Origin of the sequence: Serratia quinivorans (genome assembly GCF_946227985.1) — a bacterium.
Classification (GTDB): Bacteria; Pseudomonadota; Gammaproteobacteria; order Enterobacterales; family Enterobacteriaceae; genus Serratia; species Serratia quinivorans_A.
In genome coordinates, this window is record NZ_CAMKGL010000001.1 from 343,524 (window position 1) to 457,947 (window position 114,424).

Here is a 114,424-nt window from a genome sequence, read left to right on the forward strand (position 1 = left end):
GGGCTGCTGGAAACCCGGCCGGTGGAGCAGGTGGCGGAGCGCGCCTGGAATTATGTGGCGGTCGGCTGCGGGCAGGATCTGCAGTGGTGGAAAGCGTTTTTCTCGGTGGTACGCATGATGGGCTATAACGACTGGGTGTCGCTGGAGATGGAGGATCTGACCATGTCGGTCGATGCCGGCATCAATACTTCGGTTGAGGCGTTAAAGCACTGTATCAGCCAGTAAAGGGCATCCGTTGTTGTCCAGGGTCTGCCGTTGTGCAGGCCGTGGATGGCAAAAGACTGGCGAAAAAAACAGGCTAATAAAAGTGTGACGCATATCGCATTTACCCGGCCAGTTGGTTAAAATATCGCTACTTCCCGCACCCGTCCGGATCCCGTTTAACATGGAACAAACTCAGGTCTCTCGCTCAACTGCCTGGTTGCGCGTGGTCATTCTTGCCGTTTCGGCCTTTATCTTCAATACCACCGAGTTCATTCCGGTCGGGTTGCTGAGTGATATCGCCCAAAGCTTCTCGATGCAGACCGAGCAGGTGGGGTTGATCATCACTATTTATGCCTGGATCGTCGCCGCCAGTTCGCTGGTGTGTATGCTGCTGACCAGCCGGATTGAGCGGCGCAAACTGCTGATCGGGGTATTCATCCTGTTTATTGCCAGCCATGTGCTGACCGCCGTGGCGTGGAACTTCACCACGCTGGTTATCTCGCGTGCCGGTGTGGCGCTGGCTCATGCGGTATTCTGGTCAATCACCGCTTCGCTGGCGATCCGGGTCGCTCCGGCGGGCAAGAAGGCGCAGGCATTGAGCCTGCTGGCGGGGGGGACCGCGCTGGCGATGGTGCTCGGCCTGCCGCTGGGCCGTATCGTGGGTCAAATCCTCGGCTGGCGCATGACCTTTATTGGTATCGCCGTCTGTGCCACGCTGGCGTTGGTGCTGCTGTGGCGCTTGCTGCCGGTGCTGAAAAGCGAGCATTCCGGCTCGCTGGCCAGCGTACCAATGCTGTTTAAGCGCCCGGCGTTGGTCAGCCTGTATATGCTGACCATCATTGTGGTGACGGCCAATTTTACCGCCTACAGCTATATCGAACCCTTTATTCAGACCGTGGCCGGGCTGTCGGAAAACTTCACCACCCTGATGCTGTTGCTGTTCGGTGCCGCCGGTATCATCGGCAGTCTGTTGTTCAGCCGTTTCAGCGAACGTTTCCCGTCGGGCTTTTTCATCGGCGCTATCGCCTTATTGATGCTGAGCCTGCTGCTGCTGTTACCGGCCTCCGGCGATGAAAATCACCTGACGGTGCTGTTTGCGGTATGGGGCATGGCGATTATGGCGATTGGCCTGTCGATGCAGGCCAGGGTCTTGAACCTGGCGCCGGACGCTACCGACGTGGCGATGTCGATCTATTCCGGGCTGTACAACTTTGGCATCGGCGCTGGCGCACTGCTGGGGAATCAGGTCAGCCAGTATCTGGGCATGGGTAACATCGGTTTTGTCGCTGCCCCGCTGGCGTTGATCGCCCTTGGCTGGTGCCTGCTGAACTTTTACCGCAGCGAACGCCTGCAACACCACCAAATCCGCTAACTTCCTGCCCTCTGATAGTGGGCCGCCGGCTCACTATCAGGCATCTCACCACGGCTTAAATTTTCTCTCAGCAAAACAGATTGCTGCAGTTTTTTATGCTTAATTACCTTTCATAGCCTGCTAATTAAATATTTAACTCCGACGCCGAGCCTATAGCATAGAAAAATAATAACTATGTTATGGCGAGGTTAATGGTGAGTGACTCTTTAGTTGCGGGAAGCGATGCGGTGGCCCAGTCACCGATCCATGAACGGGATTTGTCGGCAAGAATTGATGCGTTGCCGACCTCGGCCGGCCTGTGGAAGTTTATCGCTTTGCTGGCGTTGGGCGGTTTTTTTGAGCTTTATGATCTGTTTCAGACCGGCTATATCAGCACCGGTTTAATCGCCGAGGGGATATTTCATACCGGCGCGCAAGGCGTGTTCGGCGTCTCCGACCAGGCGGCGTTTGCCTCCGCCACCTTCCTTGGCCTGTTTATCGGCGCCAGCCTGCTCAGCCCCTATGCCGATCGCTTTGGCCGCCGCACCACCTTTATGTTTGCCCTGGCCTGGTATGGCGCGTTTTCGCTGTGCCTGGCTTTTCAGCATCAGGCAGAGTGGGTGATTTTCCTGCGCTTTCTGGTTGGCGTTGGGCTGGGGATTGAACTGGTCACCATTGATACCTATCTGACCGAGTGGGTGCCTGCGCCTCTGCGTACCCGTGCTTTCGCCTTTTCGTTTTTCATTCAATTTCTGTCGGTGCCAACGGTCGCGTTGATGTCGTGGTGGCTGGTACCGCAGACCATTCTGGGCCTGAGCGGTTGGCGTTATGTGGTGATCGCCGGTGCCGTGGCGTCGCTGGTGATTTGGCTGGTGCGTAAAGGCTTGCCGGAGTCTCCGCGTTGGCTGGCGCAGCAGCGACGTTACCCGGAAGTCAGGCAGGTGATGCTGGCGATGGAGCGCCGTTGCGGCGTGACCCAGGTGACGGAATTCCCATTGCGTGATGCTGAATCAGCGAGCGAAACGCCCGCGCAGGGAAGCTTTAAAGATATCTGGTCGCCGCGTTACCGGGGCCGCACCCTGATGCTGGTGGTGATGAATTTCTTCCAGGCGATTGGCTTCTTCGGCTTCGGTAACTGGCTGCCGGCCTTGCTGGCCGGAAAGGGCGCCTCAATCACCCACAGCCTGCTGTACGCCTTCTTTATCACCCTGGCTTACCCGCTGGGATCATTGTTGTGCAGTCGCTATGCCGACAAAATGGAAAACAAATGGCAGATTGTTCTTTCCTGCCTGGTGACGGTGATTTTCGGCTCGCTGTTTGCCATGCAGAATAATCCCCTGTGGCTGATTCTGTGCGGATTCTTCATCACCTGGTCCAATGCCTGGCTGACCTACAGTTACCACTCCTACCAGTCAGAGGTATTCCCAACTTATATCCGCGCCCGTGCGGTCGGATTCTGTTATTCATTCAGCCGACTGTCGACGGTATTCAGCAGCCTGATGATAGGCATGATTTTGCAATACGGCGGCTCGGTGGGAGTGATTGCGTTTATCGTTGCCAGCATGCTGATTGTGATGGTGGTGATCGGGGTGTTTGGCCCAAAAACGCGCGGTATCGATCTGGAAAATATCTGACCCCGCCACCCGGCGTTGTGCACTGAGGCAACGCCGGGATCTTCAGCAAAAAAACTCGCGATCATCCGAAAATAATTCCGTTATCACCGTTTCCTCTCCTGCCTTACTGTTAACCCGGAAGACCTACCCTTACCCCCACCGGGAGATAACCTATGAGCATCCTGACCACCCAAGATGGCACGCGTATTTTCTATAAGGATTGGGGCCGCGGGCAACCCATCCTTTTTTCTCACGGTTGGCCGCTATCCGCCGACGCCTGGGATAACCAAATGCTGTTCTTCGGCCAAAGCGGTTACCGCGTTATCGCGCACGATCGCCGCAGCCATGGTCGCTCCGACCAGACCTGGGACGGCAACAGCATGGACCGCTATGCGGACGATCTGGCGGAGTTGATCGAAGCGTTGGATCTGCGGGATCTGATCCTGGTGGGCCATTCAACCGGTGGTGGTGAGGTCGCGCACTATATTGGCCGTCACGGCAGCGCGCGGGTGGCAAAGGCGGTGCTGGTGGGCGCGGTGCCGCCGCTGATGCTCCAGAGTCCGGCCAATCCAGAGGGCTTGCCGATGTCGGCATTCGACGGCATTCGCAGCGGAACGGCAGAAAATCGCGCCCAGTTCTTCAAGGATCTGGCGGTGCCTTTCTACGGTTATAACCGGCACGGCGTGCAGGCCAATGCCGGGCTGACGGACAGTTTCTGGCTGATGGGCATGCAGGGCGGTGTGAAGGGGTTGTATGACTGCGTGCGTGAGTTTTCCGAGGTTGATTACACCGCGGATCTACTGGCCATCGACAAGCCGACGCTGCTGGTGCACGGCGACGACGACCAGATTGTGCCGATCGCCGCATCCGCGTTGAAAGCCGCTAAGCTTATCAGGCAGGTTGAATTGAAAGTCTATCCGGGCGCTTCGCACGGGCTGGCACAAACAGACCCTGAACGGTTTAATGCCGATCTGTTGGCGTTTATCCAGTCTTGACCCCTGTCCCCCCGGGCGGGGGGATTTTACCTGTGAACCGGAGCCGACCATGAACACTGCCGCTTTTATCTCTCGAGTCAGACAGACCGCTGATACGCCTTTCATCCGCGGGCTGATGCTACTGGCGATTTGCGCCGCCTATATCCAGGGTGGCCTGGTCAAGGCGTTGGATTTTAACGGTGCCATCGCGGAAATGACCCATTTTGGCCTACAGCCTGCAGCGCTGTTTGCCGGGCTGGTGGTGGTGCTGGAGCTGGGGGCATCGGCGCTGATCCTGACCGGTTTTTACCGCTGGCTGGGTGCGCTGGCGCTGGCCGGATTCACCCTGGCCGCCACGCTGATGGCTAACCGTTTTTGGGAAATGAGCCCGCCGGAGCGCTTTGCCGGCATGAACGGATTTTTTGAACATATTGGGCTGACCGGGGCACTGCTGCTGGTGGCGTTGTACGATTTAAAGGAGCAAAAAGATGGCTGAACCGGCTGAGAGCTCGGCTGCATCCGGCGGTTTCGCGCCGCTGAAGATCCCGGTATTCGCGGTGTTGTGGGGGGCCACGGTGCTGGGCAACGTCGGCAGCTTTATGCGGGACGTCGCCAGTTCCTGGTTGGTGACGGATTTGTCCTCTAACCCGTCGGCGGTGGCACTGATGCAGACCGCCGCCACGCTGCCGGTGTTTCTGTTGGCGATCCCTGCTGGGGTGCTGTCCGACATTCTTGACCGCCGTCGCTTTCTTATCTTTGTCCAGGTCCTGCTGGCCAGCGTCAGCGGCACTTTATTGCTGCTGTCGCAAAGCGGCGCGCTGACCGTCGAGTATTTGCTGGCGCTGACCTTTATCGGCGGCATCGGCGGGGCGCTGATGGGGCCGACCTGGCAATCTATCGTGCCCGAGCTGGTGCCGCGAGCCGATCTCAGAAATGCGGTGGCGCTGAACTCGCTGGGGATAAATATCGCCCGTGCCATCGGCCCGGCGGCGGGAGGATTGCTGTTGGCGAGCTTCGGTGCCGGTGCGGCCTACGGTGCCGACGTACTGAGTTATGTGTTCGTGGTGGCCGCCTTGCTGTGGTGGCGCAGGCCGAAGGTGGAGGACAACGGGCTTTCCGAGCATTTCTTTGGCGCTTTCCGCGCCGGTATTCGCTATGCCCGCGCCAGCCGTGAGTTGCATGTGGTGTTGCTGCGGGCGGCGGTGTTCTTCGTGTTTTCCAGCTCAGTCTGGGCGTTGCTGCCTTTGGTGGCGCGGCAGATGCTGGGCGGTACCGCCGGTTTCTATGGCATCCTGCTGGGCGCGGTGGGGGCCGGCGCGATCGGCGGTGCGGTACTGTTGCCAAGACTGCGTCAGCGGCTGAATGCCGATGGCCTGGTGTTATTGGCGGCAGTGATTACCGCCGTGGTGATGGCGTTGCTGTCGTTGGCCCCGCCGCAGTGGCTGGCGGTATTGCTGCTGCTGGCGCTGGGGGCCGGTTGGATTATCGCGCTGACCTCACTGAACGGCGCAGCGCAGGGCGTCTTGCCAAACTGGGTGCGCGGGCGCGGCCTGGCGATTTACTTGATGGTATTTAATGGCGCGATGGCTGCCGGTAGCCTGCTGTGGGGGTTGATTGCCCAGGAGATTGGCGTGGCCGCCACGCTGTTGGCGGGCGGTATCGGCTTATTGGTCATTTCGCTGCTGTTTCATCGCGTTCGCCTGCCGGAGGGCGAAGCCGACCTGCAACCGTCAAACCACTGGCCGGAGCCCTTACTCAATACCCCGGTTGAAAACGATCGCGGGCCGGTGATGATCCAGGTGGAATACCTTGTACGGTTGGAAGATCGCCCGCAGTTTCTGCGCACGCTGCAACGGCTTTCACGGGTGCGTCGCCGTGACGGTGCTTATGCCTGGGGGTTGACCGAACATACCGCCGATCCGCAGTGCGTGATGGAGTGGTTTATGGTGGAGTCCTGGGCCGAACACTTGCGCCAGCACCAGCGGGTTTCGCATGCCGATGCGGACTTGCAGCAAGAGGCGCTGCAGTTCCATATCGGCCCGGAGAAACCGGTGGTACACCACTTCCTGTCGCTTGACCTGCGGCACCTGGGGCGGCAAACGGCGAAAAAGTAAAACAGCTGCGGCGGGGCCGGTTACTCCGCCGCGCTATCGTGAGCATGCAAACGCCCCAATAGCCCAAATATCAGTAACGCGCAGGCGGCAGAGGCTATCGCCAGGATATACAGCAAGTTGCGGAAAGCCTGATCGTAGATCTGCAGCATTAACTGGCGTTGTCCGGGCAGCAGGGCGGCGGCACTGTTTAAATCACCCAGTGCCGCACGGTTGGCCGCCTCAACCCAATGTTGCGTGCCGCCATTGCCGGAGAGTGCTGCAAGCAGACCGCCCTGGATCAGCATGGCCAGTACCGCGCCGGCAATCGCAATGGCGATGCCGTCGGCCGAGACACGCACCGCGTTGAATATCCCGGTGGCCATGCCCGCCCGTTCTTTTTCCACCACGCTGACCGCCATGGCATCCATCAACCCCCAGGGCAGGCCGATACCGGTGCCGATCAGTAGCATCGGTGCTATCAGGCCGTGGCCGTTATGTGCTGTCAGTTCATGACCCAGCCAGGCCAGCCCGACGGCGACCAACAGCAACCCGATACCGGAGAGCACGCCAGAGGTAAAACGGTGTGCCAGCAGTGCCGCAAGAAAGGGCACGAACAGCAATGGAGCCGCCAGCGCAATCATGGTTTTACCGGCTTCGAGCGCGCTCTGCCCATCAATACCGATAAAACGCCCTGGCAGCATGACGATCAATACCACAAAAAAGAACGCTGGCGAGGCTGCCAGCACCTGAACCCCAATAAAGCGGGGGCTGCGAAACAGTGTCAGATCGAGCATTGGCCGTGCTACCCGCCGCTCAATCAGTACGAAGGCGATAAAAACCGCCAGCGACAGCAGTAAAGAACCGGCCACCGACAGGCTGCCCCAACCGTTTTCCGGCGCCAGCAGAATGGCGTAGGTGAACAACGCCAACGCGGCAGTAAAGCTAATGGCACCGGGCCAGTCCAACCCTGCCGCATGGGGATCGCGAGATTCCGTTGCGCTGAGCGCCACCAGTGCCAATCCCGCCAGGCCAATCAACGCGGTGGCGAAGAACACCCATGGCCAGCCTGCGGTCACCACCAGCCAGCCTGAGGCCAGCGGCCCAAAAGCCAGGCCAATACCGAATGTGGTGCCCAGCAGGCTAAAAACGCGGGTGCGAACCGGCCCGTGGAAACTCTGCGCCAGCGATGCCATCGCACCGGCAAAAGCCGCCGCACCGGCCAGCCCCTGCGCCAGCCGCAAAATATCTATTCCCACCACCGACGGGGCGAAGGGGATCATCATGGTCAGAATGGCGAACGCGCCCAGCCCGAACAACCAGACCCGTTTACGGCCATAAATGTCGGTCAGGCTACCGGCGGCCATCATGGCGCTGCCATAGGTAAGAATATAACCATTGACTACCCAACTCAGTTGTACGGCGCTGCCACCCAGCGAATGGCTGATGGAGGGCAAGACCACCGCCGGGCCGGTAAAGCTCAGTGGGATCAGGATACCGGTCAGGCAGGCGGCCAGTAATTGCAGCCATGCCCGGATTTCGATGCGGTCTGCGGTGGAGGTTATTTGCGTCATGGCGCTCATCTGTCTCTGGTGAAAAAAGCCCGCAAGCGGGTGCCGCGCAGCGCTAAGCGCCGGGTAATGGGCTGTCGACTGCGTTGCCATTAAGGTAATCCTTCCCTGAGTGGAGAAAAATAGGCTAAATTTCCATAGATATCGGACAAAAATGTCCGGAATAGAGGATCGCGCGTGATGGACAGTCTTAATGGCATTCTGGCGTTTGTGCAGGTTGCGGAAACACGCAGTTTCTCCGATGCTGCGCGGCAGTTAGGCGTTTCGTCTTCTGCGGTGGGTAAGAGCGTGGCGCGTATGGAACAGCGGCTGGCGGTGCGTTTATTTCACCGCAGCACTCGCAGTGTGACACTGACGGCAGAAGGAACGCTGTTTCTTGAGCGCTGCCGCCGCATTTTGGCGGAGGTCGCCGCCGCCGAACTTGAGCTGGTCGACAGCCGCGCCGCACCGCGTGGCAAGCTGCGCATTAGCCTGCCGCTGGTCAGTGGGTTGCTCATGCCGGTATTGACGGACTTTATGCATCAGTACCCGGATATCGAACTGGACGTGGATTTTTCCGATCGTATGGTCGACATCGTCGAAGAGGGGTTTGATGCGGTGGTGCGTACCGGTGAGCCGGCCGATTCGCGGTTGGTATCACGCCGGTTGGGCGGCTTTCAGCTGGTGCTGGTGGCGTCGCCGGATTATTTATCGCGGCGCGGTGTGCCAGAGAAACCGGCGGATTTGCTCAACCATGCCTGTTTACAGCATAAATTCCCTGCCACCGGGCGCTTTGAAACCTGGCCGCTGCTGGGAGAAGCCTTACCTGAACTGCCGGCGACCATGATCTGCAATACCACCGAGGCGCTGTTGCCCGTGGCGCAGGCCGGGTTAGGCATTGCTTGCCTGCCGGATTTTATGGTGAAGGCGGCGTTGCAGCGAGGTGAACTGCAAAAGGTGCTGGAGGCGTTTGTCGAGCACCAGGGCGCTTTTCGCGTTATCTGGCCATCCAGCAAATACCTGGCGCCCAAACTGCGCGTTTTTATCGATTTTCTTGGTGAACGGTTATTCCCGACCAGTGGGCCATAAAAAGCCCGCTTAAGTGACCTTAAGCGGGCTGGGTTACTGCCGTTCTCATTTAGGCCAGATCAAAACGATCGAGGTTCATCACCTTATTCCAGGCGGCGACAAAGTCGTATACAAAACTCGCCTGAGCATCCGAGCTGCCATAGACTTCCGCCAGCGCGCGCAGTTGGGAATGCGAACCGAAGATCAGATCGGCGCGGGTCGCCGTCCACTTGAGCGTGCCGGTTTGGCTGTCGTGGCCTTCGAACACGCCATCTTCGCCTGCCGCTTTCCAGGTCGTGCCCATATCAAGCAGATTAACGAAAAAGTCGTTGCTCAGTGTCTGCGGACGTTGGGTCAGCACGCCGTGCTGGCTCTGACCGACGTTGGCGTTTAACACCCGTAGCCCGCCCAGCAGTACCGTCATTTCCGGTGCCGTCAGCGTCAGCAATTGTGCTTTGTCGACCAGCAAGGCTTCGGCCGGAATGTTGAACTGGCGCTTCAGGTAGTTACGGAAACCATCGGCAACCGGCTCCATGGCTTCGAAGGAGTCGACGTCGGTCTGTTCCTGCGTGGCATCCATACGGCCCGGTGTGAAGGGCACGCTTACCGGATGACCGGCGTTGGCTGCAGCCTGTTCGACCGCTGCGGCACCGGCCAGCACGATCAAATCCGCCAGCGAGACGCGCTTGTTGCCCGCCTGGGCATTATTGAACGCCCGCTGGATTTCTTCCAGCTTGGCCAGCGTTTGCGCCAATTGCGCCGGTTGGTTGATTGCCCAGTCCTTCTGCGGCGCAAGACGAATGCGCGCACCGTTGGCACCGCCGCGCTTGTCAGACCCGCGGAAGGTGGAGGCTGAAGCCCAGGCGGTGGAGACCAGGACCGAGATCGGCAGGCCGGAACCCAGGATGCTGGTTTTGAGATCGGCGATATCCTGATCGTTAATCAACTGATGGTCGACGGCCGGGATCGGATCCTGCCAAATCAGCGCTTCGGCCGGCACTTCCGGGCCGAGATAGCGGGCGCGTGGCCCCATATCGCGGTGGGTCAGCTTGTACCAGGCGCGGGCGAAAGCATCGGCGAGCTGGTCAGGATGCTCATAGAAGCGACGTGAGATCTGCTCGTATGCCGGATCAAAGCGCAGCGACAGGTCAGTGGTTAACATGGTTGGGCGCTGTTTCTTTGCCGGATCGAACGCATCGGGAATGGTCTCGCCAACGTCTTTGGCCACCCACTGGTGGGCACCTGCCGGGCTCTGCGTCAGTTCCCACTCGTATTCGAACAGGTGTTTGAAGAAGTCGTGGTTCCACTGGGTCGGCGTGGTGGTCCAGGTGACTTCCAGGCCGCTGGTGATGGCATCCTTACCTTTACCGGTACCGAAGCTACTCTGCCAGCCGAGGCCCTGCAGCTCCAGGCCTGCGCTTTCCGGATCGTCGCCCACATGTGAGGCCGGGCCTGCGCCATGGGTTTTGCCGAAGGTGTGGCCGCCGGCGATCAGCGCCACGGTTTCTTCATCATTCATCGCCATTCGGGCAAAGGTCTCGCGAATGTCACGGGCGGCAGCGACCGGGTCCGGGTTGCCATCCGGACCTTCCGGGTTAACGTAAATCAGGCCCATTTGCACCGCTGCCAGCGGATCTTCCAAATCGCGATCGCCCGAATAGCGGCTGTTCTGACCACCGCTCAGTTCCAGCCAGATTTTTTCCGACCCCCAATAGACATCATCCGGCTCCCAGGTATCGGCACGACCGCCGGCATAGCCGAAGGTTTTAAAGCCCATGGATTCGAGCGCGACGTTACCGGTCAGGATAATCAGGTCAGCCCAGGAAATTTTGCGGCCGTATTTTTGTTTGATTGGCCACAGCAGGCGACGGGCCTTATCGAGGCTGACGTTGTCGGGCCAGCTGTTGAGCGGTGCAAAACGCTGCTGACCTTCACCTGCGCCGCCACGGCCATCGCCGATGCGGTAAGTCCCGGCGCTGTGCCAGGCCATACGGATAAACAGGCCGCCGTAGTGGCCGAAGTCTGCCGGCCACCAGTCTTGCGAGTCGGTCATCAGGGCGTGCAGATCCTGTTTAACGGCGGCCAGATCCAGACTGTTAAAGGCTTTGGCGTAATCGAAGTCGGGATCCATCGGGTCGGAAAGGGAAGAGTGCTGGTGCAGCGGTTTCAGGCTAAGTTGGTTGGGCCACCAGTCCTGATTCGAAGGGCCGCGGCGCGGCGTGTTCGGTTTACCGCCACCCGAAAATGGGCATTTGCTTTCAGTTGTCATGATGCGCTCTCTGCTTCTGTAGGTTCGCTCACCAGGCCCGGTCTGCCGGTACCTGGGGAGCCGTTAGCTTGACATCGCGGGTAACTGCCCGCGTCGGGTGTTGCGCTAATGGTTTTTCTAATCAACTGATTTTCAATAATAAGAGATGAGGTTTTCGCCAACCGCTGATGGGGCTCGCACTGACACTCAACTCTAAGCTTAGTCAGTGGATGCAGATAGATAAAATAGGAATGGTTGAATGTTGTAATAGTCTGTGACTATTGAATTGTTGTTGATTGATAGGGTTTTCTGGTGGGAAGGCCGGGCAGGTGTATCGAATAGTGATAAACAGGATGATCACCTGCCGGGTGATCTTTGTGACAATAAGCCTGTTATGGCCTGATTTTCGGATGCCAACTCCACTGATTAATCGGAAACTCAATCCTCATGGGCTTTCTGATTGAGAATACGGGAGCGGCAAACGTCCAGAATCTCATCTGCCAGCGCGGAGTCATCAGGGCAGGCACGAGACAGCACCAGAGCACCGACGAGATGTGCGATGGTATCGATCAGGTCAGCACGGGTGATGTCACTCTCGCCATTTTCATTGGCTAAAAGGGCCAACTGACGTTCAATGCCCGCAGCAAACGTCGCCTTAATGGATTCAGATTGGCGGGCCGTATCGGTGCCTAGTGCCGACATCACACAACCCTTGCCCCTATCATCACGATGCTGGCGGGAGAGATAGCTTTCAACAAATTTTTCCCGACTCACACCCGCGGTACTTTCTGCTGAGCGCGTAAAACCGCAGCTCATTGCCTCCGACATTAAATCAGCCTTGGAACCGAAGTGCTTATAGAACCCGCCGTGAGTTAAACCTGCCGCAGACATCAGTTCTGCTACGCCCACGCCGTCGTAACCCCGCTCACGAAACAACTCTGAGGCTGTTTCAACAATACGTATTCGGTTTGCACGAACCTGTTCTTTAGAAACCCTCATTGCTCTGCCTCATCTTCTAAAACGCATGTCGCAAGTATACATTGATGATGATCGTAATCAAACGGATTGACTTTTTAGATTATGATCATCATCATTGCGTTTGTTCCTTTTGTCGCCACTATCGCGGTTCTACAGACATCGCAGTTTGCGAATTTTATTTACGCATTAATAAACAAGGGCAATTTATGACTAAATCAACAGTTCTGATTACAGGCGCTTCCACAGGCATTGGTGCCGTATACGCTGAACGGTTCGCACGCCGGGGCCATGACCTGGTTCTGGTCGCCCGCGACAAGACAAAACTTGATGGCCTTGCCGAACGCTTGAGACAAGAAAGCGGTATTGCTGTCGACGTTCTGCCTGCGGATCTCACACAAGCGGATGATTTAGCGACTGTTGAAGCTCGTTTACGTGATGACACGCGGATAGGCATTCTTATCAATAACGCGGGTATCGCGCAGTCGGGCAGCTTTATAGAACAGACCTCTGATTCGATTGAGCGGCTTATCGCGCTTAATGTGACGGCTTTAACGCGACTGGCCGGTGCAGTGACGCCACGGTTTGTGCTGGCCGGCGAGGGCGCTATCGTCAACATCAGTTCCGTCGTCGGACTCGCCCCTGAATTTGCAATGTCGGTTTATGGCGCAACCAAAGCCTTTGTCCTGTTCCTGTCTCAGGGCATGAATATTGAGCTGTCACAGAAGGGGGTTTATGTTCAGGCGGTGCTCCCTGCCGGGACTTACACGGATATTTGGCAACGTGCAGGTATCGACACCAACACTTTGCCCCAAATGATGGAAGTGGGTGAATTGGTTGATGCGGCTCTGGTTGGTTTTGATCGCCGTGAACTCGTTACCATTCCACCTTTGCAGAATGCCGCACGCTGGGACAACCTCGATGCTGCCCGTCAGACTCTGCTATCGGATATCAAACAAGCTGAAGCCGCAGAGCGATATAAAGCCCTTTAGACAATAAAGGGTCCTGCTCAGAACAATCGTTCAGCTGCCTGCACGGCAGGGGGAAAAAAAATGAATAATAAGACGATGAAAGCCTTCACCTTTAAGCGCTACGGTAAATCTCCTGAATTAGGGTTTGATAACGTAGATTATCCTTCGCTCAAGGCTAATGAAGTCTTGGTTAAAGTTTACGCTGTGGGCCTAAATCCAATCGACAATATGATCCCAACCGGAATATTTAAGCCGGTTCTGCATTTTAAGCTTCCTGCAATATTGGGTAGCGATCTGTCTGGGGTTGTTATTGCCGTGGGAAGTCGCGTGACGCGTTTTGCCCCAGGCGACGAAATCTATGCCAGTATTTTCGATACGGGAACGGGCTCTCTTGCCGAATTTGCCGTGGTGCCCGAGAGCGCTGCGGCTATAAAGCCGGCAAATCTGGATTTTGTGCAGGCGGCTTCGCTCCCTATGGTTAGCCTCACGTCCTGGCAAGCTCTGACCGAGCGTGTCAGGCTACGGCCTGGTCAGAAGGTTTTCATCCCGGCAGGTTCTGGAGGGATAGGCACCTTTGCCATTCAACTGGCGAAGCAATTGGGCGCAACCGTGGGGACGACAACCAGTGCGGGCAATATCGAATGGGTGAGGCGTCTGGGGGCTGACGAAGTCGTTGACTATAAAAAAGAGGAGTTCGAAAAAGTATTGGTTGGCTATGATGTGGTACTGGGTACCCTCAGGGGGGATACGATTGAAAAATCCACCCAGATCCTTAAGCCAGGCGGCAATATTGTTTCTCTCATCGGGCCGCTGGATGTCAAGTTTGCGCGGGCTCGAGGGTTAAATTTCTTTCTGACTTTTATCTTCAGGCTTATGAGTCGCAATATTATGCGTCTTTCAAAAAAGCGAGGCTTAACCTATACGTTTCTTTTCGTTCGGCCAGAAGGCAGTCAGCTCAGCCAAATAGGTAAACTGGTGGAAACCGAACAAATCAAACCCGTGATCGACAAGGTATTCCCCTTTGCTCAAACAAAGGAGGCTCTTGCCTACCTTGCCCAGGGACATGCGAAGGGAAAAGTGGTTATCAAGATGCAGGATTAATTCCTTATTCTATTGATGCCGTGTTGCCGTTGTCGGATAAGTGGCTATCATCTTTCCTTTACCCCCTTGCCGCTGCTGAAAGGATTGCCTGCCACTATGCCCGTGAATTTTGATCTCAACGATCTTTACGCCTTCCGCGCGTTGGTTGAATACGGTAATTTTCGGCTTGCCGCGGAGTCAATCTGCCTTTCGCAGTCAGCATTGAGCCGCAGGATAGAGAAGCTGGAATCCGCGCTGGGCATTAAGCTGTTCGACAGAACCACCCGGCGCGTCACGCTAACCCTTTATGGACAGACCTTCGCCGAGCGTTCAGAGCAACTACTGATGAACGTTGAGTTGGTATTGGCAGATATCAATAAGGTCAGTCAGGACAGAACGGGCCTGGTCACCGTCGCCACGGTGCCTTCAGCGGCCTACTACTTCATGCCCGACGTGATTCGCCGCTTCCAGGCTCGCTATCCACGCGTCCGCGTTAAGCTCATCGATAGCAGTGCAGGCAATGTCATCGAAGCGGTTACCCGCGGCCAGGCCGACTTCGGCATCTGTTTTGCGAGAAATCTGCAACCCGACATCGAATTTGTGCCGTTGATTGGGGATGTTTATGTGGCCGCCTGCAGGCGCGATCACCCTCTGGCCACTAAAAAAAGCCTGACCTGGCGCGAGTTTTATCAGCAGGATTATGTCGGGCTGGATAAGACCTCCGGCAACCGCAATCTGCTCGACCAAATGCTGGCACACATTATCCCTGAGCGTCCCAGCCTCTGCGAAACCCGCCATGTGACAACCATGTTGGGCATGGTTGAGGCGGGTATCGGCATTGCCGCCGTACCCGCCATGTCTATGCCGGGTACGGACCATTCGGTGCTGACTCACCTGCCGCTGACCGACCCGGTTGTAAAGCGTACCGTTGGCCTGATCAGGCGCAGCGGACGTATGCAATCCTACCTTGCCGCCGAGTTGGAAAAACTGATCACTGAACAGTATCACTCTGCCTAGCCGGTTGTTCAGCCTTCACGGCTCTCATCCCGGTGGCGTGAATGGTTTTTTGCGCCTGCGGGGAGGACAGGAAATCCAGTAGCGCTTTGCCTTCCTGGCGGTGTTCGGCTTTGGCGGTGACCGCACCGGCAAAGCGGGTAATGTACTGGACATTGTCAGGCAGTTCGCCAATAAAGGTTACGCCCGGGACGGGAAGCAGTTCACTGACCTGCTGGAAGCCTACCGCATATTTCCCTTTCGCCACCTCGGATGCCACCGGAATGCGTTCAACCTTATGCGCCTTCTCCTTCACCTGGTCTTCAATACCCAGCTTTTGGAATAGCTGATTGCTGATATATCTGCCGCTGGCACTGTCAGAATAGGCAATGGATTTAGCCTGCAGCAGGGTATTACGCAGCTCTGCATCATTTTTGATATCGGGTATCGGGGCACCTTGTTTGACCACCATGCCAATCGGCGAATCGGCCAGTTCAACGCGCGAACCCGGCTGTATCCAGTTATCCTTTTCCAGCTTTTTTAGTGCATCACCCACCATAATCACCACGTCGGCATTTTCGCCGCGAGCCAGGCGTGCTGGAATCGCCTGGGGCGTATTACCCATCGAGGGGCCGGACACCAAAATAACGTTGTCGCCACTCTTTGCTTCAAACTGTGGGGCCAGTTTTTCCAGTGCGGCTTTAAAGCCCCCTGAAATCATGACGGTCACTTCTTTAGCTTGTACTCCCGTACTGACAGAGCAAACCACCAACGTGGCGAGGAATGAACGGTAGATTTTTTGCATGACGTAATCCCTGATTTAAGCTGCTGTTTGTAAAGATAATGGACTGCGACGGTACAGATAGAACGTCGCCAGTAATGCGCACAGTGCAGCAAAACTCATCCAGTAGCCGGGGGATGCCTTATCGCCGGTGTACTCAATCAGTGCGGTAGAAATGACCGGTGTAAATCCGCCAAAGACCGCGGTCGCCAGGCTGTAGGCCAGTGAGAAACCGGCAACCCGGACCTCCGTCGGCATGACCTCGGTTAACGCCGGGATCATGGCACCGTTGTAGAGGCCATAGATGAAGGAGAGCCATAACAGCACTGTGAGCATCATGGAGAAGCTGGGTGCCTCAGCAAGCAGGCCAAGTGCCGGATACGCAGTGGCCAGTGCCAGCAGAGCCATGGTAATCAGGACCGGTTTACGACCAAAACGGTCTGACAGGGCGCCCCCTACCGGCAACCAGAAGAAGTTGGATATCGCTACCAGCAAGGTCACCAGCAGGCTGTCAGAGGCGCTCAGCATCAGCACTTTTTTTCCGAACGTCGGTGCATACACGGTGATCAAATAAAACGCGGTGGTGGTCATGGCGACCATCAGCATGCCGGCAATAACCACCTGCCAGTTCGCCAGGAGGGTTTTAAACACCTCGCGCATCGCCAGGTGGTTACGACGGGCGTTAAACTCCTGGGTTTCTTCCAGTTTGCGGCGCAGGAAAAAGATGAAAGGGACAATCAGGCAGCCGAACAGGAAAGGCAGACGCCAGCCCCATTCGCGAATGGCGCTTTCTTCCATGACGGCATTCAGGGCGAAACCCATTGCCGCTGCCACCATAATGGCCACTTGCTGGCTGCCAGACTGCCAACTGGTGTAAAAGCCTTTGCGGCCTGGGGTGGCAATTTCGGCCAGGTAAACGGATACGCCGCCCAGTTCAGCACCGGCTGAGAAGCCTTGCAATAAACGACCGCCCAGCACCAGCAACGGCGCCCAGATCCCGATCGCCTGATAGGACGGGATAAGCACAATCAGGAAGGTCCCGGCGGCCATGATCGACAGGGTAACAATCAGCCCTTTACGTCTGCCGACTTTATCAATGTACGCACCCAACACGATGGCACCGATAGGACGCATCAAAAAGCCCGCGCCAAAGACAGCGAAGGTCATCATCAGCGAGGCAAATTCACTGCTGGCCGGAAAAAAGGTATGGGCGATGTAGGTGGCATAGAACCCGAACAGGAAAAAATCAAACTGCTCCAGAAAGTTACCGGAGGTAACTCGCAGTATCGCGCTGATTCTTGCCCGGTGGGTCATGGGGGCGTTAGAGGAATGCATCTTAATCTCCAGTTTGTCATTGACGCTTTTGCTGCGCCTGTTGCTGCAGACTGGATCAGGTCAATAAAGTAAATAAGCGCAATAAACGCATCAGCTGATGCGTTTGCCGCATGAATCAACGTTAACAATTCAATGCGATAAGCTGTAACGGGGCATTAACAATGATTGCCGTATTCTGACGTGTTCGCTGGACGCTAAAACTTCATGCGCGTTTTGTGACAAGCCTCATACAGGGAAAAGGGCGGTTCGCAGTCAGGATTCATCAAGTACGGCTGGGAAAAGAACATGACCGATTACATTAATGGCAGCATGGCGTATCTGGGTGTGGAGGATACGAGGATCGATTTTCTCTATAACACGATTGGCGTAGAGGAGGGGATTACCGACGGCGAGGCCCACTACCAAAAACTGTTCGCCGAAGCGCGTGAGGTTGTCAGTTCGCTGAGAGCAATCAGTGAAGCCTGAACGGTAACGCCTGGCTAAAATACCAAAAGCAGACTTCCGGAGAAGCCTGCTTTTCTAATTTTGTGAGGTTATTTAGCGGCGAGTTCTCTGCGGATGATCTCCGCGCCTGCGCTTAAAGCATTGAGCTTGCCCGTGGCTACCCGACGAGACAACGGAGCCATGCCGCAGTTGGTTGAAGGATAGAGCTTGTCGGCGTCAACAAACTGCAGTGCCTTGCGTAAAGTATTGGCGACTTCTTCCGGTGTTTCTATGGCATTGGTTGCCACGTCAATGGCACCGACCATCACTTTTTTACCGCGGATCAGCTCAAGCAAGTCCATTGGAACATGCGAGTTATGACATTCCAGTGAGATGATATCGATATTGGATGTCTGCAGTTTGGGGAAAGCTTCTTCATATTGCCGCCATTCTGACCCCAGCGTTTTTTTCCAATCGGTATTGGCTTTGATGCCATACCCGTAGCAGATATGCACAGCCGTTTCACATTTAAGCCCTTCGATGGCTCTTTCTAAAGCGGCGATGCCCCAATCATTCACTTCATCAAAGAAAACGTTAAATGCCGGCTCATCAAACTGGATAATATCGACACCGGCCGCCTCTAGCTCTCGGGCTTCCTGGTTGAGAATTTTAGCGAATTCCCAGGCCAGTTTTTCGCGGCTTTTATAGTGGTTATCATAAAGCGTATCTATCATCGTCATTGGGCCTGGCAGGGCCCATTTAATCGGCTGCTTGGTTAGCTGACGTAAAAAACGGGCGTCTTCAACAAACACCGGCTTTTGACGGGCCACCGCACCGACGACCGTCGGTACACTGGCATCATAGCGATTACGAATTCTAACCGTCTGCCGTTTTTCAAAATCAACGCCGCTCAGGTGCTCAATAAAGGTAGTGACAAAGTGTTGGCGCGTTTGCTCGCCATCACTGACAATATCAATGCCTGCTCGTTGTTGATCTTCCAGGGACAAACGCAGGGCATCTTGTTTACCCTCAATCAGTTCCTCATCCTGCAGTTTCCAGGGTGACCAAAGTGTCTCAGGTTGTGCCAGCCAGGAAGGCTTGGGTAAGCTGCCGGCAGTCGAAGTAGGTAATAATATTTTCATAATGAATGACCTTTTATTCTGGGTTAATCAAAGCGCGCAGTGAGCAGACCATTGCTCAAAAATAGTCTTATAGGGTTTGATAAAGTGTTCTTCAGTAAATTTCCCCTGCTCAATAGCCAACTGGCTACGCTCTTCACGGTCATAAACAATTTTTGTTAATGAATGATCCTGGTGATTCAGGGCCGGCTGATAGTATTGTCCGGCTGCAGAGTTTGCATTGTAAATCTCAGGGCGGTAAATCTTTTGGAACGTCTCCATCGTGCTGATGGTACTGATAAGTTCAAGATCGGTGTAATCACTGAGTAAATCACCAGAAAAATAAAATGCCAAAGGCGCAACGCTATTTTTCGGCATAAAATAGCGGACCTGCAGGCCCATCTTGCTGAAGTATTTTTCAGTCAAAGAAGAATCGTTTTGCTGGTATTCTATGCCCAATACAGGATGCTCATTTCCGGTCTGATAATAGGTGTCTTTACTCGAAACACTTAAGCATATTACCGGCGACTTGGTGAAATTATCCTTGTACTCATTTGAGTTGACGAAATATTTAAAGATGTTTCCGTGCAAGTTACCAAAGTCATCTGGAATGCTAAATCCGGGTTGGTTATTATTGTGCTCTAACAGCAACACACTGAAGTCATAATCTCGCACGTAAGAAGAGAAGTTATTCCCTACGATACCTTCCGTACGTTTGTTGGTTTTTTTATCAATAATGTTGGTTTTTAATATTTCAATGACGGGGAAGCTATTGTCATTGTCTTTAATGTTCATCTCAACAGAAATGATTTCAAGTTCGACAGAATAACGATCGCCTTTGGGGTTATCCCAATGCGCCAAACTGTTGAAACGGTTGTCAATCATCACCAGAGTATTGCGCAGGTTTTCCTGACGGTTCTTGCCTCTGGCCAAATTGGCAAAGTTGGTCGTGATGCGCGTATTTTCGGAAGGGTTATAGTTTTCATCGAAACTACTGCTCTTGATGGTAAATCTAAAATCTTTGTTCATCGTGATCTTGCACCCTGAGTTCTGGCATGAAAACTGAATCTACCTTTTTGATTTTCCAGAAACTACTGGGTTTCTCATTCATCAGTCTTCATGTTGTCAGTAAGTTAACATTGCATCTTTTATGCCAGAGCCACGGAATGAGTGAAAGCGACTTAATTTCATTACCACATGAGGTATCTTCATGATCTGGGGTGGAGAGGGGGGAAGTGTCGATAGTGGGGGCAGTGACGGGTCAAAAAGCGTTGAGAAACGCCCCCTACAAACGCAGTTGGTGTTTAGCGCTTCAACCCGGCCCCTCGCTTCCTGCTGCCAACAAAGGAACCAGGATGTCACTAATGGGGGTAGGAATACCCTGCGCATGACCATAACGCTGCACGACGCCGTTGCGTATCTCCCATTCCAGCGGGCGATTGGCCTGGCGATCGGCGAGAATGGAGGTACCCAAGTCCGCAGGCGCACGATGAAAACCGTCAACGATCTCCTGTGGAACGTTATCGCCAAGAACCGCACCTTCGGCACGTGCGACAGTCAGACATTCATGCAGATAAGCCAGTGCCAGTTTCGTGATATCCCCGCGTGAGAACATTCCCGCACGGCGGTTTGCAAGAACCATCAGGCCCGCGACCGCATTCTGCAATAGTTTGCGCCAGGCGATCGAGAGGAAATCGGATGACAACTCAACGCTGCAGCGGCTACCGCTGAGCGCATCAACGACCCGTTTTACCTGCGGCACATCCGGGAGTGTCAAACGCGGTTTAGCCCGCAGGCGGACAGAGGAATCTGGTTCGCGCTGTGCCGGGAACCATACGACCGAAGGCAGTACCGTTGCTCCGTTAACATAGGGTTCCAACAGAGTTTTCTGTTCGACGCCGTTTTGCAGCGCACACACGACAGTGTTTTCATTGCATAACGCGGCAAGCCAATGGGCGCTCTCAGCCACCTGGGTCGTTTTCACCGCCACAAAGACCAGATCGAAGGGTTGGGTGCTGGTCGGCGGCCTGCTCAATACCGGACCAGGAACCACCACTTCACCTTCATCGTAACGAAGAATTAATTGTGGGTGCGCGGTGCGCCCGCAAAGTAGTGGCGTGCGGCCGACTTCGTGCAATGCAGCAGCGATAGTGGTACCAATCGCACCGGGACCAATCAGAGCAATAGTAGGGGAGTCAGGCATTTCAAGTCCTCCAGTGATCGTCAATCCATCAACAGCGTGCCGGTAGCACTCACCGTGCTCGCCAGTATTTTGCTGAACGTGAGTATTTCACTGAGAAACAGATAACCCAGGACTGCGGCAAACAGCAAGCTGATTTCGTGTCGCACCGATAGCCAGAACGAGCATAAAAAAGCTCAAAGCGAGATTGTGTTCAAAGAGTTTTAACAGTCTGCTTTGTGCCAAAAGCGGACGTCAGGGCCGACAAATACAATCATCACAATGCCTTTGCGAAACAGACAGCTTCTTCTCTACCTATATATGGGCCATAATTCTCAATACGGACATATCCATTTTTTTCGTAAAAATTGACAGCCCGACGGTTGATATGTCGGGTTTCCAGTTTCAACTCGCGATATCCCATTTGTTTTGCGGAGGTTTCCAGAAAAGTAAGTAAAGCACTACCCACGCCTGGCAAGCTTTGGTCTGAAAACATTCTTTTAATCTCGGCTGTATTTTGAGTTAATGGCCGGATTGCGCCGCATCCTATCGCATCCCCATGGGCATTCTTTGCCAATACCCATAATGCTTTGTCATCATTCATTGCTTCAACGGTGAAGTTGGTTTTGCCATTATCGCCAGTTATAGCGGCAAGTTCAGCGGACAGCATTTCGATTAAGCGATGGGATTCTGAAGAAAATGGATCTGATTTCTCTACGGTTATCATGGTTATATCCTATAAAGGGAGTTTAACCAGCATAAAGTACCCTGCCTGAAAAATCATCATCTCAAAACGGGTAATGGGACAACGCTGCTCCCTGGCTTTATCGGGGATACAATGTCCGTTATTCGCTCGTAGAAGCCATCCACCAAAACAAAAGCAAAAAGCCCGCTTAAGTTTCCTTAAGCGGGCTTCTCTAATTTGGCTCCTCTGACTGGACTCGAACCAGTGACATACGGATTAACAGTCCGCCGTTCTACCGACTGAACTACAGAGGAATCGTTTGAACGGCCGGAATCATAACGGGGTGTTGGCAGCATGTCAAAGGTGGATTACGCATTCTGTGACTGTTTGCTTACAGAATGCGCAACCCGTTGAGCTTTTGGCAGATTTAGCTCCGTTCTGCGCGTTTTAGACGCAGTTGATAATGGTAATGGCTGCGGTTGAGCAGGTAGTCCTGATTAACGCTCGGGCTCCAGGAGTCGTCACCGCCCACCCCCATGTGGAAACCGTCCAGGCTGAGCCAGGTGCCGGCTTCCGGTTGTAGCAGGTGCTGGTGGCTGCATTCCATCAACTGGCGCAGGCCGTAGCGGCTGAGCGAGAAGTGGAACCGTCCGTCGATGTGCCAGCCACCGTACTGCAGGCTGCGGGTCTCGCAGCGCAGACCGTTCTCGCCGGGGAAGATATACGGCGTGTGCAACGCTTCCAACGGCTGCTGCCAACGCCCAAATTGCGCGGCGAGGCGGCGGTCCGGGTAGTTCTCATGCGGGCCCAGCCCCAACCATTGCGCCTGTGGATGAATTTCTTTCAATTGGCAGCTCAGGCCAATACGTGCCGGTGGCGGCAGGCTGGCGGCGATATCGACGTCGACGCTGATGTTGACGGCGCCCTCGCTGTCGAACAGCCACTGTTTGCGGCTGCGCAGCAGCGTTTGCCCCTCGGCTTCGAACAGGTGTTCACTCACCACCCGTACGCCGTCGCTCAATTGATCGGCCTGCAACAGCGTGCAGCGCTCCTCCAGCCGATACATTCCCGCCAGCTTCCAGCGTTCTACCCAGGCGTTGGGATCGATGCGCTCGACTTCGCTGATGCCGATGTCGTTATCCAGCGGCGCACGGATAAAGTTATCGCGCAGTGGCGTCAGCAGTTGAGGGTGGTCATGTTGCCACCATTGGCTCAGGCAGCCGTCGTGGCGTGTAAACTGCCAGCGTTGATGGCCATGGGTGATGTCGATAGTTTGCTCATTTTGGCTCAGCTGTGGCGCTGACCCGTCCGCTGTCGCTGGTGCAAAATGCAGCGTGCGTGGCACCAACCATTGGTCCCAGGCGCAGCGATGGTTGGCTTCGGACCAGTCGGTGGCCTGCGGTTGTACCACTTCGACATTCAGCCACAGTTCGCCGGGTTGATGGAGCATCGGCAAGCGCTCGAGCAGTGGGAAGCTGGCGCTACTCTGCGGTAGCAGGTTGAGATCGAAGCTGCCGCTGGCACGCTCCGTGCCATCGAGTTCCAGCCGCCAGTTCAGCCGTTCATTGTCGGTTTGGCGGAACAGATATTCGCTGGTGACGGTCAGCGTCAGCGTCTCGGCGTCGAAGGAAAACTGGAAAAATTGTTGGGCGCGTTGTGCTTCAAACAGCGCAGGGTGGGGTGTGCGGTCGGGGAATACCAGACCGTTAAGGCAGAATTGCCGATCGTTTGGCGTGTCGCCAAAGTCGCCACCGTAGGCCCAGTATGGGTTGCCGTTTTCATCACTGCGGGTCAGTGCCTGATCGACCCAGTCCCAGACGAAGCCACCCTGCAGGCGCGGATACTGACGGAAGGCCTGCCAGTAGCGGTCAAAACCCCCGAAGCTGTTGCCCATCGCATGCGCGTATTCGCACAGGATCAGCGGGCGATGCTCATCCGGCAGGCCGATCCACTTTTTGATTGACCACTTGGGCACGGCGGGGAATGGTTGATCCTGATCCACCCGCGCATACATCGGGCAGATAATATCGGTGGCGGCGCTATTGGCCCCCCCGCCTTCGTACTGCACCGGGCGGGTAGGATCCTGACTTTTCACCCAGCGATACAGTGCGTCGTGGTTGCAGCCGTGACCGGATTCGTTGCCCAGCGACCAGATAATAATACAAGGGTGGTTGCGGTCACGCTGCACCATGCGGGTTACGCGTTCGCTCATTGCCGGCAACCACAGCGGATCGTCAGACAACCGGTTCATCGGCTGCATGCCATGGGTTTCAATATTGGCTTCATCCACCACATACAGCCCGTAGCGATCGCATAACCGGTACCACAGTGGATGGTTCGGGTAGTGTGAGCAGCGCACCGCGTTGAAGTTGTGTTGCTTCATCAGCAGGATGTCATGGCGCATGGTGGCTTCGTCCATCACCTGACCGTGCTGCGGATGATGTTCGTGACGGTTGGTACCGCGGATCAACAACGGCTGGCCATTAAGTTTTAGCAGCCCATTGCTGATTTCCACCTGACGGAAGCCGACGTCATAGGCCTCCACCTCAATAATTTCCCCTTCCGGCGACAGCAGGGTGATTGTTGCGCGGTACAGCGCTGGCGTTTCCGCGCTCCACAGCAATGGTTGTTCCACCGGCAGGCGCAGGGTAGTGCGATCCTCATAGGCACCGCGTTCGTCGATAATTTCACTGCCGAATGTCTGAGTTTTTTCCCCAACCAACTGGCCATCACGCCATAGCTGCAACAGTACCCGGTGCTGTGCGGGCTGGTTGATGTGAACTTCCGCCACCAGTTCGCCACGGCGGAAACTGTCATACAGCGGGGTGGTGATGCGGATATCGCTCAGGTGCGCGGCGGGTTTATGCAGCAGGCTGACGTCGCGGAAAATACCGCTCATGCGCCACATATCCTGATCTTCCAGATAGCTGCCATCGCACCAGCGCAGCACCATCACCGCCAGGCGGTTCTCACCGGCCTGCAACCAGGGGCTGAGATCAAACTCGGCGGGCAGGCGACTGTCCTGTGAATAACCGACCCAGTGGCCGTTGCACCACAGATAAAACGCCGAGTTGACGCCGTCAAAAATGATGCGCGTCTGGCCTTCAGCCAGCCAGGCAGGGTCAACGGTAAACTGCCGCGAATAGCAGCCGGTCGGGTTATGTTCCGGCACCCGCGGCGGATCGACCGGGATCGGGTAGCGGACGTTGGTGTAGATCGGCGCGTCATAACCGGCAAGTTGCCAGTTGGACGGCACCGCGAGGGGATCGGCGTCGGCCAGATCCTGTTGCAGCCAACTGTCGGGCACCGACTGGGGCTTATCGAAATAGCTGAACTGCCAGTCGCCGTTCAATATTTGCCGACTCTCGCTGCTCTTATCATCACGTGCGGCATTCAGGCTGCGCCAGCTCGAGAAAGGCGGATGTGCGGCCAGCCGCTGATAATGGGTACAGGCCGGATTTTGCCAGTCCCGGCGGGCGAGGAGGTCTTTCAGGGAAGGAGGGGGCAGGCTACTCATCGGCGATCGTCCTGTCGGCAGATTATAGGGGAATCATGCCGAATAAGATGCTGATGAGTCCCCAAAAAGTAAAGCGGTTACATTCAACCTTGCAGGGCCGATCAAATAACCGCTTATTCTGGCAGGCTGGGGCGATAAATCCGCTGCGGACGGCCCACTTTGCCGTAAATGATTTCTGCACGCAGCTGCTGGGCGGCGGTGCAAAACTCCAGATAACGGCGTGCGGTGGTCCGGCTTAACCCCATCTTTTGCGCAACGCTTTCAGCGGTGTGGCTGGCGGAAGGGATCTCGAACAAGGCGCGGATTTTTACCAGCGTCAGTTCATCAATGCCCGCGGGTAGGGCCGCCTGCTGTTCACCGCGTGCATAGGTGTTGAACATCTGATCGATGCGCTGTTGGCTAAGTCGCGCTTTGTCTTTCAGCGCCTGACGCCGCTGGCTAAAGCGCAGCAGCGTGTGGGCCAGACGATCATAGGCCAGCGGTTTAATCAGGTAATCGAACACCCCGTAACGCAGCGCTTCGGCGACGGTGTCCATATCGCTGGCGGCGGTGATAAACACAATGCCGCCGGCATAACCATTCAGGGTCAGCTCACGCAGCAGCTCAATGCCCTGACCGTCGGGCAGGAAGTTATCCAGCAGAATAAGATCCGGTTTGAAGCGCTCGGTCATCATACGGGCTTGCGCCAGGTTGCCGGCCAGCCAGATTTGCCGGCAACCGCCATTCTGCCGGATAAATTCCGCATGCATCTCCGCCAGCGGCGTCTCATCTTCGACGATCAGTATGTTCAACCATTCCATAGTGAATCTCGTCTCCCCGACGTCTTTCAATATGCAATCAACATGCTAATAAAATGTAAGTTAATTGCCACTCAAAATAAAGATTATCTCAATAATAAACACCATAAAAATAATTAAGTAAATAAACAACATTAAATAACTTATTAACCGGGAGGGGTTTGTGAAATAGGTCAATAATTCGCTATTTTTTTATGATTATTATCGTTTCATTAAATTCAGTTGATGGTTTTAACGGTTTTATCTTTATGGTTTTTAAGGTTTTAATGACGCTTAAGAATGTTAATTGATGTTTCTTCCTTGTTTGTTTTGTTATTTATTAGTTAACCCAGAGAGTGTGCCATGTTGGGCGATGCCGTATTTGACCGAGTGAAAAGATCAGATCATAAAAGTATTGCGCAGATTAATGCCTTCCTGCGGAGTAACGATCTGAATATTGATACGACGGTTGAAATATTTATTACCGTTACACAGAACGATAAATTGGTCGCCTGCGGCGGTATTGCGGACAATATTATCAAATGCGTTGCCATCAGCCCACAAATGCGCGGCGAAGGCTTGGCACTGCAACTGGCGACCGAACTGGTGAATCTGGCTTATGAGCGCCACCACACCCAGCTATTTATTTACACCAAAATCCAAAATGAACCGCTGTTCCGCCAGTGTGGTTTTTATCCGATAGCCCAGGTACCGGGCATCGTGGTGCTGATGGAAAACAGCCCGTGCCGCCTGAAGCGCTATGCCGCCCAACTGGCGGGTCAGCGGCAGCCGGGCAAGCGCATTGGCAGCATTGTGATGAATGCCAACCCCTTTACCCGTGGTCACCAATATCTGGTGCGCCAGGCGGCCGAAAAGTGCGACTGGCTGCACCTGTTTTTGGTCAAGGAAAACACCTCGCGTTTCAGCTATGAAGACCGGCGGCGACTGGTGCTGGCAGGCACGGCAGACATTGCCAACCTGAGGGTGCATGAAGGCTCGCAATACGTCATTTCCCGCGCCACTTTCCCCTGTTACTTCATTAAAGATCAGGGTATTGCCGACGACTGCTACACCGAAATCGATCTGAAGATCTTTCGTCAGTATCTGGCACCCGCGCTGGGCATCACCCACCGTTTTGTCGGCAACGAGCCATTCTGCGCGGTCACCGCGAAGTACAACCGCGATATGCGTTATTGGCTGGAAACCCCGGCGTTATCCAGCCCGCCAATCGCGCTGGTAGAAATTGAGCGTTTGCAATATCAGGGCACGGCAATCTCCGCCTCCTGGGTGCGCAAGCTGTTGGCCGCGGGGGATTTTCACGCCGCCGCGCCGCTGGTGCCACCGGACACCCTGTATTACCTGCAAGATTTGCAAACGCAGCGCCGGACCAAACCGGCGGCCACCCCCTTTGAATCCGCACAATCAGGTGAAAGATGAAAATTATCCGAGAAGCAATGGCCGGCACGCTGGAATCCAGCGATGTCATGGTGCGCATCGCCCCCGCCGAGGGGCCGGAACACGACCTGCTGATCGCCAGCAGCGTGGAAAAACAGTTTGGCGAAGCCATCCGCCAGACGCTGTTGCAGGTGCTGCAGCACTACCAGGTGGAGCCTGTGCAGGTGATGGTGGACGACAAAGGGGCGCTCGACTGCGTACTGCGGGCCCGGCTGGAAACTGCGCTGATGCGTGCCAGCGACAATGGCCAACTGCCATGGGGAGTGCCTAATGAAAATGCTGAATAAACACCGCCTGCGTCGCAGCATGCTGTTCGTGCCCGGCGCCAATGCGGCGATGGTGAGCAACGCCTTTATCTATCAGGCCGATGCGCTGATGTTCGATCTGGAAGACTCGGTGATCCTGCGCGAAAAAGACGCGGCGCGGCGGCTGGTTTACCACGCGCTGCAACATCCGCTGTATCAGGAAGTGGAAACCATTGTGCGGGTTAACGCGCTGGATTCCGCGTACGGCCTGGCGGATCTGCAGGCGGTGGTGCGGGGTGGGGCGGACATTGTGCGCCTGCCGAAAACCGACAGCGCGCAGGACGTGGTGGATATGGATCGCGAGATTGCCGCCATCGAAGCCGACTGCGGACGCCCGGTCGGCAGCACCGGCCTGCTGGCGGCGATTGAGTCGGCGGCGGGTATTACTCAGGCGGTGGCGATTGCCCATGCCTCTCCACGGCTGATCGGCATTGCGCTGGGTGCGGAAGACTACGTGCGCAACCTGCGTACCGAGCGTTCCCCGGAAGGCATCGAACTGTTGTTCGCACGTTGTTCATTGCTGCAGGCGGCGCGGGCGGCAGGCATTCAGGCGTTCGACACGGTCTATTCCGACGCCAATAACGAAGCCGGTTTCCTGCAGGAAGCGGCGCTGATCAAACAGCTCGGCTTCGACGGCAAATCCCTGATTAACCCCCGGCAGATTGAACTGTTGCACAACCTGTATGCGCCCACCGCCAAAGAGGTGGCTCACGCTCAACGGGTGGTGGACGCCGCGGCGGCGGCGGAGCAGGAGGGGCGCGGCGTGGTGTCGCTCAACGGCAAGATGGTCGACAGCCCGGTGATTGAACGCGCACGGCTGGTGCTGCAGCGTGCAGCGCTTTCCGGCATCCGCGAAGCCTCGGTTCAGCATGGAGAGGAAGCATAATGAAACGCCAACAACGATTGATGACCCTGAACAACCTGGCGGAGTTGCGCTGCTATCAGGATTCCTCCAAGGCTAACCAGCAGGCGCGTAAACCCCGCGATATCAAACGCTGCGACACGCTGGAACAGGCGGTGCGCCGCAGCGGATTGCAGGACGGCATGACCATTTCTTTCCACCATGCGTTTCGCGGTGGCGATCTGGCGCTAAATCAGGTGATGGAAACGCTGGCGGCGATGGGGTTCCGCAACCTGACGCTGGCTTCCAGCTCGCTCAGCGAATGCCATGCGCCGCTGGTCGGCCATATCCGTAATGGGGTGGTAAGCCGCATTTATACCTCCGGCGTGCGCGGCCCGCTGGCGGACGCCATCTCACGCGGTCTGTTGGCCGAGCCGGTACAAATCCACTCCCACGGCGGTCGGGTCAATCTGATCGAGTCCGGCGAATTGAGTATCGACGTTGCCTTCCTCGGGGTACCGGCCTGCGATGAGTTCGGTAATGCCAATGGCTACAGCGGCGAAGCCTGCTGCGGCTCGCTGGGTTACGCCAAAGTGGATGCCGACGCGGCGGGCACCGTGGTGCTGCTGACCGAGGCGATTGTGCCTTATCCGCATCATCCGGCCAGCCTGGCGCAGGATCGGGTGGATCTGATTGTTCAACTTGAGCGCGTGGGCGACGCCGACAAGATTGGTGCCGATGCCACACGCATGACTTCCAACCCGCGTGAACTGCTGATTGCCCGCCGGGCCGCTGAAGTGATCGCCGGTTCCGGCTACTTTACCGAAGGTTTCTCGCTGCAAACCGGCACCGGTGGCGCTTCACTGGCGGTGACGCGTTTTCTGGAAGACAAAATGCGCGCGCGCGGCATTCGCGCCGGTTTCGCATTAGGCGGCATCACCTCGACCATGGTGGATTTGCATGAAAAAGGGCTGATCGCTCGCTTGCTGGACGTGCAGAGCTTTGACCGTGCGGCGGCGATGTCGCTGGCGCGTAACCCCAATCACATAGAGATCAGCGCCAATCAGTATGCCAACTTCAGCTCAAAGGGGGCTTCGGTCGACAGACTTGATGTGGTGGTTCTGAGCGCGCTGGAAATCGACACCGGTTTTAACGTTAACGTGCTGACCGGTTCCGACGGCCTGCTGCGTGGAGCTTCCGGTGGCCACTGCGACACCGCCGCGGCGGCGCGGTTGGCGATCATCGTGGCACCGCTGGTGCGCGGGCGTATCCCAACGCTGGTCGAGCAGGTCACCACCTGTGTCACGCCTGGCTCCAGCATCGACATTCTGGTTACCGATCATGGTATTGCCGTTAATCCCGCGCGGCCGGAGTTGGCGCAGCGGTTGCAAGAAGCCGGTTTACCGGTGGTCAGCATCGACTGGCTGCGTCAGCGCGCGCTGCTGCTGACCGGTGAACCGGCACCGATCGTCTTTACCGACAGGGTGGTGGCGGTAGTGCGCTATCGCGATGGTTCGGTGATCGACGTGGTGCATCAGGTGGCGGAGTAATCCTATGGCTAGCCTCCCTCCCGAACTGGCCGCCAACCGCGCAGTCAGCCTGCCGGAACTGTTGACCAGCCGCGAATGCCGCCAGGCACGCCAGCAGGCATGGCTGGCGCAGCATCAGTCCACCTTGCTGGTGCTGACGCTGGTGGTGCCCGGCGCGGTAAAAGACAGCGCGCTGACGCGCAATATCTTCAATCTGGGCTGGCAGGCGCTGCAGCAAATGTGGGCTGAACAGGGTTGGCACTGCCTGCAGGCTGAAACGCTGGCGCTATCGACCGGCTGCGAGGGTTTCGTGGCGCTGCAGGCCGACGCACAGCGGGTGAAAGACTGCGCCATCCAGTTGGAAGTGCAGCAGCCAATTGGCCGACTGTGGGATATCGACGTGCTGGACTCACAGGGGCGCATTTTGTCGCGCCGCGATCTGGGGTTGGCGGAGCGTCGCTGTCTGTTGTGCAGCCAACCGGCCAAACTCTGCGCCCGTCAACGGCAGCACAGCAGTGAACAGCTACTGCAGGAAATGGAAAGGATGCTCAATGATGCACTCGCTCCCCGCTGAACCCGTCAAGTTTGCCCCGCAAACGGAGGTCGGTGACTTCGCCCATGCCGCCTACCGCGCGCTGTTGGTGGAAGTGAATCTGACCCCAAAGCCGGGGCTGGTGGATCGCCACAACAACGGGGCTCATCGGGATATGAACCTCGGTCATTTTTACCGTAGCGCCCGCGCCATTGGTATCTGGCTGCCGCGGTTTATCCGCCAGGGCCGCGACGATGCCTTCCGTCCGGCCGCCGAACAGCTATTACGACTGCGGCCGCTGGGGCTGGCCTGTGAAACCCACATGTTCCAGGCCACCGGCGGCGTCAATACCCATAAAGGCAGCGTGTTTTCGCTCGGCCTGCTGTGTGCCGCCTTTGGCCGTCGTTACCAGCAACAACAGCCCATTGACGCCAAAACCCTATGCGCCGAGGTGGCAAGGCTATGTCACGGGCTGGTGGCGCGGGAGCTGCAGCAACACAACGCGTTGCAGACTGCCGGGCAGCGACTGTTCGCCGAGCATGGCCTGAGCGGCGCTCGCGGCGAAGCCGAGTCCGGCTTCGAGCGGGTGATTAACGGCGCGCTGCCGCTGTACCGACAACGGCTGATTGCCGGTTGCGATGAGCAGACGGCGCTGATGGACAGCCTGCTGTGGCTGATGGCGCACAACGACGACACCAACGTCGCGTCACGCGGCGGCATCGAAGGATTGCGCTGGTTGCAGCAACGTGCCGCAGAGTTGCTGGATCAGGGCGGGGCGCAGGGCGAGCAGGGCATCTTTCGCCTGCGCCAGTTCGACGCCGACTGCATCACGCGCAACCTCAGCCCCGGCGGTAGCGCCGACCTGTTAATCGTCACCTGGCTGCTGGCGCAGTTAGCGAACTAAAAACAATATCCCGTCTCTGGAGAAACTTATGTCCGAAACCAAGGAAAAAATCTGGAAAGCGCTGACGCCGCTGCTGGTGCTGGCTATCCTGTTATGGATACCCACGCCGGACGGCATGCCGCCGCAGGCCTGGCGTTACTTTGCCATTTTTGTGGCGATGATAGTCGGCATGATCCTGGAGCCGATCCCGGCGACGGCGATCAGCTTTATCGCCGTGACCCTCAGCGTGCTGAGTGCCAACTGGGTGCTGTTCGGTGCGCAGGAACTGGCGGAACCGGGCTTTAAGGCCGGTAAGGAAGCGTTGAAATGGGGGCTGGCCGGGTTCTCCAGCACCACCGTCTGGTTGGTGTTCGGGGCCTTTATCTTCGCGCTCGGCTACGAGGCTACCGGGCTGGGGCGGCGTATCGCACTGTTCCTGGTGAAATTTATGGGTAAACGTACCCTGACGCTGGGCTATGCGGTGGTAATCATTGATATCCTGCTGGCGCCGTTTACCCCGTCCAATACCGCGCGTACCGGCGGTACCGTGTTCCCGGTGGTGAAAAACCTGCCGCCGCTGTTTGACTCGTTCCCCAATGATCCCTCCTCGCGCCGGATCGGCGGCTACCTGATGTGGATGATGGTAGTCGGCACCAGCATCAGTTCCTCGATGTTCGTCACCGGTGCCGCGCCCAACGTGCTGGGCATCGAATTCGTCAGCAAGATCGCCGGGGTGCATATCAGTTGGATGCAATGGTTCCTGGCCTTCCTGCCGGTCGGGTTGCTGTTGTTGATTATCGCGCCGTTGATCTCCTATTACCTGTACAAGCCGGGCGTGACCCACAGCCGCGAAGTAGCGACCTGGGCCAACACCGCGCTGGGCGAGATGGGCAAGCTGACGCGCAAGGAATACACGCTGATTGGCCTGGTGCTGCTCAGCCTGTGCCTGTGGGTATTTGGCGGCAAGCTGCTGGATGCCACCACGGTTTGCCTGCTGGCGGTCTCCCTGATGCTGGCGCTGCACGTGGTGTCATGGAAGGAGATCACCAAATATTCCAGTGCCTGGAACACGCTGGTTAACCTGGCGACGTTGGTGGTGATGGCCAATGGCCTGACGCGCTCAGGCTTTATCGACTGGTTCGCTCAGACAATGAGTACCCACCTGGACGGTTTTTCGCCGAATATGACGGTAGTGGCGTTGGTGCTGGTGTTCTATTTTGCTCATTACCTGTTCGCCAGCCTGTCGGCACACACCGCTACCATGCTGCCGGTGATCCTGGCGGTGGGCAAGGGGTTACCGGGGGTGCCGATGGAGGAACTCTCGATGTTATTGGTGCTGTCGATCGGCATCATGGGCGTGCTGACGCCTTACGCCACCGGCCCTGGGGTGATCATCTACGGTTGCGGCTACGTGAAGTCGAAAGATTACTGGCGCATGGGGGGGATTCTCGGCGTGGTGTATATCGCCGCGCTGCTGTTGATCGGTTGGCCAATCATGCGTTTGTGGTTGTAAGTTCTTGAGTTAACGGCGGCCATCTGCGGATGGTCGCTGGGCAGACCTCTCCTTGTGATACCCATCACACACTTTCCCCGTTAACCTCGCCATCATAACGACGCTAAAGCTAACACATTAAAAATAATCATATTCCTGGAGCCTCTGCGGATGAAAAGAAAAGCCTTATTGCTGTGTTTGCCGTTATTCATCACCGGGACTGCCCTGGCGGAAACCAACGACTATCAATTGGATCAGGTACTGGTGATGAGTCGCCATAACCTGCGTGCGCCGCTGGCCAATAACGGCAGCGTGCTGGCACAGTCCACCCCCAAGGCCTGGCCGGCCTGGGACACGCCGGGTGGCCTGCTGACCACCAAGGGCGGGGTGCTGGAAGTGTATATGGGCCACTATTTTAACGCCTGGCTCAAGCAAACCGGGGTTCTGCCGCAGGAAGGCTGCCCGACGGCCGGTAGCGTTTATGTTTATGCCAACAGCCTGCAGCGCACGGTGGCAACCGCGCAGTTCTTTACCAACGGCGCTTTCCCCGGCTGTGATATCAGGGTGCATCATCAGGACAAAATGGGGGAGATGGATCCGACCTTCAACCCGATCATCACCGACAACAGCGACGCTTTCAATCAGCAGGCGCTGGGGGCGATGAACCAAGAGCTGGCCTCGCTGAAGCTGGATGCGGCCTATAAACAGCTGGCGAAAATCATCGATTACAAAGACTCCAGCAGTTGTAAAACCGACAAGCACTGCGATCTGACCAAAGAAGCCAGCAAAATGAGCGCGGTGCCGGGCAAAGAGCCGGGTGTCGCCGGCCCGCTGCGGGTGGGGAACTCGCTGGTGGATGCCTTTATGCTGCAATATTACGAAGGTTTCCCGATGAAGGACGTGGCCTGGGGCAAAATTACCACGCCGCAGCAGTGGAAACAGTTGGCGCAGCTGAAAGACGGCTATCAGGACTCGCTGTTTACCTCGCCGGTAGTGGCGCAGAACGTGGCCAAGCCACTGCTGACCTACATCAACGGCGTATTGATTGGCGAGCGCAAGCCGGACTCACCGAAAGTGACGGTGCTGGTGGGCCACGATTCCAACATCGCTTCGCTGTTGTCGGCGATGGAGTTCCAGCCATATCAACTGCCGCATCAATATGAGAAAACGCCGATTGGCGGCAAGCTGGTGTTCCAACGCTGGCACGACAAGAAAAACGATCGCGACCTGCTGAAGATTGAGTACGTCTATCAATCCACTGACCAGTTGCGCAATGCCAGCCCGTTGACGCTGAAAACGCCGCCGCAGCGCGTGACGCTGGCGCTGAAAGGCTGCCCGGTCGATAAGCAAGGCTACTGCGCCTGGAGCGACTTCGAAAAAACCATGAAAGGCATTTTGTAATCCCGCCATTCCTCTTCCCCGACTGCGGGGGAGAGGATCCTGTTTGGATGATTACGCTTGAAACACCCCCGCCAATCACCTAGCATTTCAATAAGTCTCGCCTGGGAGGGTTAACCAATGCGGCCATCAATTGCACTTGCTGAAAAACGTCATGCTGTTCGTGAGGTGGTGGGGCTTTTTCATTCTGCCAATCCACGCGTTTTTGGTTCGGTACTTTATGGAACAGACAGTGACGGCAGCGATCTTGATCTGCTCGTTGATGCACTACCCGGCGCGACCCTGTTTGACTTGGGCGGCTTACAGGCTGAACTTGAGGCTTTGCTTGGTATTCAGGTTGACCTATTGACACCTGGCGATTTGCCAGTCAAATTCCGCGCTAAGGTTCTTGCCGAGGCGCAACCGGTATGAATGAAAATCGACTTAGCGATTATCTTGCCCATATGGTGCGGGCTGCGTCAGATGCATGCAGTTTTGTTGATGGTGTGTGCCAAGAAGATTTTCTTGACGATAAACGCACCCAGCAGGCTGTAATAATGAGCTTGATTATCATAGGTGAAGCCGCCACAAAAGTGATGGACAATAATGAGCTGTTTACTCAGCAGCATCCTGAAATACCTTGGCGTAGTATGCGAGGTATGCGTAACCGTATTGCACATGGTTATTTTGATATTAACCTCGATGTGGTTTGGGCGACGGTGCAAACGGCCTTACCGGAGTTATTGATCCAGCTCCATGCGTTGCGTCATGACGTTGATGACAAAAACTGAAGCTCCATCGCTACCACCCGACATGGACGACAAGTGTTCTCTTCCTTTATCCCCACTATTGAATGGCTGAACCTGGATGATTACCCAGGGCAGGTTGCCCGTTGCCGCTTTTCTTTGGCCGATTATCAGGACGGCTGTTTCGACGAAATCAGCATGACATTGCCCGATCATCTGGCCCGTGCCGTGCCAAAGCGGCGGGCGGAGTACCTGGCCGGGCGTTACCTGGCGCGGGAGTTGCTGGCGCCGCTGGGTTTCGCGGATTTCACTGTGTTACGCGGTGAGGACCGTGCGCCGCAATGGCCGCAGGGCATTGCAGGGGCAATCAGCCATAATGCGAATACCGCGCTCTGCGCCGTACACCGGGAGAGCGGGCGGGGTGGCGTGGGACTGGACGTTGAAACGTTAATCCCCGCGGCACGGGCGGAAGAGCTGTGGGGGGGCTATCGTCAGCGAGACGGAATACGAATACCTGCGCGCTCAACCTCAGGCATTTAACCGGCTGCTGACGCTGGTGTTTTCCGCCAAGGAAAGCCTGTTCAAAGCCTTGTACCCACAGGTACGTAGCTATTTTGATTTTCTCGATGCACGCCTGGTGGCGGTTGATGCACAGCAACAAACCTTTGCATTGGAACTGCTAAAACACCTCACGCCGGATTGCCATGTCGGCCGACGCTTTAGTGGCCGCTACTGGCATGAAAGTGACGATGTCACTACATTTATTTGTATGTAATCAATGTAATAAATGCGTTGCACTGTCACGTAGTTGATTTTATCCGCCGTCGGCGCAATAGATGACCAGCACCCTCCGATACCAGCAACAGCACCGCCAGCCAGATCGGAATATAGGTTAGCCATTCATCCCGGCCGATGCTTTCGCCAAGTAGCAGCGCCACTATCACCAACAGCACCGGTTCCACATAGCTCAACAGGCCGAACAGGCTGAACGGCAGCAGGCGACTGGCCAGGATATAGCACACCAGCGCGGCGGCGCTGATCACCCCCAGCAAGGGAATTTGCCAATAAAGCGCCGGGCTGATGCTCAGCGCCACCAGCGGCCCGTTGCCCCCGAAGGCGAACCAGGCTGCCACCGGTAACATCAAAGTCAATTCACACCACAGCCCGCCGAGGTTATCGGTGCCAAAACGGCGGCGCAAAATAAAGTAAAGCGGATAACCCAGCGCCACCACCAGCGTGGTCCAGGAGACGCCGCCTACCTGATACAGCTCATTACCCACGCCGATAATCGCGCAGCTGACCGCCAGTTTTTGCAGCAATGAAAGCCTGTCGCGGAAGATCAAACGACCCGCCAGCACCATGGTCAGCGGCAACAGGAAATAGCCCAGTGATACCTCCAGCGCTTTGCCGTGCAGCGGCGCCCACAGGAACAACCACAGCTGCACTCCCAACAGCGCCGAACTCAGCGGCAGAAACAGCAGGCGGTACGGCCGCTGTTTTATCCAGCGCAGCGTTTCGCTGACTTTGCCCCAGTCGGCGGAAATCACCATGAACAGGGTCAAAAACGGCACCGTCAGCAGGGTGCGCCAGCCAAACACTTGTTCACCGTCGAGCGGCGTCAGAGTGGAAGTGTAGTAATACATCACGCCGAACAATATCGAGGCGATAACGGAAAGCGCTATTCCTTTAATCACAGACTGTCCTGAAAAGTTATTGATTTTATTGCCGCCCACTCTAGTGAAGTTTGGTGCTGACAACAATGCCGCGTATCACACTGGACAATCGGCAGTGGCGAGTTAAAATAAATACTGTGTATTAATACAGGTGTTATGCGATGACCCTCGATCTTTTTGAAGACTCGGTGCCGCCGCCGTGGCGGGAGCAGATCGCCCCTGGCGCGGTGGTGATGCACGGCTTTGTACGCGATCACGGCCCGGAGTTGCTGGCGGCAGTGAATGGGGTGATCGCCCAGGTGCCGTGGCGGCATATGACCACGCCGGGCGGTCACGTGATGTCGGTGGCGATGAGCTGGTGCGGCAACGGCTGGAGCAGTGACAGCCGGGGTTACCGTTACTCCGAACGCGACTCGCGCAGCGGCAAACGCTGGCCGCCGATCCCGGCTATTTTGATGGCACTGGCGGATGAGGCGGCGCAGCAGGCGGGTTTTGCTCCTTTCGTGCCGGATTCCTGCCTGATGAACCGCTACGATCCGGGCAGCAAGCTATCGCTGCATCAGGATAAGGACGAGCATGATTTTGGCTCGCCGATCGTTTCCGTCTCGCTGGGATTACCGGCGGTGTTCCAGTTTGGCGGCATGCAGCGCAGCGATCGCGCCCAGCGCATACCCTTGGCACACGGTGACGTAGTGGTATGGGGCGGCCCGTCACGGCTGTGTTTTCACGGCATTATGCCGGTCAAAGAGGGCTATCATTCACTGGTGGGGCCGCACCGTATTAACATTACTCTACGTAAGGCGCTTTAGCTGAGGCTCTTTTGCCAAACAGGCAACCAGATAGTCGATAAACACCCGCAGCTTGGGCGGCAAGTGCTGGTTGGGGCCATACAGCAACCACAGCCCGCCGTGGTAGCTGCTGAGAAAGTCCCATTCCGGCAGCACCTGCACCACTTCACCGCTGTCCAGCGCCTGCCGGGCAGTAAAGTACGGCAGGCTGCCAATGCCAATGTGCTGTTTCACCGCATCCAGCCGCACGCCGGTATGATTGGCAGCATAACGCCCGTGCACGTTTACCGTCACCGATTTACCGTTTCGCCGGAATTTCCAGCGGGCGTCGTTGGGCGTTTCCCCCAGATAGATACAGCTGTGCTGCGCCAAATCCTGCGGGTGCTGCGGCGTACCCTGCTGCGTCAGATAACCGGGAGTGGCGCACAGCAGGTGTTCGATAGTCATCAATTGGCGGCCAATCAAGCCGGGAGAAGGGCGCTCGGTAATACGCAGCGCCAGATCGACCCGATCGTCAATCAGGTCCATATAGCGATCTTCCAGCCGCAGGCGAACGTCTACCTTGGGGTAACGGCGTAAAAACTCCGGTATGTGCGGATGCAACACAAAGCGGCCCACCGCCTTGGGGACGCTGACGCTGACCAGTCCTTCAGGTTCCACCGCCCCGCGCCCGCTGAACGCCATGACCGAGTTCGCCGCGTCCAACATGCTGCGACAGCGCAGAAACACCTCTTCACCTTGTTCACTCAGGCGCAGCTTACGCGTGGTGCGGTGCAACAGTTGCAGCGCCAACGCCTGTTCGAGTTTGGCCACGCTGCGGCTGGCAGCCGAAGGGGAAGTGCCCAGCCTACGGGCTGCGGCGGAAAAACTGCCGCTCTCCACGACTTGAACAAAAACGGCCATTTCGGCCAGCAGTGAATGAGAGAGATTTGTGCTCACAGCGCAAAGGTCCATTGTATCTTGGATGGATTATCCTTTGATTATGGCATGAATATAATGGAGCCACTAACCAGGAGAAAAACCATGACCGAACGGCTTTATTATTACAGCGATGACTTACAGGGCACAGCACAGGTGCTGGCCTGTACTCCGGTTGAAGAGGGGGGATACGCGATAGAGCTGAACGCCACGCTGTTCCACCCACAAGGTGGCGGGCAACCGGCCGACGGCGGCCTGCTCGGTACTGTCCCGGTGCTGCGCGTGGCGCAGCAGGGCGAAAAAGTGCTGCACTTTACCGCCGAACCGCTGCCAGAAGGGCCGGTGAGCGTGCAGGTGGATGGCGAACTGCGCCGCTTGCATACCCGTTGGCATTCCGCTGGACATGTGATTGGCTGGTTGGGTGAAACGCGCGGCTGGCAGCCGATAAAGGCGCACCACTGGCCGGGGGAAGGACGCATTACCTTCGTGCCGGGCGCTGAACCCCAAACCCTGGATCAGGATTTCCTGCATGCGGAGTTGGCGCGACTGATCGCGGCGGATTTCCCGCGCAAGCAACTGGCGGTTGACGGCCTGCGCCAGGTAGGGTTTGGCGAATTGCCTACCTATGGCTGCGGCGGTACCCATGTCCCTTCACTGAGCGAGCTGGGTGAGGTAAAGATTACTGGGTTAAAGATGAAAAAAGGGCAGTTGATTGTGCAGTATGAGCTGGGCTGAGGTTTGATCCGGACCGATTATTTCGCCGGCCCGGCCTGCCGCAGCAGGGTGCAGAAAGCACATTGGCATCCGGCCTGCGGCAGGGCCGTACAGGTGCCGATATTGACCGCTTGCGCGTCCAGCGCATGGAAGCCGTAAAACTTATTTTCAATGTTATTTTCCGCTGTACGTGCCCGTTCCGGCTGCGTCTCGGGCACTTTGGACTGAAACGCGGCGGCCTGTCCGGCCAATAGGCCAAGGAACAACAGCGAGAGCTGAATTTTCATTTTCGTCTTCCCGGTTTAATTTCTGATACGTTATAACAAAACACGCACTCTGCCAACCGCAGACGCCTTGTGCATTTTCCGCCATTGGTTAGCGAAATTAGTTCGTTCAACTCCCCGCCAATTTGGTTTGTTATCTAACCCATAACATTCCGAAATAAAGAAGGCGTGGCACTCTATGTTTAATTTCTCTTTCAATCGATTAACCAGTGGAATAACAGTGGCATTGGCATTGGGATTGGCGGCGGGGATAAGTCCGGCGCTGGCATCGGTGCAGGGCGGCACGCTTGTTTACCTGGAACAGCAGGCGCACACCAATCTTTATCCCCCGTCCGGCGGCTTTTACCCCAATGGCGGTATCCTTAATCAAATCACCGACAAGCTGACCTACCAGAATCCGCAAACGCTGGAGATTGAGCCGTGGATTGCCGAGTCCTGGAGCAGCAACGCCGACAAAACCGAATACACCTTCAAGCTGCGCTCTGGCGTGACTTTCTCCGACGGCACACCGCTGGATGCCAACGCGGTGGCGAAAAACTTCGATACTTATGGCCTGGGCAATAAAGAGAAACGCCTGCCGGTATCGGAGGTCATCAATAATTACGACCGCAGCGAAGTGATAGACCCGCTAACCGTCAAATTTTACTTCAAGCACTCGTCACCGGGTTTCCTGCAGGGTACCGCGACCATCGGATCGGGCCTGGTTTCGCTTGGCACTTTGAACCGCAGTTATGATGAGTTGGGCGACGCACGGCATATCATCGGCTCCGGCCCGTTTGTGGTCAGCGGCGAAACGCTGGGGCGAGAGGTCAGCCTGAGCGTTCGCAAAGACTATCACTGGGGGCCGACCAAACTGGCTCAGCAAGGGCGCGCCAATCTGGACGCTATCAAGGTGATTGTCACCGGGGAAGACAGTGTGCGTATCGGCGCATTGCAGGCTGGGCAGGCGGACTTTATTCGCCAGATCCAGGCCTACGACGAGAAGCAGACGCAGGAACAGGGCTTCACGATTTACGCGGCCCCCACGCGCGGTGTCAACGATAGCCTGGCCTTCCGGCCGGACAATCCACTGGTAAGCGACCTGCGTGTACGTCAGGCACTGCTGCACGCCACCGACAGCAAGCAGATTGTCGATACGCTGTTCTCGGTTAACTATCCGCAGGCCAAATCGGTCATTGCCTCTTCCGCCGCCGGTTTTGTCGACTTGTCCGCCAAGCTGAAGTTCGATCCCCAACTGGCCAACCGCCTGCTGGATGAGGCCGGGTGGAAAAAAGGCAGTGACGGTCTGCGCGAGAAGGACGGTAAAAAGCTGCTGCTGAATATCTACGAATCGCTGCCGCAACCGCAGAACAAGGCGGTGCTGCAACTGGTTTCGCAGCAGTGGGGCAAGGTTGGTGCCCGCTTGAACATTCTGGCGGGTGACGCCGGCAGCCGGGTGGCGGATAACCTCGATCCGCAGAAAACCCCGGCGGCGGTGGTGGAAGTGGGGCGGGCCGACCCGGACGTGATCAAAAGCCAGTTCTACCCGACTAACCGCGATGCGTTGTTGCAGCAGGGCGGGACGGGCAAAAACAGCGCATTCAAAGATGACAAGCTGAACGCGCTGCTGCTGGGCATCGCCTCTGAGGTGGACCCGCAAAAACGCCTGCAGATTGCCGGTGAGGCGCAAAATTACCTGCTCGATCAGGCGTACGTGATCCCGTTCTTCGAGGAGCCGCAGGTGTTTGCCGGTGCGCCTTATCTGAAGGGGGTGAGTTTCGAAGCGGTCGGTCGCCCGAGTTTTTACGGCGCCTGGTTAGAGAAACACTAAGGGGGCGATGATGAGCCGATATTTGGCGCGGCGCATTGGGCAGGCGCTGCTGGTGCTGTGGGCGACCTTTAGCCTGTCGTTTCTCCTGCTGCAGGTGCTGCCCGGCGATGCCATCCTGATTAAATTTCAAAATCCGGATATGGGGTTAAGTCCGGCGCAGATAGCCGATATGCGTGCCGCCTATGGTGCCGATGTGTCGCTGTGGCAGCAGTACCTGCATGCGCTGGGCAACGTGCTGCGTGGGGATCTGGGGTATTCCATTCAGGCTGGGGTGCCGGTGACCGAGCTGTTGGCCACCAACCTGCCCGCCACGCTGCAACTGGCGGTGCTGGGTTTCACGCTGGCGCTGCTGCTGGCGCTGGCGATTGCCTTTATCTCCAACCTGACCGGCTTTGGCTGGCTGAGAGCGGCGCTGCAGTCGCTGCCGTCGTTGTTTGTCTCGGTGCCGACCTTCTGGCTGGGGATTGTGCTGATCCAGGTGTTTTCGTTCCAACTCAAGCTGATCCCGGTGATCAACCCGGGTGAGTGGCAGGGGTTAATCCTGCCGATTGTGACATTGGCGGTACCGATCTCCGCTCCCTTGGCGCAGATCCTGATCCGCAGCATTGATCAGGTGCAAACTCAACCGTTTGTCGCCGTAGCTCGGGCTAAAGGTGCCAGCCGTAGCGGGGTGCTGTGGCGGCATGTGGCGCGTAACGCCATGCTGCCTGCGCTGACCATCGCCGGCATTCTGCTGGGTGAATTGATAGCCGGGGCATTGATTACCGAAACCGTATTTGGTCGTAGCGGGCTGGGCCAACTCACCTTACAGGCAGTTCTGAACCAGGATGTGGCGGTGCTGCAGGCGATTGTCGTCATTTCCGCCGCCGCTTTCGTCACTCTCAACCTGCTGGTTGATCTGCTGTTCCCGCTGTTGGACCCACGATTGAAAACCCATACAGGAGCCGCCGTATGAGCAGTATTTCCTTTGAAAAAACGGGCGTGCCTGAACGCGATCTGGGCGGTCTTGAAAGCGAAGGAACCTTATCCACCAGCCGTCCGCGCCGTCGTCGGGTACCGCTGACGTTGTTGCTGGCCTGGGGGGTGATCGCCATTGCGGTGCTATGGGCGTTGGCCCCTCAGTTATTCACCGCATACAGCGGCATTGAAGGCATTGCCGGAGCGCAGCGCCTGGCACCGGGTGGCGCACACTGGCTGGGTACGGATCAACTGGGTCGCGACCTGTACGCACGCATTGTCTATGGTGCCTCGCAGACGCTGTCCGCCGCGCTGGTGGCGGTGGCACTGGGGCTGCTGCTGGGCACTGCGCTGGGGCTGATTGCCGGTGCGCTGGGGGGCATCGCGGACGAGGCGGTGATGCGTTTTGTCGACGTGTTGCTGTCGATTCCTGGCCTGCTGCTGTCGCTGAGCATCATTATTTTGCTGGGGTTTGGCACGGTTAATGCCGCCATCGCCGTCGGTATTACTTCGGTCGCCAACTTTGCCCGCCTGGCACGTGCCGAGGTGGTGCGGGTGCGCCACAGTGATTACGTCGAGGCGGCCTATGGCAGCGGCGGCACCTTCTGGGCGGTGCTGTGGCGGCACATCCTGCCGAACTCGCTGACGTCGGTGATCGCCTTCTCGGCGCTGCAGTTTGGCAGCGCTATTTTGGCGATCGCTACCCTGAGTTTCCTGGGCTATGGCACTCCGCCGCCGACGCCGGAGTGGGGGCTGCTGATCGCCGAAGGGCGCAATTATATCTCCACCGCCTGGTGGCTGACCACCTTCCCGGGGTTGGTGGTAGTGGCGGTGGTGCTGGCGGCCAATCGCATCAGCCGTGCATTGGGGAGAACGCAACCATGAGTACCAGGGCGGTATTACAACAGGCGACGGCTACGCCGGTGCTGGAACTGGAGCAGGTGTCGATTGCCTATCAGGGGGCAACCGGCAGCCAGCGGGTAGTGCATCAGGTGTCGTTCGCCATTCAGCCTGGGGAAGTGGTGGCGCTGGTCGGTGAGTCCGGTTCAGGCAAAACGACTACCGCTCAGGCGATCATTGGCCTGCTGACGGAAAATGGCCGTCTGGAGCAGGGCGCTATCCGTCTCAACGGTACCGATATTAGCCATTGGTCGTCGCGACGTCTGGACGCGGTGCGTGGCGCGCAAATCAGTTTGATCCCGCAAGATCCTTCCAGCTCGCTCAATCCGGTGAAAACCATCGGCGAACAGGTAGCGGAAATCCTCAATATTCACCGTCGGTTACCACGCAAACAGGTGCAGCAGCGTGTCCTGGCATTACTGACCCGTGTTGGCCTGACACACCCGGAGCTGCGGACGCGTCAGTATCCGCATGAACTTTCCGGCGGTATGAAACAACGGGTATTGATCGCTATTGCTATCGCACTGCAGCCGGCGCTGATTATCGCCGATGAGCCGACCAGCGCGCTGGATGTCACGGTACAAAAGCGCATTCTTGATTTGATCGACGAGTTACGGCAGGAATTTGGTACCGCGGTACTGCTGGTGACCCACGACCTGGCGGTGGCGGCGGAACGTGCCGACCGGTTGCTGGTGTTTCGCCATGGCCGGGTGCAGGAGCAGGGCGTGACCGCCGAAGTGCTGCGTGCACCCGCCAGCGACTACACCCGGCGGCTGTTTGCCGACGTGCCGTCGCTGACCCGTACGGCGGCGGTGCAACCCCGTCACCGTTCGCCAGAGCTGGCAATCCAGGTCAATGGGCTGGTGAAAGATTTCCGCCTGGCCGGTGTGGGTGGCAAAACTTACCGTGCGCTGGATCAGGTGTCGTTCAGCGTGCCGCGTGGCACCACCCATGCGTTGGTGGGGGAGTCTGGCTCCGGCAAGACCACGCTGGCGCGTTGCCTGCTCGGTTTTCAACGGCCCGACGCCGGGCAAATCATGATCGACGGCGTTGATTTCACCCAACTGAAGGGCGACGCGCTGCGGCAGTTCCGTCGCCGCATTCAGTTGGTGTACCAGAACCCGTTCGGCTCGCTCGATCCGTCCCAGACGCTGTATCAGGTGATTGAAGAGCCGCTGCTGAACTTTGAGCCGCTGGGCAAAGCCGAGCGCTATCGCCGGGTACGTGAACTGTTTGAACGGGTGGCGCTGCCGAACGAGTTGCTGAGCCGTAAACCCCGCGAACTGTCTGGCGGCCAACGCCAACGGGTGGCGATTGCCCGTGCGCTGGTGCTGCAACCCCGGGTACTGGTGCTGGACGAAGCGACATCGGCCCTGGATGTCACGGTGCAGGCGCAGATCCTGCGGTTGTTGCAGGATTTGCAGCAGGAACTGGGGCTGAGCTATTTGTTTATCTCACACGATCTGGCCACCGTACGGCAGATTTCACACAGCGTTTCGGTATTGCACCGGGGGATACAGGTGGACAGCGGCGCGACCGGCGAGCTGTTCGCCATGCCGGGCAGCGATTATACCCGTCAGTTGATTGAGGCCATTCCCGGCCGTCAGTTTTATGCCGAACAGCCCAAGAGTGAGGACGTATTCTATGAGCAGTAAAAGACTGGGGTTTTTCACCCGCTTGCTGGATCAGGGCAGCGCGCAACAGCGCTACCGGTTGGCGACAGAGCAAATCCTGCATGCCGAACGGGTCGGGTTTGATAGTGCCTGGGTGGCGCAGCACCATTTTCATGAAGATGAAGGCGGTTTGCCCTCACCCTTGGTGTTCCTGGCGCAGGTGGCGGCACGAACTCGTCATATCCGACTGGGAACCGGGGTGATCACGCTACCGATGGAGTCAGCCATTCGTGTGGCGGAAGATACTGCAGTGCTGGATCTGCTGTCCGACGGCAGGCTGGAGGTGGGGATTGCCGCCGGGGGGACACCGTCCTCGTTCAGCGCCTTCGGTTTTGATGCTCAGCAGCGCCACGCGGTGTTTGCCGACAACTTCAACACCTTGTTACGCGCCTGGCGCGGTGAAGCATTGGGTGGCGAAGATAACCGGTTGTACCCGGCTGCGCCACAGTTGGCAGAGCGGGTGTGGCAGGCGACCTTTTCTGTCGAGGGGGGCGAACGCGCGGGGCGGGCCGGCGATGGCTTAATGCTGTCGCGCACGCAACCGCGCCCGGAGGATGCGCCAGATCTGCCGCTGGACGAATTGCAGAACCCGATTATTGACGCCTATCTGGCGGCGCTACCGCCCGGCATCGCGCCGCGCATTATGGGCTCACGCACCGCCTTGGTGACCGATAATAGCCAACAGGCGCGGGACTTTGCTGCACAGGGGCTGGGCCGTGGGCTTGAACGCCTGCGCGCCAGCGGCCACCGACCCTCTGACGAATCGCTCGATGGGCTGATCCGTGCTTTTGACGTGCATCTTGGCACGCCGGATCAGGTGATTGCTTCGTTGCAGAAAGACAGCGCGTTGGCGCGGGTGACCGATTTGGCCTTCCAGGTGCATTCCATCGATCCGCCACATACCCACATTCTGCGCTCTATCGAGTTACTCGCCCGCCACGTTGCCCCAGAGTTGGGCTGGCAACGTCGCACTCCCGTCTCTATCTCTTATGAACATCACGCTGAGGAAAAGGTATGACTGCAACATTGGATAATGACGACCTACTGGCCGTGCTGGCAGAGATCGCACCCGATTCCGAACTGGCGCAGGCCAGGGCGACACGGCAGGCGGCGACAGACGCGATTCAGGCCAGCTACCTGGCGCTGTTTGCTCCCGTTGATGCCAGCGATTTTCCCGTAGCGCAGCGGTTGCAAATTGCACAGCGCATCAGCGAATGGCATGCGGATAAACCCTTGGCGGCCCATTATGCGGCGTTGCTGCAACAGCAGGGCGGTGCAAAGGATAGCCCGCGTTTGCAGGCGGCGCTGGATCACGCCGAACGGCTGGCGTTCAAACCCGCCAGTGCTGACGCGCAGCATTTGCAGGCATTGCAGCAGGCCGGTTGGTCACTGGATGATATTGTCACCCTGTCGCAACTGATCGCTTTTGTCAGCTTCCAAAGCCGTTTGCTGACGGGCTATCGGCTGCTGGGTGGCAAGCCGGTCGAAAGGAGCAGTGCTTCTCCCGTCAGCGCCGGCAGTTGGCGTACCGAGTCCGCTACCCTGGGCGGCCGACATGCTCCGCCAAAGTTCACCCGTCAGGAGTTGGGTTGGGAGCCGTGGATCGCCGCCAAACCGCTAACGGAGTTTGATGCATCAGGCCAGGCGTTGTTAACGCGTTTCGGGCATGGTGACTCGGATTATTTCCGCTTGCTGGCGCGTAACCATCCGGTGCTGGAGCAGAGAACGTTGGCGGACCGGGCCATTTTCTATACGCAAGGCGGGCTGGAACGTAAGGATCGCGAACTGGCGGCGACGGTGGCCAGCAAGGTGAATGGCTGTATCTATTGCGCTTCGGTGCATGCACGCAAGGCGGCCCAGTTGTCCAAACAGACGGACGAGGTGCAACGTCTGCTGGATGTGGCTCCGGGGGACGTGTTGAGTGAGGGGCAAGGGGAGCCGTGGCGGGCACAGATAGACTTTGCCGCGGCGTTGTCCGCTACGCCGCCACAGGTTAATGCCGAACATCTGGCACTGCTGCGTGCGCAGGGGCTGGATGCGCTGGCGCTGCTGGACCTGGTGCAGTCGACGGCGTTCTTTGCCTGGGCTAACCGGCTGATGCTGACTCTGGGTGAACCCTTCGACGATCGGTAAGCCTTCCGCCGATAACTCCCGTGTAAACCGGGGCGAAAGTTTTCGCCCCCAAGCAATTTAAGATAATAATTACCTTTTAAGGCATATCTTTAACGTTATTAACAAAGCGACATAACTCTTGTCGGAATTATAACGAAGAACTCAAATTGCATAAATTGCTCGCCGTCATGAATGCTCCGATACTCGACCCATCAATGGATTTAATTAAGATCAGAAAATCTTTGTAGGTCTGAGGGTATTTTTGATGGGACATGGGCGCGATGGGAAGTTTTTTTAAGCAGATATACCGTTATTCACATTCTCGCCCCTACCGGCATAATGAAAATCTCTGGCCCTATGTAAAAATAGAACGTGCTGCCAGTGGAGAGGTTGTCGTACTTCATTATAAAAAGCAGATTGTTCCTATAGTCGGGTTGTCCGCGCTGAAAGACAGTTGCCAAGGGCCAATACTGTTGACGGCCACTGGGCCATCGGTGAACTCCATTTGCTTTGGCGATATTCCTGAAATGCCGGCTCTCGGGGTCAATGGCGCTTATTACTTAAGCTCGAAGGTGAGTTTTCGCTTTTATGTTATTGTCGATATGGGATTTATCGATCAACGACCTGACATTATTAAAGAGATCATTCTGGCAACGGGTTTAATCCTGTTCACTACGGTCCACGGCGTGGCGAAAATAATCGATCGCTTCACGCTGGCTGGCGTGAAGTGCCAGTTCGCCGTCATCGAAGATGCAGCTTTCAAGATTTATAGCCCAAGAATAAATCCTCTGGCGCTGTGGGATCATTACCGCCACGACTGTGATGTTCATTTTTCCTCTGTCTGTAAATCCATTGGCTTTAGTCATGATATTCGGCATGGCATTTGCGATGCCGGCACGGTGGTGTATTGGGCGTTTCAGATCATCGCCTTCCTGGGGTTTAAACAGATATTTATTGCCGGGCTGGATATGAACAATTTCCATTTACCACGTTTCTATGAAACGCCAGAAAACAAACTGCCGACATTTTTACCCGAAAAGGTTGAAGATATGATCATTCCAGCATTTAGCCACGCCGCTGAAAGAATGAGAATCAACAATATCGCCGTAAAGAATTTTTCATTGGCGAGCGCCATAGATACCCGTATTTTTGAAAAGGTTGATTGCAGTGATTTTTTCAAAAAAAACTGATGTCGCCAACCTGATTGCTGTTTACGCTTTTTTGGTCTTTTTATTTTTTAGCGCCATTTTTTGCGGTCATACCCGGGTGAATAATCTATTTCATATCTCGGCATTTTTTTTCCTGCTGACGCTGGCCACCCGACCGGAATTCCGTCAGGCCTGGCTTGGCAGGCGTGCTGCACTCATCGGTATAGCCTTGGCAGCGTATTTTTTGGCGTACTACTCCGCCAGTAATTTCTGGGGAGGCACACCGGAAGATGCGCTGTCTGCTCTGACGCATAGCGCTTATATTTTGATTTATCTCGGCCTGTGGGTCTCGGTGTTGGATAGCCCTCGCCGTAATCTGTTACTTTGTGCCGTGATTGCCGGTATCACCTTGCTTTGTCTGTATCTGACATGGGGGGATTACCACCAAATTTATACCCTCAGAGAAACGTCTGACGCCAATCCCGGCCCGCGTAATGTGATCGATCTTGCCGGTTATGCTGCATTGGGCATTATTTTGAGCCTGATGGTTTTTCGTGAAACCCAACAAAAAAAGGTCCTGCTGACGATCCCACTGTTTTTTGCCTTTATGGTGCTGACACAAAGTCGCGGGCCTTTGATTGCCTTAATGGCGGCGCTGGCGTTAACCACGCATTACCGTGCGCTGAATAAAAAGTTGGCCATGCGCATTGTGGCGATGACGATATTTACCGCAGGCATGGTGCTATGGTCATCCATCGGGGAAATACTGATTACGCGTTTTGCCGAGTTGTATCAGCAGAGCTTTGTGCGGATGAGCATCTGGCGACACAGCCTGGCGTTGATAGAACAGGCGCCGTTTTTCGGCTATGGATTTGATAAAGAACTGACGTTTACCAATTATACCGGCGAGTTTATTCATACGACTCACAGCCTGTATCTGGGGGCGTTGCTCAAAGGCGGGCTGGTGGGCTTTTGCCTGTTCATCACGTTGCTGACGTTTGGCGCGCGGCTTGCCGTGCGCCATCTCAGGGCCGGACGGCGGCTGGAGGCAGCGTTATACCTGTTTATGCTGATCTTCTACTGCTCACAGGGCATGTTTGTTATCGCGAATCCGGCCGAGTTTTGGTACCTGTTCTGGTTCCCCTTGGCTGTGGTGTTCGCCCAACCCACCTCAATGGCGCGTTAGGGCCAACGCGTTCGTCACTTTTTCAAATACCTGACTTTCACTGATGATGCTGAGGGGTTGGCGGCGTTGAGCCGTAGTGAGCGATTGGGCATCAACCGACACGTTCATTACCTGATGCAGTTCGCGATTTTGATAAGGGCCGGTGTGCTGCGGATTAGCCGTGACAAACAGGCTGATGGTCGGGGTTTTCAGGGCAACGGCCAGATGCAATGGGCCGGTGTCGCCAGTGACCAATACCTGCAGGTTTGACATCACCGCCAGCAGTTGCGGCAGGGTGGTTTTGCCGATATGGCTGACCACGCGTTGCCGTTCGGCCTCTGTCAGCCCCGCGATAAATTCTTGCTCTATAGACAGCTCTTTTGGCGAGCCGACTAATTCGATTTGATGGTGCGGCGACTGCGCCAGCAACAGTTTTGCCAGGCGAATAAACTGACCGACGGGCCAGCAACGCAGCGTTTCAGACGCGCCCATTTGAAAACCGATCGGGATTTTATCTGCGGTTTTATTCATCGTCGCAAACTCAACGGGTATAAACATTTCGCTGTTGTCGGTCTTGCAGCCCAACTGTGCCACTAAATCCAGCTTGCGCTGAATTAAATGGCCGCCGGTACTTTGGCTCACGCCGCTCAACCAGGGCTCCATGCCGGTGGCTTTGTTGCCGTAGGCGTCCTTGAACACATATTGGCAACCGGCAGTAATGGCGACAATCACGTCGTAAGGGGATTTGGAGTGCAGGATGATCGCCAGTTGCGGCTTATGTTTTCGCAACTGGTGAATAATGCTGAGCATGTCCTTGGCTTTATGATCCCAATAAATAACATCATTAAAGCAACGGCTGGTCGCGACCAGCTGTTTATTTTTATGGCTGGAAATCAGGGTGATGCTTGCCGTTGGATAGCGTTCACGCACCGCGCGAATGGCCGGCGTATTAAACATCAGGTCGCCAAGGGCGGTGGTGGAAAAAATAACGATGCGCTCAAAGGTCAGCTCCGGCTTAAAACTGGCTTTCTGCTGGAAGTTGCCGCCCAACCGGGTGTACATATGAAGACAGGCGTTGGCCGCTGTTATTTTCCACTGTTTCGACATCTTGTTTCGCTTTGAGTTAATTGGCGCGCCGGTCTGGCATCTGCATCATATGACGTTTGTCCTGGTGGGCCAATGGTCGGCAATAGTTTGCTACATATGCTTGCGCAACCTTGATAAAGGGGCAGCGAGCCACCCCATTTGCTGAGTCAATCTTGCCAAACCTGTGTGCTGCGCGGCGTATCCATCCGGTAATCAGAATAGTGACGCGTGAAAATTTCACGGCCCAGATCGCGGGCAGCCTGCAGCGGATTACGTGGATCACGGCTGACTTCTCCCCGATTGTTGCCCGCGCCCTGAACCACCCCGACGAACTCGCAATGCGAGTAACGGCTGAATTCCTGAATTTGATGCACGATCCCCATAGCTCCGCCGGGATAGGTTTCCTCCGAGGCCACCGTCAGCCCGATGCGTTTACCCCTCATGCGTTGATGCACCTGTTCGGCTTCAGGGTAGGCGTTGGAGTAATAGCTGAAAGAGCGATCGAAAAAGGCTTTGGTTTGCGCCGACATGCCGTACCAGTATAGCGGGGTGCAAAATACTGCCGCATCCGCCGGCAAGAAGTGCTCCAGAAACAGTTCGCCATAGCGATCGGCAGGTGGCGAGGTATGGCGTTCGTCCGTCAGAAAACCGCTGATGTAATCATCCAAAAAATGCAGGCTGGCTTCGGTGCCGACGTCGGCGGCTCCTGCCATCACGGCCTGCGCCAATGCTGCACTGTTGCCGTCACGACGTGGGCTGCCCACCAGGACGATAAGGCGTTTGGGTTGCTGAGATGAATTCATGTCACGCTCCGTTTTACTGACCATAGATATAAGGTAGCCAATTTACGGTGCTCAAAGAGTCAGTGACAAATGACGGCTATTCTTTCAGGATGAGTTAAATTCATCCGTATGGAGTTTGATCATGTTTGCCACGCTCCCGGTTACTGCATTGCGAACCTTTGAATCCGCTGCCCGCCTGCGCAGTTTTAAACAGGCTGCACTGGAACTGGCGGTAACCCCGACGGCGGTATCGCATCAGATCAAGGCGCTTGAGCAGCAGTTGGGCTTTGCCTTGTTCGATCGGGTGCCGCGCGGTGTGCGGCTAACGCAGAAGGGCGAGCGTTTGTTCGCCGGGGTGCATACCGCTTTGCTCGATGTGGCAACCACGCTGGATGCGATACGACCGGTTCCCAGTACCGGCTCACTGTGTGTTTCCGTCACCCATTCTTTCGCCGCATTGTGGCTGGTCCCGCGCCTGGGGCGCTTTTATCAGGCTTACCCGCACTATTTGGTACGCCTGGAGGCCTGCGGTGAAGTGATTGATCTACAGCAGGACGCCAGCGTGGACATTGCTATTCGCTACAGCAGTACCGACTACCCGAAGTTGCATCAGGCTGCGCGGCTGGAAGAGAGCTTTGGTGTCTACGGTGCCCCGGATTTGTGTTCAACGGGGCAACAAGCGCCCTCGCTGATCACCGTTCACTGGCATGACTCCACCCTGTATGAAACCGGCTGGCGCGAGTGGTGCCAGGCTGCGGGTGTCGACTGGTGGCAACGGCATACCGCGTTGCGGGCTTATGACGAAGAGCATTATGCTTTGCAGGCGGCGGTGGCCGGGCAGGGGCTGGTGCTGGCCAGTTCGGTGATGGTGTCGGACCTGGTGCGTAACGGGTTGCTGGTATCCTATCGGCCGGAGGTTTGCGTACCGGGTGCGGCTTATACCGCGCTGTGCGTACCTGGGCGCGAACGGCACCCGCCGGTACGGGCATTTCTGGATTGGCTGCACCAGGAGATTTCGCGCTGAGCCACCGCACAAAATAAAAGTTTTTCTGGCGTGAGGCATGGGAATATCAGATAACGTTGTTATTCCCTTCCCATGAGAGAGATGTCCATGAGCCAGCCAAGAGTTTCTGATTATCCCATTGATGCACAGTTTATTGAACGTTGGTCGCCGCGCGCGCTGGCCAATGATGCTATCGACGATGAGACCCTGCTGAGTTTTTTTGAAGCGGCCCGCTGGTCACCTTCGGCCTATAACATTCAGCCGTGGCGTTTTGCCTACAGCAAGCAGGGTTCGGCCAGCTGGGACAGCTATCTGGATTTCCTGATTGAATTCAATCGCGGTTGGGCGCAGCACGCTTCAGCGCTGGTGGTGATTATCTCCAAAACCACCAGTCTGAACGGTGACAAGGAAGTCAGTAACCCGAGCCATGCCTTTGATGCCGGGGCTGCCTGGGCCAACCTGGCGCTGCAGGCGCATCTGAAAGGTTGGCTGACCCACTGCATGGGCGGTGTTCATCACGACAAAATCAAGGCTGCGTTGAACTTGCCGGACAACTACCAGGTACACGGCATGGTGGCGATTGGCAAAGCGGGTGATAAATCCCTGCTGCCGGAGTTTCTGCAGCAAAAAGAGATCCCTTCAGGGCGCTTGCCGCTGGAGAAGACGGTGGTAGAAGGGCTGAACTTTACTCTTTAATCACCCGTGTTTTATGCTTATCGGCCCGCAGAGTTCCGCTCAGCGGGTTTTTTATGCGCTTGGATTACGAGGTAAAACTTTGTGAGTATGTCCAGTGGCGTGATAATCGTTATATAATTATTTACATAGCGATTATCAAAAGAGGGGGCGTCATGAACAATCACTTCGGTAAGGGGCTGCTGGCCGGTTTGGCTGCGAAGAATGCCGGCCCGGCTTCGGAGCTTTCCCGGTTTTGTTGTGACTACAAACGTGGCTTCGTGCTGGGCTATGCGCACCATTTGGCGGAAAGGCTGGGTGACGAAAACCAGGCCGCATTCGAAGCCGGGTTACTGTGCCGGGCGTACAGCCTCAATGGGGAAGTGATGAGCGAGTTCTTCTCTGGCGGCACTGATCGTCTGGCCGAAAAGTTTTTCTGCGCCGGATATCACCGCGAGCAGTAAAATCAGGCCTTATTTCACTCTGGGGTGAAAGCAGGCTTCAGGATAAGGCGGCGGCGACATTGCGTAGCTCCGGCAATATCCCCAAGTTTTTCTCCTGCACCAGGTCCTGGTAAATTTTCAGGATCACCGCTTTCACCACATCAGAACTCCGTGTCAGGTTCTGCTGTTCCATTATGCTGTTTAATTCAGCCAGTTGCTTTTGACTGACTTTCATCGACAAGCGCTTCGACGATTTGGCATTCGCCAACTCGCTGCCTAACAGCGTTTTTAGTTCTTGTTGTTGATAGCGGCCGGTGTTGAGCGCATGGAGGTAGTAAAGGATCAGCGTTTTATGAAAATTCTCATCCAGCGCATCATCTATTTTTTGCGTGGCAACGTTCAGAATATCGAGATAGTGCGCCGGAACCCGCACTTCCAGCGCTGATTTAGCCTGCTCAAACTCGCTTTTAATGCGCGGTGTGGACTGGGCCGGAACGCTAACCACCGCATCACACTGGTTGCAGACGGCGGCTAAAATATTCCTCACTGCGCCGCGGCGATCGCTGAAGTCCACATCACGTAAACGATAGGTTGCCATTGTTCGGCCGCAGTTTTGGCACAGAACGCTGCGCGTATCGCCTTCTTTAACAATTCTCATTGTGAGCTCCTTGCTGAATTATTGATGCACGCTGATAAAGATGATGTCGGGTTCTATAAAATAAAATTTCACGTACCAATAGCAACCTGACTGCCAGGGGCGAAGAATGTGGACATCAATCGTGGCGTCCTGGTGATGCGGGCAGCACTGATACGCATCTCCACCCGTTTTCCTGATAAGTTCAATCACCCCGTTTTCATCAACCTGGCCGGTAGCAAACAGATTTTTTACATCGATATTGCCACGTACCTCGTGGTCATACGCGCCTTGCTGAAGACAGCGTATGGCCAGTTGCTTTACATCCCTGAATCCCATCTTATCTCCCTATTTTGTACGATAATTTACGTACATGCAAGCTGTCTGAAGTATTTAATCGCAGCCAAGTGTACTGAGGGACGAGGCAGGGCAGCCAAGCAATGTGGGTGAATAACCGGAGAAAAAGATGAAAAGGCGGGATACCTCGCAGACTACTGTAACGGGCACCTTTCTGCATACCCAGCCTGACGGGCAACGACAGCCCAGTTCAAACATGAACTGGGCTTCAAACACTATCGGGCTTTAATAACTGATGGTTTCCTGGGAGACCGAATTGGCCTGGACATCATTGGCGCTGAGCCATGTACGTTTGTTTTTCAAATCACCGAACAATGACAGCTGATCGTCAAAATGTTTTGAGCGTTTCCCGTCTGGAGCAATAAAACCGGACTGGCCTGGAGGCGTCACCTCGACACCGGTGACACCTTTACGGGTAAAGACCACCATGTCATTTTCGGTTCCGCGGTTCATGGCAAGACGATTCTGAACGTGTTCGTCTGAGCCTGCTTGTGGAACGTTCAGGAAGTTTTTGGTTTGATAAGTGGTGTTTGACACCTTGGTCTGCCACGCAGTCATCTTCTCGCCTTGCGCTTTATTCAGATCGTTAACGGCGAGCTGCAGCGCTTCCATCATCAGGCCATCGACGTCTCTGCCTTTGAAGATATCAAAGCCCGAGGTCTTACTGCCGGCGGTCATGCCCTGATACAGAATTTTGGTCCCCACCGAGATATTCTGACTGCCCGTGGTGCTCTCTCCCGGCGTCATATAGCCGGGATCAAGGAACCACGAAGCCTGTTCCGCAGGCAATATTCCGCCCAGCGACAGAGTCAGCATATGTTGCAGCCAGGCACGGAAGATCGGTGTCGCCGGGGTATCGTAATAACCGTCGTTATTCAGATCCCGTTCCTCATAGTCCCATTTACCGAGAATAGCGGCAGCTTCGCGCAGTTTCGGGTTATCACTTTTGGCGGCGACCTTGACCAGGCGGGGCACAAAAAAGCGCGCGTTAGGATCTTCGAATGCCGCATCCATCATCAAATCCCATAACTGCGTGGGGGTAAAGCGCGGCTGACTATCAATGCGGGTGAATAACGACTGAATACGGTCGGCGGTATTCCAGGAATACCACCATTCATCCGGGTTGGGGAAACCTTCCGCAGGGCGGTTGTTCCAGTTGGCGATGTAACCCGTTTTGGGATTGTAGACCTGAGGATTGGTGGAAAATGGCATGAAACCTTGCCATTCGGAACTGCCGTCGCCTGGCATAGGTAGCCGGTTATCGTGCCCTTTAAGGCGTATTGGATAACGTCCGCCCAAGGCATAACCGATGTTGCCTTTATTATCGGCGTAGTACCAGTTGACGTTGATGGCGGAATGCTGGACCTGATCGAGCCATTGTTGATGGTTTTTCGCTTTGCCGACTTTATTCCAGGCCAGTAAAGTGGCGACTTCCTCGCCTTCCCAGCCACGACGTTTGGCATAGGCCAGACCCTGCTTGGGATTGTAGTCGATGACGGCACCTTGCACGCTACGGTACACCGTCAAACGCCGGGTTTCGCCATCCTTCACCGCGATGGTCTCAATGCGTTTTTCCAGAGGGCGGTATTTCCCCTGATAGAAGTACTCTTCAGGGTTTTTAGGGTTCAATTTCAACTGGTATATATCGACATTATCACCAGCCCCCCAGGTACTTCCCCAGCTGATGTCGCGGTTGTAGCCGAACTCTACCATCGGATAGCCGAAAGGACTGTTTCCCACCGCGTCATAACCCGCGCCATGTAACCCAACAGAATAGGTGTAAGCAGGCTGATAGAAACCGAACTGAGGCCCGTTTAACAGAATGCTTTCGGCACCTTCAGATTTACGGGAGCCCAGGACGATGATGTTACTGAAGGCTTTTTCCTTCGGTGGCTTCCAGCGGGGCGTTTGTTCGTTGGCCGCGGTCTCTGTCGGGAGCGTTGCATGGTTCAGGGCGGTTGTCGTCGGCGGAGCAGAAACGTAGGCGCCATCGCGTACCGAAGGCTGCCATTCCCCCTTGGGGACTGTGGTGGGTGCGCCGGGGTTGTTTTGTGAAAGCAATAGGTTAAATATCGCCTTGCCTTGCGTCTCGCCATCCTTTTTTATCAGCCCGGCGAGTAATTGCTGGTTTTCCAGCTCGGTGTTGTAGTCTCCGAATCGGTTGACCATGGAGCCGATGAACACCATGGCCACATCGAAGTCCGTCCAGGGAGCCGGTTTAAAATTATGGTCAATAAACTGTTTTGGCATCAATTGCTGCGGATTGGCATCGATTTTCTTCAGCCATGCATTAATGCCCTGGGCATAACCATCGAGAATATCGCGATCGCTTTGGGGCAGCGCGGCCAATTGAGCTTTTATTCTGGCAGGGGAATACTGTTGGCGAATGCCTATATCAAACGACAGATAGTCTTTGCCCAACACTTCGGCGACACGCCCCTCTGTACTACGCCGGGACATTTCCAACTGGTATAGACGGTCCTGAGCGATGGCATAACCATAGCCATAAAACAGTCCGTAAACGTCATTGGCGTAAATGTGAGGGGTGCCATAGGTGTCTCGTTTTATCGTCACATCGGCGGCAAAAGTTTGGGCTATCACCAGGTTGCAGCCCAACCCAAGGGCCAGTAGCAAAGCAGATCGCGTTTGAAATAACAATTTCATGCAGTTTCCTCGTCAACTCGCTGTTATCGCGGCGGTGGTTTGTTCACTCAGGGAGGGCGAGCCTGCCGTGAGCATTCAGTTAGCTTGCTACATAAAATCAACAAAGTGATACATAATTTTAACTTTTATAGCGTTTTGTGTGTCCAAAGTCACTGTTCAAGGAAGGCTCTATCTATGGGGCTGGTCATTAATATAATTATTAATTCACTAATTCATGTTGGGGTTTTGTGATGATTGGGAGTGATTTACAGTGGAAGGGATACTTGATTTTAATTTTTATCTTGAAGAGTAAATCATGAAATAAACATAGTTACTGAGGTGGCAATAGGATCAGCGGGATGGCTTGGTTTTTTCCGTGATATCGGCCATGTGAGGTATCTTGTAACCCTATATGGCCCGTCATCTGTTTTGCTGAGGGGGAACTTTGATCGTCTCTGGATCAACGTTGAATTGTGACTTAATTACCAAATGGTCACTCGTTGTCAATCAGGGCTCATTGAGCTAAGCTGGAAAAATGACTAAACATATAAATGAACATCCCCCCAGGGGACCCTCGGATCACAGCGTCCGCGATCAGGTCGTCGACGCTGCCACAGAGCATTTCGGGCATTTTGGCTATGAGAAAACCACCGTCTCGGAACTGGCTAAATCAATAGGTTTTTCAAAATCTTATATCTATAAATTTTTCGATTCCAAGCAGGCGATCGGCGAGGTTATCTGCGCCAATCGACTGGCGATGATCATGGCGATTGTCAATTCAGCGATTGCAGATGCACCGTCGGCCTCCGAAAAATTGCGGCGTTTATTCAGAGCACTGACCGAAGCCGGCAGTGATTTGTTTTTTCACGATCGTAAGCTTTATGACATTGCTGCGGTCGCTGCGCGTGACAAGTGGCCTTCGGCAGAGGCCCATGAGGGACGGCTGCGACAACTGATTGAGCAAATCATTGTAGAAGGGCGGCAGGCGGGGGAGTTTGAACGGAAAACGCCGCTGGATGAGGCTGCGCATGCGATATATCTGGTCATGCGGCCTTACATCAATCCGGTTCAGCTGCAATACAATCTGGAAACGGCATCGGCGGCTGCTGCGCTCCTGTCTTCACTGATACTGAGGAGTTTATCACCCTGAGTTGTGACTATTGACAATATTGGTCACTAGTCTGAGAATGCGGTTACTGTCCTGTCAAATTAATTAAGGGAACCCATGCTCAGGCTTAATCCGGCCACCTTTGCTGTTTGCCTGTTGCCGCTTGCCCTTGTGGCCTGCGGTGACTCTTCCAGCACCGAAGATCCCCGTACTCAGCCTCCTCTGGTAAGGTCTGCGACCGTGGTGAGTGCTGTCGATACTTCCCGCGCATTTACCGGCGTTGTTGTCGCCCGAACTCAAAGTGACCTCGGTTTTAGAGTGCAAGGCAAAATCCTTGAACGTCTGGTCGATACCGGCCAGACCGTTAAACGCGGCCAGCCATTGATGCGTCTGGATCCGGTTGACCTGAGCCTGCAGGCACAGGCTCAGCAACAGGCCGTCGCGGCTGCAAGGGCCCGTACAAGGCAAGCTGCTGATGACGAGGCGCGTTACCGCAGTCTGGTCACTACGGGGGCCGTGTCGGCATCGGCCTACGGTCAGATAAAGGCCGCAGCCGATACGGCCAAAGCTGAACTCCGTGCTGCACAGGCGCAGGCGAATGTGGCACAAAATGCGACAGGTTACGCCGCGCTGTTGGCCGACGCCGACGGCGTGGTCATGGATACACTGGCTGAACCCGGACAGGTTGTCAGTGCCGGGCAACCGGTAATCCGGCTGGCCAGAGCAGGGCAGCGCGAGGCCATCGTGCAGTTGCCTGAGACGCTACGCCCGGCTCCCGGAAGCGAGGCCGAGGCAAGGTTGTACGGTACCGATAAACAGTCACTCCCTGCGAAACTGCGGCTCCTTTCCGATGCGGCCGATCCGGTAACGCGCACCTTCGAGGCGAGATATGTGCTGGAGGGGGCACTGGCGAGCGCGCCTCTGGGATCCACCGTTACGCTGCATATTACTGACGATAAATTACCGGGCCAGATGATGCAGGTGCCTTTAGCGGCAATCTATGATCCGGGCAAAGGGCCAGGTGTCTGGGAGATTTCGGGTAAGCCGGCCAAAGTGTCATGGCGGCCTGTTCAACTGCTGGGGGTGGGTGACGATGTTGCAAGGGTGACCGGTCCCCTTAAGCTGGGAGAACGGGTGGTCGCTCTGGGGGCGCATCTGCTGCATGACGGTGAGGCGGTACGCCTGGCTGAACAGAGCGATACCCGCATCGCCGGGAGCCGGCCATGAGCGCGGGGCGATTCAATCTTTCAGCGCTTGCCGTTCGTGAGCGTTCGATCACACTGTTCCTTATTATCCTGATGACGGTCGCGGGTATTCTCTCGTTTTTCGAACTGGGGCGGGCTGAAGATCCCCCCTTTACCGTTAAGCAGATGACGATTATTTCTGCCTGGCCGGGTGCCACCGCGCAGGAGATGCAGGATCAGGTTGCCGAACCGCTTGAAAAGCGAATGCAGGAACTGAAGTGGTATGACCGTAGTGAGACCTACACGCGTCCCGGTCTGGCTTTTACCATGCTGTCACTGCAGGACCGCACTCCGCCTGCACAGGTGCAGGAAGAATTTTATCAGGCGCGCAAGAAGCTTGGTGATGAGGTTAAAAACCTGCCGGCAGGCGTGATAGGGCCGATGTTCAATGATGAATTTTCCGACGTAACCTTTGCCCTTTTTGCGCTGAAGGCAAAAGGGGAGCCACAGCGACTGCTGGTGCGCGATGCGGAATCTTTGCGCCAGCGTCTTTTACATGTGCCGGGGGTCAAGAAGGTCAATATCATCGGCGAACAGGCTGAACGTATCTTTGTCTCGTTCTCGCATGACCGGCTGGCCACGCTGGGCATTTCTCCTCAGGATATTTTCTCCGCCCTCAACAGCCAGAACGTATTGACGCCCGCCGGTTCGATTGATACCCAGGGGCCGCAGGTCTTTATCCGCCTTGATGGTGCCTTTGACGAACTGGAGAAAATCCGCAAAACACCCATCGTTGTCCAAGGCAGAACCCTACAGCTTTCTGACGTGGCAACGGTTGAACGTGGCTATGAAGATCCTGCAACCTTCCTGATCCGCAACCAGAGTGAACCGGCGCTGCTGCTGGGGATCGTTATGCGTGACGGCTGGAACGGCCTGGATCTGGGGAAGGCGCTGGATGCGGAAACCGCCAAAATTAATGAGAGCATGCCGCTCGGCATGAACCTGACCAAGATCAGCGATCAATCAGTCAACATCAGCTCCGCCGTTGACGAGTTTATGATCAAATTCTTTGTCGCGCTGCTGGTGGTGATGGTGGTGTGCTTCGTCAGTATGGGATGGCGGGTGGGCGTGGTGGTCGCCGCTGCCGTGCCCTTGACGCTGGCTATCGTTTTTGTGGTGATGGAGGCTTCCGGCAAAAACTTTGACCGCATTACCCTGGGGTCGCTGATCCTGGCGCTCGGGTTGCTGGTTGATGATGCCATCATCGCCATCGAAATGATGGTGGTGAAAATGGAAGAGGGTTACGATCGCATCAAAGCCTCAGCCTATGCCTGGAGTCACACGGCGGCTCCGATGCTGGCGGGCACGCTGGTCACCGCCGTCGGTTTCATGCCCAATGGTTTCGCACAGTCCACCGCCGGCGAGTACACCAGCAACATGTTTTGGATTGTGGGGATTGCCCTGATTGCTTCCTGGGTCGTGGCGGTGGTGTTTACGCCTTATCTGGGGGTGAAAATGCTACCGAAAATCAAAACGGTGGAGGGCGGGCATGCGGCGATTTACGACACCCGCCAGTACAACCGCTTTCGCCGGGTACTGACCCGCGTTATCGCGCGAAAATGGATAGTGGCCGCTACCGTTATTGCCGTCTTTATTGTCGCTATTCTCGGTATGGGGCTGGTGAAAAAACAGTTTTTCCCCACTTCCGATCGGCCTGAGGTATTGGTTGAAGTCCAGATGCCTTATGGCAGCGCCATTGAGCAGACCAGCGCCACCACGGCGAAAATTGAAGCCTGGCTGAAAAAACAGAAAGAGGCAAAAATCATTACGGCCTATATCGGGCAGGGGTCGCCGCGCTTTTATCTGGCCATGGCACCAGAGCTGCCCGATCCGTCGTTTGCGAAAATTGTCGTGCTGACGGACAGTCAGGAAGCGCGTGAGGCGCTCAAATTCAGACTGCGTGAAGCGGCGGCCAGCGGCCTGGCACCTGAAGCGCGTGTGCGCGTGACTCAACTGGTGTTTGGTCCGTATTCACCTTATCCGGTGGCTTACCGAGTCATGGGGCCGGATCCCACCAAACTGCGCGAAATTGCAGACAAGGTAGCAAGGGTGATGCAGGCCAGTCCGATGATGAGGACCGTCAACACCGACTGGGGACCGCGGGTGCCGGCACTGCATTTCACGCTCAATCAGGACCGCCTTCAGGCGGTAGGGTTGACATCGAATACGGTTGCACAGCAGCTTCAATTCCTGCTTTCAGGGGTTCCGATCACCTCTGTGCGTGAAGATATCCGTTCGGTGCAGGTCATGGGGCGCGCGGCGGGAGATATTCGGCTTGATCCGGCAAAAATAGCCGGTTTTACCTTAGTGGGCTCTTCCGGACAGCGTATTCCGCTATCTCAGATAGGCAAGGTTGAAGTGCAAATGGAAGATCCTGTTCTGCGTCGTCGCGATCGCACCCCGACGATTACCGTGCGGGGGGACATTGCCGAAAACCTGCAACCGCCGGATGTCTCTACAGCAATCATCAAGGCGTTGCAGCCGGTCATCAATCAACTTCCGACGGGTTACCGTATTGAACAGGCTGGTTCGATTGAAGAATCCGGCAAAGCGACCAAAGCAATGGCTCCGCTGTTCCCTATCATGATTGCCATGACGCTGTTGATTATTATTCTGCAGGTGCGGTCGATGTCGGCAATGGTAATGGTATTCCTCACCGCGCCACTGGGGCTGATTGGGGTGGTGCCAACGCTGCTGCTCTTCAACCAGCCGTTTGGCATCAATGCGCTGGTAGGATTAATCGCGCTGTCAGGCATCCTGATGCGTAATACCCTGATCCTGATAGGGCAGATTCATCACAACGAACAGGAAGGGCTGGCACCATTCCATGCGGTTGTGGAGGCGACGGTACAGCGAGCCAGGCCGGTGTTGCTCACGGCAATGGCCGCCATTCTGGCGTTTATCCCGCTGACGCACTCGGTGTTCTGGGGAACGCTGGCCTATACCCTGATTGGCGGCACCTTCGGTGGCACCATCATCACGCTGGTCTTTCTGCCGGCAATGTATGCCATCTGGTTCAGGATACGGCCTGACAATCAGCGGCAGAGTGAAAGGCCTGCATCCGGCTAGATCTGTTTCTGGCGAGAACAAATGAACCGCGTTTTTGTCACGTAGTCTCACCACAGACCATTGTCATTGGGTGATGGTCTGTGGTTTTTACAGTATCGACTGAGAAATTAAGGAACCGGATAATAAGGGGGCAGTTGCAACGGCAATCTGAAAAAGATGACCATTGTGTACTATTGAATCTGACTGACGGAGGAATTTGCAAAGCGGGATGGAAACAAGAAGTTGGCTCCTCTGACTGGGATCGCCTTTGCCAGTAACTGGCTAATAAGTAAGCTAAACCTTAATTCTTACTCTGTCAAGACCACCAAAATGACCACCAATCGACGCTGATGAGCGAATCAGGGGGCTGGGACGTCGTTACTTATTGTTGGAATTGGGGACATGCTGCTGCATCAATTCAACGATCCAATCAATAAAAACTCGCAGTTTGGCGTTGACATGGCGGTTCGGCGGAAATGCCAGGTACAAGGGCATTGAATTAATACGCCAATGTTCAAATAGCGGAATCAAGGAGCCACAAGCCTGATGTGCTGCCGCCATGTAGACTGGCAGTGCAATCACGCCTAACCCAGCCAGACCAGCTTCGAGGTAAGCATTGCCATCATCCACTGCAAGCACATAGCTGCTCTTGATTTCGATATGTTCACTCTCACAGTGCAGTACCAGAGAATCAATCTTGCCGGTACGTGAGGACAAGAATCCCACTATGCGATGGTCGGTGTCTTCCAGCTCTCGCGGGTGCGCAGGGGCGCCAAGGCGTTCCACATAACTGGGGGCGACGTAGACGCCGAATTGCAAATCGCCGACATGGCGTGCGATCAGGGACTGGTCGTTGATTTCGCCACCGCGCAGGACGCAATCCACATTGTCGCCGATCAGATCCACCACCCGGTCACTCACGCCCATGTCGAACTGGATATCAGGGTAGCGCGCGTGGAAAGCCGGTAGTGCCGGCACCAGCACAAGGCGGGCCAACGGACTGGGCACATCCACTCGTAGCCGTCCTCTGGGCGTAATCGCCGTACTTGACAGGCTGTTTTCAGCATCATCCATGTCCGCCAGGAGGCGAATGACGCGCTCGTAGTACGCCGCGCCATCAGGGGTGACACTAAGCTTGCGGGTGGTGCGATGGAGTAACCTGACGCGCAGCCGCGCTTCCAACTGTTGAATGAGTTGTGTCACCGTGGTTTTGCTCATATGAAGTGTTTGGGCAGCCTTTGTGAAGCTACCTGCTTCCACTACCCGAGCAAAGGCGCGCATCGCATCGAAACGATCCATTCCTTACCCTCTCTTTTCACCGATTGTTTGGATTTTACAAACAATGATGAACAAAGTCGCTTGTTTATCCACCCGATCTGGCACCTGTAAAGTGTCTTTATATTCATTGGGCAGATTTCGCCCCATTGCAAAGGTACAAACATGACAACACGCGAAGCAGTTTTTCCCTTTGGGCGACAGGCGCTCTATGAACGCAATCGGTATTCACCGGCCATCAAATCTAACGGCTTCTTGTTTGTTTCGGGGCAGGTGGGTAGCCGAGAGGATGGTTCGCCTGAACAGGATCTTAAAGAGCAGATCAGGCTGGCATTTGATAACCTTAATGCTGTTCTCACGGCTGCGGGCTGCACGTTCGGTGACGTGGTTGACGTTACCCTCTTTGTCGTCGATCCCGAGTCAAACCTCGACGCTATCTGGAGTATCCTGCCAGAATATTGGGGGGAAGCGCCTTACCCTACGTTGACCGGGATCGGCGTGACGTGGCTTTACGGATTCAAGTTTGAGATTAAGGTGATTGCCAGGCTGCCCTAAGCGTTATGGGTCTTTCCGTCCGTCGAAAATTCAACAGGGCAGCCCGTGCTGCCTGTAGAGGCAACAGAGAGATTTCTGACGTGCTATAGGCCGGATCGGGATGGTTTGCCAGACGGGGCCGCATTTACTGATAAGACAGAGGAAAATTTATGAAAGCAGCGGTTTATGATGTGGAAGGCGCTCCCGGCGTCCTGAAATATGTCGATATCCCAGATCCGGTCACAGGGCCTGACGACATCCTGATTTCTGTCGAGGCTATCTCGATTGAAGGTGGGGATCTGATCAACCGCCGTTCAACTCCGCCGCCTCATCCTTCATGGATCGTCGGCTACGCGGCCGCGGGCACAGTTATTGCAGTCGGATCGAAAGTCAGTAGCCGTAAGGTTGGGGACAGAGTCGCCGCTTTTAACATGCAGGGATCACATGCGGAACGTTGGGCTGTGCCTGCGGAACGAACCTGGCTTATACCCGATGGGGTGGATACGGCAGAAGCGGCGGTGTTACCGATTTCTTTTGGAACCGCGCATCATTGCCTTTTCACACGAGGCATGCTCCGGCACGGAGAAACCGTCCTCATTCAGGCAGCAGCGGGTGGCGTGGGGCTCGCAGCCGTTCAGCTTGCCTCACAAGCAGGCGCGACGGTCATCGCCGTGGCAAGCGGAACGCAGCGAAGAAGCCGGTTGCTTGAACTTGGTGCCGATCATGTTGTGGATCGTGCAGAGAATAACGTCGTGGACAGTGTCCGACAGTACACCCATGGAACTGGTGTTGACCTCGTCATCGATCCGGTGGGGACGACGTTGCCTGCTTCGCTTGCTGCACTCGCTCCGCAAGGACGTCTCGTCTTCGTCGGTAATGCGGGCGGTGGCAGCCTGACTGTCGACTTGTGGCCGCCAATGCAGTCTAACCAGACACTCATGGGGGTATTCATGGGACCCCTTTTTGAAAAGCCCGGAGTTTGGGCAAGTGTGGACGACATGTTGCAGGCTGTAGCCGCAGGGCGCATCAGGGGTGTCATTGACCGCATCTTCCCCCTGGCCAATGCTGCCGCGGCCCACGAATTCGCCGAGACAGCGAAACCGCTTGGCCGCATCGTTATGAGGCCATGAGGTGCGTTTGACCAGTATGAGTGCGCTGGGCTAATTACTGGGTTCTGGTATCAAGGCTAAGTTTAGATGTCAGGGGTAGGGCAAAGCTGAAATGTCCGCTTTGTGCCAGAGCAGACGTTCAAACCAAGGAGCTAACACAATCCAAACTAACGACAATAGAGTCACTGTATCATTTCAATTTGAAGAACATTAACGGCGATAAATTTACAGTCAATATCAGATGCACTTGTCGATTTACAAATTTTAAAGTGCAGATTTACTGCTGAACTACTAACAATATTCAACTGTACACCTCGTTCAAAAAGCACTTCCATCTCATGACTATTAGTACCCTCGTCTAGTGAAAACACAAATGCTTTCTTGTCTATATTTTTTATAGTGATTACCATAAGATCTATTCGGCCAGCATCATATGCCTTACCCCTCCAATCTCCATTATTTAAAGCGACTTTCGGGCAAAACGATGTTGATATAACGCGATTTGTCAGAAATGACTTCACCTGTCCCCCCATCTCGTCTAGAGGCCATATTCCTCCGTGAAATAGCACCTGACCTTCTGGAATCAGCATGCCATGCCTTGAAATCAAAGAATTTATAACTTCAAAATCTTTTGGAGGGTAATTTTCTTGATAATCAATTAGTTACCTTGGTGTTGGGTGAGGCATGCCTTTACGCCATTTTTTATATTCCATGTTTCTTTCAAGATAACTAATAACATGATGATCAATCCTATTCTCATCTTTGTTCCTTGCAATTAGCTTTGCTGCGTCATGTGCAGAATTTAATATTGAATCTATTTTCACCTTTATTTGGCAACATGGTCTCCACTCTCCTCTCGATAATAACTCATCGATTTCTACTTCTGTTGGCTCCCTTTTTTCCCAAATTTCCAATGGAGGTGAAAATGGATCAATTTTATTAAAGAAAGAATTGTCAAGCTCCAAAGGCATCACCATGTTTATCTCCTGATTTTTTTAATAATTTAAACAGTTGTGAGAACTATTGCAAAGTCCGGTTTTCGCTCATAACCGCCGTTCAAAAAACCAAAAAGCCCACTTAAGTTTCCCTAAGCGGGCTTATCTAATAGGGCTCCTCTGACCGGGAACGCCATTTCCATTAAGTGGCTAATAACTAAGAACCACCCCTCCTGTCAAGATCACCAAAATGGCCGCCATTGGCCTCGCGTCATCGTGAGGCCTGCGCCAGTCCAGCCGGTGACGCTGTGGTGTCTGATTCAGCCGATATCGACTTTCATGGCGATGTCCCAGCTGCCGGCGCCATTCTTGGCCAGGCCGATCATCATCAGGCCGAGCGACTCCAGTGTCTGGGCCATTTGCAGGCCCCCGACATCGAACGGACGCAACCCGAGGCTTTCGAGAAAGGTTGAGACGCGAGCCTTCGCCTGCGCATCGTCAGCTGCGATGAACGCGTCGAGGTGCCCACCCTTGGCAAGTACGCGACCGAACAGGGTGTTGAACGCCTTCACGACATGCGCGTTGGCGGGGAGGAGCCTGGCGGTCTCCTGCGCACCGGAACTGCCGTGGGGAGTGACGAGGCCCGAGAGGTCGGGGGCAAACGGGTTCGTGATGTCGATGATCACCTTGTTGTCGAGCGCTTCGCCAAAGTCGGCCACCACCGCTGCAACGCTGCTGTACGGCACGGCGAGAATGACGATATCGCCCGCCGGCACTGCGCCGTACGTCCCTGTGGTCGCGCCGGCTGCCAGCTGGTCGGCCAGCGCCTGGGCCTTGGAAGTGTCGCGGCCGATCACCTCAAGGGTATGTCCAGCCTTGGCGGTACGCTTGGCGATAGCCGTGGCCATGCCGCCTGATCCTATGATGCTGATAGTGCTCATATGCTGATTCCTCGTGAGTTGGGGGATTGCCCGTCATCGCTAAACGGGCCTCCCCGGTTGATATGTCGTGTACGTCGAGCCTCCCGCATCATCCCTGACGCCATCGCCGGGGCGGCAAAGTCTTTGCCCAAACGGGGCAGGGCATCGCGATATCGCCGTCTGTCAGGTTCGTTGCGACCCGAATCCCTGTCCCCGCTCAACTCAACTGGCTGGGAAGTAATGGCCGTTGTCCAAATCGGCGAGCAGCCCGGGCTGGGCGGGTTCCCAGCCGAGGGTCTGGCGGGTGATGAGGTTGGACGCCGGGAGGTTCAGCGTGGCCAGATTCGCGAGGAACCCAAAGTATCCCGGCAGCATGAGTGTATCGACGGGAATGCTCACCGCGGGCATGCCCAGACGGCTGCCAATGGCCTCGGCGATCTCGCGGAACGGGATACCCTCGCTTTCGAGTCCATGCCAGGTTTTGCCGGCCGGACCCTTCTCCAGCGCCAGGCGGAACAGCGAGGCGAGGTCGCGGGCATGCACGGCTGGCCACAGGTTTGCGCCGTCTCCCGGGTAGCCGATGACCCCCTTCTCCTTGGCGAGCCCAATCAGCAGCGGGAGGAACCCGGTATTGTCGGTCATGCTGTGCGCGATAGTCGGGATCCGCACGATCGAGGATCGCACGCCGCGCTCCGCAAGGCCGATTACCGCGAGTTCCACGACGTTACGAACCCGCAGGGAGCCCTTGTACGCATCGCCGCCGGGAAGGGCCGGGTCCTCTTCGGTCGCCGGTCGGTCGAGGAAGCTGGCCCCGGGCGCCGTCCAGCCCAGGTTCGTGGGCGAGCCAATGCTCCCCGAAACGACCAGCGGTTTTCCGGTTCCGGCCAATGCCTCGCCGTACGCGAGCATGATCTGGAGCTCTGCTGCGGCTACGGCGTCAATCCCGCCGACGGGAAGCAGGTCTTGCCTGTGCGCGACGTGGATGACGCCATCGGACTCCGCCGCAGCCGCCTTGAGCCCATCCAGATCGGAAATATCCCCGCGACGCACCTTGGCGCCGAGCGCGGACACCGCAGCGGCGGACTTATCCGACCTGGCCAGGCCAGTGACCTCGTGGCCGGCGGCAATAAGTTCGGGAATGATGTACGAGCCGATATGGCCGGTCCCGCCAGTGACTAAAACGTGCATGATATTTTCCTTTTAGGTGCGATATGAGTGGGGGTGTCGTGCGCTCAACCGAGAAGGCTGACGCCGATCGAGAAGTTGGTGTGCCTGACGGAGTGGGTCATGAGGCCCAGACACAGCATGCAGGCGTGCTCCAGCGTCCGCGCCATGAACAGCGGCCCGGTATCCAGCGGGCGCAGCCCGAGGCTCTCGATGAACGCCGAGACGCGTGCCTTTGCCTGCGCGTTGTCCCCGGCGATGAACACGTCCAGCCGGTGACCTTCGACTGAACCCACGGCCAGCACGGGGGAAAACTGGGTGTTGAATGCCTTGACGATATCCGCATCGGCAGGGGCGGCCCTGGCGATCTCCCGCGCGCCAAAACTGTCTTCAGGTGTCAGGAAGCCCGAGAAGTCGGGTTTGATGGGATTGGTGATGTCGATAAGAAGCTTGCCCGCCAGTTTTTCGCCGTACTGCTTCACCACGTCGAGAACGGCGGAGTAGGGAACTGCCAGGATGACAATGTCCCCGGCCGGGGTAGTACCGAAGGTTCCCGTCGTCGCACCGGCTCCGATCTTCCCGGCCAGCGCCCGCGCTTTGGCAGCGTCGCGGCTCATTACCTCGACAATGTGCCCGGCCCTGGCAGCGAGACCGCCGAACGCCGCCGCCATGCCGCCGGAGCCGATGATGCTGATAGTGCTCATGTGCAATTTCCTTACGGATAGGGGTTAATCATTCATGGATTGCAGGTGCGATCCCGCAACCGGACTCAACGTACAGGTCATGCTAGTCTTGTCACTTGCAATAAACAAGTAAAATAACTTGTAAAAAGCAAGTGAGAAAAAGAGAGGGGTTTGCTTGCGATAGACAAGCGATGTAAGATCTCGCCATGAAAACGACGAATAAAGAAATTCGGTCCCATTGCGCGGTAAATTACGGCGTGGAGATCTTTGGCGACCGGTGGTCGCTCTTGATCATTCGCGACATCGTTTTTACCGGTAAGAAGACCTATGGCGAGTTTATGAAATCGGAAGAGGGCATCGCGACCAATGTCCTGGCTTCCCGCCTTGCATTTCTCGAGCAGCAGGAGGTTCTTGCGAGGGCGCCCAGTCCCGACGACGGGCGCAAGGATTTATACACTCTGACCGAGAAGGGCCTCGACCTCATTCCTGTCATGCTTAACATCGTCCTTTGGAGCGCGAAGCACGATTCGAAGTCGTATGTGCTGCACCGCAAGGAGTGGGTTGAGCGACTAAGCCGAAACCCCGTGGAAGTGAGCGAAGAGGTGAAGGCGCTGGTTCGTAATGGCGGATGCATGTTTCCCGCTGGCAAGGAATAAGCAAGACGGCAAGCGTGCCCTGTCACGCGCAGAACGAACAACGTGAAAACGATGCCGGGTGCCTGCCATCAGACTTTCGAGCCGAAACGCCAAGCTGAAAAACATGTCACTTTCCCAAACGGAAAAGCAAGAAGCCCGCTCAGGTTTCCCTGAGCGGGCTTTTCTAATAATGCACTTCCGCCGCATGCCCGGTCTTGTCAGTCAGACCGGATAATATGGCCAATATCAGCGCAATAACTGAAAGCACCGCGCCAGCCCTGTTAGGCGATTGAAGACCAAAACTGGCGGTGATATCGCGTCAATAAAGTCTCTGCTTGCGGATCCCGAATATGATATATTGACAACCAGTTACCGATATGAAAACTTGTTGTCATTAGCGGAGGGTCTATGGCACATACTAAAGCTGACCAACTGACTCAGGTCATTCTCAATGTTTTCCGGCTTAATGGCGTTCTGACGGAGTGGGGTGACAGGTTTGTTCTGCCTGAGGGGCTGACCAGTACCCGCTGGCGGATGCTCGGTGCGGTGGTTCTGGCACAACGGCCCGTCACCGCGCCTCAAATTGCATTAACGATGGGGGTTACCCGGCAGGGGGCACAAAAGCAGCTGAATCTGCTGGTTGAGTCCGGCCTGATGAAAACGCAGGCGAATCCCATGCATAAACGCTCGCCTCTTTATGCCCTGACGGCTCAGGGGCAGTCGGTTTATGACACCGTTAACTTACGCTGGCAGCATCAGGCAACAGAAATGGCGGCCGGATTCGGCACTGCGGATCTGGAAACGGCATTCCATGTGCTGAAAAAACTGTCAGACATTCACGAAAAATCCCTGGTGGAGCACAAATCATGAAGCGTCAGATCCATGCCACCGCGTCGGTGCTTGCAGCCCTTTTTCTGGCAACCTTCTGGACTTCGACGCTGGTCACCGAACTGTTCCTGTCGGCCGCGGTGGTGACAGAAGTGAAACAGCTCATAGCCTATGCCCTGATGGTGTTCGTGCCCCTGATGGGGATCACTGCGGGAACCGGGTTTTCCATGGGAGGGAAGGGGCGCCATCCGCTTTTGGTTTCCAAACGCCGCCGGATGCCATTCATCGGTATTAACGGGCTGTTAATTCTTGTGCCTTCAGCCTTATTTTTGGCAGTTCGTGCAAAAGCGGGTCTGTTTGACGGCGTCTTTTACAGCGTCCAGGCGCTTGAGCTCATCGCCGGCGCAGTAAATCTGACGTTAATCGGATTAAACATACGCGATGGCTTTAAGCTCAGCCGCCTTCGCCACACGGGTCAAACGCTTCCTCAGAGTAAATCCATCACCTAAGGAGTCCCTATGCGTGCTGCCGTTGTTTCACGTTTTGATGTTCCCCCCTCGTATGGCGACTTTCCTGAACCGGTAGCCGGTGAAGGAGAAAGGGTGCTGCGCGTGATGGCCGCCCCGCTGAGCCCTATTGTGAAAAGCCTCGCCGCCGGGAGACACTATTCGGGCATCCGTGACGTAAATTTCGTGCCGGGTATTGACGGTGTGGGGATTGCCCCGGACGGCAAACGGGTCTACTTCCTGTTTCCCAAACCCCCGTTTGGCTCAATGGCCGCACAGGTTCTGGTGTCGGTTGATTTAACCGTGCCGGTCCCGGCGGGTGTCGATGATGCAAGGGCAGCTGCGGTCGTGACGGCGGGGCTTTCCTCCTGGGTCGCGCTGACGCAGAGGGCGAAATTTACACGCGGTGAATCGGTACTCATCAACGGCGCTACCGGATCTGCAGGCGGACTGGCCGTGCAGATAGCAGCCTGGCTTGGTGCGGGCAGGATCATCGCCACCGGACGCAACCGGGAGAAGCTGGCACAGTTGCCGCCGGATGTTGAAAAAATCGTGCTGGATGACTCTGCAGACGAGGCGCTGAAGCAGGCTTTTTCAGGGCAGGTTGACGTTGTTCTGGATTATCTCTGGAGAGAGCCGGCAAGCCGGATTATCAGACAGGCCACGGCGGATCGCGGTTCACGGCTTGGAGAGCCACGCCTGCGGTTCGTGCAGCTGGGTTCTGTTGCCGGGGAAACCATTAGCGTCTCTGCCGCCTCGCTTCGCAGCTCAGGTCTTGAAATTTTGGGTAGCGGCATCGGCAGCCTTTCCGTTCATGAGCTGATAGCCGGGGCAGGTCAGCTGCTGGCGGCGATCCCGGAAGGGGGATTCGATACGCCGGTAAGAACCTGCGCACTCTCAAATGTCAGCCAGATTTGGAATGAGGATACGGGGGAGGAGAGGGTAGTGGTGATCCCCTGACGTTTCAGGGCAGGAAAAGAGATATGTTTTTCCTGCTCACGAGCCGGTGAAAAATCGTTAAAACCCGATGGCAGCCTGTCAGGCTGCCATCGCCTTATTACCAGTTTTGCCGGGTGGGCGAAATAATCAGGTCATTGACCGTCACGTTTTGCGGCTGATTTAGCGCATACACCACAGCATTGGCCACATCCTGCGGGCTGATAGCAATTTTAGTCAGTTCCTGAGCGACCTTGCGGCCTTCAGGATCGCTTACCTTATCCGCCCAGCCCGTATTAATGACACCCGGGCTGATAGTGTTCACGCGAATACCTTTATTCACGCCTAAATCTTTGCGCATCGACTCGGTCATCGCATGCACAAAAAACTTGGTCGCGCTGTAAACACCCGCGCCTGCATCAACCTGATGGCCCGCCACGGACGCCATATTCAGGATTTGTCCGTCTTTTTTCTCCAGCATTCCCGGAAGCACGGCCGCAATGGCGTTCAGGTAACCCTTCACGTTGACGTCCACCATTTTGTTCCAGTCTTCCCACACCACATCGCTCCAGCTGGAGAAGAGCATCAGGCCGGCATTGTTGATCAGGATATCGACCGAACCGAAGGTCTCAGCGGCGTATTTTGCCAGCGCTTGTGTGTCTTCCAGACGAGTCACGTCGGTCACCAGGCCAACTGCCTCACCGCCTTCTGCTTTGATGCTCTTCACTAACCTGTCGAGGCCGTCCTGATCCAGCGCGGCCGCCACGATATTCACGCCGTGCCGTGCAAGCTCCAGCGCGGTTGCTGCGCCAATGCCCGATGACGCGCCGGTAATGACAGCCGTTTTTTTCTGCAGGTGATTCATTTTATTGTCCTTCTTTATCAGGTACAGGAGGCGGGGGGATCCCCGCCGGTTTGGTTTATCAGTAATTGCCTTCCGGCCAGTCGGTGTAGCCTTTAGCCCCGCCACCGTAATACGCCTCTTTCGGCGCAATCGTCAGTTCGGCACCGTAACGCAGACGTTTCACCAGGTCCGGGTTGGAAATAAACAGGCGACCAAAGGCAACGGCATCAATGATTCCTGCGTTCCGGCGGCTGATGGCCATCTCAAGGTCATAGTTGTTGTTGCCGATAAACGGCCCGTCGAACTGCGCGCTCAGCGCATCCATATCCACGTCGACAGGCACGTCGCGGGAAGTGGCTGTCGCCCCCTCAACAAAGTGCAGGTACGCCAGGTTAAACCGGTTCAGTTGCTGAATGAGGTAACCGTACATCGCCATAACGTTGCTGTCCGGCGGGGTATTACCGGCATCAGGGGTCACCGGCGAGAGGCGAATGCCCACTCTGTCATTGCCCCAGATGCCGATGATGGCTTCTGTCACTTCAAGCGTGAGGCGGGCCCGGTTTTCAATTGAGCCGCCATAGGCGTCAGTGCGGTGATTGGTGGAGTCACGTAGGAACTGATCGAGCAGGTAGCTGTTTGCTGAGTGCACTTCTACGCCATCAAAGCCGGCACGCAGGGCGTTTTCTGCCGCTCGTTTGTACTGCTCAATGATGCCGGGGATTTCCTCTGTTTCGAGCGCACGCGGGGTGGAAACCGGCACGAAACCGTTGACGGTATAGGTCTGCCCCTCTGCTTTGATTGCGGAAGGTGCCACCGGGCGTTCTCCGTTGGGCTGCAGCTCAACGCTTGAAAAACGGCCCACGTGCCAGAGCTGGCAGACGATTTTTCCGCCCTCAGCGTGGACGGCGTCAGTGACTTTTTTCCAGCCAGTCACCTGCTCTTCGCTCCAGATCCCCGGGGTGGCCGCATAGCCGCGGCCTTGCGCTGAGATGTTGGTGGCTTCTGAAATAATCAGGCCCGCGTCGGCGCGCTGTGCGTAATAGGTCGCATGCAGTTCATCAGGCACGCCGTCCTCGCCGTAACGGCTGCGGGTCACCGGGGCCATCACGATGCGGTTAGCCAGCTGAAGCGTCCCCATCGTAACGGGTGAAAATAAATCGGTACGGGTACTGTTGTCAGTCATATAAACTCCATAATAGTTGACCGGTCGTCTAGTTTTGGGGTAAAAAAATACGGCTACCCGAGCAGCCGCAGAGTGGCGTTCAACGCTTTATCAAACGCTTTATCAGGATCATGAATTTTTGCCATCAGGGAAGCACCAAGCCAGAGCTGATAGAGTTCTTCGGCGAGTTCCCCGGCATCCGCAACCGCCGGGAGAGAGCGGTCTTCCTGGCCCTCACGGATACACTGAGCAATTTTCTGCACGATATCGTGCGTCCCTTTTGCCAGAACGTGTCGCATGCTGTCGTACTGATCGCAGACTTCTGCGCCCAGCTTGACGACGAGGCATTTACTTTCGGGCAGGTCTGCGCCCTGGGTCGTTTTCCAGAAAGTGAAGTAGCGCAGCAGACGCTCACGGGCTGGCCCGCTGCCATTAAGCTGAATGTCTACCTCACCCAGATAGTGGCTGAAATAGTGCTCCAGCAGCGCTTCGGCAAAATCTTCTTTAGACTTAAAGTAATAATAAAACGAGCCTTTAGGGATGCCGGCGGCCTGGACAATCTCAGCAATTCCGACGGCGCTGTAACCTTTGTGCGTAATAATTGCCCTCGCCACATCAATGATGTGCTGGCGTATGTCTGTCGCGTGTTTTTTCATAGTCCGGGTACTCTAGTAAAAAACTGACCGGTCGTCTAGTTATGTTGTGTGGCATTTCGTGCGTTCAGGCATTCAGCGGCGGCAGCAGCCTGATGGCGTGCTGTCCGGTCAGCTTCAGGCTTTCGGGCGTGGCGCCGTCTTTCGCTTCAATTGACATCCCTTCAAGCAACGTATTCAGAACGGTAGCCAGGGCAGCGGTATTTGTTCCCGCAGGCAGCTGATTTTCCCGCACCGCTCTGCCCAGCCGTTTTTCAAACAGGTCTTTTCCCTCCTGCCGGAGAACGCTGACCGCCCTGATGACATCGGTCGAGTCCGCTGAGACATTAATCGCCGCAAGTACCACCATGCAGCCACAGGGTGCTGAGGGTGAGAGCAGTATCTCTGCCGCTTCGCTGAAGAATCGATCAATGGCCTGAGTGATGTCCGGCGTCTGTTCGAGCCGCTCCCAGGTCGCTTTCCAGTATACCCGCTCGTAGTAATTTACCGCCTCAAGGAACAGTTTTGCCTTATTGCCGAAGGCTGCATACAGGCTGGGCGGATTGATTTCCATTGCGGCACAGAGTTCGGCAACCGACGCCGGCTCAAAGCCTTTACGCCAGAACAGATCCAGAGCCTTGAGCAGCGCCTTGTCACGGTCAAAGCTGCGCGGCCTGCCTTTAGGTTTTTCCACGGCTTCGGGTACATCGCGATTTTTCATGCAGGGGGTCTCAATGATTCGCTTGACAGTTTACGTAGTGATCACTATACAATAATATCATTACATAGCGGTCACTACAAAATACAGGAAATTGATGGCGAACCTTATCTCATCTCTGAGTCTCTATCTTCAGGCTGCTGGCGGGGTGGGGGCGGTGCTGTTTTTCGCCGTTTTTGTCGCGGCCACGCTACTGTTTTTCCCGGCCTCATTACTGACTGCACTGTCGGGATGGCTGTTTGGTGCCACGGGCGGAACGCTGATAGCCCTGCTGGCCGGTATCACCTCTTCATTGCTGGCTTTTGGGCTGGCCAGGAGCCGCCTCTTTCCGCATGTTGCGAAGGTGGCCGCCAGGAGCACCAACCTGAGCAGGGTGCTTTCCCTGGCGCAGCACAATGGCATTGTGCTTGTTCTGTTGCTCCGTCTGAGCTCAGTGGTGCCGTTTGCGCCCCTGAACTATGGGCTGGGGGCGAGCGGCATGCATTTTAAAAAATATCTGGCTGCCACGATGCCCGGCCTTATTCCGGGAACCTTTATCTACGCCAGTGCGGGTGCCACCGTATCAGACATGGGGGTGCTTGCGCGGGGGGATTTTTCACCCCTGGAAATGATGCAGAACACCGGTGTGTTAACCGGTGCGGCGGTCGCCGCGCTGGGCCTGGTATTGCTTTATCTGCTGCAACGGTGCATCAGACGAAAAATGGGTATCTGAACGGATACCCGGTTTATTAAAACGGAGACATAAACATGAGCGACACAACCTACGTGCAGGAATATAACGCCATCGTAGACGTGCTTAATCAGTACAACGAAGGCGGTAAGCAGGCGAAGAGTGAACTGATGAAGCCCGCCTTTAGCGATAAGGCGACTATTTTCGGCGTTGACGGGAACGGCCATCTCAGCGGAGGTCCGATTCAGGGGCTGTTTGACACCATAGATACCGCCTTCCGTCCTTCACCCGAAGCCAAAGCGGCCATTGTGCGTGTAGATATCGTGGGGACGGCGGCCAGTGCCCGCATCGACACTGACGACATTTCGGGCTTTCGCTTCACTGACTTTTTCAACCTTCTGAAGGTGAACGGTCGCTGGACCGTGGTCAGCAAGATTTACCACACCCACGTCGCACCCTGATAACGGCCCGTTGACTGATGCAGCGTGCAGTTCCTGCATGCTGCCAATAAGAGGAAAGTAAGATGAGTAAAAATGTCAAAGCGGTACCCACTGCCGATTACCGGGCTGTCACGGAAACGGCTGAGAGATACGTTGACGGACTGCGCACCGGTGAAGCTGAAACGGTGGCGGAAGCCTTTCATAACGATGCGGTGATGTACGGCTTTACCAACGGCAGGCTGCTGGGCGGGCCGGTGGAGAACCTGTACGCCTTTGTTCGCGAGAACGGCAGCGCGCCGGATATCGTAACCCGCCTCGATGTGCTGGCTATCACGCCGACGACCGCAGTGGTGCGGGTTGATATGGAAAATGACGCTATAGGTGCGGACTATAACGATTATCTGACCCTGATTAAGATTGACGGACGCTGGCAGGTGATCGCCAAAGTGTATCATCAGTTTGAAGGTTGATAACGCGGCGATTACCGCCGCCTCATGACAGGGCAAGGAGAACCTAATGACCCGTGTTTTCATTATTGGTGGCGCAGGCCAGATAGGCAGGCGCCTGAGCAGGATCCTTTCGGATAACGGACATGATGTCCGGGCGCTGTGCCGCAAACCAGAGCAGGAAACGTTATTACGTCAGCAGGGGGCTGAGCCGGTCAGAGGAAGCCTGACCGAGCTGGATGAGGATGCGCTGGCTGCATACCTGACAGGCAGTGAGGTGGTGGTATTTACGGCCGGGGCCGGCGGCAAGGGCGGCCAGGAAATGACCAATGCGGTAGATGGCGAGGGGCTGAAAACCGCCGTTGCCGCTGCCCTGAAGGCCCGGGTGTCGCGCTTTCTGCTGGTTTCCGCATTCCCGGAGGCCGCACGGGGTCAGTCAGTGTCTGACACGTTCGAGAACTATATGCGCGTCAAAAAAATGGCCGACGTGGCGCTGGCGCAAAGCGCTCTCGACTGGGTGATATTACGACCTGGCACGCTGCGGGACCAGCCCGGCACGGGCCTTGTCCATGCGGGCCTCGCTATTCCTTATGGGGATGTTTCCCGTGATGATGTGGCGGCCACCCTGGCTGAAGTCATTGAACAGCCCGGCGTCAGTCGCATCATTATCGAGCTGACTGCCGGGGAGGTTCCGGTTCGGGAAGCCGTGCAGAAAATGGCGGGCCGGTAAGGTGAGTCGCCTGTTGCTGCTGGGTGCAACCGGGCTGGTGGGCGGCCATGTCCTTCGCCAGGCGCTGGCCAATCCCTCTGTCAGTGTCATTATCGCCCCCACGCGAAAGCCACTTCCTCCGTACGCTGCCGGCGGAAAAACGCTTATCAATCCCCAAATCAGTTTTGAGGATATGCGCACCTGCGTGCAGGAAGGAAGGGTGGACGCGGCGATCTGCGCACTTGGCACCACGATGCACAAAGCCGGAAGCAGGGACGCCTTCCGGCAGGTTGATTACGACTATCCGCTGGCATTTGCCCACCTGGCGCAGAGCCTGGGGGCCTCAACCTTTGCCCTGACCTCGGCTGCCGGGGCAGATCCGGATTCGCGCTTTTTTTATAACCGCGTAAAAGGAGAGCTTGAGCAGGCACTCTTGCAGGCGAATTTCCGTTCGCTGACCTTCGTCCGGCCCGGCGTTATCGGGGGGGCCAGGAAAGAGGTGCGCCCGGGGGAAATGGCGCTGAAACTCGCCCTTCAGGTTTTCGCACCGCTGTTACCGGGCCGGTGGCGTCTCAACCCGGCAGCAGAAATCGCCGCCCGCCTTATACAGTCTGCGCTGAATCCGCAGCCGGGCATTTACATCATTCGCGCGGCCGACATGGCCGGAAAACGCGCAACACAATAAAAGGCATCGCTATGTCAGTCGTAAAATTTAACGCCACCGTCGCCGCTGATGCGAACCGGGTATGGCAAACGCTCCGCCAGTTTGGCCGTATCAGTGAATGGCACCCGGCGATCCGCAGCAGTGAAATTGATGACCATCAGCCGGACGGGCTGCCGGGCTGCAAGCGCAGGCTGGTGCTGGAGAACGGGGACATTCTTCGTGAGCAACTGCTGATGGTTGATGAAACGCGTCAGGCTTTTTCTTATCGCTTTATCGAATCGCCGCTGCCTGTTGATGACTATGTGGCGACCGTCAGCCTTATTCCCCTGACCGGACGGGATGAAACGGTTATTGTCTGGCAGGCCAGTTTTGAGGCGCGCGCACGCGAGAAAGCGCCGGAGATGACGGCCATCGTCCAGGAACTGATTATGTCAGGGCACCGGAGCCTGGCTGACTTTATTGAAGGCCGTTAAAACTTCAGCGGAGCAGCAAGATGAATGAGTTTATAAAAGCGGTAGAGCCGGCAAAGGCATACCGCCTGATAAATCACGGCCCGGTCACCCTTGTGTCTGCCCGTCATGACGGCATCGAAGACGTCATGGCGGCATCCTGGGTGTGCGCGCTGGATTACCAACCTGCGCGTCTTACCGTCGTACTGGATAAGACGGCCTTTACCCGCGGCCTTATCGAGCAGAGCCGGTCATTTGTGATCCAGGTGCCGCTCGCGTCTCAGGCAGAAATGGTTTATCACCTTGGCTCACACACCCTGCACAGCGAAGCGGATAAGATCCCGCGGTCAGGCGCCTCTCTGTTTAACCTGCCCGGCACTGACGTGCCGTTGGTATCAGGATGCGCCGCATGGCTATACTGCGAGCTTATCCCCGAGGCCCATACTCAGCAAACCTACGATCTGTTTATTGGCGAGATAAAGGCGGCATGGGCTGACAGCCGCGTCTTCCGGGACGGCCACTGGCAGTTTGAGCAACTGCCGGCAGACTGGCGCAGCCTGCACTATATTGCTGGCGGTCACTTCTACACGACCGGAGATGCGATCAACATCGCCGGCGCGCCGGTGACAACCCCGGGCGCTCCGCAGGGCTGATCGTTAAAAGCAAGAACGTCCGTGACGGGATTTAACGGGGCTTGCGCAGGCTGTCCCGCCTTGCCTGCATGATAATCAGCTCAGAAATGCGCCTGACGTCATCGTCAAGGCGTTCAAGCGGCCGGTGAACCAGCCCCACATCCCGATAAAAAATGTTCTGCCCCAGACTGAGCGCCCTGACCGATGATGGCCAGCGGTGCCAGGCGGCAATCTGGGGCATAAGGGCGACGCCCACACCGTTACTGACCAGCTTAAGGATGGCCTCCAGTTCGTCGACTTCACAGATTTCAGTGACCGTTATGTCCATCTCTCTCAGAAAACGATCCACCAGGCGTCCGCCGAAGGAGGAACGATCGTAGCGAATAAATGGCTGTTCTCTGATTAGCCCCGCGATATCATCGCCCGCGACACCTTTCGGCACGATGAGATGAAAAGGCTCATGGGCCAGCGCGCTCCACTGCAGGCCCTGCGGCAGGGCGAAAGGCGGTTTCAGGACGGCGGCCATGTCTATTTCACCGGCGTCAACGAGATTAATGAGATCCATCGACAGCCCCGGTATCACGCGGGTGCGACACCCGGAGCTCTGCTTACTGAACAACGTCAGCGCGTCCGGAAGCAGGGTGCGCTGTACGGAAGCAATGGCGCCAATCGTCACGATTTTGCCGGGAATAGCCCGGGTCAGCCTCTCGCCCAGACCGTCATACAGCGTCAGCAATTCCTGCGCCTGGGTGACGAGCTGCAGCCCTTTCTGGTTGAGGCGTGCATTTCTCCCTGACCGGTCAAACAGCGGAAAGTTTAAGTCCGCTTCAAGACGCTGCATCTGGGCGCTGACAGCAGCCTGCGTGAGACCGATTTTATTCCCCGCCGCCGCGAAGGTTCCCTCTTTTGCCACCATCAAAAACGTCTTCAGTTCACGGATCATAAGCCACCCAATACACAAATATAATTTGTATTATACGATGATAAATATTGATTTTAATCAATGAAAATTATTTATAATCTCCTTTGTGACGGTAATGTTAATGTCACACCAGACGCCGTTCTGGCTCAGCGCGTTGCATTACTCAATATCAATCCGATTTTCAGCAGCCAGAAGGCCGCGACTTTCTTATGAGGATGTATTAATGAGCCTTTCTCCCTTTCATCTGGCAATTCCTGTGTATGACCTGAAGGCAACCCGCCATTTTTACGGTGAGGTGTTCGGACTGAGCGAGGGGCGTTCGAGCGAGCAGTGGGTAGACTTTGATTTTTATGGTCATCAGTTGGTGATCCATGAGCATCCTAAAACGGCGTCTCAGGAAAGCGTGCATTCAAATCCCGTTGACGGTCATGACGTGCCGGTGCCGCATTTTGGCATTGTGCTGAAGTGGGACGAATGGGAGGCGCTGGCTGAACGCCTTAAATCGTTCGACACCCAATTTGTTATTGAGCCCTACATCCGCTTTAAGGGGCTGGTCGGGGAACAGGCCACGATGTTCCTGTTTGACCCCTGCGGTAACGCGCTGGAATTTAAGGCGTTTAAAGATATCAGTCAGCTTTTCGCAAAATAATACTCTGAGCACGGCTTCAGGTCGTGCCACCTCTCTTTTCACCCGAATGTATCTCGCGTGACTTCTGCAGCTTTCTGGCAGAGGTTGCCCTGTTTAATCTGAGGGCTGGACATGAAAAAAATAACACTGGTTTGGCAGATAGTTATCGGCCTTTTACTGGGGATCGTGGTGGGATGGTATTTCAACACGCATCCCGAATATCAGCAGTGGGTCAGTCACGAAATTCTCAAGCCGCTCGGCGATATTTTTATCAAGATGATGAAAATGGTCGTGGTGCCAATTGTCTTCTGTTGCATGATCCTGGGTATTACCGGAAGTGGCGATAATAAATCCTTTGGCAGGATGGGCGTGAAATCGCTGGGATATTTCTTTACCGTCACCGGGATAGCAATCGTTTTCGGACTGGTGCTGGCCAACCTGATTGCACCGGGAGAAGGCACCAGTATACAGGGAATGGCACACGGTGAAGGGCATATGAAGATGGAGCCGGCACGCGGTGCGCTGGTGATCCTACAGAACATTGTTCCGGATAATCTGTTTGTTGCGCTCTCAGAGGGCAAACTGCTGTCGGTGCTGTTTTTTGCTGTTCTGTTTGGTCTTGCGCTCAATGGCCTTCCACGCGAGAAAACGGCCCCGATCCTCAGCGTCCTGCAAAGCGTATCAGACGGCATGTTTCGGGTGGTTGCTATCGTCATGGCCTACGCCCCGGTTGGCGTATTCGGCATGATTGGCGCTACCGTTTCGACTTTCGGCTTCGCCTCGCTTCTGCCGCTCCTCAAGCTTGTCGGCACGGTGTATCTGGGCCTGATATTATTTGCCCTGATCGTGCTGGGCGGTATCTGTGCTCTTATCGGTGAGAACGTCTTTAAACTGGCGAAACATTTCCGTCAGGAGCTGGTACTGGCCTTTTCAAGCGCCGCTTCAGCAGCCGTTATGCCTCAGCTGATGTATAAGCTGGAGCGCTACGGCGTGCCGGGCCGTATCGTCAGTTTTGTCGTGCCGGTTGGTTATGCCTTTAATCTGGACGGGGCATCGATATTTCTCGGTGTAGCAACCATATTTGTCGCGCAGCTTTACGGTATCGATCTGACGCTGATGCAGCAGATTATCCTGGTTGTCACCATGGTGCTGACCTCAAAGGGGGCCGCAGGCGTACCGGGTTTTGCCATCCTCATTCTTTCTGCCACTCTTGCCTCTGCAGGGCTTCCGCTTGATGCTGTTGCGCTGATAGCTGGTATTTTCCGCATTATCGACAGCGGAACCACAACGCTAAACGTGCTGGGAAATATTGTGGCCCCGCTGGTCATTAACCGGTGGGAAAAAGCAACCGAGCCGGTTACCGGCGCACACGCCGAATTAAACAAGCACTGATATGTCAGTAAAGGGAACGTTGTCTGTTCCCTTCAGCATTTAGAAGGCTTATATAGGTGTTTACTGGACCGTTATCTTTTTGCCGATGCTGTTAATATCAGCGCCGCCGGCCTGCATGAGCTGGGTTCACTGGATCGCGGCAAAAGTCGGCTGAATCGAGAAATGAAAGGGACGCTGGCAGTGAGTGGCATGGCGCAGGGAAGCGCGTTCCCGATGGCGGAGCAAATGGAAATGTACTGGTCGAGTTTCACCTGATAGATAAACCGGTACTGGAATGACCGTTTCAGGTTCCACTATTCGTTTCTGAACAGCGGGGACAAACCACATCAAACTTTTCCAACCGCAGACTCAAAGACAAAGAATCCACCAACACTAAGTCAACGTTACGATTTAATTTGTTTTGAGCAATGTGAGAAGGCCTGTTTAAAACATTATGTTAATATAAAAAGCAGAGCACTAAATGACCAGCTCTGCTTTTATTGTATTGGTCAATTACTGATATTCCTGATTAGGATATTTATCTTTTCTGCAATCCGTTCCATATATAAGGAGGCAGAAAAGCATCCCGGCATGCATCCAGATAATCTGACCACCACTGCATCATCGCGTTACGGGCATCAAGATATTCCGCTTTATGGATGAAGCTGCTCGAACGCTATTACGTTCCTGATGGCTCATCTGACGTTCCACGGCATCCTGCACCCACAGTCCTGATTCCATCAGAGCACTACAGGCAATCGCTCGAAATCCGTGGCCGCAGATTTCATTTTTCGTGTCATAGCCCATCAGACGCAACGCCTTGTTGACCGTGTTTTCACACATTGGTTTATACGGATTATGGTCACTTGGAAAAATCAGCTCCTGATGCCCGGATATTTCCCGTATTTGTTTAAGAATAGTGATGGACTGACGGGAGAGTGGAACGATATGTGGAGTGCGCATTTTTGCACCACGCCCAGAATAGCGGACACCAGGGATAGCTTCGCGTGTGGCTGGAATGGTCCAGATTTTGTTTCTGATATCGATCTAAGACCAACGTGCGAAACGCAGTTCGCTAGAGCGGATAAAAAGGTGCAGGGCGAGTGATACTGCCAGCCGGGTTAATTCGCGTCCCTGACGATAGCCATCAATTCGACTCAATAGTTCGGGTAGTCGTTCAAGGGGAAGGGCTGGGTAGTGTCGTTTAACTGGTGCTACGATGATACCTTCGAGATTCGACGCCGGATTGCTCTCAATCATTCCCTGATGCACGGCATGACGCATGATGTTGCACATATGCTGCCGGGTACGTGCTGCGACTTCCAGCAGACCTTTTTGCTCAATGCCTTTCAGCCGGTCGATAAAGTGACGAGGTTTCAGTTCAGCTACTGGCAAGTGTCCAATCACAGGAAATATATGATTGTTCATGCTGGCAAGCAGACGGGAGGCGTGGTTCTCTGACCATGTTCTGTTGCTTTTATGCCTGCTCAATGCAACGTGCTTAAATGTTTTTTCCGGTGAGCGGGCAGCTTTCTCTGCGATACGTTGCTGTGATGGATTGATATTCTGCGTCAGCAGCTTGCGTATGCCATCACGTTGCTGTCGGGCGTAAGCCAGAGAAACATCGGGATAGGCACCTAAGCCGAGGCGGGATTCTTTACCATTGAAACGATATTTGAGATACCAGAGACGTGAACCGCCTGGATTGACTAAAAGGTACAGGCCATGAGAATCGGAAACTTTGAAAGGTTTAGCGGATGGTTTTAAGCTGCGGATTTTAGTGTCGTTCAGAGACATATGGTGGTCACTCCATAATCGAACTGAAATGACCCCAAATCAGACCACCAATCTTGCCCGATGCGGAGGGGGAAATGAAAATGCATCGGGAAGGCTTTTCACACTAACTTGTTGAATCTAAATCGTATAAAGATTCGTGAAGATGCATGAAAACATAAATATGGCTCCTCTGACTGGACTCGAACCAGTGACATACGGATTAACAGTCCGCCGTTCTACCGACTGAACTACAGAGGAATCGTGTGAACGGGGCGAATAATAACGAGGTGGACCCGGCTTGTAAAGTCAGAAAAGGCCTTGATGTTTCGTTTGCTGCAAGATTATTCAACCTGCTGCTTTTTATGGCTTTTATTGCTGCACTGCTGCGCAGTGGTTCAGGCTTTGCCACTTATCCTCGCCGCCATGCTTTATGCTGGTGCAGGCTTTGGTGGTTTTCCGCCAGTGAGGGGAACGTCACTACCGACGCCAATATCATTTTTTCTTGTTTTTCCGTCAATTAGTTTCCGCTTTCTCTTATTCCGTCTGTCTGGCCCGGATCTTGCTGTGGTTTATCTTAACCCAGCCAAGTGGCATGACGGAGGCAGTATGAATTTCAGACGTCTTAAGTATTTCGTGAAAATCGTCGACATCGGCAGCCTGACCCAGGCGGCAGAAGTGCTGCATATCGCTCAACCGGCACTTAGCCAACAATTGGCGACGCTGGAAGGGGAACTGAAACAGCAGTTGCTTATCCGCACCAAGCGCGGGGTACAGCCTACCGAAGCCGGTAACATTCTTTATACCCATGCCCAGACTATTTTGCGCCAGTGCGAACAGGCGCAAAGTGCGGTCAATAGTGCCGGGCAGGCGATGAGCGGGCAGGTCTCTGTCGGGCTGGCGCCGGGCAGTCTGGCGTCACAATTGGCGTTGCCGCTGTTGCAGGCGGTACGCGATCGGCATCCGGGTATTTTGCTCAGTCTGAATGAGAATATTGGCTCGACGCTGGCCGGCCAGGTCGCTAACCAAAATCTGGATATGGCGGTGATCTACGGCGCTAAAATGCCCGCAGGTTTGCAGGCCACGGCGTTAATGCGCGAAGATCTCTATCTGGTGGCGACGCGTGCGGTGCCAAACCCTGGCAACAGCGTGGAGCTGCTGGACGTTGCGCGGCTGAATTTATTTTTGCCGCGTGAGGGCGACGTGGTACGCAGCCAGGTGGATGAAGCCATGGCGATACGCAAGTTAACGGCCAACGTGATTGGTGAAATTGAATCGCCTGGCACCTTGAGTGCGGCTATCGCCAGCGGTTTGGGGGCCACCATTTTGCCAGAGTCGGTGGCGCGCGCGATGATTGGCCCGGCCAAGGCATGGATGGCGCGTATCAATGCTCCGTCATTGAACGTGCCGCTTTCGCTGTGCATTTCCGGCCAGCAATCTCTGTCGGCCCCGGCGCTGGTGGTGAAGGAGATCCTGCTGTCAATTGCCGCCAGCCGCAGTCAGGAAAAACGCGTACTGGCGTTGGTGCAATAAATCAGGTCGAATTCGATTAGCTAAGTTGGTAACGGCTGTCCGGCTGGGTGGCGGCGGGTAAATCCGTCTCGTCATTCATTTCGCGCAGGTTGATCTCAATCGCATTACACATGGCATTGAGCGGCAGATCGTTGGCGGCGATGCCGAATGGATCTTCCAGCTCTTCTGCCAGGGAGTCCAGCGAGATAAAGGTGTAGGAAATAAATACCGAAACCAGCGGCGTCATGTAGTGCAGATCCGGCACCAGCGCGAAAGGCAGCAGGGTGCAGAACAGGTAGACGGTACGGTGAACGATCAGGCTGTAGGCAAAGGGGATCGGCGTATTGGCAATGCGTTCGCAGCCACCGAGGATCTCCGACAGCCGGTTGAGGTTCTGGTCAATGCTATGAAAAAGTACGTCTGACAACTGAGCCGATTGCCGTTTCTCACCGAGCCATTGGCCCATCATCAACAACAGCCGGTTGCAGGGGGAAGCGCTGTTTTTAATGGCGTGCAGGTCGGCATTGGGCAGCAGACGCTGCAGATCCTCGCTGCTATCGCTGCCGCGCAGCTGGTGTTTCAGGCAGTAGCTAAACGCCATCAGCAGGGCGGCAAACTCACGCGCGGCCTGATCTTGTTGCGGCAGCAGGCTTTTAATCTGCCGCAGCAGCGAGCGTTGAACAATTAACAACCCGCCCCACAGCAACCGCGCCTCGGTGAACCGCGCATAGCTGACGCTGTTGCGAAAGCCGAGAAAGATAGCAATCGCCACGCCCAGCAGGCTGAAGGGAGCCAGAGTGAGTTTAACACCCAGATGTTCGTACCACTGGAAGCACAGTACCGCGACGATCGACATCGCCACGTTAAGGCTAAGACGAAACAGAATTTTGGAGAGCACCGAACCGTGCCAAACGAAAAGTCGTCTGAACCAGTGTTGCTGAGGTCTGACAATCATAAGAGTGGTAATGACTGGGGGATAGAAGCCGCTGTTGTAACAGATTTACGGTGTGTTCATCAACGGTCTGTGCGTTAAAAGTTAAAAAGCCCGCAGCGCGGGCTTTAGTCATCTGCCGTTAACGGAACGGCGGCTCGTTAAAGGTGCGCAGCTTGCGGGAATGCAGCCGATCGCCTTCTGCGCGCAGCAGGTCGATAGCGCAAATGCCGATCTGCAGATGTTCCGAGATCGCGCCTTCATAAAAGCGGTTGGCCTGCCCAGGCAGTTTAATTTCGCCGTGCAGCGGTTTGTCGGACACGCACAGCAATGTGCCGTAAGGCACCCGGAACCGGTAACCCTGAGCCGCGATGGTGGCGCTTTCCATATCTACCGCCACTGCGCGGCTCAGGTTAAAGCGCAGCGCCGAGGCGGAATAGCGCAGTTCCCAGTTGCGATCGTCGGTGGTGACCACGGTCCCGGTACGCAGGCGTTGTTTAACCTCTTCGCCGGGCATGCCGCTGACCATTTTGGTGGCGTCATACAGCGCGCGCTGTACTTCGGCAATGCTGGGGATTGGGATGTCCGGCGGCAGTACCGAATCCAGCACGTGATCGTCGCGCAGGTAGGCGTGGGCCAGCACGTAGTCGCCAATCGACTGGCTTTCACGCAGGCCGCCGCAGTGGCCGATCATCAGCCAGGCACTGGGGCGCAACACCGCCAGATGGTCGCAGATGGTTTTGGCGTTGGACGGGCCGACGCCGATATTGATCAGAGTGATGCCCTGGCCGGTGCGAGAAATCAGGTGGTAGGCCGGCATCTGGTGGTTCTTCCAGGCCAGATCGGACACTGCCTGGTCCGGCGCGGTGGTTTCCGGGGTGATATAGATGCCACCGGCACTGGACAGCGCAATATAGGGGCTGGCCGGATCGGCTATCTCGGCGCAGGCCCAGCGGACAAACTCATCCACATAGCGGGTGTAGTTGGTGAACAGCACGAAGGGTTGAAAATGTTCTACCGGCGTGCCGGTGTAGTGCCGTAGCCGCGCCAGCGAAAAATCGGCCCGCAGTGCGTCAAAATGCGAAAGCGGAAAGGTACTGGTGGCGTGGAACAGGCCATCAGCGGTTTCATCGCCAATTTGCGCCAACTCGGTGGTGGGGAAATGCTGTGCCAGGCTGGCGCTCATGGAGCGATCCAGCATCAGGTTGGAGCCGTCAATCACGTAGGGGAAGGGAATTTCCTGTTGTGATGGCCGCACTTCGATATGCGCATTGTACTCATTCGCCAGCAGGGTCAATTGTTCGGTCAGATAGTGGCGAAACAGCTGCGGACGGGTAATGGTGGTGGTGTAGCAGCCGGTATGGGTGAAACGGCCGTAGGCGCGAGTTTTGGTTTGCCCGGGCGAGGCGCCGTCCCAACTGACGCGCAGTTCCGGGTAAACAAACAGCCCGCTGGCGCGAGCCTGCATGTCGGGCAGGCCGCTATGGCTGATAAAGTCGCCCACTGCCTGACGCAGTGCTTCAACCGAGGCGTCATACAGCGCTTCCAGTTTATCGATCGCCTGCGCGGGGGTAAGGCCGGTGCCGGATTGCTGACTGATCATACTTTCTCCTTGGTTCTCCCGGCTCTGTGGCGGGAGGCAGGCGGATGCCGAAATCAATTCACAGCAACAGGTTAGCTGAAGATGGGCGCAAAAGCTTTTGAGAAAGGGTAAGGGGCGAATAAATTCGCCCCTTAGGCCGTAGACAACGTGCTTCGTTGTTTCATGGTAGGGGCGCTGCCTGCTGCGCCCTGGAGCATAATCAATGGGTTAAATCGGGTCGAACATGTTCGACCCCTACAGGTTTAGCCCTTATCAGGTGATTATCAGGAGGCGGGGACGGCTTGTTCGACCTTCAGCGAGACCAGGCCAATACCCAGTTTTTTCGGCGTAAAGCCGCCGCTGGCCCCTTCCTGCGGCTCGGTCGGTGCCGGTGGCGTGATGCTGATGTTCTGCGCACCGCCAGGGTTATCAAAACGCAGCGTCACGGTGGTGTCCTGCTCGCTGAGCGTCACAAACTGCTCCTGGTCACCGACGCGTACCGAAATCGGTTCGCCGACGTTTTTGCCATAGGCGCGTGCGCGCAGCACCAGATCAAAGGCCGAAGGCAGTGGGTCGACATAGTCGATGTTCACCGTCGGTGCCAGATTGGCGTCCGACCAGCGGCCCCAGTCCTCGACGGCGGCAACACCGGTAATCGCCTTAACCTGTTCCGGCATACCCGGCAGCATAAAGGCGATGGCATCTGCGTGATATTTAACCGCTGAATCGTCCACTTTCAGCCGCTCGACGGCATTTTGATAAGCAGCCACGCTGTCCGCCTCTGGGCTGCTAAAGTTGACCTTGCCACGATAGTTGCCCCCTTTGGCCTGCACGATGTGCGGTGGGGCGGCCAGATTGCCTGAGGCAACGCAGGTCTCGGTGCTCAGCGCCAGTTCAGGCGCCCACACCCGGCCAATTTCATAGCACTTGTCGACCCAGACGAATTTTTCACCCGCCCCCAAACCGGCGAGCTGTTTTTTCAGCGGCGTGGACAGATAGACGTTAAACATCGGCTCAATTTTATTGTCCGTCACCTTCAGGATAAACGGCACCTTAAAGGTGATGCCAGAGAAGCTAAAACGGCTACCCTGGTTATCCAGGTTAAAGTTGCCGATGCTGTTCGGGAAGCCCCATTGCTTTACCACCGCCGGTTTCCAGGCGTTGATTTTCTCATCGATATTCAGGAACACCGTCGCTAGCGTCGGACTGGACAGGCTGCTGCGGCCAAGGCCAATGTAGTTATCACCGCCCATCACATCCAGCACCGTGGCACCGTTGTCCAGCGTGCTGCGCTTCTCGTTGTGCAGCGCGGTCTGCGGGTGAGTCCCGTCGATAATAAAGAACAGGTTGCGGCGTTTCTGTTTGGTCAAAATGTCATAGGCGGTGTTGTTCATCGCCAGGTGATCCGAAGACACCACGATAACGGTATTTTTGAAGTACTCGGACGCTTTGATTTTGTCGATCAGCGCCGCGATATGCTGCTGGCTGCAGGCCACCGCGCTTAGCGAGCGGTTTTCTTTGTTCTGCCAACTGAACGACTTTTTGCTGCAACTGGCGGAGATAAAACCGTCCGGGTGATGGGTGTCGACGGTCAGCGCAAACAGCGAGAACTTTTTATCCTGTTTCGACAGCTCGACAAACTTGTCGAACACCAGATCCAGCACGGTATCGTCGTACCAACCCCAGTCATTTTTGTAGCTCGGGTCGCTGACCTGCCCGCGCAATTCTTTAAAGCCGTAAGCATGGTCAAAGCCGTGCGATTTCAGGAAGGTATCTTTGCCCGCGAAGGCCAGCTCGGCACCCTGATAAAAATAGTTGTCGTAGCCGGCGGATTTCAGCACGTCGCCCAGGCAGACGTTTTCCGGATAAAAGGTGGAAACGGCGCTGGAGGCATTACCGTCAAAGGGGGCAAATAGCGGGATACCGCACTGCGAGGACACCATTCCGGCAATGGTATAGCCGGTGCCGGGCAACTGTTGAGTGTTGCTGAAATCGATACTGTTTGCACGGTGCTGGTTCAGTTCGTCGGCCAGGCTGGGGAAGAGATCCGCATCCAGATAGGTTCTTTCCAGGCTTTCGGCATAAATATACACCAGGTTCGGCGCTTTACCCTGCACGCTCTTTTTCGGCGCTTTGTAATAGGTATCAAAGTCGGCGGTATCACCGCTAATCTGACTTCTGACCAGCAGGGAAATATCCTGAAAGGCCGGGGTGGTGCCGACGGAAAACAGCGCCAGCAGCACGGCGAGCACGCTGTAAACCACGCTGCTGCTTTTTGCCTTGCGCCGCATCAGGCTCCAGGTCAACACGGCGAAGATCAGTGCCAGCACCGCCAGCAGGCCGATAAATGGCAGCAGGTATTTGCCGACGCCTGCGCCTTTCAGGCTGCTGGTCAGGGTGTAGAGCACGGCATCGGTAATGCCGTCGCCGGTAAAGTAGTTACTGGCGATCAGCACCACGTTAAGGATCAGATAGCTGCCCAGCAGCGTCAGCAGGGCGGCAAGCCACCAGCGGTTGGCAGCGGCCCGGGTCCGGTAGATAAGAATTGAGGCTAAAAAAAGTGCAAACGAAATTAATGCTGAAACCATCCACCGTACCCTGTCTGATTAAAAAGAGAATCTTAACTGCTCTGACAAACGCTATTGAGCCGCGCACAGCGCGAAAGAGGAAGGGTATAGCGCATTGAAAGCATCAGGGTCAATGCGTGTTTGCATTGCCCCGCCGCGGCAGAGTGTGATTGGCGTTTTTTTGTGACATTACTGTGACACTAATCACGTCTGTTACCCCTCACCCTGACCCTTTCCTTGGGGAAGAGGGCTGGGTGAGGGGAACAGGCCAACGCGCGCCCTTAATTCAGCTCCACCGCATACTGCTCTACCGGGGTGATTTTCTTGATCAGCTTATTGTCGAACAGGAACTGTTCATAGGCCTGATAGCGTGGCTTATCCAGCCTGGCCGGGTCACGGGCGAACAGCGGCAGACTGGCCTGCCAGGCCTGTTTGTTCAACTCGGTATTCAGTTCCGGGTGGGCCTTGGCGAACGCCAGCCAGCTTTCCTGTGGGTGGGCTTGCAGGTAATCGTTGCCTTTTTTCAGCGCCGTGAGGAATTTTTTGATTTTCGGCTCGCCTACCGCGTCGCGATTGGCGACGATAATCAGTTCGTCGTAGGCCGGAACGCCGTAGTCTTCCACGTTAAACACCACCGGATCCTTGCCCTGCAGCTTTAGCTCCAGCGCCTCGATATTACGATAGCCGCCAATCACCGCATCAACCTGACCTGCCAGCAGGGCGCTGGTCAGTTGGAAATTAACGTTAATCAACTTACCGTCGTCAGGGTTGAGGTGTTCATGCTTGAACATGGTTGCCAGCGTGGCCTGTTCGATGCCGCTGACCGAGTAACCGATTTTTTTGTCCTTCAGCCCCGCCGGGGTGGTGATGCTTTTATCCAGCGTGATCACGGTATTGAGCGGTGAATTAATCAGGGTACCCACGCGCATCAGCGGCAGGCCCTGATCGGCAAAGAAATGCAGCTGCGGCTGATAGGTGATGGCCAGATCGGCCTGTTTTGCCGCCACCAACCGTGGTGGTAGCGCCGGATCGGAAGGCGGCACAATCTTGACGTCCAGGCCTTCGGCCTTGAAGGCGCCTATCTGCTCGGCCACCATAATCGGCGCGTGATCGGGGTTGATATACCAGTCGAGCACCAGCGTCAGTTTTTCTGCGGCGGTGGCTTGCCCGGCCAGCGTGGCGCTGAGCATCAGTCCGCAGAGGGTGTTTTTAATCATTGTGGATCCCTTGTTATCAGTCATTTTCCGGCGCCCAGTCGATCAGGCGCAGCAGCAGCGCGTCCACCGTCACCCAAAGCAGGACGGTCATCAGCACCAGAATAAACAGCGCGGCAAAACAGACGTCGGTCTGCATGCGCGCGTTGGCGTTAAGCATCACGTAACCCAGGCCTTCCGCCGAGCCGACCCATTCACCGATGATCGCGCCGATCGGGGCGACGGCGGCGGCCATGCGCAGCCCGGAACCAAAGGCCGGCAGTGCCGCCATCAGTCGTACGTGCCGCAGTTGGGCCCAGGGTGAGGCGCGCAGGGTGCGGGCCAGATCGAGATAATCGTTATTGACCCGGCGCAGTCCGTCGAAGAAAGCGGAGGTGATCGGGAAGAAGATCACCAACACCGCCATCACCACCTTGGCGCTCATGCCAAAACCGAACCACAGCACCAACAGCGGGGCCAGTGCAAACACCGGGATTGCCTGACTGGTCAGCACCAGCGGCATGAGCCAGCGTTGCAGCCGCGGGGAATAAATCATGCACAGCGCCAGTAGGGTGCCGAGCAACACCCCGGCCAGCAGGCCGCAGGCAATTTCAGCGGCGGTGATCAGCGTGTGGTAACCGAGGTAAGCCCGGTCGTTCCACAGCGCTTGTGCTACCGCAGAGGGCGAGGGCAGCAGAAAAGCCGGAATATCACCCAGAGTGACCAGTCCCCACAGCAATAGCAGGCCGGCAAACACCGTCAGGCTGCGGCGCGTCCGCGACAGACGGCTTTCAATCTGTGGTTTCATCCGGCGGCCCTCACCAGTTGCAACAACAGCTCGCTCTGGCTTTTCAGCAGTTGAGGATCGTCCGGTGCGCGCGGCGGCAAACCTTCGATAACGTGGCTATCGTCAATACCGGCGGGATAGCGGGAAAGCACCAGCAGGCGATGACTAAGGCGGCAAGCCTCCATCGGGTCATGAGTAATCAGCAACACGGTGTGCTGCGCCAGCAGTTCCGCGGCCAGTTGCTGGATCATGGCGCGGGTGATGGTGTCCAGCGCCGAGAAAGGCTCATCCATCAGCACAATCGGCTGGCGTTCATACAGGGTACGGGCGATGGCGGCGCGCTGACGCATGCCACCGGACAGCGCAGCAGGCAAGGCATTGCCATAACCGCCCAGCCCCACGCGTTCCCGCAGATGCTCGGCCCAGGGCCGATCGACCTTCTCACCGCGCAGCCGCGCGCCGAGGCTGATGTTCTGGTCAATGGTCAGCCACGGATAGAGCAAATCCTTTTGCCCCATATAAGCGATGCGCCCGGCAATCGGCAGGCCATCGCTGCCGATGACCGAACCGGATGTGGGTTTTGCCAGCCCGGCAATAATCTTCAACAGGCTGGTTTTGCCCGCACCGCTGGCACCAAGCAGGGCGACAAAACTGCCGCCTGCGATATCGAAACTAAGCCGGTCGAGAATCACCCGTTGGCCAAAGCGCAGGGTTAAATCCCGCACCTGAATACCCGGCCGCATGCCATGGTGCTGAGCGTTGCCTATACTCATTGGGCATTCAGCCCCATTTGCCAGAAGGCGGATTCCAGCCGGGTGGCGGTGGTGAAAATCTCAGACAGTTCGCCCAGGCGGCTTTCTGCACCACGCTGGCGGCCGACGTTTTCCAGCAGACTGATAGCGGCCTGCACCCCGGTCAGGTAGCCCGGATCGCCATAGTTGCGGATCCACGAGGCATAAGGATTGCCCTCCATTACCGTGGCAGGGTCGCCCAGCAGCCGCAGGCCAATCTCGGCATAGCCGGCCACGCAGGGCAACAGCGCCGCCAGCAGGTCGAGAGCATCTCCGGCGTGGCCGATATCGAGCACATAGCGGGTGTAATTGAGGGTTTCTGCTGCTTCTGGCTCGGCGGCAATCTGCGGCTCGCTGAGGCCCCAGTCGGCGCAATAGGCCAGATGCAAAGGCAGCTCGGCCACAATCGCATTGAGCGAGGCGGTGGCCGTACGCATCTCCGGCAGGGTGCGCAGTTTGCTGACCAGCAGGGCGTAGGCGCGGGCAAAGTGGATCAGGAACAGATAGTCCTGGGTCAGATAGCGGCGAAAAGCAGGTTCGGGCAGCGTACCGGCGGCCAGTTGTTGAATAAAGGGATGAGCGACATAGTCCTGCCAGTGGCTACCGGCGCGCAGGCGCAGTTGTCCGTAGAGACCGTCGTTGAATTGGGGAGTAAACATGGGACCTCCAAAAGTGAGTGGAGATCCGGGCGCGCTGAGGTATGAACAGGCAATGACCGATAGCGTTATTGCCGACCCGTCCCTTCGCTGGCATGACCCAGATCAGGTTCAAAGGGTTCGGCTTGCGCCATCTCAGCCCATTACAGGACACCCCTCGGAGGAGCCTGTTATACGATATTTACTTTTTGATTACAATGCTTGGACGGGGGGAAGCCTGGAGGATTTTCTCTGCCAAAAACGGTTCGTTTAGTGCGGTCGAAGACAATTTTTCTGGCCTGATAGAGGGCATGTTTGTCACTGTAATCCGGTCATGATTGAACCTAAGGACACAACCCATGAAGAAGATTGGATTTCTCTCTTTTGGCCACTGGACGCCTTCGTCACAGTCCGGCACCCGCTCGGCTGGCGATGCACTGTTGCAATCCATCGATCTTGCCGTCGCGGCAGAAGAGCTGGGGGCGGACGGGGCCTATTTCCGCGTACACCACTTCGCGCGCCAACTTGGCTCGCCATTTCCGCTGTTGGCCGCCATCGGTGCCAAAACCCAGCGCATTGAAATCGGTACCGGCGTGATCGACATGCGTTATGAAAACCCGCTGTATATGGTTGAAGACGCCGGAGCCGCCGACCTGATTTCAGGCGGACGCCTGCAGCTTGGCATCAGCCGCGGTTCTCCCGAGCAGGTGATTGATGGCTGGCGTTACTTTGGTTACACGCCTGCCGACGGCGAAACCGAAGCCGATATGGCCCGCCGCCACACCGAAGTGCTGCTGGACGCACTGCGTGGCGAAGGTTTCGCCGAACCTAACCCGCAGCCAATGTTCCCTAATCCTCCCGGCCTGCTGCGCGTTGAACCCTTCTCCGCCGGCCTGCGGGATCGCATCTGGTGGGGGGCCAGCTCTGACGCCACGGCAGTGTGGGCCGCGAAGCTGGGGATGAACCTGCAAAGCTCGACGCTGAAAAACGACGAGACCGGCGAGCCGTTCCACGTGCAGCAGGCCAAACAGATCCGCGCTTACCGCGAGGCCTGGAAGCTGGCAGGGCATAAACGAGAGCCACGGGTATCGGTCAGCCGCAGCATCTTTGCGCTGATGGATCAGCGGGACCGCAACTATTTTGGCAATAGCGGGCAGGAAGGCGATCAGGTGGGCTATATCGGCGATCAGACTCGGGCGATATTCGGCCGCAGCTATGCCGCCGAGCCGGAGCTGTTGATCAAACAGCTGGCGCAGGACGAAGCCATTGCCGAAGCGGACACCTTGCTGTTGACCGTGCCGAACCAGTTGGGCGTTGAGTATAACGCCCATGTGATTGAGTCGATCCTGAAACATATTGCACCGGCGCTGGACTGGCGCTGAGAGAACGCAAGATGACGCGAGGCCAGGAAAATGTCGATGATAAATGATACACAGCAAAAGTCTGTTTAGGGATCCTGAAACGGGAGCGTTTAAATAAAACTTATCTGGTGGGTTCCGACTTCACCGATATCTCCTGCTATCAGGGGGAGCTCCATAATATCACTGTTGAACATTTTTCATTGAAATAGACAAAATGGCTATCACTGACGTGAAGAGTGATAGCCATTTCTTTATTTTTTGTTGATTTTTAGCCTGTTGTTTTCATCCTGTGATAGAGAAAAACGTGTAGCGAAAGTTCGCTCGCTATTAGTATCACTCTTTTCAAGGCTATAATACACAGTGTAGGTGTTTTCAGGTTCGAATTTAAATCCGAATATAGGGAGGCATTCTCCTTTTACAGCAATGGGTCTCGTCACTGGATCAGCAAATGTCTTAAAAAAACGTTGCCCTGATTCACTATAGAGTTGCACCGATGTGATATATTTCCAGTCATTTTGTGCCGTTGAAATGCAAATGTCACTACCTTTTATGGTTACTTGTGCAGGATGCTCAACGACCATTGGGTCTTGATGTGCGGGGCAACCAGTCAAAAGTAATGTGATTATGAATACTATGATTTTTTTCATAAATATTTATCTATGACGTGTAATTGTTTTTTTGTAAAGAGATGGAATGTCCCGCATGTCATTTATACCGCGATATTTTCCCAACCTGTTTGGATGCTGATAAAATCGCCATGTCTCAATTCCGTAGGTCAATAGCAACCAGTAGTCTGCAAGTATAGATGCTTGCTGTTCAAGAGAATAATCTACCAACCTCTCTTTATCCAGTCGGTATGTATAATTAGCCGCCCAGCTCAATGAACCCCGCAGCCTAACCCATTGCCCGCTTTGGTGCTGCCAAACATGGCCAAGTTCATGGATAAATACATATTTACTTTCAACGTTGACAGTCAGGGATGAGAAATCAGGTGCGTATCCTTCTTTTCTGAACCATATTTCACCATTCGGGCTCATTGCGAAGTTTGGCTTTTGAAGCTTGAAAGGGAGGTAACTATCACAATGTACCCAGACTCGACTATATACAATCGAATCTCCGTACACTCGATGAGCCATAGCTATCTCACCTTGGGTCATCAGACGTAATGTTCCTTCTTTTACCTGCATAGTGTTATCTGGCATCAACAAAATCCTTTTGTTAATAGTAAAGCTGGATTGTATAGGTTGTTTTTTGTGCAGTCCAATTCGCAGATCACGCTATCGAAAGGCAAGTATGGGAATGATATAAAAGAGCGCTATTGACTTATTTTGATCATTTTGTATTTTAAGGCCATGCACAACTTTCTGATTATCGTCCCCGAAGGGGGCATGTTATTTGAGTCGGCAGGCATCGCCGACATCCTGATGCAAGCCAACCGCTTGAGGCCCAACGACGCTCCACTCTACCGGATGTCGATCGTCACCACCCAATCTCACCGGGTGGTGCATGGGTCGTCCGGCTTGAATCTGTTGGCCGATCATCGTCTTTCGGATCTCGACCCTGAGCAGGAACGCGACACCATCATCGTGACCGGAAAAGGGGCGACCGAAGCAGAAAGTGCCTATGTTGTCGACTGGCTACGGCGTGCCGCACCCCAGGCGCGGCGTATTGCGTCGGTTTGCGGCGGGGCGTTGCTGCTGGCCGAAGCCGGTTTGCTGGATGGACGCCGGGCGACCACCCATTGGCGATTGCTGGAAACCTTGCAGGCTCGTTTCCCAAAAGTGCAGGTCGAAAATGGGCCGTTGTACGTGCAGGATGGTTGCGTCTGGACTTCCGGCGGGGTCAGTTCCGGTTTCGATCTCACCCTGGCGCTGGTGGAAGATGACTATGGTTTTGTGCAGGCACGCGAAGTGGCGCAAGATCTGGTGATGTTCCTGCGTCGGCCTGGCGGACAGGCGCAGTTCAGCCGTTATCCTTTAAATCAGGCTAAAACGCCGGGTCCAATCCGCGATCTTCAGTCGTGGATCCTGGAGAATCTGGCAGCGGACCTTTCCGTTGAGCAGTTGGCGGAACGGGTCGCCATGAGTCCGCGTAATTTTACCCGGGTGTTCACGCGAGAGACCGGGATCTCCCCCGCCAAATTTGTCGAAGAAGGGCGTTTATATCTTGCCCGGCAACGCCTGGAGCAGAGTGCTGAAGGTATTGAGCAAATCGCCATCAGCTGCGGGTTTGGCAATGGCCTCAATCTGCGGCGCGTTTTTGAGCGGCATTTGCAACTTTCACCTACCGAGTATCGCGAGCGTTTTCATTCCCGCATGTTGGCCTAAATTGATCTATAAACGTCATTTACGACACATCTCCCTCGGTTTAGATTGGTGACAGAGCCAATAATGAAGGAGTAGATCATGGTCAAAGTAGGCATTAATGGATTCGGCAGGATCGGCAGGAACGTGTTGCGTGCTGCATTGGGTCGCAGCGACTTTCAAGTGGTGGCAATCAATGATTTGACCGACAGCAAAACCCTGGCGCATCTGCTGAAATACGATTCGCTGTCGGGCACTCTGGCAGCCAGTGTCGAAGCCGGTGAGAACCAGTTGTTGCTCGATGGTCGGCCGATTCATGTTTTCTCCGAAAGAGATCCGGCTGCCATCCCATGGAGCAGCGTGGGTGTTGAGGTGGTGATTGAGGCGACGGGCTTCTTCACCGACAAAGCCAAGGCCGAAGTGCACATCACCAAAGGCGGCGCCAAGCGAGTCATTATCTCGGCACCGGGCAAGGACGATGACATTACGGTGGTGCTGGGGGTTAACCATCAGCAATACGATCCGGCCAAACATTTTGTGGTCAGCAACGGCAGCTGTACCACTAACGGCCTGGCCCCTGCCGCTCAGGTATTGCACCAGGCTTTCGGTATTGAATACGGCCTGATGAATACCACCCATGCCTACACCAACAGCCAGGCATTGCATGACCAGCCGGAAAAAGACCTGCGCGGTGCCCGTGCCGCAGCGGAGTCGATTGTGCCTTATTCCAGCGGCGCCGCTAAAGCGCTCGGCAAGGTGATCCCTGAACTGGACGGTCGCCTGACCGGTTACTCGCTGCGGGTGCCGGTACCGGTAGTGTCTATCGTGGACTTAACGGTGACGCTGAAACGTGAAGTGACGACCGAAGAGATCAACGCGGCTTTCCGCCAGGCCGCCGAATCCGGTCCTCTCAAGGATATTCTGGGTTACAGCGATGCGCCTTTGGTGTCCAGCGATTATAGAGGCGACCCGCGTTCGTCGGTGATTGATGGGCTTTCCACGCTGGTGATTGGTGGTAATTTGGTCAAGATCCTCGCCTGGTACGACAACGAGTGGGGGTTCTCTAACCGGCTGGTGGATCTGGCGGTTCTGATGGAAAAACGCGGTTTGTAGAAGAGTAGGGGCGCTGCATGCTGCGCCCTATAGCATAATCAATGGGTTAAATCGGGTCGAACATGTTCGACCCCTACTGGTTTAGCCCTTAAACAGATTTGCTAGCAGTCTGAATTACAGTTGCGCGATCTGCATTAAATCTTGTTTGGCCCCTGGCGCGACTGCCAGCACCGGTCCGCCGCGCAGCAGATGTTCCCCGGCGGTATTAAACGGATGGGTCCAGCCACCGGCTTCATTGACCAGGCAGTAACCCGCCAGACAATCCCATGCGTGCATATAAGGTTCGTAATAACCGACCAGTCTTCCTGCGGCGACCCAGGCCAGCATCATGGCACCAGAACCGTTACGGAAGAAATTGCCGCCCACGGCGACGATCGCGGCGGCTATTTCGCCAACGCGCTCGGGCGTGACATAGCTGTTAGCGCCAAATCCGGTAACGTGGTTTTGCATGGTGCGCTGTGGATCCACCCGCAGCGGTTTGCCATTAAGCGTGGCACCTGCACCGCGTGCCGCAACAAAGCACTCTTGCTGACAAGGGGCGACGATCACCCCGATCACCGGCTCACCCTGATGAATAACCGCAATCGACACACACCAGTTCGGCATACCGTTAACGAAAGGGCTGGTGCCGTCGATCGGATCTACCACCCAGGTGTAGCCAGAGTCACCCGGCTGCAGGCCAAATTCCTCCCCCAAAAAACCGTCGTTCGGGAACTGCTGGGCGATTTTCTCGCGGATCAGCAGTTCAACTTCGCGGTCGGCTATCGATACCACGTCCTGCGCATCGCGTTTGGTTTCAATCACCAGGCTTTCGCGGCGGTTGAAATAGTCCAGCGCTTTGTCGCCGGCCGCTCGCGCCGCCTGCTCGGCCAGCGTCAGGCGTTGTGAAATCAGCTCATTCATTTTAGCTCCTTAAGGTTTTGAGGCTCACTGGGCAATCAGCGCCAGCCCCTGAGATTTGAAATCAATGGCCACGCGGGTGGTCGGCGTCAGCTGGCGTTCCATCTGCACATCGACAATAAACAGCGCGCCGAGGTCGGTCTTCACTTCATATTCGATATGGTCGCCCAGCCAGGCGCTGTGGGTCACTTCGCCATTCAATGCCCCGGTCTGCTCTGGCTGCAGGGTAATAAACTGCGGCCGTACCGAAAGCTGTGCGGCACCGGGGCGGGCTTTAGCGCCCGGCACCCGATACTGCCGGCTGCCGAGGGTGATCAGCGCCTCGCCGTTATCTACCTGCTCAATGTCACAAGGCAGAATGTTGGCCTCGCCCATAAAGTCGGCGATAAACACCGACGCCGGCGAGTGATAGAGCTCCTGTGGCGCACCCTGCTGAGCAATATGCCCTTCTTTCATGACGATAATCTTATCGGAGACTGCCAAAGCCTCTTCCTGATCGTGAGTGACGTATACCGCAGTAAAGCCGAGGCGCTGCTGCAAGTCGCGGATCTCGGTGCGCACCCGGCGGCGCAGCCGTTCGTCAAGATTGGACAGGGGCTCGTCGAGCAGCAGCACCTGGGGTTCCAAAACCAGCGCACGCGACACGGCAATGCGCTGCTGCTGGCCACCAGAGAGTTCGGCGGGCAGACGTTGACCCATGTTTTCCAGGCCGACCAGTTTCAACCCCTCACGTGCCCGATCCTGCGCTTCTTTACGCGACAGGCCGCTGGCGAGCAGGCCGTACATCACGTTGTCCAGCGCACTCATGTGCGGGAACAGCGCGTAAGACTGGAACACCATGGCGACGTCGCGCTCATTGGCCGGCAGATGCGTGACGTCTTTACCGCCGATCAGAATACGCCCTGAAGTGGGGTGTTCCAGGCCGGCCAGCAGCCGCAGGGTGGTGGTTTTGCCGCAGCCCGAAGGGCCGAGCAGCGTCACCAGCGTGCCGGGTTCGACGGTGAGTGAAAGGCCGGGCAGGGCGGTGAAGTCGGCAAACTGTTTGGTGACATTCTCAAACACCACCGAACCGGAACGAATGGCAGTCATAGGGCATTCTCCTGATGTAAGGCCGCGGGTGGCGTCACCGGCGGGGTAGCAGTTATTGCGCGGCGCAGGCGACGTTCGCCCACCAGCAACTGGAAGCTGAGGATCACCGCCAGCATCACCACGATAAGCACCGAGGAGTAGGCGATAGCTACGCCGTATTCCCCATTTTCGACCAGCCCGACGATGTAGGAGGTGGCCATGTTGTACTGGGCGCTGACCAGGAAGATCACCGCGCTGATCGAGGTAATTGCCCGCACAAAGGCATAAACCAGTGCAGCGCTGATGGCGGGTTTCAGCAGCGGCAGGATCACTTTGCGCAGGGTGCGGAAACTGCTGGCGCGCAGCGTCAGCGAGGCTTCATCCAGGCTGCGATCCAGTTGGCTCATGGCGGCGATGCCACCGCGCACGCCGACCGGCATATTACGGAACACGAAACAGGCCACCAGGATCAGTGCGGTACCGGTGATCTCCAGCGGCGGCAGGTTATACGCCATGATGTAACTGACGCCGATCACCGTGCCGGGAATGGCAAAGCTGAGCATCAGCATAAACTCGAAGGTCTGGCGACCGGCAAACTTCTGCCGCACGATCAGCCAGGCGGTGAGCAGGCCAACAATGGCGGTCAGCGGCGCGGCGATCAGGGCGATCTCCAGCGTGGTCCAGAACGAGTTCCAGGCGACGCCGGTCCAGACTATCTGGCCACTGTTCCACTGGAAACCGAAGGCGCGGGCGTAATGCCCCAGCGTCAGGCTGTTATCCAGCCCCCAGGACTGCACAAAACCGCCGATCAGGATCATGCCGTAGACCACCAGCGTGAATAGCCCCCAGGGGATCACCAACGCATACACCCCATAGCGCAAGCCGCGTGGCAGCCCGCAGTGGGTACCGGAATCCCCTTTGCCGGTGACGGTGGCGAAGTTTTTCCCGGCCAGCCACAGACGCTGCAAAATAAAGGCGCTGAGGGTAAAGCACAGCAGGATGATCGCCAGTACGGCGGCGCGGCTTGGATCGTTTTGCGCACCCACCACCGAGAAGAAGATCTCGGTCGACAGCACGCCGTGGCTCCCCCCCAGCACCATCGGATTACCGAAGTCCGCCATGCTTTCGATAAAGCTAATCAGGAAGGCATTGGCCAGACCGGGGGCCATCAGCGGCAGTGAAACATAACGGAAGGTACGCCAGCGGTTGGCGCGCAGCGTTTGTGAGGCTTCTTCCAGCGAGGGGCTGACCCCTTCGACCACGCCAATCAGCACCAGAAAGGCTATCGGGGTGAAGGAGAGCACCTGCGCTATCCAGATGCCGGTCAAGCCATACAGCCAACGGCCTGGCTCGATGCCAAACAGGCTGGCGAGCAGTTCGGTAACCACGCCGGCGCGGCCAAACAGCAGCATCAGTGCCAGGCCAATCACAAACGGCGGTGTGATGATCGGCAGTACGGTCAGCAGGCGCAGCCCTTTCTTAAACGGCAGTGGCGTGCGGGTTGCGGCCAACGCAAAAGCCAGGCCGAGCAGTGTGGAACCGCCGGCGGTCATCAACGCCAGGGTCAGGGTGCGCCAGGCGGTACCGCAACTGCCGCCTTTCAGGCAACCCAGGCTCCAGATGGCCGGATCCTGCATATTGGCGATCAGGCCGTCGGGTTTAAACGAGCCGTCCACGTCCTGTACCGAGGAGACAAACATGCTCAGAACCGGGTAGAGCACGAAAGTGGTCACCAGCGCGACCAGCAGCACGATCGCCGCCACCACAAAGGCATCCCCCTTCAGCACGCCGCGTTCGGCCAGCGCGAAAGAGAACAGCACTAGAAAGGTGGTGACAAGTAAAACGGCGCCGGCGCCAAAGGCGGGTTGGCCGTCGCTGAGCGTGCCAAACAGCTGCTCGCTCCACTGCCAGTTCCAACCGCTGTAGCCGATGGCATGGCCTTCAAACAGCAGGAATACAATGCCGATGACGCTGGCGCACATCAACAGTTGCGAGCGCAGGCGACTCACCGGCAGCAGGCGTGCCGGCGCGCAAACCAGCAGCATCAGCAGGGCAATCAGCAGCCAGGGGCGTTGAAAGGTCAGTATTTGCCACAGCGCGGGCGCACTGGCCTGATCCCGCCACAGCGAACTCAGCCAGCCAAAGTCGAAGAACCCGGCTTCCTGGCTGTACCAGGGCAGTAACAATACGGCCAGTGCGCCCAGTACGAGGGCCCCGTCCAGGCGGCGGTTTTGAGCATTCATCGTAACCTCGAGAGTTCAAATTTCCGTTACTGCGCTGTTGCACGGACGAGGATTTCCTCGCCCGGTTTATTGCAGAGCGCTTCACATACGGCAGAAAAAGGAGGTGAATTATTGGGCGCTGGCGCCGATCTCTTTATCCCAGCGGCTGAGCAGTGCCTTGCGTTTTTCCGTCGCGCCGTAGGTTTTAAAGTCGTAATCGATCAGTTTGATGTTCTCAAAGCGTGGCGCGTACTCGGAAATCGCCGCGTTACGATTTGACGGCAACTGGAAGGATTTGGCGTCTTTCATGTGCGATTGTGCATCGGCGCTGAGCGCCCAGTCGTACCACACCTTGGCCTCATTGAGGTTGCGTGCGCCTTTGACTATCGACATCGAACCAATTTCAAAACCTGTGCCTTCGCACGGGGCTACCGCTTTGATCGGGAAGCCATCCACCTGCATCGCGACGGCATCATGCATAAACACGATACCGACGGTGGTTTCGCCGCGTGCCGCTGCCTTCACCGGTGCCGAGCCGGACTTGGTGTACTGTGAGATATTGGCGTTGAGCTTTTTCAGATAGTCGAAGGCCGGCTCTTCTCCCATGATCTGCACCAGCGTGGCGAGGGTGTTGTACGCAGTGCCGGACGAATTTGGGTTAGCCATCTGGATCTCGCCTTTGTAGGCCGGATCCAGCAGGTCGCTCCAGCAGGCAGGTACCTTGAGTTTTTTCTCTGCCAACAGTTTGGTGTTGTAACCCCAACCCAGCGCCCCGGCATAAACACCTACGGTGCGGTAGCCGGCGCTTTCCGCCTGTTTACGCGCCCAGTCGTGCTGTTGATCAAGCAACGGGGACTTATAAGGCTGGGTTAATCCCTCGTCGGCGGCCTGCATATGCGGATCGCCAGTGCCTGCCCACCAAATATCGGTGCGCGGGTTACGGGCTTCGGTACGAATTCGTGCGTAGGCTTCCCCGGCGGAGAGGCGCACCATACTGACTTTGATATCCGGATGCTGTTTCTCGAACAGGTTGGTCATCTGTTCGCAGACCACCACATCGGCGGAGCAGATCATGTTCAATTTCCCAGCGGCGAAAGCAGGTGAAGCAGAGAGTGCAGAGCCAGCGGCGAGGACCGCTATCAGAGTAACGCGATGCATGGTGTTCTCCTTGGTTGTGTAGGGTGGCGATACGTTGTCGCCTATTCTTTTTGCACGTGTGTGCAAATAACTAGAGGATAAAAATTGTGCTGTCAATCGTGCAATGAAACAATTCAACCTTCTCGTCACAAAAATGAAACATTCTTACCGATAAAAATTTGCACAGCTTTGCAAAGTGCGGCAAACTTTTCGCAGAGCAGAAAATGGATGGATATGAAGATGGCGGTGGACAAGGCGATGATCAGTGCGAAAGACGTGGCGGAATTGGCTGGGGTTTCCCGATCGGCGGTCTCGCGGACTTATACGTCTGGTGCCAGCGTGTCGGCGGCGACCCGCGAGAAGGTGATGCGGGCGGCTGAAGAACTCGGATACCACGTTAACCATTTGGCTCGGGGATTGGTACGTAACCGCAGCGGCATTGTTTGCCTGATCGTCTCAGAACTGGCGACCCCTTACCGGGCCAGCCTGGTGCGTTTGCTGACCCAGCATTTGCAGGATGCGGGAAAAATCGCCATGTTGATTAATACCGATCGCTCAGATGACAGCGTCTCTCAGGCGCTGCAACAGGCGATAAACTTTCGGGCGGATGCCTCCTTTGTGCTATCGGGCATGCCCGACAGTGCCATTGCCCGGCTGTGTCACCGGCACGGCCAGCGGTTGGTGCTGATTAACCGCGATGACACCTTGCCCGGCTCACTCAGCATCCGGTTGGATAACGAAGACGCGGCGGGCAGGGTGGTGATGGCGTTTGCCCGTGCGGGCTGCCAGCGCCTTGCTTTTGCCAACTCTTTGGCCGGTACGCCCAGCCTGATGGCGCGTGAACGGGGCTTTTTGCAGGCGGCGGAAGCGGCGGGGTTACCGGTGAGCGTCGAGCGCTTCGGTACCACCTCCTATGAGAGCGGTCAGATCCTGGCGCACCGTCTGTTGACCCGGCGCGAGCGGCCTGATGCGGTGTTTTGCGTCACGGATTTATTGGCCTGTGGCTTTATGGACGAGGCGCGCCATCGCTTTGGGTTGCGTATTCCTGAAGATCTTTGTATCGCAGGCTACGACGATATTCCGCAGGCGGCCTGGTCTTCTTACCATCTCACCACTTTTACCCAGCCGGTGGCGTTATTTGCTCAGGATTCGGTTGAATGGCTGGTGGCCGAAGAGAAGAAAGAAGAAAGCATGATGCCGGCGCTGGGGCAGGAGATGCCGGGAGAAACCCGGCTGTATCATGCCGATTTTGTCTGGCGCGGCACCCTTCGCGGTGCCTGAGTTTCCTTCATTTCAGATTGCGCATGGCGCGTTGGCAGATCCGGTGGGTGGGTGGCTTTGCAGCCCCTCCTGACGCAAACCCGTTAGCCATTCGGGCTTGTCTTTGGTGGCATCGGTCAGCCCGTTCGCAACCGAGTCTTAAACATAAAGGGACGGCTCGGCCCCCACTGACAACAGTTGTCCAGGTAGGTTTTTCTGTGTCTGATGACGGCCTCAGGCTTAGTAAAGTACTCTGTTCCCCGAGAGAGGATTTTGTGTCTAAATCATCTCTCGGAGAGACTGTTTTCATCCTTGTGCGCATAGGGACATGTTCAGAAATGCCATACCACGCCGGCATTCATACCGTTATCCTGATAATTCTGAGATAACAAACCGGTGTAGTTGAGGGAGACGGCAACCGATTTTGTGACGTTGATTTCAGCCCCCGCCTTCATCACCATGCCGTCGCGTGAGGCTGCGACCGTGGCGGTATTGAAGGTGGCGTCAGTGCCGGCAAAGCGCAAGCCGACTTCGCGCTCGGTTGCGTTGTACTGATGCTGCCAACCCAGTTCACCACGCAGGGTAACGGCGCTGTCTTTACCGGTACTCCAGCGTTTGTCCGCACGCATACCCAGGGTGGATAATGTTGCGCTGGTGCTCTGGCTGTCCGCTTTCAATGCGGCGGCACCGCCCTTTTCCGTCATATCATCACTGCGGTAATTCACCCACGCCAGGTTGGCGAACGGCTCCAGATTGAACCAGGTATTGTCCAGACGGTAACCCGCTTCTGCGAAGATTTGGCCTGTTCCCGCGTTATAGCGCGCCTTGGCGTTATCGGACTGGCCGTAATACCCGATACCCCGGGAGGTTTCAATCCGGTGCCAGGTATAGGCGCTACCCGCGCGCAGATTCAGGTTGTCATAGGTTTTGCCGGCATAGACGGCCAAATGATAGTTATCACTGTCGGCAGAAGCGCCGTCTCCGTGCAAGGAGGTGCGGGTGTAACCGGTGGCCAAGCCCAGACGCCAACGATCGGCCAGCTCATTATCCGCACCGAGCAATACCCCAAAGGTAGAGTCATGGAAGCCCGTGGCATTATCATTGCCGCTGGCATGCTCCCAGTTGCCCAGCAAACTGACCCATGCGCCGTCCTCGTCTTGCTTGATGTCGCTGCTGTCCGCTGCGCCCTGAGTCTGGCGCAAACGGCCGTTAAGCGTATCCCGAACATAACGGCTGTTATTCACCAGCGCGGAGGCGATATCTGCGTGTATCTGCCCGGACAATTGACGATAGGCTTGCCGCGCCAGTTCCGCAGAAGGGGCTATCAACAAGCTTTGATACACGGGGTTATCAGCCGGTAAGCGTTCAACTGCCGTCGCGAGGTTACGTTGATTGGCCGTGACGGCGACATCCGCAAAACGGGTGGCGTTACGGTGTAAGCCCAATGAGAGGCTAGTGGGCTGATAGGCCAGGTCGGGGGTTAAAAACAGCCCGGCGTCGGCAGAGCCAAATTGCCCCGTAATACCTTGTGCGGCAGTAAGCAGGGTATAACGCTGTGCCAGGATATTGCCGGCGGAGGAGGTTGAAGCCAGCAGGTTTTGCCCCGCTTGCGGCACCACGGCAATCTCGCCGCCGTTCAGTGTCGCCTGACCATTGACCTGCAGCAAATCGCTGCGGCCAGCCTCAATTTCAGCCAGATAACGGGAGCCATTCTCCAGCGTCAGGTCGTTATCAATCGTCAAGGTACCGATAGAATTGCCGGGCGCCACAGAGCCCCCTTGATTGGCCGTCAGCGTGCCGATATGCCCACTGCCGCCTACCAGCCCGCCGTCGCGCACCACAGTAGCACCGGCGGCTTTACCGTTGGCGATAAAGCGCCCGTCAGCCGCGACATCGCTGGTTAATGTGCCGGTGTTGGCCAGTTGCAACACAGCGCCTTTGGCAATCCGCGTCTGGCCGGTGTAGTCATTATTCCCGCTGAGCGTTTGGCTACCGCCCGCAATGGTCAGGCCGCCTTTATAGTGCGTTCCATCAGGATTACTGAGGTCAATGTCCGTGATACGGCCCGAGAAATTATCCTTCGCCTGGCTCAACACCAGCGTTCTGTCACCCAGCGTGACGACACCATTGCCGCTTAAGCTGCGCAGAGTGGCGTTGTTCATGCTGTCTGGAACGCCCCACAGCGGATTGAAATTACCGTGTTCAGTGATGTCAAACCAACCGTTATTTTCCAGTGATGCAGAGTGGGCGAGACTGCCGGGGCCAGTAAGGTATAACACCGCACCTTTATTCACCCGGGTTACGCCGGTATAGGTGTTCATGCCGGTCATGTTGACCACCACATCTGGCATGAGCGTTAAGTCGCCGGTGCCGGAGATGGCACCCGCCAACCCCAGATAACCTTTTCCTCCATGCGGATCGCCTGAGGGATCGCCGGCCGGGGCACTCATCAGATTTCCCATTTGCCGGGTTACGCGGTTAAGCTGCAATCCGCCGCCGTTGGCATCCGTAGAAAAATTATCGGCATTGACGACGAAAGGCGTAAACGCCGTGAGCTGATTTTGCAAATCATACATCACTGAATATTGAGTGAAAAAACCTATACCCATCGTGATGTTCCAGGTTTTTGTGTCACTGCTGTCGCGATCGATAATCAGGCGATCATCACTGCCTCCCTGCAGAGTGATCCCGTTGCCGACTTTCTGTCCATTGGCGTCGACAGGCTGAAGCGTCAGGGCGGTCACTGACGTTTTGTTTTCCCCATCCGTATCAAATTTCACGCCATGTTTTTCGAGGATGTCGCCGAATTTTTTGCTGTCTATCGTTGCGTGAGAAGCATTGCCGGTATCGAATAAAATTGCGCCGCTCAGCGCCTCTGCGGGAAGCTCAACGGTGCTCGACTGGCCATTGATATTGAGCGTGAAGGAATATTTGAAGCGGCCTTCATATTGAGATGACGCCGGTGCGCCAGAGTTGGGGAAATGGGTGATATCGCCTTCACTGCGCGTCGGTGCCCAGGGGACCAGGGTATCAAACTGTGCCCGCAGGCTGGGCGTCAAATTGAGGATGGCACAAGGCGCGCAACCCGGTGAGTTCGTGGTCCCATTTTCATTGTTATTGTCATTACCGGCGACGATGAAACCGGTTTTCGTGATGGTGCTAAAGGGGCTACCGCCGTTGGGATTGCCTTTTGCATCCGTAAAAAGAAAGTCCCCTACGCCAAAAGTACCGTAGAAGTGCTTTTCTTCGGTCGGTTTTCCCGAGGTAATGTTTTTTTCCGCAGCCAGATCAATATAGTATTCTTTCCCTCCAATCGTTTTAAAAGACTGTTGACCCGGCTGCTGTGGATGGTCGAGCAACAGATGTTCAACCTGACCCATAACGTAGCCTTTACTGTTGCTGCCAGGCGTCGCTACCGGTACCGGGGTGGCATCATCGGTGTAATAGGTCAGGTCTGTTATGTGCTTGCGCTGTAACCAATACCCTCCCCAGCTATCGTTGCCATAGAGATAGTCGTATGCCTGATTAACGTTAGGCAGATGCGAAGTGTCTTGTTTTCCCAGGACGGCATTGAACTGATCTGACCCCGTATCAAAGATATATTTTTGCGCCGGGCCGCCATTCACACCCACATTAATGGTTAGACGATCATCCAAATGCCCAAGGGGAATGTTGATGGGCGCCGGTGCTGCTAAAACATAAGGTGCCGGATGTAAAAGCAATAGCGGACTGACCACGAGTCTCAATGGTTTGATTTTTTTTATCATATCCATACCCCATATTTGCAATTGATTGAAAGTAAAAGGTAAGTGGGAAAATTATTTCAAGGTTTCTTGTAAAAGTGCAACCAATCATTCTGAAGATGAAAATTGGCTTGATTTTATTATTTTGGCGGTGGTGTTGTATGCTTGTGTTCATCGAATAACAATGGAATCGAAAAAACATTGCGCTAATTTGTCGGGAACATGAATGTCACGCGTCCATTTTAATACATTGTTTTTTTCTTCTGGCGATACATCACCGCCCCAAACATCGATAAATTTATTGTTTTTAAAGAATAGTACGCCAGGATCGGAGATGTCCGTTGCGGCAAAAATGGCAAGCCATTCGCTTTCGGCCAAAACCTGAGAGACTTCTACGGTGTTTGGTTTTATTTTTTGGGTAAGAGATTTTTGTACCAACTCTTGGTAGAAGCCCATATTGTCGGTATTGATGTCTTTCTTTAAAGACCCGCAATCTTGAGAGGGTATTGCCGCTTTCGCCATGAAAAATAATGACAGAGCTAATGTTAATGCGCTTTTATTCATCTGAATGTCTCTGGCTTAATGCAGGGTGAATATGATTATAGATTATGATGATTAATTGAGCCCATGCTTTGTAATTTATTGATTTTTATTAATAATATGTTTTTTTGTGGTATCTGCACCCGGTTTTTCCTGCGTTTCTGGGGCTGTGCTTGGATAAATTTATCGAAGTGTCAAAGGTGAAATGGCGTCGGCAGCGTATTCTGGACTGAGTTGCAGGCCGACGTTTCCAGCGGAGGCCTTAAAAAGGCGTGCTGCATTTGAATGCTCAATCCTGAATTTTGTTTGTAATTAATTTTCAATGAGTTATGCAATCCCATCCTCGGTTTTATCTGAAGTGAGCGCCTACGACAGCACATTCATAAATCATCTGCTAGGTTTAATGGAATTAAAAACCTCCATTTACCCTTGGATCTCAAGGGGGCTGTTTAGGTTGTTTACTCCAAGGCTCGTCTGGTGGGTTGCCAGCTATCTTATAATTAAAACTATGGGTAGAGGTGATAGGCATGGTTCAGTTGGTAATGATTTTACTGGGGGTTGATTATTTACGTAACCGCTGGCGTGGGTTGATGATTGCCGGTTGGTTAGGTGTGTTGGCTGGCTTAATCATCTTCATCGATGCGTTGGATAACGCGATTTATTTCCCCTTGCATCCCTTTGCTTTCCTGTTATTGGTCGAAGGCCTGGCAACCTTGATGGTTGCGCATACCGGCATCGGCGGGCAACGTACCTTGCGTTACGTAAAAGGAGGGGCATTTTCACTGGCAGCGTTATTGATTTTGAGCGGACATCATTATGGTCATTTTATTTTATCGATGATTTTTGGCATTTTGTTTTTGACCGACGGGTTATTGCAAATCGTCACCGCTGGGGTTGTACGCTATAAAAACTGGAAGTTTGTGGTGGCCGGCGGTGTAATAGAAATCATGTTAGCCATTTTCTTCTTTCAACCCTATCCGACCCATTATGTCGGCACCGTCCCTTATTGTTTAGGTCTGGGGTTGATCTTCGGCGGGTGGAATATGGTCATGCTGGCGATGCGCGTCAAAAAGCTGGAGGTCAACCCCGCGGTGTTGGGCAATACGGCCGCTGAGGAAGCCAGCAGTGCAGAAACGGCGCCGTTGGTCACTGAATGGGACGGCCCTCCGGCTGCCGATGAACCGGCACTGACCATACATGTCTGGACACCTGTAGGATCCTCGAAGAGTGCAGTAGTGCCTCATCCTGTCATTGATCGTTATATTGCTGCGGTGGATAAAAATGGGGTGATTTCCACCGGCCATGCTGCGTTGGAATCTCCGGAGGGCGTTTATATCAGCCTGTATCCGGCAGTCGATATTGACCGGTCGCCCGATCAATTTACCCGCTTGCTGCGGGCAACGGCAGATAATAATGTCGAAGGGCAGTTTCAACCGGATTATGTGACTGAATCCGAAAAATGGTGCCCTTCAACCATGCAGGTGCGGATCAGAAACTACGATGCTGAACGTTTAAAGCGGTTCTGGGAGGTCTACCAGGCAGACAATACCTATAACCTTACGCATCGTAACTGCTCCAGCAGTGTGGCGCGTGGGCTGGAAGCGGCACTGGAGGGCGTGGTGGGTAAGATATGGGGGCAGCGTGGCCACTGGAGGGCGTTGAGTAAAATTCTCACGACGCCGGAGTTATGGGTGGCGGTACAAATACGTAAGCGCGCAAAAACGATGGCCTGGACCCCAGGGCTGACGCTCGACTACGCGCGGGCATTAAGCATGTTGGCGGATCCCCGGCCGGCCGGCTGGATAGCCACCATACGCCGTGCCCTAAAGAAAATGTTTTCTTTGCGCAAACAGTGGCGCGATGAAAAAGCGCAGAGCACGATAGCGTCAGGTGCTAGCAGTGAAGCCTCAAATGACAAAGGCAACTAGCTATTATGGCCATGTTATCGTGGTTGACCTCACCAACGGCAAGCAACGAGCAAGACTGGGTGCTGGAATACGCCCGGTTACCGCAGGTGGAATGGGGGGAGCAGGGTAAAATTGTACTGCGCAATATTCGCAATTTCAGATATCAACCTACCCGCGACGACTATGTGCCCGATTGGTACGATGCAGATATCGATATTAGCCAGTTAAAAACGGTAGATGTGGTCTCCTCTTACTGGTCAGGCAAGGCTATTGCGCATCTGTTTTTGAGCTTCGGTTTCGAAGACGGTCGCCATTTGGCGGTCTCGATAGAAACGCGGCGTAGCCGCGACCAGCGGTATTCGACCTGGCGCGGCTTTTTTAAACATTACATGTTGACCTATGTGCTTGCCGATGAACGGGACTTGATTGGCGTCAGAACCGATGTTCGCAAAGAGCGGGTTTATCTTTATCCCCTTCAGATTTCGCCAGACACGGCCCAGGCAATTTTTCTGAGCTATCTGCAACGTATCGATCAACTGAGCCACCAACCCGAGTTTTATCACACGATATTTAATAATTGCACGAGCAATATTTTGCATCATGCTACTGCGGTTTCTGCCGACATTCGCTATAGCTGGAAAGTCTTGGTCAGTGGCTACGCCGATAAATACATCTATGAGCTTGGCTTATTGGATAATAGCCTGGCTTTTGAACGGTTGAAAAAACGATGCCTCATCAAGAGACCGGATAATGCCGTGATCAATGAGGATTTTTCGCGTTTGATTCGAGAGAGTATTGAGAGGGAAAGTTGAGTCGCTCACTTTCCCTGCTTGTGAGACTGAAGGCAGGATGATTCCTGCCGTTATTTTTTCTTTTTGGCCTCTCTGTCCATCATCTTTTGCTCATCCGCATCTTCACGTTCGTCTTGCCGCATCAGGCAATTGGCATAGGCATCGGTCCCTTTGGTAAAACCATAACCATCACAAACTTTTTTATGGTTTTCCAAGGTTATCGCATCAAGCTCATCACTGATCCCACAGCCTGATAAAAGTACCATTGAAACCGCAAGTAATACCGCTCGCATCATTTTTCTCCATTATTCAAGGCATCAAGCCAAATACCAGTTATTGACACTCAGGATCGCCCATATCGCACTTTTTTATTTTATTCAGAGCGTTTGTGCGTTCCGTTGTTCGCTCACTCAAACATAATGTGTTATTCATCGCGTTAATACTTCCGCCTGCAGAATTTGAACTCAAAAACGCACAATCCGCATCTCTAAATTTTAGCCAGGCGCGCTGCGCCTGAAGTAATGCCTTACTTTTTTCAGGGGATACTTTTAACGTGTCCATGACCTTTTTATAGGCTTTATTCATCTCTCCATCTGCATTTTTGTAAGTCTGAGCGGCACAATCATTCAGTTCAGCCTGATTTTGGGCTGTCTGCAAACAGTTGCTTTCCGGTTTATCCGCTGCCAGCGCGCTGGTTGAAAAAAAGGCTGAGAAAATTAAAGGAAGGGCGACAATACGCATTCGCATATTTTAATATCCTTAAGTTGGAGAAATTTTCATCTAATAATAGAAAAGCCTTTGGCGTTACGCCAACGGGATATCAGCTGATGCTCCTTAATGAAGGGAGAAGCGTGCATTTTAATCGTCAGCGTTTACCGCCGCACGCTGTTGTTCCAGTAAAGCGATAAAACGCAGAATGAGCGCATTCATACGCAGCAGGGCCACCGTTGGTTCTGCCGATGCAGGGGAGGGGTGTTCCAACTGTTGGCACAGATTGACCCCGCTTTGGTAGCCTGCCAGCGCAAAGCTGCCTTTCAACCGATGCAGCACCGCGGCGAATACGTCCGGTTGTGCGGTAGCGGCGAGCAGTTGTTGGCGGTCAGCGTCGCTGCTGTGTTGCAATTCGTCAATCAAGGTGGTCAGGACCTGCGGCTGCCCGGCGGCCATCAATTGGATTTCCCGCATGTCCACACGAATGGCCTGTTGCTCCGACACTAAGGTGCGCAAATCCTGCTGTGTCAGCGGTTTGATTAGCGCTGCGTCCATACCCGCCGCCAGACAGCGGTATTGCTCATCGTTAAACGCATTGGCGGTACAGCCGACGATCGGCAGATATCGACGGTGGCCCTGTTCTCGCTCTCTTTGCCATTGCGCCAGTTGATAACCGGTGAAAACCGGCATCTGACAATCGGTTAGCACCAAATCGAAAGTGGCTTGCTCCAGCCATTGCTGCGCCTGGCGACCATTGTCACAGGTGGTGACCTGATGTCCGAGCTTTTCCAGTTGAAGTTTCATCACCGTCAGGTTGGCGGGCAAATCATCCACGACCAGCACCTGCAGCGCGTGTTCAACGAGGGGGGCGGTGAGCGTCTCTTGCGCCTCATCGCCTGCGGTGGTACGGGGTAGCGTTAGCGTGAAAGAGAACCGCGAACCCTGTTGCAGCGCGGAGTCAATCCGTAACTCGCTGCCCATCAGTTGCACCAGTTGGGTACAAATCGCCAGCCCGAGCCCCGTACTGGCCGGCGCGTTGGCATCAACCTGCGCATAGGGCTGCAAAATCTTCTGTTGCAGGGGCGGTGCGATACCGATGCCGCTGTCACTGATACTGAACGTAAGATTGTCTTGATGAGGATCCTGTGGCTGTACACCGACCTGCAATGCTACAAAACCCTGTTCGGTATATTTGATAGCGTTGCTGAGCAAATTATTGAGAATTTGCGTCAGCTTGGCGCCATCCAGCAAATACTGATGCTGCCAGACGGCTTCGATATCGCTGTCCAGCCGCAGCGCTTTTTGCGCCGCCAGCGCGGCGTAGGTATCCAGCGCCTGCGTCAGCAAGGAATACAGTTCTGTGGGGTGAACCTGCAAGTGCATTTCGCCGGCTTCAATCTTGGAAATATCCAACACATCCCCGACAATTTGCAGCAACTGGCGCGAGGCCGCATAGGCTATCGGCAGTGACGTTCCGGCGGCTTCAGGGCGCTGGGTTTCCAACTCAAGAATGCCAAGGATGGCGTTCATCG

Annotated in this window: 107 protein-coding genes, 2 tRNA genes, 3 pseudogenes and 1 riboswitch (2 of these 113 only partly in view); of the genes and pseudogenes, 61 read left to right on the top strand and 51 right to left on the bottom strand. The window is 55.6% G+C overall.

Annotation, left to right across the window (positions count from 1 at the left end; translation table 11 throughout):
• The 6 genes and pseudogenes from OCH02_RS01570 to OCH02_RS01595 form a co-directional block, all read left to right on the top strand.
• Positions 1-225: pseudogene (locus tag OCH02_RS01570) on the top strand (sugar phosphate isomerase/epimerase family protein) (it extends 716 nt beyond the left edge of the window).
• Positions 226-385: 160 nt separating this feature from the next.
• On the top strand, positions 386-1,576 hold the full coding sequence (locus OCH02_RS01575; protein WP_261108703.1) for a sugar transporter: 1,191 nt from the start codon (positions 386-388) through the stop codon (positions 1,574-1,576).
• A gap of 191 nt (positions 1,577-1,767) precedes the next feature.
• A complete protein-coding gene (locus OCH02_RS01580) occupies positions 1,768-3,189 on the top strand; it encodes an MFS transporter (protein WP_261429412.1) in 1,422 nt (473 codons plus the stop codon).
• A 152-nt stretch (positions 3,190-3,341) separates the two neighbouring features.
• Entirely contained in the window at positions 3,342-4,163 is an 822-nt protein-coding gene (locus OCH02_RS01585; RefSeq protein WP_261429414.1) for an alpha/beta fold hydrolase, read from the top strand.
• 49 nt (positions 4,164-4,212) lie between these two features.
• Positions 4,213-4,638, top strand: a complete 426-nt coding sequence (locus tag OCH02_RS01590) for a DoxX family protein (RefSeq protein WP_261429416.1) — start codon at positions 4,213-4,215, stop codon at positions 4,636-4,638.
• Positions 4,631-6,256, top strand: a complete 1,626-nt coding sequence (locus OCH02_RS01595; protein WP_261429418.1) for an MFS transporter — start codon at positions 4,631-4,633, stop codon at positions 6,254-6,256. Before OCH02_RS01590 ends, OCH02_RS01595 begins: the two co-directional genes overlap by 8 nt.
• Positions 6,257-6,276: 20 nt before the next feature.
• Here the strand turns inward: OCH02_RS01595 and OCH02_RS01600 are convergent, their stop codons facing one another.
• Entirely contained in the window at positions 6,277-7,806 is a 1,530-nt protein-coding gene (locus OCH02_RS01600) for an MFS transporter (RefSeq protein WP_261429422.1), read from the bottom strand.
• Positions 7,807-7,983: 177 nt separating this feature from the next.
• Here OCH02_RS01600 and OCH02_RS01605 point away from each other — a divergent pair, with 177 nt between their 5' ends.
• Positions 7,984-8,871: a LysR family transcriptional regulator gene (locus tag OCH02_RS01605; protein WP_261429424.1), complete on the top strand. Its 888-nt coding sequence runs from the start codon at positions 7,984-7,986 to the stop codon at positions 8,869-8,871.
• Positions 8,872-8,920: 49 nt separating this feature from the next.
• Here the strand turns inward: OCH02_RS01605 and katG are convergent, their stop codons facing one another.
• Positions 8,921-11,119: a catalase/peroxidase HPI gene (katG, locus tag OCH02_RS01610; RefSeq protein ID WP_261429426.1), complete on the bottom strand. Its 2,199-nt coding sequence runs from the start codon at positions 11,117-11,119 to the stop codon at positions 8,921-8,923.
• A 417-nt stretch (positions 11,120-11,536) separates the two neighbouring features.
• Positions 11,537-12,097: a TetR/AcrR family transcriptional regulator gene (locus OCH02_RS01615; protein WP_261429428.1), complete on the bottom strand. Its 561-nt coding sequence runs from the start codon at positions 12,095-12,097 to the stop codon at positions 11,537-11,539.
• A 185-nt stretch (positions 12,098-12,282) separates the two neighbouring features.
• Here OCH02_RS01615 and OCH02_RS01620 point away from each other — a divergent pair, with 185 nt between their 5' ends.
• The 3 genes from OCH02_RS01620 (at position 12,283) to OCH02_RS01630 (ending at position 15,141) form a co-directional block, all read left to right on the top strand.
• Positions 12,283-13,065 carry an SDR family NAD(P)-dependent oxidoreductase gene (locus OCH02_RS01620; RefSeq protein ID WP_261430778.1) on the top strand — a complete coding sequence of 261 codons (783 nt, stop codon included), beginning with the start codon at positions 12,283-12,285 and terminating at the stop codon, positions 13,063-13,065.
• A gap of 60 nt (positions 13,066-13,125) precedes the next feature.
• A complete protein-coding gene (locus OCH02_RS01625) occupies positions 13,126-14,145 on the top strand; it encodes an NADP-dependent oxidoreductase (protein ID WP_261429430.1) in 1,020 nt (339 codons plus the stop codon).
• A 96-nt stretch (positions 14,146-14,241) separates the two neighbouring features.
• Positions 14,242-15,141: a LysR family transcriptional regulator gene (locus OCH02_RS01630; RefSeq protein WP_261429431.1), complete on the top strand. Its 900-nt coding sequence runs from the start codon at positions 14,242-14,244 to the stop codon at positions 15,139-15,141.
• On the opposite strand, the gene OCH02_RS01635 is transcribed toward OCH02_RS01630, so the two are convergent.
• Both OCH02_RS01635 and OCH02_RS01640 read right to left on the bottom strand, forming a co-directional pair.
• The gene (locus OCH02_RS01635) at positions 15,116-15,922 is read right to left on the bottom strand and encodes a substrate-binding domain-containing protein (RefSeq protein ID WP_261429432.1); all 807 of its coding nucleotides are present in this window, start codon (positions 15,920-15,922) and stop codon (positions 15,116-15,118) included. The two genes, OCH02_RS01630 and OCH02_RS01635, sit on opposite strands and share 26 nt — an antisense overlap.
• Positions 15,923-15,937: 15 nt before the next feature.
• Positions 15,938-17,233 carry an MFS transporter gene (locus OCH02_RS01640; protein WP_261429433.1) on the bottom strand — a complete coding sequence of 432 codons (1,296 nt, stop codon included), beginning with the start codon at positions 17,231-17,233 and terminating at the stop codon, positions 15,938-15,940.
• Between the two features lie 285 nt (positions 17,234-17,518).
• On the opposite strand from OCH02_RS01640, the gene OCH02_RS01645 reads away from it, so the two are divergent.
• Positions 17,519-17,698, top strand: coding sequence for a hypothetical protein (locus OCH02_RS01645; RefSeq protein ID WP_261429435.1), 180 nt, complete (start codon positions 17,519-17,521; stop codon positions 17,696-17,698).
• A 68-nt stretch (positions 17,699-17,766) separates the two neighbouring features.
• On the opposite strand, the gene OCH02_RS01650 is transcribed toward OCH02_RS01645, so the two are convergent.
• From OCH02_RS01650 to dpiA, 7 genes are all read right to left on the bottom strand, one after another.
• Positions 17,767-18,798, bottom strand: coding sequence for a methionine synthase (locus OCH02_RS01650; protein WP_261429436.1), 1,032 nt, complete (start codon positions 18,796-18,798; stop codon positions 17,767-17,769).
• A 27-nt stretch (positions 18,799-18,825) separates the two neighbouring features.
• Positions 18,826-19,803, bottom strand: a complete 978-nt coding sequence (locus OCH02_RS01655; protein WP_261429437.1) for a DUF1852 domain-containing protein — start codon at positions 19,801-19,803, stop codon at positions 18,826-18,828.
• Between the two features lie 283 nt (positions 19,804-20,086).
• Positions 20,087-20,977, bottom strand: a complete 891-nt coding sequence (locus tag OCH02_RS01660) for an oxidoreductase (RefSeq protein ID WP_261429438.1) — start codon at positions 20,975-20,977, stop codon at positions 20,087-20,089.
• 253 nt (positions 20,978-21,230) lie between these two features.
• Positions 21,231-21,680 carry a GNAT family N-acetyltransferase gene (locus OCH02_RS01665; protein ID WP_115183781.1) on the bottom strand — a complete coding sequence of 150 codons (450 nt, stop codon included), beginning with the start codon at positions 21,678-21,680 and terminating at the stop codon, positions 21,231-21,233.
• Between the two features lie 196 nt (positions 21,681-21,876).
• Positions 21,877-21,952: transfer RNA gene (locus OCH02_RS01670), tRNA-Asn, on the bottom strand.
• 113 nt (positions 21,953-22,065) lie between these two features.
• A complete protein-coding gene (locus OCH02_RS01675; protein WP_261429440.1) occupies positions 22,066-25,155 on the bottom strand; it encodes a beta-galactosidase in 3,090 nt (1,029 codons plus the stop codon).
• Between the two features lie 113 nt (positions 25,156-25,268).
• Positions 25,269-25,955 (bottom strand): two-component response regulator DpiA, encoded by a 687-nt coding sequence (dpiA, locus tag OCH02_RS01680; protein ID WP_261429442.1) that lies wholly within the window; start codon positions 25,953-25,955, stop codon positions 25,269-25,271.
• Positions 25,956-26,294: 339 nt separating this feature from the next.
• On the opposite strand from dpiA, the gene citC reads away from it, so the two are divergent.
• The 11 genes and pseudogenes from citC to OCH02_RS01735 all read left to right on the top strand — a co-directional run bounded on the left by citC (position 26,295) and on the right by OCH02_RS01735 (position 35,866).
• The gene (gene citC, locus OCH02_RS01685; RefSeq protein WP_261429443.1) at positions 26,295-27,368 is read left to right on the top strand and encodes a [citrate (pro-3S)-lyase] ligase; all 1,074 of its coding nucleotides are present in this window, start codon (positions 26,295-26,297) and stop codon (positions 27,366-27,368) included.
• On the top strand, positions 27,365-27,673 hold the full coding sequence (gene citD / locus OCH02_RS01690; RefSeq protein WP_261429444.1) for a citrate lyase acyl carrier protein: 309 nt from the start codon (positions 27,365-27,367) through the stop codon (positions 27,671-27,673). The genes citC and citD overlap by 4 nt, the downstream gene beginning before the upstream one ends.
• Complete coding sequence (gene citE, locus OCH02_RS01695; RefSeq protein ID WP_261429445.1) at positions 27,657-28,577, top strand: citrate (pro-3S)-lyase subunit beta; 921 nt, start codon at positions 27,657-27,659, stop codon at positions 28,575-28,577. The genes citD and citE overlap by 17 nt, the downstream gene beginning before the upstream one ends.
• The gene (gene citF / locus OCH02_RS01700) at positions 28,577-30,082 is read left to right on the top strand and encodes a citrate lyase subunit alpha (protein WP_261429447.1); all 1,506 of its coding nucleotides are present in this window, start codon (positions 28,577-28,579) and stop codon (positions 30,080-30,082) included. Before citE ends, citF begins: the two co-directional genes overlap by 1 nt.
• A gap of 4 nt (positions 30,083-30,086) precedes the next feature.
• A complete protein-coding gene (gene citX, locus OCH02_RS01705; RefSeq protein WP_261429448.1) occupies positions 30,087-30,635 on the top strand; it encodes a citrate lyase holo-[acyl-carrier protein] synthase in 549 nt (182 codons plus the stop codon).
• Positions 30,613-31,497, top strand: a complete 885-nt coding sequence (gene citG, locus OCH02_RS01710) for a triphosphoribosyl-dephospho-CoA synthase CitG (protein ID WP_261429450.1) — start codon at positions 30,613-30,615, stop codon at positions 31,495-31,497. The genes citX and citG overlap by 23 nt, the downstream gene beginning before the upstream one ends.
• A 28-nt stretch (positions 31,498-31,525) precedes the next feature.
• Positions 31,526-32,989, top strand: a complete 1,464-nt coding sequence (locus tag OCH02_RS01715; protein WP_261429451.1) for an anion permease — start codon at positions 31,526-31,528, stop codon at positions 32,987-32,989.
• A 150-nt stretch (positions 32,990-33,139) separates the two neighbouring features.
• On the top strand, positions 33,140-34,369 hold the full coding sequence (gene agp, locus OCH02_RS01720; RefSeq protein WP_261429453.1) for a bifunctional glucose-1-phosphatase/inositol phosphatase: 1,230 nt from the start codon (positions 33,140-33,142) through the stop codon (positions 34,367-34,369).
• A gap of 117 nt (positions 34,370-34,486) precedes the next feature.
• On the top strand, positions 34,487-34,777 hold the full coding sequence (locus tag OCH02_RS01725; RefSeq protein ID WP_261423344.1) for a nucleotidyltransferase family protein: 291 nt from the start codon (positions 34,487-34,489) through the stop codon (positions 34,775-34,777).
• Positions 34,774-35,136: a DUF86 domain-containing protein gene (locus OCH02_RS01730; protein WP_261429456.1), complete on the top strand. Its 363-nt coding sequence runs from the start codon at positions 34,774-34,776 to the stop codon at positions 35,134-35,136. The genes OCH02_RS01725 and OCH02_RS01730 overlap by 4 nt, the downstream gene beginning before the upstream one ends.
• 33 nt (positions 35,137-35,169) lie before the next feature.
• Positions 35,170-35,866 (top strand): annotated as a pseudogene (locus OCH02_RS01735) (4'-phosphopantetheinyl transferase).
• Positions 35,867-35,891: 25 nt separating this feature from the next.
• On the opposite strand, the gene rarD reads toward OCH02_RS01735, so the two are convergent.
• Complete coding sequence (gene rarD / locus OCH02_RS01740) at positions 35,892-36,785, bottom strand: EamA family transporter RarD (protein ID WP_261429457.1); 894 nt, start codon at positions 36,783-36,785, stop codon at positions 35,892-35,894.
• 140 nt (positions 36,786-36,925) lie between these two features.
• Here rarD and alkB point away from each other — a divergent pair, with 140 nt between their 5' ends.
• Entirely contained in the window at positions 36,926-37,573 is a 648-nt protein-coding gene (gene alkB, locus OCH02_RS01745; protein WP_261429459.1) for a DNA oxidative demethylase AlkB, read from the top strand.
• Here alkB and OCH02_RS01750 read toward each other — a convergent pair.
• Positions 37,556-38,491 (bottom strand): LysR family transcriptional regulator, encoded by a 936-nt coding sequence (locus OCH02_RS01750; protein WP_261429461.1) that lies wholly within the window; start codon positions 38,489-38,491, stop codon positions 37,556-37,558. The two genes, alkB and OCH02_RS01750, sit on opposite strands and share 18 nt — an antisense overlap.
• An 84-nt stretch (positions 38,492-38,575) precedes the next feature.
• Between OCH02_RS01750 and OCH02_RS01755 the strand changes: the two genes are divergently transcribed.
• Entirely contained in the window at positions 38,576-39,205 is a 630-nt protein-coding gene (locus tag OCH02_RS01755) for an alanyl-tRNA editing protein (RefSeq protein ID WP_261429464.1), read from the top strand.
• A gap of 17 nt (positions 39,206-39,222) precedes the next feature.
• Here OCH02_RS01755 and OCH02_RS01760 read toward each other — a convergent pair whose 3' ends face one another.
• Positions 39,223-39,471, bottom strand: coding sequence for a hypothetical protein (locus OCH02_RS01760; RefSeq protein ID WP_261429466.1), 249 nt, complete (start codon positions 39,469-39,471; stop codon positions 39,223-39,225).
• A gap of 175 nt (positions 39,472-39,646) precedes the next feature.
• On the opposite strand from OCH02_RS01760, the gene OCH02_RS01765 reads away from it, so the two are divergent.
• The 8 genes from OCH02_RS01765 (at position 39,647) to OCH02_RS01800 (ending at position 49,254) form a co-directional block, all read left to right on the top strand.
• Positions 39,647-41,278 carry a TIGR04028 family ABC transporter substrate-binding protein gene (locus OCH02_RS01765; protein WP_261429467.1) on the top strand — a complete coding sequence of 544 codons (1,632 nt, stop codon included), beginning with the start codon at positions 39,647-39,649 and terminating at the stop codon, positions 41,276-41,278.
• 10 nt (positions 41,279-41,288) lie between these two features.
• The gene (locus OCH02_RS01770) at positions 41,289-42,233 is read left to right on the top strand and encodes an ABC transporter permease (protein WP_017893376.1); all 945 of its coding nucleotides are present in this window, start codon (positions 41,289-41,291) and stop codon (positions 42,231-42,233) included.
• A complete protein-coding gene (locus OCH02_RS01775) occupies positions 42,230-43,120 on the top strand; it encodes an ABC transporter permease (RefSeq protein WP_261429468.1) in 891 nt (296 codons plus the stop codon). Before OCH02_RS01770 ends, OCH02_RS01775 begins: the two co-directional genes overlap by 4 nt.
• Positions 43,117-44,790, top strand: a complete 1,674-nt coding sequence (locus OCH02_RS01780) for a dipeptide ABC transporter ATP-binding protein (protein ID WP_261429469.1) — start codon at positions 43,117-43,119, stop codon at positions 44,788-44,790. The genes OCH02_RS01775 and OCH02_RS01780 overlap by 4 nt, the downstream gene beginning before the upstream one ends.
• Positions 44,780-45,826 (top strand): putative FMN-dependent luciferase-like monooxygenase, encoded by a 1,047-nt coding sequence (locus OCH02_RS01785; protein WP_261429471.1) that lies wholly within the window; start codon positions 44,780-44,782, stop codon positions 45,824-45,826. Before OCH02_RS01780 ends, OCH02_RS01785 begins: the two co-directional genes overlap by 11 nt.
• Entirely contained in the window at positions 45,823-46,941 is a 1,119-nt protein-coding gene (locus tag OCH02_RS01790) for an alkylhydroperoxidase domain protein (protein ID WP_261429472.1), read from the top strand. The genes OCH02_RS01785 and OCH02_RS01790 overlap by 4 nt, the downstream gene beginning before the upstream one ends.
• 260 nt (positions 46,942-47,201) lie before the next feature.
• Complete coding sequence (locus OCH02_RS01795) at positions 47,202-48,110, top strand: sugar glycosyltransferase (RefSeq protein WP_261430779.1); 909 nt, start codon at positions 47,202-47,204, stop codon at positions 48,108-48,110.
• Positions 48,088-49,254, top strand: coding sequence for an O-antigen ligase family protein (locus tag OCH02_RS01800; RefSeq protein ID WP_261429473.1), 1,167 nt, complete (start codon positions 48,088-48,090; stop codon positions 49,252-49,254). The genes OCH02_RS01795 and OCH02_RS01800 overlap by 23 nt, the downstream gene beginning before the upstream one ends.
• Here the strand turns inward: OCH02_RS01800 and OCH02_RS01805 are convergent.
• Together OCH02_RS01805 and OCH02_RS01810 are read right to left on the bottom strand one after the other, a co-directional pair.
• Complete coding sequence (locus OCH02_RS01805) at positions 49,240-50,340, bottom strand: glycosyltransferase family 9 protein (protein WP_261429474.1); 1,101 nt, start codon at positions 50,338-50,340, stop codon at positions 49,240-49,242. The two genes, OCH02_RS01800 and OCH02_RS01805, sit on opposite strands and share 15 nt — an antisense overlap.
• A gap of 146 nt (positions 50,341-50,486) precedes the next feature.
• Entirely contained in the window at positions 50,487-51,122 is a 636-nt protein-coding gene (locus OCH02_RS01810; protein ID WP_261429475.1) for a flavodoxin family protein, read from the bottom strand.
• Positions 51,123-51,243: 121 nt separating this feature from the next.
• Between OCH02_RS01810 and OCH02_RS01815 the strand changes: the two genes are divergently transcribed.
• The 3 genes from OCH02_RS01815 to OCH02_RS01825 all read left to right on the top strand — a co-directional run bounded on the left by OCH02_RS01815 (position 51,244) and on the right by OCH02_RS01825 (position 53,240).
• Positions 51,244-52,125 carry a LysR substrate-binding domain-containing protein gene (locus OCH02_RS01815; protein ID WP_261429476.1) on the top strand — a complete coding sequence of 294 codons (882 nt, stop codon included), beginning with the start codon at positions 51,244-51,246 and terminating at the stop codon, positions 52,123-52,125.
• Between the two features lie 87 nt (positions 52,126-52,212).
• Positions 52,213-52,800 carry a nitroreductase family protein gene (locus tag OCH02_RS01820; protein WP_261429477.1) on the top strand — a complete coding sequence of 196 codons (588 nt, stop codon included), beginning with the start codon at positions 52,213-52,215 and terminating at the stop codon, positions 52,798-52,800.
• A 152-nt stretch (positions 52,801-52,952) separates the two neighbouring features.
• Positions 52,953-53,240: a DUF2623 domain-containing protein gene (locus OCH02_RS01825; RefSeq protein ID WP_261429479.1), complete on the top strand. Its 288-nt coding sequence runs from the start codon at positions 52,953-52,955 to the stop codon at positions 53,238-53,240.
• Positions 53,241-53,277: 37 nt separating this feature from the next.
• On the opposite strand, the gene OCH02_RS01830 is transcribed toward OCH02_RS01825, so the two are convergent.
• The 3 genes from OCH02_RS01830 to OCH02_RS01840 all read right to left on the bottom strand — a co-directional run bounded on the left by OCH02_RS01830 (position 53,278) and on the right by OCH02_RS01840 (position 56,874).
• Positions 53,278-53,877 (bottom strand): hypothetical protein, encoded by a 600-nt coding sequence (locus OCH02_RS01830; protein WP_261429481.1) that lies wholly within the window; start codon positions 53,875-53,877, stop codon positions 53,278-53,280.
• Between the two features lie 18 nt (positions 53,878-53,895).
• Positions 53,896-54,192 (bottom strand): hypothetical protein, encoded by a 297-nt coding sequence (locus OCH02_RS01835; protein ID WP_261429482.1) that lies wholly within the window; start codon positions 54,190-54,192, stop codon positions 53,896-53,898.
• Positions 54,193-54,435: 243 nt separating this feature from the next.
• Positions 54,436-56,874 (bottom strand): penicillin acylase family protein, encoded by a 2,439-nt coding sequence (locus OCH02_RS01840; RefSeq protein WP_261429484.1) that lies wholly within the window; start codon positions 56,872-56,874, stop codon positions 54,436-54,438.
• 514 nt (positions 56,875-57,388) lie between these two features.
• Between OCH02_RS01840 and OCH02_RS01845 the strand changes: the two genes are divergently transcribed.
• The 3 genes from OCH02_RS01845 to OCH02_RS01855 all read left to right on the top strand — a co-directional run bounded on the left by OCH02_RS01845 (position 57,389) and on the right by OCH02_RS01855 (position 62,274).
• A complete protein-coding gene (locus OCH02_RS01845; protein ID WP_261429485.1) occupies positions 57,389-58,003 on the top strand; it encodes a TetR/AcrR family transcriptional regulator in 615 nt (204 codons plus the stop codon).
• A gap of 75 nt (positions 58,004-58,078) precedes the next feature.
• Complete coding sequence (locus OCH02_RS01850) at positions 58,079-59,188, top strand: efflux RND transporter periplasmic adaptor subunit (RefSeq protein WP_261429488.1); 1,110 nt, start codon at positions 58,079-58,081, stop codon at positions 59,186-59,188.
• Entirely contained in the window at positions 59,185-62,274 is a 3,090-nt protein-coding gene (locus OCH02_RS01855) for an efflux RND transporter permease subunit (RefSeq protein WP_261429490.1), read from the top strand. Before OCH02_RS01850 ends, OCH02_RS01855 begins: the two co-directional genes overlap by 4 nt.
• A 357-nt stretch (positions 62,275-62,631) precedes the next feature.
• Here OCH02_RS01855 and OCH02_RS01860 read toward each other — a convergent pair whose 3' ends face one another.
• On the bottom strand, positions 62,632-63,552 hold the full coding sequence (locus OCH02_RS01860) for a LysR family transcriptional regulator (RefSeq protein WP_261429492.1): 921 nt from the start codon (positions 63,550-63,552) through the stop codon (positions 62,632-62,634).
• A 141-nt stretch (positions 63,553-63,693) separates the two neighbouring features.
• On the opposite strand from OCH02_RS01860, the gene OCH02_RS01865 reads away from it, so the two are divergent.
• Both OCH02_RS01865 and OCH02_RS01870 read left to right on the top strand, forming a co-directional pair.
• Positions 63,694-64,083 carry a RidA family protein gene (locus OCH02_RS01865; RefSeq protein WP_015697037.1) on the top strand — a complete coding sequence of 130 codons (390 nt, stop codon included), beginning with the start codon at positions 63,694-63,696 and terminating at the stop codon, positions 64,081-64,083.
• A 149-nt stretch (positions 64,084-64,232) separates the two neighbouring features.
• Positions 64,233-65,192, top strand: coding sequence for a zinc-binding alcohol dehydrogenase family protein (locus OCH02_RS01870; RefSeq protein ID WP_261429498.1), 960 nt, complete (start codon positions 64,233-64,235; stop codon positions 65,190-65,192).
• A gap of 161 nt (positions 65,193-65,353) precedes the next feature.
• On the opposite strand, the gene OCH02_RS01875 is transcribed toward OCH02_RS01870, so the two are convergent.
• From OCH02_RS01875 to OCH02_RS01895, 5 genes are all read right to left on the bottom strand, one after another.
• The gene (locus tag OCH02_RS01875) at positions 65,354-65,761 is read right to left on the bottom strand and encodes a hypothetical protein (protein ID WP_261429500.1); all 408 of its coding nucleotides are present in this window, start codon (positions 65,759-65,761) and stop codon (positions 65,354-65,356) included.
• A gap of 72 nt (positions 65,762-65,833) precedes the next feature.
• Positions 65,834-66,148, bottom strand: a complete 315-nt coding sequence (locus tag OCH02_RS01880) for a hypothetical protein (protein WP_261429501.1) — start codon at positions 66,146-66,148, stop codon at positions 65,834-65,836.
• Positions 66,149-66,426: 278 nt separating this feature from the next.
• Positions 66,427-67,047 carry an NADPH-dependent F420 reductase gene (locus OCH02_RS01885; RefSeq protein ID WP_261429503.1) on the bottom strand — a complete coding sequence of 207 codons (621 nt, stop codon included), beginning with the start codon at positions 67,045-67,047 and terminating at the stop codon, positions 66,427-66,429.
• 201 nt (positions 67,048-67,248) lie between these two features.
• Positions 67,249-68,214: an SDR family oxidoreductase gene (locus OCH02_RS01890; RefSeq protein ID WP_261429505.1), complete on the bottom strand. Its 966-nt coding sequence runs from the start codon at positions 68,212-68,214 to the stop codon at positions 67,249-67,251.
• Between the two features lie 44 nt (positions 68,215-68,258).
• A complete protein-coding gene (locus tag OCH02_RS01895) occupies positions 68,259-68,894 on the bottom strand; it encodes an NADPH-dependent F420 reductase (RefSeq protein WP_261429508.1) in 636 nt (211 codons plus the stop codon).
• A 185-nt stretch (positions 68,895-69,079) separates the two neighbouring features.
• On the opposite strand from OCH02_RS01895, the gene OCH02_RS01900 reads away from it, so the two are divergent.
• The 4 genes from OCH02_RS01900 (at position 69,080) to OCH02_RS01915 (ending at position 71,802) form a co-directional block, all read left to right on the top strand.
• Entirely contained in the window at positions 69,080-69,529 is a 450-nt protein-coding gene (locus tag OCH02_RS01900) for a winged helix-turn-helix transcriptional regulator (RefSeq protein ID WP_261429510.1), read from the top strand.
• Positions 69,530-69,916: 387 nt separating this feature from the next.
• Entirely contained in the window at positions 69,917-70,378 is a 462-nt protein-coding gene (locus OCH02_RS01905) for a MarR family winged helix-turn-helix transcriptional regulator (RefSeq protein WP_050158523.1), read from the top strand.
• A complete protein-coding gene (locus OCH02_RS01910; RefSeq protein ID WP_261429513.1) occupies positions 70,375-70,845 on the top strand; it encodes a hypothetical protein in 471 nt (156 codons plus the stop codon). The genes OCH02_RS01905 and OCH02_RS01910 overlap by 4 nt, the downstream gene beginning before the upstream one ends.
• 9 nt (positions 70,846-70,854) lie before the next feature.
• Positions 70,855-71,802 carry a zinc-binding alcohol dehydrogenase family protein gene (locus tag OCH02_RS01915; RefSeq protein WP_261429514.1) on the top strand — a complete coding sequence of 316 codons (948 nt, stop codon included), beginning with the start codon at positions 70,855-70,857 and terminating at the stop codon, positions 71,800-71,802.
• Between the two features lie 97 nt (positions 71,803-71,899).
• On the opposite strand, the gene OCH02_RS01920 is transcribed toward OCH02_RS01915, so the two are convergent.
• The 4 genes from OCH02_RS01920 to OCH02_RS01935 form a co-directional block, all read right to left on the bottom strand.
• Positions 71,900-72,643 (bottom strand): SDR family oxidoreductase, encoded by a 744-nt coding sequence (locus OCH02_RS01920; protein ID WP_050158520.1) that lies wholly within the window; start codon positions 72,641-72,643, stop codon positions 71,900-71,902.
• 58 nt (positions 72,644-72,701) lie between these two features.
• The gene (locus OCH02_RS01925; protein WP_261429515.1) at positions 72,702-73,805 is read right to left on the bottom strand and encodes an alkene reductase; all 1,104 of its coding nucleotides are present in this window, start codon (positions 73,803-73,805) and stop codon (positions 72,702-72,704) included.
• A gap of 53 nt (positions 73,806-73,858) precedes the next feature.
• On the bottom strand, positions 73,859-74,440 hold the full coding sequence (locus tag OCH02_RS01930) for a TetR/AcrR family transcriptional regulator (RefSeq protein ID WP_050158518.1): 582 nt from the start codon (positions 74,438-74,440) through the stop codon (positions 73,859-73,861).
• A 64-nt stretch (positions 74,441-74,504) separates the two neighbouring features.
• Complete coding sequence (locus tag OCH02_RS01935; protein WP_050158517.1) at positions 74,505-75,137, bottom strand: TetR/AcrR family transcriptional regulator; 633 nt, start codon at positions 75,135-75,137, stop codon at positions 74,505-74,507.
• Between the two features lie 94 nt (positions 75,138-75,231).
• On the opposite strand from OCH02_RS01935, the gene OCH02_RS01940 reads away from it, so the two are divergent.
• The 7 genes from OCH02_RS01940 to OCH02_RS01970 all read left to right on the top strand — a co-directional run bounded on the left by OCH02_RS01940 (position 75,232) and on the right by OCH02_RS01970 (position 79,165).
• On the top strand, positions 75,232-75,846 hold the full coding sequence (locus OCH02_RS01940; RefSeq protein ID WP_261429517.1) for a TVP38/TMEM64 family protein: 615 nt from the start codon (positions 75,232-75,234) through the stop codon (positions 75,844-75,846).
• A gap of 35 nt (positions 75,847-75,881) precedes the next feature.
• Positions 75,882-76,265, top strand: coding sequence for a nuclear transport factor 2 family protein (locus tag OCH02_RS01945; protein WP_261429520.1), 384 nt, complete (start codon positions 75,882-75,884; stop codon positions 76,263-76,265).
• Between the two features lie 62 nt (positions 76,266-76,327).
• Positions 76,328-76,714 carry a nuclear transport factor 2 family protein gene (locus tag OCH02_RS01950; protein ID WP_261429523.1) on the top strand — a complete coding sequence of 129 codons (387 nt, stop codon included), beginning with the start codon at positions 76,328-76,330 and terminating at the stop codon, positions 76,712-76,714.
• Between the two features lie 46 nt (positions 76,715-76,760).
• Positions 76,761-77,420, top strand: a complete 660-nt coding sequence (locus OCH02_RS01955; RefSeq protein ID WP_261429524.1) for an SDR family oxidoreductase — start codon at positions 76,761-76,763, stop codon at positions 77,418-77,420.
• Position 77,421: 1 nt separating this feature from the next.
• Positions 77,422-78,084 carry an NAD-dependent dehydratase gene (locus OCH02_RS01960; RefSeq protein WP_050158510.1) on the top strand — a complete coding sequence of 221 codons (663 nt, stop codon included), beginning with the start codon at positions 77,422-77,424 and terminating at the stop codon, positions 78,082-78,084.
• Positions 78,085-78,095: 11 nt separating this feature from the next.
• Entirely contained in the window at positions 78,096-78,536 is a 441-nt protein-coding gene (locus OCH02_RS01965; protein ID WP_261429525.1) for an SRPBCC family protein, read from the top strand.
• 20 nt (positions 78,537-78,556) lie between these two features.
• Complete coding sequence (locus OCH02_RS01970) at positions 78,557-79,165, top strand: flavin reductase family protein (protein WP_261429526.1); 609 nt, start codon at positions 78,557-78,559, stop codon at positions 79,163-79,165.
• A 31-nt stretch (positions 79,166-79,196) separates the two neighbouring features.
• Here the strand turns inward: OCH02_RS01970 and OCH02_RS01975 are convergent, their stop codons facing one another.
• Positions 79,197-80,087, bottom strand: a complete 891-nt coding sequence (locus OCH02_RS01975) for a LysR substrate-binding domain-containing protein (protein WP_261429528.1) — start codon at positions 80,085-80,087, stop codon at positions 79,197-79,199.
• Between the two features lie 202 nt (positions 80,088-80,289).
• On the opposite strand from OCH02_RS01975, the gene OCH02_RS01980 reads away from it, so the two are divergent.
• Positions 80,290-80,715 (top strand): VOC family protein, encoded by a 426-nt coding sequence (locus OCH02_RS01980; RefSeq protein WP_050158504.1) that lies wholly within the window; start codon positions 80,290-80,292, stop codon positions 80,713-80,715.
• Between the two features lie 111 nt (positions 80,716-80,826).
• Positions 80,827-82,086 carry a cation:dicarboxylate symporter family transporter gene (locus OCH02_RS01985; protein ID WP_261429529.1) on the top strand — a complete coding sequence of 420 codons (1,260 nt, stop codon included), beginning with the start codon at positions 80,827-80,829 and terminating at the stop codon, positions 82,084-82,086.
• Between the two features lie 517 nt (positions 82,087-82,603).
• On the opposite strand, the pseudogene OCH02_RS01990 reads toward OCH02_RS01985, so the two are convergent.
• A pseudogene (locus OCH02_RS01990) lies at positions 82,604-83,862 on the bottom strand (tyrosine-type recombinase/integrase).
• A 161-nt stretch (positions 83,863-84,023) separates the two neighbouring features.
• A tRNA-Asn gene (locus tag OCH02_RS01995) sits at positions 84,024-84,099 on the bottom strand.
• Positions 84,100-84,104: 5 nt separating this feature from the next.
• Here OCH02_RS01995 and OCH02_RS02000 point away from each other — a divergent pair.
• Positions 84,105-84,362 carry a hypothetical protein gene (locus tag OCH02_RS02000; RefSeq protein WP_261429530.1) on the top strand — a complete coding sequence of 86 codons (258 nt, stop codon included), beginning with the start codon at positions 84,105-84,107 and terminating at the stop codon, positions 84,360-84,362.
• Positions 84,363-84,447: 85 nt separating this feature from the next.
• Positions 84,448-85,371: a nitrogen assimilation transcriptional regulator NAC gene (gene nac, locus OCH02_RS02005; RefSeq protein ID WP_261429533.1), complete on the top strand. Its 924-nt coding sequence runs from the start codon at positions 84,448-84,450 to the stop codon at positions 85,369-85,371.
• A 16-nt stretch (positions 85,372-85,387) separates the two neighbouring features.
• On the opposite strand, the gene OCH02_RS02010 is transcribed toward nac, so the two are convergent.
• The 7 genes from OCH02_RS02010 to tenA all read right to left on the bottom strand — a co-directional run bounded on the left by OCH02_RS02010 (position 85,388) and on the right by tenA (position 93,860).
• Positions 85,388-86,305: a bestrophin family protein gene (locus tag OCH02_RS02010; protein WP_261429536.1), complete on the bottom strand. Its 918-nt coding sequence runs from the start codon at positions 86,303-86,305 to the stop codon at positions 85,388-85,390.
• Between the two features lie 118 nt (positions 86,306-86,423).
• A complete protein-coding gene (locus tag OCH02_RS02015) occupies positions 86,424-87,884 on the bottom strand; it encodes an AMP nucleosidase (protein ID WP_261429537.1) in 1,461 nt (486 codons plus the stop codon).
• 263 nt (positions 87,885-88,147) lie between these two features.
• Positions 88,148-90,451, bottom strand: a complete 2,304-nt coding sequence (gene opgB, locus OCH02_RS02020) for a phosphatidylglycerol--membrane-oligosaccharide glycerophosphotransferase (protein WP_261429538.1) — start codon at positions 90,449-90,451, stop codon at positions 88,148-88,150.
• Between the two features lie 260 nt (positions 90,452-90,711).
• Positions 90,712-91,647 (bottom strand): ABC transporter substrate-binding protein, encoded by a 936-nt coding sequence (locus OCH02_RS02025; protein ID WP_261429539.1) that lies wholly within the window; start codon positions 91,645-91,647, stop codon positions 90,712-90,714.
• A 16-nt stretch (positions 91,648-91,663) separates the two neighbouring features.
• Positions 91,664-92,431 (bottom strand): ABC transporter permease, encoded by a 768-nt coding sequence (locus OCH02_RS02030; protein ID WP_261429540.1) that lies wholly within the window; start codon positions 92,429-92,431, stop codon positions 91,664-91,666.
• Positions 92,428-93,183, bottom strand: coding sequence for an ABC transporter ATP-binding protein (locus OCH02_RS02035; RefSeq protein WP_261429542.1), 756 nt, complete (start codon positions 93,181-93,183; stop codon positions 92,428-92,430). Before OCH02_RS02035 ends, OCH02_RS02030 begins: the two co-directional genes overlap by 4 nt.
• Positions 93,180-93,860, bottom strand: a complete 681-nt coding sequence (gene tenA, locus OCH02_RS02040) for a thiaminase II (RefSeq protein WP_261429543.1) — start codon at positions 93,858-93,860, stop codon at positions 93,180-93,182. The genes OCH02_RS02035 and tenA overlap by 4 nt, the downstream gene beginning before the upstream one ends.
• Before the next feature lie 62 nt (positions 93,861-93,922).
• A riboswitch (TPP riboswitch) is annotated at positions 93,923-94,025 on the bottom strand.
• 170 nt (positions 94,026-94,195) lie between these two features.
• Between tenA and OCH02_RS02045 the strand changes: the two genes are divergently transcribed.
• The gene (locus OCH02_RS02045; protein ID WP_261429544.1) at positions 94,196-95,218 is read left to right on the top strand and encodes an LLM class flavin-dependent oxidoreductase; all 1,023 of its coding nucleotides are present in this window, start codon (positions 94,196-94,198) and stop codon (positions 95,216-95,218) included.
• Positions 95,219-95,448: 230 nt separating this feature from the next.
• On the opposite strand, the gene OCH02_RS02050 is transcribed toward OCH02_RS02045, so the two are convergent.
• Positions 95,449-95,844: a putative T6SS immunity periplasmic lipoprotein gene (locus OCH02_RS02050; RefSeq protein ID WP_261429545.1), complete on the bottom strand. Its 396-nt coding sequence runs from the start codon at positions 95,842-95,844 to the stop codon at positions 95,449-95,451.
• A 6-nt stretch (positions 95,845-95,850) separates the two neighbouring features.
• Entirely contained in the window at positions 95,851-96,399 is a 549-nt protein-coding gene (locus OCH02_RS02055) for a type IV secretion protein Rhs (RefSeq protein ID WP_261429547.1), read from the bottom strand.
• A gap of 150 nt (positions 96,400-96,549) precedes the next feature.
• On the opposite strand from OCH02_RS02055, the gene OCH02_RS02060 reads away from it, so the two are divergent.
• Positions 96,550-97,524 (top strand): GlxA family transcriptional regulator, encoded by a 975-nt coding sequence (locus OCH02_RS02060; protein WP_261429548.1) that lies wholly within the window; start codon positions 96,550-96,552, stop codon positions 97,522-97,524.
• Positions 97,525-97,602: 78 nt separating this feature from the next.
• A complete protein-coding gene (gene gap / locus OCH02_RS02065; protein WP_261429549.1) occupies positions 97,603-98,613 on the top strand; it encodes a type I glyceraldehyde-3-phosphate dehydrogenase in 1,011 nt (336 codons plus the stop codon).
• Positions 98,614-98,727: 114 nt separating this feature from the next.
• Here gap and OCH02_RS02070 read toward each other — a convergent pair whose 3' ends face one another.
• From OCH02_RS02070 to OCH02_RS02085, 4 genes are all read right to left on the bottom strand, one after another.
• A complete protein-coding gene (locus OCH02_RS02070) occupies positions 98,728-99,516 on the bottom strand; it encodes an inositol monophosphatase family protein (RefSeq protein WP_261429550.1) in 789 nt (262 codons plus the stop codon).
• Positions 99,517-99,540: 24 nt separating this feature from the next.
• Positions 99,541-100,602: an ABC transporter ATP-binding protein gene (locus OCH02_RS02075; protein WP_261429551.1), complete on the bottom strand. Its 1,062-nt coding sequence runs from the start codon at positions 100,600-100,602 to the stop codon at positions 99,541-99,543.
• Positions 100,599-102,824 (bottom strand): ABC transporter permease, encoded by a 2,226-nt coding sequence (locus tag OCH02_RS02080; RefSeq protein ID WP_261429552.1) that lies wholly within the window; start codon positions 102,822-102,824, stop codon positions 100,599-100,601. Before OCH02_RS02080 ends, OCH02_RS02075 begins: the two co-directional genes overlap by 4 nt.
• Positions 102,825-102,932: 108 nt before the next feature.
• Positions 102,933-103,961 (bottom strand): ABC transporter substrate-binding protein, encoded by a 1,029-nt coding sequence (locus OCH02_RS02085; protein WP_261429553.1) that lies wholly within the window; start codon positions 103,959-103,961, stop codon positions 102,933-102,935.
• Positions 103,962-104,180: 219 nt separating this feature from the next.
• Between OCH02_RS02085 and OCH02_RS02090 the strand changes: the two genes are divergently transcribed.
• Positions 104,181-105,221 carry a LacI family DNA-binding transcriptional regulator gene (locus tag OCH02_RS02090; protein WP_261430780.1) on the top strand — a complete coding sequence of 347 codons (1,041 nt, stop codon included), beginning with the start codon at positions 104,181-104,183 and terminating at the stop codon, positions 105,219-105,221.
• A 311-nt stretch (positions 105,222-105,532) separates the two neighbouring features.
• On the opposite strand, the gene OCH02_RS02095 is transcribed toward OCH02_RS02090, so the two are convergent.
• On the bottom strand, positions 105,533-108,856 hold the full coding sequence (locus OCH02_RS02095) for an autotransporter outer membrane beta-barrel domain-containing protein (protein ID WP_261429554.1): 3,324 nt from the start codon (positions 108,854-108,856) through the stop codon (positions 105,533-105,535).
• 258 nt (positions 108,857-109,114) lie between these two features.
• Complete coding sequence (locus OCH02_RS02100) at positions 109,115-109,507, bottom strand: hypothetical protein (protein WP_261429555.1); 393 nt, start codon at positions 109,505-109,507, stop codon at positions 109,115-109,117.
• A gap of 503 nt (positions 109,508-110,010) precedes the next feature.
• Here OCH02_RS02100 and OCH02_RS02105 point away from each other — a divergent pair.
• Positions 110,011-111,411, top strand: coding sequence for an HdeD family acid-resistance protein (locus tag OCH02_RS02105; RefSeq protein ID WP_261429557.1), 1,401 nt, complete (start codon positions 110,011-110,013; stop codon positions 111,409-111,411).
• 5 nt (positions 111,412-111,416) lie between these two features.
• Positions 111,417-112,202, top strand: coding sequence for a DUF4105 domain-containing protein (locus OCH02_RS02110; protein WP_261429559.1), 786 nt, complete (start codon positions 111,417-111,419; stop codon positions 112,200-112,202).
• A gap of 50 nt (positions 112,203-112,252) precedes the next feature.
• Here the strand turns inward: OCH02_RS02110 and OCH02_RS02115 are convergent, their stop codons facing one another.
• From OCH02_RS02115 to OCH02_RS02125, 3 genes are all read right to left on the bottom strand, one after another.
• Positions 112,253-112,477, bottom strand: coding sequence for a hypothetical protein (locus OCH02_RS02115; RefSeq protein ID WP_261429560.1), 225 nt, complete (start codon positions 112,475-112,477; stop codon positions 112,253-112,255).
• A 37-nt stretch (positions 112,478-112,514) separates the two neighbouring features.
• Positions 112,515-112,928, bottom strand: a complete 414-nt coding sequence (locus OCH02_RS02120) for a lysozyme inhibitor LprI family protein (protein ID WP_261429561.1) — start codon at positions 112,926-112,928, stop codon at positions 112,515-112,517.
• Positions 112,929-113,039: 111 nt separating this feature from the next.
• Positions 113,040-114,424, bottom strand: partial view of an ATP-binding protein gene (locus tag OCH02_RS02125; RefSeq protein ID WP_261429563.1) — the 3' portion only. The gene runs 1,336 nt beyond the window's last position; only the last 1,385 of its 2,721 coding nucleotides appear in the window; the start codon falls outside the window, past its right edge; it ends in the stop codon at positions 113,040-113,042.

Coding starts and splice junctions, on each gene's coding strand:
- OCH02_RS02105 (WP_261429557.1), top strand. CDS start 110,011: ATGGTTCAGTTGGTAATGATTTTACTGGGGGTTGATTATTTACGTAAC.
- OCH02_RS01650 (WP_261429436.1), bottom strand. CDS start 18,798: ATGAAAATATTATTACCTACTTCGACTGCCGGCAGCTTACCCAAGCCT.
- OCH02_RS01930 (WP_050158518.1), bottom strand. CDS start 74,440: ATGAAAAAACACGCGACAGACATACGCCAGCACATCATTGATGTGGCG.
- OCH02_RS01950 (WP_261429523.1), top strand. CDS start 76,328: ATGAGTAAAAATGTCAAAGCGGTACCCACTGCCGATTACCGGGCTGTC.
- OCH02_RS01920 (WP_050158520.1), bottom strand. CDS start 72,643: ATGAATCACCTGCAGAAAAAAACGGCTGTCATTACCGGCGCGTCATCG.
- OCH02_RS01985 (WP_261429529.1), top strand. CDS start 80,827: ATGAAAAAAATAACACTGGTTTGGCAGATAGTTATCGGCCTTTTACTG.
- OCH02_RS02025 (WP_261429539.1), bottom strand. CDS start 91,647: ATGATTAAAAACACCCTCTGCGGACTGATGCTCAGCGCCACGCTGGCC.
- OCH02_RS01945 (WP_261429520.1), top strand. CDS start 75,882: ATGAGCGACACAACCTACGTGCAGGAATATAACGCCATCGTAGACGTG.
- OCH02_RS01910 (WP_261429513.1), top strand. CDS start 70,375: ATGAAGCGTCAGATCCATGCCACCGCGTCGGTGCTTGCAGCCCTTTTT.
- OCH02_RS01765 (WP_261429467.1), top strand. CDS start 39,647: ATGTTTAATTTCTCTTTCAATCGATTAACCAGTGGAATAACAGTGGCA.
- OCH02_RS01805 (WP_261429474.1), bottom strand. CDS start 50,340: ATGTCGAAACAGTGGAAAATAACAGCGGCCAACGCCTGTCTTCATATG.
- OCH02_RS02050 (WP_261429545.1), bottom strand. CDS start 95,844: ATGAAAAAAATCATAGTATTCATAATCACATTACTTTTGACTGGTTGC.
- OCH02_RS01790 (WP_261429472.1), top strand. CDS start 45,823: ATGACTGCAACATTGGATAATGACGACCTACTGGCCGTGCTGGCAGAG.
- OCH02_RS01885 (WP_261429503.1), bottom strand. CDS start 67,047: ATGAGCACTATCAGCATCATAGGATCAGGCGGCATGGCCACGGCTATC.
- OCH02_RS01580 (WP_261429412.1), top strand. CDS start 1,768: ATGGTGAGTGACTCTTTAGTTGCGGGAAGCGATGCGGTGGCCCAGTCA.
- OCH02_RS01865 (WP_015697037.1), top strand. CDS start 63,694: ATGACAACACGCGAAGCAGTTTTTCCCTTTGGGCGACAGGCGCTCTAT.
- OCH02_RS02045 (WP_261429544.1), top strand. CDS start 94,196: ATGAAGAAGATTGGATTTCTCTCTTTTGGCCACTGGACGCCTTCGTCA.
- citD (WP_261429444.1), top strand. CDS start 27,365: ATGAAAATTATCCGAGAAGCAATGGCCGGCACGCTGGAATCCAGCGAT.
- OCH02_RS01665 (WP_115183781.1), bottom strand. CDS start 21,680: ATGATAACCGTAGAGAAATCAGATCCATTTTCTTCAGAATCCCATCGC.
- OCH02_RS02080 (WP_261429552.1), bottom strand. CDS start 102,824: ATGAATGCTCAAAACCGCCGCCTGGACGGGGCCCTCGTACTGGGCGCA.
- OCH02_RS01635 (WP_261429432.1), bottom strand. CDS start 15,922: ATGCAAAAAATCTACCGTTCATTCCTCGCCACGTTGGTGGTTTGCTCT.
- gap (WP_261429549.1), top strand. CDS start 97,603: ATGGTCAAAGTAGGCATTAATGGATTCGGCAGGATCGGCAGGAACGTG.
- OCH02_RS02015 (WP_261429537.1), bottom strand. CDS start 87,884: ATGATCAGTCAGCAATCCGGCACCGGCCTTACCCCCGCGCAGGCGATC.
- OCH02_RS01590 (WP_261429416.1), top strand. CDS start 4,213: ATGAACACTGCCGCTTTTATCTCTCGAGTCAGACAGACCGCTGATACG.
- citX (WP_261429448.1), top strand. CDS start 30,087: ATGGCTAGCCTCCCTCCCGAACTGGCCGCCAACCGCGCAGTCAGCCTG.
- OCH02_RS01730 (WP_261429456.1), top strand. CDS start 34,774: ATGAATGAAAATCGACTTAGCGATTATCTTGCCCATATGGTGCGGGCT.
- OCH02_RS01655 (WP_261429437.1), bottom strand. CDS start 19,803: ATGAACAAAGATTTTAGATTTACCATCAAGAGCAGTAGTTTCGATGAA.
- OCH02_RS01890 (WP_261429505.1), bottom strand. CDS start 68,214: ATGCACGTTTTAGTCACTGGCGGGACCGGCCATATCGGCTCGTACATC.
- OCH02_RS01925 (WP_261429515.1), bottom strand. CDS start 73,805: ATGACTGACAACAGTACCCGTACCGATTTATTTTCACCCGTTACGATG.
- OCH02_RS01965 (WP_261429525.1), top strand. CDS start 78,096: ATGTCAGTCGTAAAATTTAACGCCACCGTCGCCGCTGATGCGAACCGG.
- OCH02_RS01675 (WP_261429440.1), bottom strand. CDS start 25,155: ATGAGTAGCCTGCCCCCTCCTTCCCTGAAAGACCTCCTCGCCCGCCGG.
- OCH02_RS02115 (WP_261429560.1), bottom strand. CDS start 112,477: ATGATGCGAGCGGTATTACTTGCGGTTTCAATGGTACTTTTATCAGGC.
- OCH02_RS01845 (WP_261429485.1), top strand. CDS start 57,389: ATGACTAAACATATAAATGAACATCCCCCCAGGGGACCCTCGGATCAC.
- OCH02_RS01630 (WP_261429431.1), top strand. CDS start 14,242: ATGCCCGTGAATTTTGATCTCAACGATCTTTACGCCTTCCGCGCGTTG.
- katG (WP_261429426.1), bottom strand. CDS start 11,119: ATGACAACTGAAAGCAAATGCCCATTTTCGGGTGGCGGTAAACCGAAC.
- OCH02_RS01810 (WP_261429475.1), bottom strand. CDS start 51,122: ATGAATTCATCTCAGCAACCCAAACGCCTTATCGTCCTGGTGGGCAGC.
- OCH02_RS01915 (WP_261429514.1), top strand. CDS start 70,855: ATGCGTGCTGCCGTTGTTTCACGTTTTGATGTTCCCCCCTCGTATGGC.
- OCH02_RS01975 (WP_261429528.1), bottom strand. CDS start 80,087: ATGATCCGTGAACTGAAGACGTTTTTGATGGTGGCAAAAGAGGGAACC.
- OCH02_RS01905 (WP_050158523.1), top strand. CDS start 69,917: ATGGCACATACTAAAGCTGACCAACTGACTCAGGTCATTCTCAATGTT.
- OCH02_RS01600 (WP_261429422.1), bottom strand. CDS start 7,806: ATGACGCAAATAACCTCCACCGCAGACCGCATCGAAATCCGGGCATGG.
- OCH02_RS01645 (WP_261429435.1), top strand. CDS start 17,519: ATGACCGATTACATTAATGGCAGCATGGCGTATCTGGGTGTGGAGGAT.
- OCH02_RS01780 (WP_261429469.1), top strand. CDS start 43,117: ATGAGTACCAGGGCGGTATTACAACAGGCGACGGCTACGCCGGTGCTG.
- OCH02_RS02090 (WP_261430780.1), top strand. CDS start 104,181: ATGGCGGTGGACAAGGCGATGATCAGTGCGAAAGACGTGGCGGAATTG.
- citE (WP_261429445.1), top strand. CDS start 27,657: ATGAAAATGCTGAATAAACACCGCCTGCGTCGCAGCATGCTGTTCGTG.
- OCH02_RS02100 (WP_261429555.1), bottom strand. CDS start 109,507: ATGAATAAAAGCGCATTAACATTAGCTCTGTCATTATTTTTCATGGCG.
- OCH02_RS01770 (WP_017893376.1), top strand. CDS start 41,289: ATGAGCCGATATTTGGCGCGGCGCATTGGGCAGGCGCTGCTGGTGCTG.
- OCH02_RS01795 (WP_261430779.1), top strand. CDS start 47,202: ATGGGAAGTTTTTTTAAGCAGATATACCGTTATTCACATTCTCGCCCC.
- OCH02_RS01840 (WP_261429484.1), bottom strand. CDS start 56,874: ATGAAATTGTTATTTCAAACGCGATCTGCTTTGCTACTGGCCCTTGGG.
- citC (WP_261429443.1), top strand. CDS start 26,295: ATGTTGGGCGATGCCGTATTTGACCGAGTGAAAAGATCAGATCATAAA.
- citF (WP_261429447.1), top strand. CDS start 28,577: ATGAAACGCCAACAACGATTGATGACCCTGAACAACCTGGCGGAGTTG.
- OCH02_RS01825 (WP_261429479.1), top strand. CDS start 52,953: ATGAACAATCACTTCGGTAAGGGGCTGCTGGCCGGTTTGGCTGCGAAG.
- OCH02_RS01815 (WP_261429476.1), top strand. CDS start 51,244: ATGTTTGCCACGCTCCCGGTTACTGCATTGCGAACCTTTGAATCCGCT.
- OCH02_RS01605 (WP_261429424.1), top strand. CDS start 7,984: ATGGACAGTCTTAATGGCATTCTGGCGTTTGTGCAGGTTGCGGAAACA.
- OCH02_RS01835 (WP_261429482.1), bottom strand. CDS start 54,192: ATGGGATTCAGGGATGTAAAGCAACTGGCCATACGCTGTCTTCAGCAA.
- OCH02_RS01955 (WP_261429524.1), top strand. CDS start 76,761: ATGACCCGTGTTTTCATTATTGGTGGCGCAGGCCAGATAGGCAGGCGC.
- OCH02_RS01640 (WP_261429433.1), bottom strand. CDS start 17,233: ATGCATTCCTCTAACGCCCCCATGACCCACCGGGCAAGAATCAGCGCG.
- OCH02_RS01620 (WP_261430778.1), top strand. CDS start 12,283: ATGACTAAATCAACAGTTCTGATTACAGGCGCTTCCACAGGCATTGGT.
- OCH02_RS02035 (WP_261429542.1), bottom strand. CDS start 93,183: ATGAGTATAGGCAACGCTCAGCACCATGGCATGCGGCCGGGTATTCAG.
- OCH02_RS01660 (WP_261429438.1), bottom strand. CDS start 20,977: ATGCCTGACTCCCCTACTATTGCTCTGATTGGTCCCGGTGCGATTGGT.
- OCH02_RS01970 (WP_261429526.1), top strand. CDS start 78,557: ATGAATGAGTTTATAAAAGCGGTAGAGCCGGCAAAGGCATACCGCCTG.
- OCH02_RS01875 (WP_261429500.1), bottom strand. CDS start 65,761: ATGCTGATTCCAGAAGGTCAGGTGCTATTTCACGGAGGAATATGGCCT.
- OCH02_RS01585 (WP_261429414.1), top strand. CDS start 3,342: ATGAGCATCCTGACCACCCAAGATGGCACGCGTATTTTCTATAAGGAT.
- OCH02_RS02075 (WP_261429551.1), bottom strand. CDS start 100,602: ATGACTGCCATTCGTTCCGGTTCGGTGGTGTTTGAGAATGTCACCAAA.
- OCH02_RS01615 (WP_261429428.1), bottom strand. CDS start 12,097: ATGAGGGTTTCTAAAGAACAGGTTCGTGCAAACCGAATACGTATTGTT.
- OCH02_RS01575 (WP_261108703.1), top strand. CDS start 386: ATGGAACAAACTCAGGTCTCTCGCTCAACTGCCTGGTTGCGCGTGGTC.
- OCH02_RS01595 (WP_261429418.1), top strand. CDS start 4,631: ATGGCTGAACCGGCTGAGAGCTCGGCTGCATCCGGCGGTTTCGCGCCG.
- OCH02_RS01895 (WP_261429508.1), bottom strand. CDS start 68,894: ATGAGCACTATCAGCATCATCGGCTCCGGCGGCATGGCGGCGGCGTTC.
- tenA (WP_261429543.1), bottom strand. CDS start 93,860: ATGTTTACTCCCCAATTCAACGACGGTCTCTACGGACAACTGCGCCTG.
- OCH02_RS02030 (WP_261429540.1), bottom strand. CDS start 92,431: ATGAAACCACAGATTGAAAGCCGTCTGTCGCGGACGCGCCGCAGCCTG.
- OCH02_RS01900 (WP_261429510.1), top strand. CDS start 69,080: ATGAAAACGACGAATAAAGAAATTCGGTCCCATTGCGCGGTAAATTAC.
- OCH02_RS01850 (WP_261429488.1), top strand. CDS start 58,079: ATGCTCAGGCTTAATCCGGCCACCTTTGCTGTTTGCCTGTTGCCGCTT.
- OCH02_RS01625 (WP_261429430.1), top strand. CDS start 13,126: ATGAATAATAAGACGATGAAAGCCTTCACCTTTAAGCGCTACGGTAAA.
- OCH02_RS02070 (WP_261429550.1), bottom strand. CDS start 99,516: ATGAATGAGCTGATTTCACAACGCCTGACGCTGGCCGAGCAGGCGGCG.
- OCH02_RS02055 (WP_261429547.1), bottom strand. CDS start 96,399: ATGCCAGATAACACTATGCAGGTAAAAGAAGGAACATTACGTCTGATG.
- OCH02_RS02120 (WP_261429561.1), bottom strand. CDS start 112,928: ATGCGAATGCGTATTGTCGCCCTTCCTTTAATTTTCTCAGCCTTTTTT.
- OCH02_RS02085 (WP_261429553.1), bottom strand. CDS start 103,961: ATGCATCGCGTTACTCTGATAGCGGTCCTCGCCGCTGGCTCTGCACTC.
- OCH02_RS02010 (WP_261429536.1), bottom strand. CDS start 86,305: ATGATTGTCAGACCTCAGCAACACTGGTTCAGACGACTTTTCGTTTGG.
- OCH02_RS01860 (WP_261429492.1), bottom strand. CDS start 63,552: ATGGATCGTTTCGATGCGATGCGCGCCTTTGCTCGGGTAGTGGAAGCA.
- OCH02_RS01820 (WP_261429477.1), top strand. CDS start 52,213: ATGAGCCAGCCAAGAGTTTCTGATTATCCCATTGATGCACAGTTTATT.
- citG (WP_261429450.1), top strand. CDS start 30,613: ATGATGCACTCGCTCCCCGCTGAACCCGTCAAGTTTGCCCCGCAAACG.
- OCH02_RS01870 (WP_261429498.1), top strand. CDS start 64,233: ATGAAAGCAGCGGTTTATGATGTGGAAGGCGCTCCCGGCGTCCTGAAA.
- OCH02_RS01755 (WP_261429464.1), top strand. CDS start 38,576: ATGACCGAACGGCTTTATTATTACAGCGATGACTTACAGGGCACAGCA.
- OCH02_RS01855 (WP_261429490.1), top strand. CDS start 59,185: ATGAGCGCGGGGCGATTCAATCTTTCAGCGCTTGCCGTTCGTGAGCGT.
- OCH02_RS01760 (WP_261429466.1), bottom strand. CDS start 39,471: ATGAAAATTCAGCTCTCGCTGTTGTTCCTTGGCCTATTGGCCGGACAG.
- nac (WP_261429533.1), top strand. CDS start 84,448: ATGAATTTCAGACGTCTTAAGTATTTCGTGAAAATCGTCGACATCGGC.
- OCH02_RS01785 (WP_261429471.1), top strand. CDS start 44,780: ATGAGCAGTAAAAGACTGGGGTTTTTCACCCGCTTGCTGGATCAGGGC.
- alkB (WP_261429459.1), top strand. CDS start 36,926: ATGACCCTCGATCTTTTTGAAGACTCGGTGCCGCCGCCGTGGCGGGAG.
- OCH02_RS01940 (WP_261429517.1), top strand. CDS start 75,232: ATGGCGAACCTTATCTCATCTCTGAGTCTCTATCTTCAGGCTGCTGGC.
- OCH02_RS01775 (WP_261429468.1), top strand. CDS start 42,230: ATGAGCAGTATTTCCTTTGAAAAAACGGGCGTGCCTGAACGCGATCTG.
- OCH02_RS01935 (WP_050158517.1), bottom strand. CDS start 75,137: ATGAAAAATCGCGATGTACCCGAAGCCGTGGAAAAACCTAAAGGCAGG.
- OCH02_RS01830 (WP_261429481.1), bottom strand. CDS start 53,877: ATGAGAATTGTTAAAGAAGGCGATACGCGCAGCGTTCTGTGCCAAAAC.
- OCH02_RS01980 (WP_050158504.1), top strand. CDS start 80,290: ATGAGCCTTTCTCCCTTTCATCTGGCAATTCCTGTGTATGACCTGAAG.
- opgB (WP_261429538.1), bottom strand. CDS start 90,451: ATGGTTTCAGCATTAATTTCGTTTGCACTTTTTTTAGCCTCAATTCTT.
- OCH02_RS01715 (WP_261429451.1), top strand. CDS start 31,526: ATGTCCGAAACCAAGGAAAAAATCTGGAAAGCGCTGACGCCGCTGCTG.
- OCH02_RS02110 (WP_261429559.1), top strand. CDS start 111,417: ATGGCCATGTTATCGTGGTTGACCTCACCAACGGCAAGCAACGAGCAA.
- dpiA (WP_261429442.1), bottom strand. CDS start 25,955: ATGGAATGGTTGAACATACTGATCGTCGAAGATGAGACGCCGCTGGCG.
- agp (WP_261429453.1), top strand. CDS start 33,140: ATGAAAAGAAAAGCCTTATTGCTGTGTTTGCCGTTATTCATCACCGGG.
- OCH02_RS01880 (WP_261429501.1), bottom strand. CDS start 66,148: ATGGTGATGCCTTTGGAGCTTGACAATTCTTTCTTTAATAAAATTGAT.
- OCH02_RS01725 (WP_261423344.1), top strand. CDS start 34,487: ATGCGGCCATCAATTGCACTTGCTGAAAAACGTCATGCTGTTCGTGAG.
- OCH02_RS02060 (WP_261429548.1), top strand. CDS start 96,550: ATGCACAACTTTCTGATTATCGTCCCCGAAGGGGGCATGTTATTTGAG.